Origin of the sequence: Scandinavium lactucae, from assembly GCF_033843265.1 — a bacterium.
Classification (GTDB): domain Bacteria; phylum Pseudomonadota; class Gammaproteobacteria; order Enterobacterales; family Enterobacteriaceae; genus Scandinavium; species Scandinavium lactucae.
On the sequence record NZ_JAWXRD010000040.1, the window covers coordinates 629087 to 741260 of the forward strand.

General features: G+C 53.4%; 119 protein-coding genes and 1 pseudogene (1 of these 120 only partly in view). 40 read left to right on the plus strand and 80 right to left on the minus strand.

The window, feature by feature from the left end; all coding sequences use genetic code 11:
- The 14 genes from SIK69_RS20695 to SIK69_RS20760 all read right to left on the minus strand — a co-directional run.
- Positions 1–333 carry the 5' portion of a lysozyme gene (locus SIK69_RS20695; protein WP_319786971.1) on the minus strand. It extends 204 nt beyond the left edge of the window, so the window shows 333 of its 537 coding nt (coding positions 1–333); it begins with the start codon at positions 331–333; the stop codon falls past the left edge of the window.
- Positions 333–548 carry a class II holin family protein gene (locus SIK69_RS20700; RefSeq protein ID WP_319786972.1) on the minus strand — a complete coding sequence of 72 codons (216 nt, stop codon included), beginning with the start codon at positions 546–548 and terminating at the stop codon, positions 333–335. The genes SIK69_RS20695 and SIK69_RS20700 overlap by 1 nt, the downstream gene beginning before the upstream one ends.
- 69 nt (positions 549–617) lie before the next feature.
- The gene (locus SIK69_RS20705) at positions 618–1670 is read right to left on the minus strand and encodes a DNA-methyltransferase (protein ID WP_319786973.1); all 1053 of its coding nucleotides are present in this window, start codon (positions 1668–1670) and stop codon (positions 618–620) included.
- Positions 1671–1821: 151 nt separating this feature from the next.
- Complete coding sequence (locus SIK69_RS20710) at positions 1822–2022, minus strand: hypothetical protein (RefSeq protein WP_319786974.1); 201 nt, start codon at positions 2020–2022, stop codon at positions 1822–1824.
- Between the two features lie 176 nt (positions 2023–2198).
- Positions 2199–2390: a hypothetical protein gene (locus tag SIK69_RS20715; protein WP_319786975.1), complete on the minus strand. Its 192-nt coding sequence runs from the start codon at positions 2388–2390 to the stop codon at positions 2199–2201.
- 205 nt (positions 2391–2595) lie between these two features.
- Positions 2596–2838 carry a hypothetical protein gene (locus tag SIK69_RS20720; protein WP_319786976.1) on the minus strand — a complete coding sequence of 81 codons (243 nt, stop codon included), beginning with the start codon at positions 2836–2838 and terminating at the stop codon, positions 2596–2598.
- Between the two features lie 166 nt (positions 2839–3004).
- Complete coding sequence (locus tag SIK69_RS20725; RefSeq protein ID WP_319786977.1) at positions 3005–3631, minus strand: hypothetical protein; 627 nt, start codon at positions 3629–3631, stop codon at positions 3005–3007.
- Positions 3632–3640: 9 nt separating this feature from the next.
- Complete coding sequence (locus SIK69_RS20730) at positions 3641–4675, minus strand: DUF968 domain-containing protein (protein ID WP_319786978.1); 1035 nt, start codon at positions 4673–4675, stop codon at positions 3641–3643.
- The gene (locus tag SIK69_RS20735; protein WP_319786979.1) at positions 4660–5031 is read right to left on the minus strand and encodes a RusA family crossover junction endodeoxyribonuclease; all 372 of its coding nucleotides are present in this window, start codon (positions 5029–5031) and stop codon (positions 4660–4662) included. The genes SIK69_RS20730 and SIK69_RS20735 overlap by 16 nt, the downstream gene beginning before the upstream one ends.
- Before the next feature lie 199 nt (positions 5032–5230).
- Entirely contained in the window at positions 5231–5635 is a 405-nt protein-coding gene (locus SIK69_RS20740; RefSeq protein ID WP_319786980.1) for a LexA family protein, read from the minus strand.
- Between the two features lie 175 nt (positions 5636–5810).
- Positions 5811–6500, minus strand: a complete 690-nt coding sequence (locus SIK69_RS20745; RefSeq protein ID WP_319786982.1) for a hypothetical protein — start codon at positions 6498–6500, stop codon at positions 5811–5813.
- Positions 6501–6503: 3 nt separating this feature from the next.
- On the minus strand, positions 6504–7055 hold the full coding sequence (locus SIK69_RS20750) for a biosynthetic peptidoglycan transglycosylase (RefSeq protein WP_319786983.1): 552 nt from the start codon (positions 7053–7055) through the stop codon (positions 6504–6506).
- A gap of 153 nt (positions 7056–7208) precedes the next feature.
- Positions 7209–7454 (minus strand): hypothetical protein, encoded by a 246-nt coding sequence (locus SIK69_RS20755; protein WP_319786984.1) that lies wholly within the window; start codon positions 7452–7454, stop codon positions 7209–7211.
- A 39-nt stretch (positions 7455–7493) separates the two neighbouring features.
- A complete protein-coding gene (locus SIK69_RS20760; RefSeq protein WP_319786985.1) occupies positions 7494–7727 on the minus strand; it encodes a DinI-like family protein in 234 nt (77 codons plus the stop codon).
- Between the two features lie 280 nt (positions 7728–8007).
- Here SIK69_RS20760 and SIK69_RS20765 point away from each other — a divergent pair, with 280 nt between their 5' ends.
- On the plus strand, positions 8008–8991 hold the full coding sequence (locus tag SIK69_RS20765; protein ID WP_319786986.1) for a DUF6896 domain-containing protein: 984 nt from the start codon (positions 8008–8010) through the stop codon (positions 8989–8991).
- A 27-nt stretch (positions 8992–9018) separates the two neighbouring features.
- Here SIK69_RS20765 and SIK69_RS20770 read toward each other — a convergent pair whose 3' ends face one another.
- The 6 genes from SIK69_RS20770 to SIK69_RS20795 form a co-directional block, all read right to left on the minus strand.
- Positions 9019–9213, minus strand: coding sequence for a hypothetical protein (locus SIK69_RS20770; RefSeq protein WP_319786987.1), 195 nt, complete (start codon positions 9211–9213; stop codon positions 9019–9021).
- 758 nt (positions 9214–9971) lie between these two features.
- Positions 9972–10397 carry a PerC family transcriptional regulator gene (locus SIK69_RS20775; RefSeq protein ID WP_319786988.1) on the minus strand — a complete coding sequence of 142 codons (426 nt, stop codon included), beginning with the start codon at positions 10395–10397 and terminating at the stop codon, positions 9972–9974.
- 14 nt (positions 10398–10411) lie between these two features.
- The gene (locus SIK69_RS20780; protein WP_319787230.1) at positions 10412–10957 is read right to left on the minus strand and encodes a replication protein P; all 546 of its coding nucleotides are present in this window, start codon (positions 10955–10957) and stop codon (positions 10412–10414) included.
- A complete protein-coding gene (locus tag SIK69_RS20785) occupies positions 10869–11927 on the minus strand; it encodes a DnaT-like ssDNA-binding domain-containing protein (protein WP_319786989.1) in 1059 nt (352 codons plus the stop codon). The genes SIK69_RS20780 and SIK69_RS20785 overlap by 89 nt, the downstream gene beginning before the upstream one ends.
- A 36-nt stretch (positions 11928–11963) precedes the next feature.
- On the minus strand, positions 11964–12518 hold the full coding sequence (locus tag SIK69_RS20790; RefSeq protein WP_319786990.1) for a toxin YdaT family protein: 555 nt from the start codon (positions 12516–12518) through the stop codon (positions 11964–11966).
- Positions 12519–12520: 2 nt separating this feature from the next.
- Complete coding sequence (locus SIK69_RS20795) at positions 12521–12751, minus strand: transcriptional regulator (RefSeq protein ID WP_319786991.1); 231 nt, start codon at positions 12749–12751, stop codon at positions 12521–12523.
- A 122-nt stretch (positions 12752–12873) separates the two neighbouring features.
- Between SIK69_RS20795 and SIK69_RS20800 the strand changes: the two genes are divergently transcribed.
- A complete protein-coding gene (locus SIK69_RS20800; RefSeq protein WP_319786993.1) occupies positions 12874–13278 on the plus strand; it encodes a helix-turn-helix domain-containing protein in 405 nt (134 codons plus the stop codon).
- A 321-nt stretch (positions 13279–13599) separates the two neighbouring features.
- On the opposite strand, the gene SIK69_RS20805 is transcribed toward SIK69_RS20800, so the two are convergent.
- On the minus strand, positions 13600–14127 hold the full coding sequence (locus tag SIK69_RS20805) for a hypothetical protein (RefSeq protein WP_319786994.1): 528 nt from the start codon (positions 14125–14127) through the stop codon (positions 13600–13602).
- 121 nt (positions 14128–14248) lie between these two features.
- On the opposite strand from SIK69_RS20805, the gene SIK69_RS20810 reads away from it, so the two are divergent.
- From SIK69_RS20810 to SIK69_RS20830, 5 genes are all read left to right on the plus strand, one after another.
- On the plus strand, positions 14249–14371 hold the full coding sequence (locus SIK69_RS20810; protein WP_010433050.1) for a hypothetical protein: 123 nt from the start codon (positions 14249–14251) through the stop codon (positions 14369–14371).
- On the plus strand, positions 14368–14490 hold the full coding sequence (locus SIK69_RS20815) for a DUF1482 family protein (RefSeq protein WP_319786995.1): 123 nt from the start codon (positions 14368–14370) through the stop codon (positions 14488–14490). Before SIK69_RS20810 ends, SIK69_RS20815 begins: the two co-directional genes overlap by 4 nt.
- A gap of 234 nt (positions 14491–14724) precedes the next feature.
- On the plus strand, positions 14725–17220 hold the full coding sequence (locus tag SIK69_RS20820) for a 3'-5' exonuclease (RefSeq protein WP_319786996.1): 2496 nt from the start codon (positions 14725–14727) through the stop codon (positions 17218–17220).
- Positions 17221–17272: 52 nt separating this feature from the next.
- The gene (locus SIK69_RS20825; protein ID WP_319786997.1) at positions 17273–17518 is read left to right on the plus strand and encodes an excisionase; all 246 of its coding nucleotides are present in this window, start codon (positions 17273–17275) and stop codon (positions 17516–17518) included.
- Positions 17499–18629, plus strand: coding sequence for a site-specific integrase (locus tag SIK69_RS20830; protein ID WP_319786998.1), 1131 nt, complete (start codon positions 17499–17501; stop codon positions 18627–18629). Before SIK69_RS20825 ends, SIK69_RS20830 begins: the two co-directional genes overlap by 20 nt.
- On the opposite strand, the gene SIK69_RS20835 is transcribed toward SIK69_RS20830, so the two are convergent.
- The 3 genes from SIK69_RS20835 to icd all read right to left on the minus strand — a co-directional run bounded on the left by SIK69_RS20835 (position 18619) and on the right by icd (position 22682).
- Entirely contained in the window at positions 18619–19479 is an 861-nt protein-coding gene (locus SIK69_RS20835; RefSeq protein WP_319786999.1) for a DNA adenine methylase, read from the minus strand. The two genes, SIK69_RS20830 and SIK69_RS20835, sit on opposite strands and share 11 nt — an antisense overlap.
- Positions 19480–19554: 75 nt before the next feature.
- On the minus strand, positions 19555–21267 hold the full coding sequence (locus SIK69_RS20840) for an AAA family ATPase (protein ID WP_319787000.1): 1713 nt from the start codon (positions 21265–21267) through the stop codon (positions 19555–19557).
- Between the two features lie 164 nt (positions 21268–21431).
- Positions 21432–22682, minus strand: a complete 1251-nt coding sequence (gene icd / locus SIK69_RS20845) for an NADP-dependent isocitrate dehydrogenase (RefSeq protein ID WP_319630007.1) — start codon at positions 22680–22682, stop codon at positions 21432–21434.
- Between the two features lie 205 nt (positions 22683–22887).
- Between icd and rluE the strand changes: the two genes are divergently transcribed.
- The 8 genes from rluE (at position 22888) to SIK69_RS20885 (ending at position 30653) form a co-directional block, all read left to right on the plus strand.
- Positions 22888–23505, plus strand: a complete 618-nt coding sequence (gene rluE, locus SIK69_RS20850; protein WP_319787001.1) for a 23S rRNA pseudouridine(2457) synthase RluE — start codon at positions 22888–22890, stop codon at positions 23503–23505.
- Positions 23506–23518: 13 nt separating this feature from the next.
- Entirely contained in the window at positions 23519–23992 is a 474-nt protein-coding gene (locus tag SIK69_RS20855; protein ID WP_319787002.1) for an NUDIX hydrolase, read from the plus strand.
- Positions 23993–24033: 41 nt separating this feature from the next.
- The gene (gene mnmA, locus SIK69_RS20860) at positions 24034–25140 is read left to right on the plus strand and encodes a tRNA 2-thiouridine(34) synthase MnmA (protein ID WP_319787003.1); all 1107 of its coding nucleotides are present in this window, start codon (positions 24034–24036) and stop codon (positions 25138–25140) included.
- A 31-nt stretch (positions 25141–25171) separates the two neighbouring features.
- The gene (gene hflD / locus SIK69_RS20865) at positions 25172–25813 is read left to right on the plus strand and encodes a high frequency lysogenization protein HflD (protein WP_319787004.1); all 642 of its coding nucleotides are present in this window, start codon (positions 25172–25174) and stop codon (positions 25811–25813) included.
- A 3-nt stretch (positions 25814–25816) separates the two neighbouring features.
- Entirely contained in the window at positions 25817–27187 is a 1371-nt protein-coding gene (gene purB / locus SIK69_RS20870) for an adenylosuccinate lyase (protein ID WP_319630002.1), read from the plus strand.
- A gap of 124 nt (positions 27188–27311) precedes the next feature.
- A complete protein-coding gene (gene phoP, locus SIK69_RS20875) occupies positions 27312–27986 on the plus strand; it encodes a two-component system response regulator PhoP (RefSeq protein ID WP_319630001.1) in 675 nt (224 codons plus the stop codon).
- The gene (phoQ, locus tag SIK69_RS20880) at positions 27983–29446 is read left to right on the plus strand and encodes a two-component system sensor histidine kinase PhoQ (RefSeq protein ID WP_319787005.1); all 1464 of its coding nucleotides are present in this window, start codon (positions 27983–27985) and stop codon (positions 29444–29446) included. Before phoP ends, phoQ begins: the two co-directional genes overlap by 4 nt.
- Positions 29447–29531: 85 nt before the next feature.
- Positions 29532–30653 (plus strand): ribosomal protein uL16 3-hydroxylase, encoded by a 1122-nt coding sequence (locus tag SIK69_RS20885; protein WP_319787006.1) that lies wholly within the window; start codon positions 29532–29534, stop codon positions 30651–30653.
- Positions 30654–30696: 43 nt separating this feature from the next.
- Here SIK69_RS20885 and pepT read toward each other — a convergent pair whose 3' ends face one another.
- Positions 30697–31920, minus strand: a complete 1224-nt coding sequence (gene pepT, locus SIK69_RS20890; RefSeq protein WP_319629998.1) for a peptidase T — start codon at positions 31918–31920, stop codon at positions 30697–30699.
- 254 nt (positions 31921–32174) lie between these two features.
- On the opposite strand from pepT, the gene potA reads away from it, so the two are divergent.
- From potA to potD, 4 genes are read left to right on the plus strand one after another with little or no spacing between them, the layout of a single operon-like run.
- Positions 32175–33311 carry a spermidine/putrescine ABC transporter ATP-binding protein PotA gene (potA, locus tag SIK69_RS20895; protein ID WP_319787232.1) on the plus strand — a complete coding sequence of 379 codons (1137 nt, stop codon included), beginning with the start codon at positions 32175–32177 and terminating at the stop codon, positions 33309–33311.
- Positions 33295–34152: a spermidine/putrescine ABC transporter permease PotB gene (potB, locus tag SIK69_RS20900; RefSeq protein ID WP_319787007.1), complete on the plus strand. Its 858-nt coding sequence runs from the start codon at positions 33295–33297 to the stop codon at positions 34150–34152. The genes potA and potB overlap by 17 nt, the downstream gene beginning before the upstream one ends.
- Positions 34149–34940: a spermidine/putrescine ABC transporter permease PotC gene (potC, locus tag SIK69_RS20905; protein WP_319629995.1), complete on the plus strand. Its 792-nt coding sequence runs from the start codon at positions 34149–34151 to the stop codon at positions 34938–34940. Before potB ends, potC begins: the two co-directional genes overlap by 4 nt.
- On the plus strand, positions 34937–35971 hold the full coding sequence (potD, locus tag SIK69_RS20910) for a spermidine/putrescine ABC transporter substrate-binding protein PotD (protein ID WP_319629994.1): 1035 nt from the start codon (positions 34937–34939) through the stop codon (positions 35969–35971). The genes potC and potD overlap by 4 nt, the downstream gene beginning before the upstream one ends.
- A 41-nt stretch (positions 35972–36012) precedes the next feature.
- On the opposite strand, the gene cobB is transcribed toward potD, so the two are convergent.
- From cobB to lolC, 5 genes are read right to left on the minus strand one after another with little or no spacing between them, the layout of a single operon-like run.
- The gene (cobB, locus tag SIK69_RS20915; protein ID WP_319629993.1) at positions 36013–36834 is read right to left on the minus strand and encodes a Sir2 family NAD+-dependent deacetylase; all 822 of its coding nucleotides are present in this window, start codon (positions 36832–36834) and stop codon (positions 36013–36015) included.
- A gap of 13 nt (positions 36835–36847) precedes the next feature.
- On the minus strand, positions 36848–37759 hold the full coding sequence (gene nagK, locus SIK69_RS20920) for an N-acetylglucosamine kinase (RefSeq protein ID WP_319787008.1): 912 nt from the start codon (positions 37757–37759) through the stop codon (positions 36848–36850).
- A 54-nt stretch (positions 37760–37813) separates the two neighbouring features.
- A complete protein-coding gene (gene lolE / locus SIK69_RS20925) occupies positions 37814–39058 on the minus strand; it encodes a lipoprotein-releasing ABC transporter permease subunit LolE (RefSeq protein ID WP_319787010.1) in 1245 nt (414 codons plus the stop codon).
- Positions 39059–39760: a lipoprotein-releasing ABC transporter ATP-binding protein LolD gene (gene lolD / locus SIK69_RS20930; protein WP_319787011.1), complete on the minus strand. Its 702-nt coding sequence runs from the start codon at positions 39758–39760 to the stop codon at positions 39059–39061.
- Entirely contained in the window at positions 39753–40952 is a 1200-nt protein-coding gene (gene lolC, locus SIK69_RS20935) for a lipoprotein-releasing ABC transporter permease subunit LolC (RefSeq protein WP_319787012.1), read from the minus strand. Before lolC ends, lolD begins: the two co-directional genes overlap by 8 nt.
- Positions 40953–41146: 194 nt before the next feature.
- Between lolC and SIK69_RS20940 the strand changes: the two genes are divergently transcribed.
- The 3 genes from SIK69_RS20940 (at position 41147) to ldtC (ending at position 46894) form a co-directional block, all read left to right on the plus strand.
- Positions 41147–42211 (plus strand): acyltransferase family protein, encoded by a 1065-nt coding sequence (locus tag SIK69_RS20940; RefSeq protein ID WP_319787013.1) that lies wholly within the window; start codon positions 41147–41149, stop codon positions 42209–42211.
- 111 nt (positions 42212–42322) lie between these two features.
- Positions 42323–45772 carry a transcription-repair coupling factor gene (mfd, locus tag SIK69_RS20945; protein WP_319787014.1) on the plus strand — a complete coding sequence of 1150 codons (3450 nt, stop codon included), beginning with the start codon at positions 42323–42325 and terminating at the stop codon, positions 45770–45772.
- Positions 45773–45919: 147 nt separating this feature from the next.
- Positions 45920–46894: a L,D-transpeptidase LdtC gene (gene ldtC / locus SIK69_RS20950; RefSeq protein ID WP_319629986.1), complete on the plus strand. Its 975-nt coding sequence runs from the start codon at positions 45920–45922 to the stop codon at positions 46892–46894.
- A gap of 84 nt (positions 46895–46978) precedes the next feature.
- Here the strand turns inward: ldtC and bhsA are convergent, their stop codons facing one another.
- A complete protein-coding gene (gene bhsA / locus SIK69_RS20955) occupies positions 46979–47236 on the minus strand; it encodes a multiple stress resistance protein BhsA (RefSeq protein ID WP_319787015.1) in 258 nt (85 codons plus the stop codon).
- 245 nt (positions 47237–47481) lie between these two features.
- Between bhsA and SIK69_RS20960 the strand changes: the two genes are divergently transcribed.
- Positions 47482–48117 (plus strand): TetR/AcrR family transcriptional regulator, encoded by a 636-nt coding sequence (locus tag SIK69_RS20960; RefSeq protein WP_319629984.1) that lies wholly within the window; start codon positions 47482–47484, stop codon positions 48115–48117.
- A gap of 80 nt (positions 48118–48197) precedes the next feature.
- Here SIK69_RS20960 and SIK69_RS20965 read toward each other — a convergent pair whose 3' ends face one another.
- The 8 genes from SIK69_RS20965 to hinT form a co-directional block, all read right to left on the minus strand.
- Entirely contained in the window at positions 48198–48737 is a 540-nt protein-coding gene (locus SIK69_RS20965) for a glycine zipper 2TM domain-containing protein (RefSeq protein ID WP_319629983.1), read from the minus strand.
- Between the two features lie 163 nt (positions 48738–48900).
- Positions 48901–50205 (minus strand): NAD(P)/FAD-dependent oxidoreductase, encoded by a 1305-nt coding sequence (locus SIK69_RS20970; protein ID WP_319629982.1) that lies wholly within the window; start codon positions 50203–50205, stop codon positions 48901–48903.
- Positions 50206–50441: 236 nt separating this feature from the next.
- On the minus strand, positions 50442–50984 hold the full coding sequence (ycfP, locus tag SIK69_RS20975) for an alpha/beta hydrolase YcfP (RefSeq protein ID WP_319629981.1): 543 nt from the start codon (positions 50982–50984) through the stop codon (positions 50442–50444).
- Between the two features lie 37 nt (positions 50985–51021).
- Positions 51022–52047, minus strand: a complete 1026-nt coding sequence (gene nagZ / locus SIK69_RS20980; protein ID WP_319629980.1) for a beta-N-acetylhexosaminidase — start codon at positions 52045–52047, stop codon at positions 51022–51024.
- Positions 52035–52883 carry a thiamine kinase gene (gene thiK, locus SIK69_RS20985; RefSeq protein ID WP_319629979.1) on the minus strand — a complete coding sequence of 283 codons (849 nt, stop codon included), beginning with the start codon at positions 52881–52883 and terminating at the stop codon, positions 52035–52037. Before thiK ends, nagZ begins: the two co-directional genes overlap by 13 nt.
- Complete coding sequence (lpoB, locus tag SIK69_RS20990) at positions 52864–53487, minus strand: penicillin-binding protein activator LpoB (RefSeq protein WP_319630570.1); 624 nt, start codon at positions 53485–53487, stop codon at positions 52864–52866. The genes thiK and lpoB overlap by 20 nt, the downstream gene beginning before the upstream one ends.
- A gap of 22 nt (positions 53488–53509) precedes the next feature.
- Positions 53510–53884: a YcfL family putative periplasmic lipoprotein gene (locus SIK69_RS20995; protein WP_319629978.1), complete on the minus strand. Its 375-nt coding sequence runs from the start codon at positions 53882–53884 to the stop codon at positions 53510–53512.
- A gap of 4 nt (positions 53885–53888) precedes the next feature.
- Positions 53889–54245: a purine nucleoside phosphoramidase gene (gene hinT / locus SIK69_RS21000; RefSeq protein ID WP_319629977.1), complete on the minus strand. Its 357-nt coding sequence runs from the start codon at positions 54243–54245 to the stop codon at positions 53889–53891.
- Between the two features lie 300 nt (positions 54246–54545).
- Between hinT and fhuE the strand changes: the two genes are divergently transcribed.
- Entirely contained in the window at positions 54546–56735 is a 2190-nt protein-coding gene (fhuE, locus tag SIK69_RS21005; RefSeq protein ID WP_319787016.1) for a ferric-rhodotorulic acid/ferric-coprogen receptor FhuE, read from the plus strand.
- A gap of 108 nt (positions 56736–56843) precedes the next feature.
- Here fhuE and ptsG read toward each other — a convergent pair whose 3' ends face one another.
- The 14 genes from ptsG to yceD form a co-directional block, all read right to left on the minus strand.
- Positions 56844–58280 (minus strand): PTS glucose transporter subunit IIBC, encoded by a 1437-nt coding sequence (gene ptsG, locus SIK69_RS21010; protein ID WP_319629975.1) that lies wholly within the window; start codon positions 58278–58280, stop codon positions 56844–56846.
- Positions 58281–58579: 299 nt separating this feature from the next.
- Positions 58580–59374: a metal-dependent hydrolase gene (locus SIK69_RS21015; protein WP_319787017.1), complete on the minus strand. Its 795-nt coding sequence runs from the start codon at positions 59372–59374 to the stop codon at positions 58580–58582.
- 57 nt (positions 59375–59431) lie between these two features.
- Positions 59432–60436: a DNA polymerase III subunit delta' gene (holB, locus tag SIK69_RS21020; RefSeq protein ID WP_319787018.1), complete on the minus strand. Its 1005-nt coding sequence runs from the start codon at positions 60434–60436 to the stop codon at positions 59432–59434.
- On the minus strand, positions 60433–61074 hold the full coding sequence (gene tmk / locus SIK69_RS21025; RefSeq protein WP_319629972.1) for a dTMP kinase: 642 nt from the start codon (positions 61072–61074) through the stop codon (positions 60433–60435). The genes holB and tmk overlap by 4 nt, the downstream gene beginning before the upstream one ends.
- Positions 61064–62086, minus strand: a complete 1023-nt coding sequence (gene yceG, locus SIK69_RS21030) for a cell division protein YceG (RefSeq protein WP_319787019.1) — start codon at positions 62084–62086, stop codon at positions 61064–61066. Before yceG ends, tmk begins: the two co-directional genes overlap by 11 nt.
- Entirely contained in the window at positions 62083–62898 is an 816-nt protein-coding gene (gene pabC, locus SIK69_RS21035; RefSeq protein WP_319787020.1) for an aminodeoxychorismate lyase, read from the minus strand. Before pabC ends, yceG begins: the two co-directional genes overlap by 4 nt.
- Positions 62899–63011: 113 nt before the next feature.
- Positions 63012–64253: a beta-ketoacyl-ACP synthase II gene (fabF, locus tag SIK69_RS21040; RefSeq protein WP_319629969.1), complete on the minus strand. Its 1242-nt coding sequence runs from the start codon at positions 64251–64253 to the stop codon at positions 63012–63014.
- Between the two features lie 88 nt (positions 64254–64341).
- On the minus strand, positions 64342–64578 hold the full coding sequence (gene acpP, locus SIK69_RS21045; RefSeq protein ID WP_319629968.1) for an acyl carrier protein: 237 nt from the start codon (positions 64576–64578) through the stop codon (positions 64342–64344).
- A 210-nt stretch (positions 64579–64788) separates the two neighbouring features.
- Positions 64789–65523, minus strand: coding sequence for a 3-oxoacyl-ACP reductase FabG (gene fabG, locus SIK69_RS21050; RefSeq protein ID WP_319629967.1), 735 nt, complete (start codon positions 65521–65523; stop codon positions 64789–64791).
- A gap of 19 nt (positions 65524–65542) precedes the next feature.
- Positions 65543–66472 (minus strand): ACP S-malonyltransferase, encoded by a 930-nt coding sequence (fabD, locus tag SIK69_RS21055; protein WP_319629966.1) that lies wholly within the window; start codon positions 66470–66472, stop codon positions 65543–65545.
- Between the two features lie 14 nt (positions 66473–66486).
- A complete protein-coding gene (locus SIK69_RS21060; protein WP_319629965.1) occupies positions 66487–67440 on the minus strand; it encodes a beta-ketoacyl-ACP synthase III in 954 nt (317 codons plus the stop codon).
- 6 nt (positions 67441–67446) lie between these two features.
- Positions 67447–68481, minus strand: coding sequence for a phosphate acyltransferase PlsX (gene plsX / locus SIK69_RS21065; protein ID WP_319629964.1), 1035 nt, complete (start codon positions 68479–68481; stop codon positions 67447–67449).
- A gap of 127 nt (positions 68482–68608) precedes the next feature.
- Positions 68609–68782 carry a 50S ribosomal protein L32 gene (rpmF, locus tag SIK69_RS21070; protein ID WP_003036242.1) on the minus strand — a complete coding sequence of 58 codons (174 nt, stop codon included), beginning with the start codon at positions 68780–68782 and terminating at the stop codon, positions 68609–68611.
- A 16-nt stretch (positions 68783–68798) separates the two neighbouring features.
- A complete protein-coding gene (yceD, locus tag SIK69_RS21075; RefSeq protein WP_319629963.1) occupies positions 68799–69320 on the minus strand; it encodes a 23S rRNA accumulation protein YceD in 522 nt (173 codons plus the stop codon).
- A gap of 140 nt (positions 69321–69460) precedes the next feature.
- Between yceD and SIK69_RS21080 the strand changes: the two genes are divergently transcribed.
- Complete coding sequence (locus tag SIK69_RS21080) at positions 69461–70045, plus strand: Maf family protein (RefSeq protein ID WP_319629962.1); 585 nt, start codon at positions 69461–69463, stop codon at positions 70043–70045.
- Positions 70046–70090: 45 nt separating this feature from the next.
- Here the strand turns inward: SIK69_RS21080 and rluC are convergent, their stop codons facing one another.
- Positions 70091–71044, minus strand: coding sequence for a 23S rRNA pseudouridine(955/2504/2580) synthase RluC (gene rluC, locus SIK69_RS21085; protein WP_319629961.1), 954 nt, complete (start codon positions 71042–71044; stop codon positions 70091–70093).
- A 699-nt stretch (positions 71045–71743) separates the two neighbouring features.
- Between rluC and rne the strand changes: the two genes are divergently transcribed.
- The gene (gene rne / locus SIK69_RS21090; protein WP_319787021.1) at positions 71744–74998 is read left to right on the plus strand and encodes a ribonuclease E; all 3255 of its coding nucleotides are present in this window, start codon (positions 71744–71746) and stop codon (positions 74996–74998) included.
- A 39-nt stretch (positions 74999–75037) separates the two neighbouring features.
- Here rne and SIK69_RS21095 read toward each other — a convergent pair.
- A pseudogene (locus tag SIK69_RS21095) lies at positions 75038–76044 on the minus strand (LysR family transcriptional regulator).
- 36 nt (positions 76045–76080) lie between these two features.
- On the opposite strand from SIK69_RS21095, the gene SIK69_RS21100 reads away from it, so the two are divergent.
- Positions 76081–77292 (plus strand): MFS transporter, encoded by a 1212-nt coding sequence (locus SIK69_RS21100; protein WP_374941381.1) that lies wholly within the window; start codon positions 76081–76083, stop codon positions 77290–77292.
- 79 nt (positions 77293–77371) lie between these two features.
- Here the strand turns inward: SIK69_RS21100 and flgL are convergent, their stop codons facing one another.
- From flgL to flgB, 11 genes are all read right to left on the minus strand, one after another.
- Complete coding sequence (gene flgL, locus SIK69_RS21105) at positions 77372–78325, minus strand: flagellar hook-associated protein FlgL (protein ID WP_319787022.1); 954 nt, start codon at positions 78323–78325, stop codon at positions 77372–77374.
- Positions 78326–78338: 13 nt separating this feature from the next.
- A complete protein-coding gene (gene flgK, locus SIK69_RS21110) occupies positions 78339–79982 on the minus strand; it encodes a flagellar hook-associated protein FlgK (protein WP_319787023.1) in 1644 nt (547 codons plus the stop codon).
- A gap of 74 nt (positions 79983–80056) precedes the next feature.
- The gene (flgJ, locus tag SIK69_RS21115; RefSeq protein ID WP_319629957.1) at positions 80057–81010 is read right to left on the minus strand and encodes a flagellar assembly peptidoglycan hydrolase FlgJ; all 954 of its coding nucleotides are present in this window, start codon (positions 81008–81010) and stop codon (positions 80057–80059) included.
- Positions 81010–82107 (minus strand): flagellar basal body P-ring protein FlgI, encoded by a 1098-nt coding sequence (locus SIK69_RS21120; RefSeq protein WP_319629956.1) that lies wholly within the window; start codon positions 82105–82107, stop codon positions 81010–81012. Before SIK69_RS21120 ends, flgJ begins: the two co-directional genes overlap by 1 nt.
- A gap of 11 nt (positions 82108–82118) precedes the next feature.
- Entirely contained in the window at positions 82119–82817 is a 699-nt protein-coding gene (gene flgH / locus SIK69_RS21125) for a flagellar basal body L-ring protein FlgH (protein WP_319629955.1), read from the minus strand.
- 56 nt (positions 82818–82873) lie between these two features.
- Positions 82874–83656: a flagellar basal-body rod protein FlgG gene (gene flgG / locus SIK69_RS21130; protein WP_319629954.1), complete on the minus strand. Its 783-nt coding sequence runs from the start codon at positions 83654–83656 to the stop codon at positions 82874–82876.
- A 27-nt stretch (positions 83657–83683) separates the two neighbouring features.
- The gene (locus tag SIK69_RS21135) at positions 83684–84442 is read right to left on the minus strand and encodes a flagellar basal-body rod protein FlgF (RefSeq protein ID WP_319629953.1); all 759 of its coding nucleotides are present in this window, start codon (positions 84440–84442) and stop codon (positions 83684–83686) included.
- A 20-nt stretch (positions 84443–84462) separates the two neighbouring features.
- Positions 84463–85719: a flagellar hook protein FlgE gene (gene flgE, locus SIK69_RS21140; RefSeq protein ID WP_319787024.1), complete on the minus strand. Its 1257-nt coding sequence runs from the start codon at positions 85717–85719 to the stop codon at positions 84463–84465.
- Positions 85720–85746: 27 nt separating this feature from the next.
- Entirely contained in the window at positions 85747–86439 is a 693-nt protein-coding gene (gene flgD, locus SIK69_RS21145) for a flagellar hook assembly protein FlgD (protein ID WP_319629951.1), read from the minus strand.
- 11 nt (positions 86440–86450) lie between these two features.
- The gene (gene flgC, locus SIK69_RS21150) at positions 86451–86855 is read right to left on the minus strand and encodes a flagellar basal body rod protein FlgC (RefSeq protein ID WP_319629950.1); all 405 of its coding nucleotides are present in this window, start codon (positions 86853–86855) and stop codon (positions 86451–86453) included.
- 3 nt (positions 86856–86858) lie between these two features.
- Positions 86859–87272, minus strand: coding sequence for a flagellar basal body rod protein FlgB (gene flgB / locus SIK69_RS21155; RefSeq protein WP_319629949.1), 414 nt, complete (start codon positions 87270–87272; stop codon positions 86859–86861).
- A gap of 160 nt (positions 87273–87432) precedes the next feature.
- On the opposite strand from flgB, the gene flgA reads away from it, so the two are divergent.
- The 3 genes from flgA (at position 87433) to flgN (ending at position 88906) form a co-directional block, all read left to right on the plus strand.
- Positions 87433–88092: a flagellar basal body P-ring formation chaperone FlgA gene (gene flgA, locus SIK69_RS21160; RefSeq protein ID WP_319629948.1), complete on the plus strand. Its 660-nt coding sequence runs from the start codon at positions 87433–87435 to the stop codon at positions 88090–88092.
- 93 nt (positions 88093–88185) lie between these two features.
- Positions 88186–88479 (plus strand): flagellar biosynthesis anti-sigma factor FlgM, encoded by a 294-nt coding sequence (gene flgM / locus SIK69_RS21165; RefSeq protein WP_319629947.1) that lies wholly within the window; start codon positions 88186–88188, stop codon positions 88477–88479.
- Between the two features lie 4 nt (positions 88480–88483).
- Positions 88484–88906 (plus strand): flagella biosynthesis chaperone FlgN, encoded by a 423-nt coding sequence (gene flgN / locus SIK69_RS21170; RefSeq protein ID WP_319629946.1) that lies wholly within the window; start codon positions 88484–88486, stop codon positions 88904–88906.
- A 63-nt stretch (positions 88907–88969) separates the two neighbouring features.
- On the opposite strand, the gene murJ is transcribed toward flgN, so the two are convergent.
- The 4 genes from murJ to rimJ form a co-directional block, all read right to left on the minus strand.
- Entirely contained in the window at positions 88970–90505 is a 1536-nt protein-coding gene (gene murJ, locus SIK69_RS21175; protein WP_319629945.1) for a murein biosynthesis integral membrane protein MurJ, read from the minus strand.
- A 122-nt stretch (positions 90506–90627) separates the two neighbouring features.
- Positions 90628–91551 (minus strand): Gfo/Idh/MocA family protein, encoded by a 924-nt coding sequence (locus SIK69_RS21180; RefSeq protein WP_319787234.1) that lies wholly within the window; start codon positions 91549–91551, stop codon positions 90628–90630.
- A gap of 5 nt (positions 91552–91556) precedes the next feature.
- On the minus strand, positions 91557–92207 hold the full coding sequence (locus tag SIK69_RS21185) for a YceH family protein (protein WP_319787025.1): 651 nt from the start codon (positions 92205–92207) through the stop codon (positions 91557–91559).
- Positions 92208–92216: 9 nt separating this feature from the next.
- Entirely contained in the window at positions 92217–92801 is a 585-nt protein-coding gene (gene rimJ / locus SIK69_RS21190; RefSeq protein ID WP_319629942.1) for a ribosomal protein S5-alanine N-acetyltransferase, read from the minus strand.
- A gap of 222 nt (positions 92802–93023) precedes the next feature.
- Here rimJ and mdtH point away from each other — a divergent pair, with 222 nt between their 5' ends.
- The 6 genes from mdtH to solA all read left to right on the plus strand — a co-directional run bounded on the left by mdtH (position 93024) and on the right by solA (position 98188).
- Positions 93024–94235 carry a multidrug efflux MFS transporter MdtH gene (mdtH, locus tag SIK69_RS21195; RefSeq protein WP_319629941.1) on the plus strand — a complete coding sequence of 404 codons (1212 nt, stop codon included), beginning with the start codon at positions 93024–93026 and terminating at the stop codon, positions 94233–94235.
- A gap of 106 nt (positions 94236–94341) precedes the next feature.
- Entirely contained in the window at positions 94342–94902 is a 561-nt protein-coding gene (locus tag SIK69_RS21200; protein ID WP_319629940.1) for a lipoprotein, read from the plus strand.
- 127 nt (positions 94903–95029) lie between these two features.
- The gene (gene pyrC / locus SIK69_RS21205; RefSeq protein ID WP_319629939.1) at positions 95030–96076 is read left to right on the plus strand and encodes a dihydroorotase; all 1047 of its coding nucleotides are present in this window, start codon (positions 95030–95032) and stop codon (positions 96074–96076) included.
- Positions 96077–96152: 76 nt separating this feature from the next.
- Positions 96153–96398: a DNA damage-inducible protein I gene (dinI, locus tag SIK69_RS21210; protein ID WP_319629938.1), complete on the plus strand. Its 246-nt coding sequence runs from the start codon at positions 96153–96155 to the stop codon at positions 96396–96398.
- Between the two features lie 300 nt (positions 96399–96698).
- Entirely contained in the window at positions 96699–96953 is a 255-nt protein-coding gene (gene bssS / locus SIK69_RS21215; protein ID WP_319629937.1) for a biofilm formation regulator BssS, read from the plus strand.
- 116 nt (positions 96954–97069) lie between these two features.
- Positions 97070–98188 carry an N-methyl-L-tryptophan oxidase gene (solA, locus tag SIK69_RS21220; RefSeq protein WP_319787026.1) on the plus strand — a complete coding sequence of 373 codons (1119 nt, stop codon included), beginning with the start codon at positions 97070–97072 and terminating at the stop codon, positions 98186–98188.
- 52 nt (positions 98189–98240) lie between these two features.
- On the opposite strand, the gene trhO is transcribed toward solA, so the two are convergent.
- Positions 98241–99290, minus strand: coding sequence for an oxygen-dependent tRNA uridine(34) hydroxylase TrhO (gene trhO, locus SIK69_RS21225; RefSeq protein WP_319629935.1), 1050 nt, complete (start codon positions 99288–99290; stop codon positions 98241–98243).
- Between the two features lie 217 nt (positions 99291–99507).
- Between trhO and SIK69_RS21230 the strand changes: the two genes are divergently transcribed.
- The 3 genes from SIK69_RS21230 (at position 99508) to SIK69_RS21240 (ending at position 102294) form a co-directional block, all read left to right on the plus strand.
- Complete coding sequence (locus SIK69_RS21230; RefSeq protein WP_319629934.1) at positions 99508–100431, plus strand: Kdo(2)-lipid IV(A) acyltransferase; 924 nt, start codon at positions 99508–99510, stop codon at positions 100429–100431.
- A gap of 137 nt (positions 100432–100568) precedes the next feature.
- Positions 100569–101825: a multidrug efflux MFS transporter MdtG gene (gene mdtG / locus SIK69_RS21235; protein WP_319787027.1), complete on the plus strand. Its 1257-nt coding sequence runs from the start codon at positions 100569–100571 to the stop codon at positions 101823–101825.
- A gap of 94 nt (positions 101826–101919) precedes the next feature.
- The gene (locus SIK69_RS21240) at positions 101920–102294 is read left to right on the plus strand and encodes a MysB family protein (protein ID WP_319629932.1); all 375 of its coding nucleotides are present in this window, start codon (positions 101920–101922) and stop codon (positions 102292–102294) included.
- Here the strand turns inward: SIK69_RS21240 and SIK69_RS21245 are convergent, their stop codons facing one another.
- From SIK69_RS21245 to mdoG, 3 genes are all read right to left on the minus strand, one after another.
- On the minus strand, positions 102295–102513 hold the full coding sequence (locus tag SIK69_RS21245) for a YceK/YidQ family lipoprotein (RefSeq protein ID WP_374941343.1): 219 nt from the start codon (positions 102511–102513) through the stop codon (positions 102295–102297).
- A gap of 93 nt (positions 102514–102606) precedes the next feature.
- Positions 102607–105135, minus strand: a complete 2529-nt coding sequence (mdoH, locus tag SIK69_RS21250) for a glucans biosynthesis glucosyltransferase MdoH (RefSeq protein ID WP_319787029.1) — start codon at positions 105133–105135, stop codon at positions 102607–102609.
- Positions 105128–106681 (minus strand): glucans biosynthesis protein MdoG, encoded by a 1554-nt coding sequence (mdoG, locus tag SIK69_RS21255; RefSeq protein ID WP_319629930.1) that lies wholly within the window; start codon positions 106679–106681, stop codon positions 105128–105130. Before mdoG ends, mdoH begins: the two co-directional genes overlap by 8 nt.
- 251 nt (positions 106682–106932) lie before the next feature.
- Here mdoG and mdoC point away from each other — a divergent pair, with 251 nt between their 5' ends.
- The gene (mdoC, locus tag SIK69_RS21260; RefSeq protein WP_319629929.1) at positions 106933–108093 is read left to right on the plus strand and encodes a glucans biosynthesis protein MdoC; all 1161 of its coding nucleotides are present in this window, start codon (positions 106933–106935) and stop codon (positions 108091–108093) included.
- Between the two features lie 50 nt (positions 108094–108143).
- On the opposite strand, the gene SIK69_RS21265 is transcribed toward mdoC, so the two are convergent.
- From SIK69_RS21265 to csgB, 6 genes are all read right to left on the minus strand, one after another.
- Positions 108144–109595: a phospholipase D family protein gene (locus SIK69_RS21265; protein WP_319787030.1), complete on the minus strand. Its 1452-nt coding sequence runs from the start codon at positions 109593–109595 to the stop codon at positions 108144–108146.
- The gene (gene ymdB, locus SIK69_RS21270) at positions 109564–110094 is read right to left on the minus strand and encodes an O-acetyl-ADP-ribose deacetylase (RefSeq protein WP_319787031.1); all 531 of its coding nucleotides are present in this window, start codon (positions 110092–110094) and stop codon (positions 109564–109566) included. Before ymdB ends, SIK69_RS21265 begins: the two co-directional genes overlap by 32 nt.
- A gap of 73 nt (positions 110095–110167) precedes the next feature.
- The gene (locus SIK69_RS21275; protein WP_319629926.1) at positions 110168–110491 is read right to left on the minus strand and encodes a YmdA family protein; all 324 of its coding nucleotides are present in this window, start codon (positions 110489–110491) and stop codon (positions 110168–110170) included.
- Between the two features lie 165 nt (positions 110492–110656).
- Complete coding sequence (csgC, locus tag SIK69_RS21280; protein WP_319629925.1) at positions 110657–110986, minus strand: curli assembly chaperone CsgC; 330 nt, start codon at positions 110984–110986, stop codon at positions 110657–110659.
- 61 nt (positions 110987–111047) lie between these two features.
- On the minus strand, positions 111048–111524 hold the full coding sequence (locus SIK69_RS21285) for a curlin (protein WP_319629924.1): 477 nt from the start codon (positions 111522–111524) through the stop codon (positions 111048–111050).
- Between the two features lie 39 nt (positions 111525–111563).
- On the minus strand, positions 111564–112022 hold the full coding sequence (csgB, locus tag SIK69_RS21290) for a curli minor subunit CsgB (protein ID WP_319629923.1): 459 nt from the start codon (positions 112020–112022) through the stop codon (positions 111564–111566).
- Positions 112023–112174 lie beyond the last annotated feature (152 nt).

Genomic DNA, 112174 nt, shown 5'->3' on the forward strand with positions numbered 1-112174 from the left:
AATGTTGTACGGACAGAAAGATGCGATACCTACCTTCTGCGGCTCTGTCAGAGGCACTTTGATATTGCGATCAACCCAGGCTAACGCCTTATCACGTTCAGTAGCGTTAAGCTTGCGGCATTGTTCTTCAGTAGCCGTCATGCCTTTAACTACACGCCTGCCATCAATGACTGTCACGCCGTGACATAAAGACCAGACCCCGCCCGGATCAACAACGGCCACCAGCGCATTGCCTTCTTTCTCACTGATGAACTGGTCGAAAATAAATGGCGCAGTTGCTCCGGACGCGATTAGCGCGAGCACTGCTGCGCTAAGCTTTGATTTATTCGACATCATTCACCTCGCGCAGTTTTGCGGCGATCCGCTTTGATTTGGAAGTACAGACTCGTCAACCACGTCAGCAAACCAAACATGAGGCTACCTAACACACCAATGGCCGCCCACTGTGATGGGGAGACTTTATCGAGGAGCTGAAGCAGCCAGTATCCGGTCCCCCCTCCAGATGCTCCGTATGCAATACCCGTCGTGATTTTTTCCATTCGATACATGCTCTCACCTCGCTACGTTGCGGGTGTCCTGTTGAGGTAATAAAAGGGCCGCATCAGCGACCCTAACTTTTATTCCTCTGCCAGCCGCCTTACCTCGCTTACCGTCTGGTTGAATCGTTCCTCTTCCAGTTCTACACCGATAGCCTGGCGACCCAGTTCAATCGCTGCCTTAACAGTTGATCCCGAGCCCATAAAGAAGTCGGCCACCACATCGCCTGTCCTGCTGCTGGCGTTGATGATTTGCCGCAACATATCAGCGGGCTTTTCGCACGGGTGTTTGCCTGGATAGAACTGGACGGGTTTATGGGTCCAGATGTCGGTATAGGGCACGGCTACTGTCACAGAGAAATGCCGCCGAAGAGATTTGTACTCTTCCAGCAGCTCAAGGTATTTCCGGTTCAACGAATGCCACTTGACCACCAGCTGGTGATGCGGTGCTTTGAGTTCAGAAGCCCGGTGTTTCTCAATAGCTATCTGAGTAAACAATTCCTGCAGCTTTCCGTAATCCTGCTCGTTTGGTAACTGCCACTGGCTGGCCCCGAACCAGTGGGACACCATGTTTTTCTTTCCGGTGGCGTCGGCTATTTGCCTGGACGTGACCCCTAGCTCAGCTCTGGCATCGCGGAAGTAAGAAATTAACGGGGCCATGACATGTTGTTTGACCTCGTTGCCTTTCTCACTAAACCCATCACTTTTTGGCTTATATGGTCCCTGATAATGCTCAGCGAAAAGGATGCGTTCCGTCGCCGGGAAGTAAGAGCGCAGGCTCTCTTTGTTACAGCCATTCCAACGGCCAGACGGTTTAGCCCAGATTATGTGGTTTAGGACGTTGAATCGCTCACGCATCATGATCTCAATGTCTGCCGCCAGGCGGTGACCAGAGAACAAATACAGGCTGCCGGCAGGTTTGAGCACTCGCCAGAACTGAGCCAGGCACATATCCAGCCAGCGAAGATAATCGGCGTCGCCATTCCATTGGTTATCCCAGCTATTTGGCTTCACTTTAAAGTAAGGCGGATCGGTAACGATGAGATCGACAGAATCGGCAGGGAGTAGCTCAAGAACCTGGAGGCAATCAGCGTTGAACAATTCAGCACTGTTTATTTTTACAGTATTTTTCATAGATCAGTAAGCGGGTCTCTGGTAGGCTCACTGTGCTTTAGCGCTAAAGCGGTGGGCCTAGGTTCGCTTGTGACCTTCTACATGAGCAAATGGCTGGCCGGGTGCTACAACACCCACCAGCCGCCCATTCTTCACAACTAAAATCCACCAGTTACTGGCGGCGTTTAAAATTCTCTCCACTCTCATCTTCTGCCGCAAGCCCCGCCATCACCAACTGCGTCAGTATCAGCTGACAGCGACCTATGCTGATCTGCATAAGCCCAGCCAGATACTCAAGTGACTTCCAGTTTTTATCACTAAGGCAGCAGTAAAGAATATTTGCGGTGTACGTCATATCTTGCTGTTTTAACATGGTCATTTTCCACTCAGTTACCGATGGCATACAGATAACTCTGGTTCGAAACGGCAGCAAGATAAAACTGGGTATTGGCGACTGATAGCGCGACTACTGCGCTGGTATGAATTTTAGGAAATAAAAAACCCTGCTTACGCAAGGTTCTGATATCGGTTCGTGCAATCGGATAATGGTTATGGCTTCGGTTCTTCAATGAGTCCACTGAGAACCTCAACCTCACTGTTATTACAAAGGTCATGGCCTCTGGTGACATACCAGACCCCCATGATTTCTTCCCCTGAAATGAAGTCGTAGCCCTCTTCAGGGGAGTAGTAGGCTATCTGCCTCCCGCCGTTGTATTGAATCCAGTAATAACCTTCTTTCATAGCCGCCTCTCATGATGTTACGAGAAGTATAAGCTTGATTTGGATCCTTAGTAGTTTTAATTCGACGCGCTGTGCAATTGAAGGGTTCAGGCGCCGGGTCTGGGGGCACTAAGTGGAAACGTAGAGGATGATCCCCTGAGTCTGTATCGAAAAAGGCCGCTATGCGGCGGCCTTAAGCTTTCAGTTACGATTGTTGTGGAAAGGACTATTGATCCTTAATTGCCTTAAATACGGCATCGTTTTGAGTGGCAAGCACTTGCTGAACATCTTTGACGTAATCCAAAAGCAAGTTGGATAAATCAAGTTTTAGCAGGGTTTCATCCCCACCAGCTTTAACTCGGGCAATTATGGTTTCTACAATTTCGTCAGGGGGAAAAACCTTTTTTGAATGTTCGGTCATAGCCTCAACGATTTTTAAAATGCTCTCTTGTCCCGCATCTTTCTTCATAACAATCTCCTTTGCTTGGGAGGTTGTTATAGCGTAATGCCGTAATAAAAAACAAAAAACCCCGCCAGGGCGAGGTTTAAATGATAAGTAAGTCGGCTTTTCGTCGCTGCCGTAGCGGCGCAGCTTTGCCAAGCTTAGCTGTATTATTGACTTTTTTTACTCGTTTTCAAGATATTTTTTCGTCTCCGCTCTTCATTGCTGCTCTCATCGCCAGAAATACAGCGCTATTGAAATGCGTTACGCACCAGCGCACACGGTCCTCTGCCTGCTTGCGTGTCAGCCATGGAGCCACGGCCAGCAACTGATGGGCGATATCGCTAATCCTCTTCCGACGGGCATAAAAACTAATGCCCACGACATAAACCGGATCATGAGATTTCAAGGCGGTCAGAATGCATTTTTCTACAAAATCGCAGTCGTCCTGCGCGATACTGCCGTCAATCACCTGGCTTAAGGTTTTTTGTGGCCAGATAATCTCCATCGCCATTTTCTGCAATGCCTCTCCCCTGTAGCCGATTTTATGCAAACCTTTCAGTGTCTCAGTGATGTGCTTCGCCTGAGTGTCTGACCACTCTTCTGCTTTCAGGCAACTCCAGAATCCGCATCCGCCAAGCATGGCCTCCTCTGACGTTCTGCCGCCGTAACACTCCCCCCAGATAGATAACAACGATTTGACCCAGGCACTTTGCACCGAACTCAACGGGCGAAACTTGCCCAGCCAGCTTTTACGTGGGGCTGATGCCGCGCTTTCTAGGGCAGCCTGATGTATGCGGCGTTGGCGAGGTGTCATCATTTTTTCTCCTTAAGCCAGAACGCCGAGCGCAAAGGCACGGTCCAGCACGTTTTTAATCATTTCCGGCTGTGAGCCGTAGTTCTGCTCAAACTTGACGGGGTCGTTGTGCAACTCAGTGTGGTGCTTGCGGCAAAGAGGGATGACGAAAATATCGTGTGCTTTGGTACCAACACCGCCCTGCCCCCATCCGATAAGGTGATGAGCATCATCTGCAGGTTGATTGCAGCAGGCACACGTCTGGCTTTTCACCCAGCGCAGATAGTTGGCACTTTCCCATCGAATTCTTTTTGGACGCGTAAAAAAGGTTGCTGGCGACTCAGGGTCAACCTGAACAGCGACGATGGGCTTTATCGGCTTTATTTCGTCAGCACTGATTACAGGCACCTTCTCGGTGCGCTTCAGAAGAATGCTGGTGGCCGTGACCGTCGGCATGATTTCGCTTTCCCGGTAGACCGACTCGATCTTTTCCTTCGGTAGGCTTAAAGCCTGGCGAGCCAGCTCTTCAGGAATAGCTTCAGCGATACCACGACAGGAAGCCCACCAGCAGAGTTCTGCGACAGACAACATTCGCTCCCGATTGAATCCAAGCTGGTGCAGCACCGCATCAATGATCCAGTCGATTAGGTTTTCTCTCGCCAATTGGGACAGAAACTCCGTGGTTTGTTCACGCAGCTCGTTCTCGCAATGCCAGCACAGCAAAATGGAACCCGGATGATGGCGCATGATCACCAGCTCGTTATGGTGGTAATTGGAGTGCGGATATTGACAATTTTTACCGCGTCGCCGCAGCCATTCGTCCAGCGAAGACAAACCACCAGCAGCTGCTATCACTCGTTCATCCATGAAAAATGACTGAACGACTCGGTCCTCTCTCAGCGGCTGTGCAGCGTCGGGTACTTTCCCGGATGGCAGGTGCGCCATGTTATCGGGCTGGCACTCAACCAACACCCGGCCTTGTGCAAATATACTCATCAACTCTTTTCCGGGCTTAAGCAGGACTACGCCCATGTGCCTGGCGATTTCTGGTTTCAGCAGAGCACGCATGGTTCTGCCTCCCGGATGATAATTTGGCCCCTCTCACCCCAAATTTTGGACACGCGGCCATCCCAGATATGGCTGTCTTCGCCAAACAGCGCATCCAGTAGCGCTTTCTCTAGGTTGTCTTTATCTGGCCTTTGTTGGTGCGGCTTGCCACAATAATCCGCCTTTTTTTTCTTACTCCAGCTGGGTGGCATTGGAAGAACGAAGATCACGTGATAGCCGCACTCGGGCAGGCTTACGTTTTTCAATCTGACTTCATCGCAGAACGCGCGATAACGCATTACTTCTGGTCGCTTCTTCCATTTATCCGCGCGCGTCATTCGCGGCTTTCCGAGGGGGGTTATGTCGAAAGTACGCATGATCACCCCCAGAACCGCTGCTGGTAACGTCCATCCGGGCGCGGGCAATGGCGTGATTCCGGAAGAAAGGCGCTCACCGTCCAGTGAATGAAGTCCGTCTCCAGTCTTTTTTCCGTCTTAACGTTATTCTTCCGGTACCGCGCTACCAGTTGGTCGGCCTCATTAGTAGTTAGGTTTTGGTGAATGAACCAGCTTTTCTTCATAGCGAACCACCTTCGCCCTCAATAAATGCCAGAGCACGTTCACGGGCGCCTGGCTCCTCGCTCACCAACTCGCGCAGCAGCTGCGTAGCAATACAGTCCCTGGCGCGAATATTGATAGTGATACCGCGAGTTTTCCCCTTGATCAGGGTGAGGTAGCCTTTTCTGTCGAGGGCTTTCAGATGATCTTCAGCAGCATTTGGCGAGCTGAGGTGAAGAAGCCCGGCCAGCTCCTGTCGGTTGGGTGGATAGCGATGCTCATCGACGTATTTAACGAGCACATCGAAAACTTGTTGCTGTCGGCTCGTGAGTTTGAGGGTTTGATCTGGACGTGACGAAAGACGGGCATGCTCATGCGGGCAGACCAGATATCCGTTAAATTGTGGTGGTGTTTTTTGCGCCATGGTCTCTCTCCAGTGGCGCAGCAGGTATAGGGTGTTCAGGCCTACTTTATTAATTTACCATGACTTCAATAGAAAGCGCAAATAACGTCCTAAAAAAGTTTTAAAGGGTTGTCTATTAGGAAAATCATTTGGGATCCTCACCAAGAGTCTCTAAATTAAATGTAAAGTGAATAAATCACTTAACACCCTTTGAAACTTTACTTTTCATATCCATAAAGTTAATCATGAATTGTTTTTCAAAAGAATCCCAATCTTTATAAATTCTTGCGGATGCTTTAGCATTGCAATGTAAAGAGCACTCCTTTATAAGATATCTTGCAATATCTTTCAGAACCCAATCAGTTTTTTTCCTAATTGGATAACGATTTGGTATTTTATAGTTATCGATAAACCCGCGATTTAAATTCTTTGGTACCGTTTCTTTATTCGACAACCAATATTTTTCCTTCTCCGTTTTATCTGGACTAATTTTACCTTCATTATAATCCGCCATCCATTGATTAAATACATTTTTCATTTCATGAAATAGCTGTTCTGATACAATGGAAAAATCCATATCAGAATCATCTCTTGCAGCATTACCAAACTTCGGAGGAGGAGACATACTAAAACCAATAGCTCTTGACCCAATAATTGTTATATCTCGGGGATTTAAGCTAAGCCGGTCGGCTATAAACTGTTTGCATTTCTCGTAAACGAATGGATTGTCTTTTAGAAAAAATGGAATTCCCCCATGAACATGGTATCGAAGGTAGAATGGAAGAAATGCTTTCTCAACATGTTCCAATGACTCAATGAACACATCAGACGTGGGGTATTTGTTAATAAACTCCGACTTCAAATCTAACTCCAAAATCCTACTCATCACTCACCTCTTATACAGATTAGTTCTTGAATAAACTTTAACACCATACGCTGCGCGACAATGTATTTTTTTAAAATATTTAACATCTGGATTGTAGGGTTGTGGATATCTTAACCTAGAAACAAGTTCAGCATAAAAATAAATATTTTCAAGTTGATGACTTTGCTTTAGTTTCTTCACGGCTTGGTGGTAACCATTCATCCCAGAACCAAAATATGCTATCGATAAATATAACTTAGCAATCTCGACTTTGCTTTTTCTTTTTGAAATGTATCGAGCAAAATAAATCTCAATAATTTTTCGCTTAATCGTTCTCTCATAACGAGAAGTTAACACTCGCACTAATTGTTGTTCAATTGTGCTTGCGCCTTGTATTTTTTCACCTTTCAAAAAAACATAAAGGGCACGAGTCATTCCACGAAGATCATACCCATTGTGTTTATGGAAGCGCTTATCTTCAAGAGCAACAAGCATATCCAAGGCATCTGAAGGTATACCGTCAAGATTGGTAGTTTTAAGAGCTTCATTATATTTCGTTAAGATAAATTTCTTCATAACTCTACCAAACACCCAAGGACCCTATATCGACACAGTAAAAAATGTAACTAATGATAATCCTCATTAGTAATCAACAGCAAGAAAATATATAGGTAAGAAAGTAGCGCCACGGGCCCTAACCCATGGCGAAAAAGTATAGGAATTTCAGAACTATGATGAAGAACTAGCAATATCTTTCGAAACGCGATACCCCGCCCGCTCAAGTATCTGCGTAAAGAGTGTCGGTGTTCCAACCATCTCATCATCCTGTAACGGCATGAAGGAAACTTCATCACCACGTCTGTACATGAGCGCGCGCTCACTGTCAGGAAATGAGTGCAGTCTTGCAACGATAACCCCATCGTGACATCTAATGACCGCGTAGCCCTTGCTCGGTAATTCTTCTTTTTCTTTCACCAATCCCCCCTCCACTCTGGAAAGTTATTGCAAGCTGTATCAATAAAACCAGTCGTCTGCACTTTCCCAGGTCTGCTGGAGGATTTCCTCAACCTTCTTCTTAACTTCCTTCTCACCACCGTAAACACTTAAGCCATCTGAACCTGCACGACGTATAACCAGAATGCATTCATCGAACTGATTCTGGAGTCGTTTTAATAATTCTTTTTCCAGCGCCGGGACTGCGCCCTTAGGAAGTTCTTTAGTACGATCAATGGTTAATTCAACTTTCATAAATGCCTCCGTCGCTTTAACTGTATATTCATACAGTACACCGCAAGATAGTTTTGATCAACGCTTTAACCGCACTTAATGGTAAATCAAAAAACAATTGATGGAAAAATAGCCACGTTAAGCTCTCTGCTAAAAATCTTATATGTCAATAATTTGATTTTTTAGCGACGATATTGGTAAACATGTATACTTGTTGCGATCCAAAGGCAGGGTGGATAACTACTTGTTCGTCCGGGACACATAGTATTCTTTTTGTAGAAACCAGAAGTGAGTCTACGCTGTGAATGAAAACCTCTATCATTTGATTATCGACTTTCAATGCCGTGTTGAGGATGCTCTAAAACTAATGTATCGCTCCGGTATTCAAATGCCGTCCTCTTGCAATGAATGGATTGATTATGACATTCCATTTTCAGGTGAGTTAGAAGGTGGTGTGAAATATTTTAAACATGGCGCTGGATGTCGAGTTGATTTAAATTCGGGACCTGTTGATTTTGATTTCGGTGAACATGGTGAGATAGGTGGGTTTAATTCTTGGTGGTTAACTGCATTTGCAGGCAGTAGATTACCAATATATGGATTTATTAATTATAGTGATGTAGATGATCATTTAAAGCAAGAATTAGAAAATGGACATTTATTGCCCTTGAATCAAGGTCTTTACTACATTGCTAAAGTTCCATTTAAATACGCTTTAGATATAGATAGTCGCGCCCCTGAGGATGAACTTCCAAGTCGTAATCAAGATCGAGTTTTAACACTGCAGATTCATTATTTCGAAACTGCTGAACTTATGTTACGAAATCACAATAAACTCAAACAAAAAATGCAAAAAAATGGATCGTTGATTCATCGTGATGAATTTGACATGCGAGTTTATCTTTTTACATGGTTAGGTTTCTTAGGTGTTGTATGCGAGGGTTTTCGTAACCTAAACATGCGAATCTTATTGGCTAAAGAACGCCCCAATGAATTTAAAGAACTAATATTAATTTCTGACAACATTGGAAAGCTGATGAAAGAAAATTCGAATTCGCTCAGGATTTTTAGAAATAATGTTTTTCACCTTAGAGAAAACACAGAATCTGTGCGTCAATTTTTTGATGCAGACGTTAATCGCCTTCAATGGGCAAGAGACTTACACGCGGCACTTTCAGATTTCTTTTCGAATTACCGAGTCTTCTGTGAAGTACATTATTTAATTAACGGACGGAATGGCGAGAGTGATTTCACAAGAGAGAAATTAACGCGCCAGAAGAAATAAAATTCTCAATCACATTGAGAAGTTAACTTATTGTGGCAGATAAACAAAATATTCTTCGCCAATTTTCTCTATAGGGTATGAGACTTTATTTTCGAACATACCAACATTATTTTTAGAAAGATAACCAAAATACCCTTGGGAATCGGCTATATCAGGGAGATCAAAGCAATCGCAGCTGATTTCTTCCTTACCTTTTTTGAATATTACTTTTCTAATTGTCATAAATTGCGTCCTCCGGAAGCTAAATTAATAGCATTTAATACAATTAATTTTCAAGATATGGCCTCGCATAACGAGGCCATTAATTTGGTGTGGGTTAGGAGGCTACTCCCGGCGACTGTTAAAGACTTATGGCTGAAAGTGTTCCTTGAGTTTATCGGTTACTGATGATGTTCCCACAGCGCCGCACCGCACACAGCTAGGATGAACACAAGTGTTCCACAGTTTTTTTTCATATTCACATCCTCAATGTTGAAAAAGCTAATGATCAGACGGCTAAGCCAATCACCGATCGTTACCAAGGATGAGAACACACCTAAAACCAGTGCCCAAGTACCACTAACAGGAGCTCCGTAAGTCTCGAACTCTTGATTAAGGATATTGATACCAAAAAAATATAACTTTCTCAATAGAGTTTTGCGACTGTTCAATGCCGGACGCCACCTGCATTTAGTGATTAGCTTATGCGCGGGTGCTCCCAATAATTTTGTGGATCTGATAGCCCTGCCAGTTCTGGCGGCAAGCTTCGACAACGCTTTTTTTCTGGCGCTCAACGGGCACTGGCTTGATGCGTTGCACCCCGCTAGGCTCCAAAACAAATACTGGATGACGAGGCTGCCCGATGTTCTTCAGCGCGCCCACTGCAACGAGATGCTCTAGCAGTCGGCATGCTTTTTTACTGTTACACCCAGCAGAGCGCGTACTTGACGCGGGGTTATCTCCCCGCTGCGCTGGATAGCGCGGATAATAGTCCAGAGGTTTTAGCTGGCCATCCTCATCGCCTGGCGCAGGCAGTCTTTACGTCGCTTAGCGATACGGGCAACCTCAACAGCACTACCAGCTATGCCAAACATTTCTGAATACATCGCAGCAGCTCTTCGCCACAGGCCCTTTTTCTCAAGTGCCTTCGCTTTTTGCTCAGCAGCCTGCATCCGGACTGGATCGCTTTTTTCCACCATGCACGGGAGGATAACGTCTGGGATATCTGCGTGCGGTACCGTCCTGTAGGTGTACTGAACACTTTCACGTGAGCGGATGAGCATGCCTTCGTCACTTAACTTTCTCAGTAACTTGCCAGCTGTGGCACCATGCATATCAAGCGCCTCGGAGACATCGCCAACTGCACAGTTCGGTTGGTAGCGTACAAAAACCGCCACCTGCTCTTTTTGGGTTAATGGTTTGGTCATTGGTCAATACTCGATTAGTTGGTTAAACCTGCCGCTTTACGGCGTTGGTACTCTTCCATCAGCAGCTGTGCCGGAGTTGGCCCTGCCGGATGCTGCGGAGCAGCTAGCTGGCGACGGATTGGTGGGACCGAAAGCCCGTTGCTTACGTGCTTCGTCCATTTGGTTAATAATTTCTCGGCCAGTTTTTTAAGTTCCCCTTCGGTCATCTGACGCTCAACACCAGTTCTGCGCATTTCGATGCAGATGTGATACAGCACCGGCTGGGGCCACGGATATTTGTCACTACCCGAAAAACGATACGACTCGTTACGCCAGCGACGGTATTCACTCATCACCCGGTCAGATGTCAGCCCGAACGGATTGGCACCACTCTCTGAAACCAGCGAAACGAATTCAGCAAGATCCGGCGGCCATGTATTACCTACTGCGCAACGGTTCATGCATTGCTGACAGACCAGTTTGATCTGCGCCTCAGTCATCGAACCTATCTGAGCTATCCAGAGGGCCGTAGGCTCTGCCCCATTCTTCTGCGTCCAGCGATTTGAGAAGATTTCCCCCATCACCTGCCATAACCGCCACGCCGTCTCCGTCGCCATCAAGTCCGTTCCGGCGTCGCCACTCTGCGTGTGCTGACTGTATTTGCTGAACAGCCCGGGATGCTGCTGGCTGTGGTCGAACTGTTGCATTCTCGATACCTCCCTTCAGTGGTTTTGTCAGAACCTTTGCGCGATCCAGGTGGCGAGCTAACTTCTGCTCCCACTGAATTTGATGAAACACTTTCCCTTCGGCCTGCCAGTAAGCGATGAAGCTGCTCAGCTCGGCTTCGATATTTATGCCCGCCTTGACCGGCATACCCCACAGGTTTGCCTGTCGTGCAAAGTCGGCAGTTGGCTTCCAGTCTTCAAACATCCGGAATTTCCCGAATGGCTGCTGTTGCCCAATTCCGATACCAGGCTGATCCGGATAATCAGGAACAACAGGTTCGACCAGTTCTCTATGTGTGGGGTTTAGATCTTTATGGTTCCTTGGTAGATTCCGTGTCCCGTTTTTGGGACTGTTTAAAGGGAAAAACGGTACTCTTTGGTTAAATTCCGAACTGTTAATAGTCCCGTTTCTGGTACCCTTATCACCTGAAACTGTCCCGTAATTGGCACTGTTAGTATTAACAGTTCCGTTTTCGGGACGGTTCCGATTAACCGTCCCGTTATTGGTATTATTTAAAGAGTTCCGTTTTTGGGCCTGTTCTGCGTCCGGGATGCTTTCTTCAACACCGACCAGCTTGTACACAGGAATTTGCTTTGTCCTGCCACGCCGTTCGCCTGTATCGACTACCAGACCGATTTCTTGCAGGTGCTGTAAGCCTGCAAGCACCGTCTTTCTGTCCATCTCCGTAGCCTCTGCAAGCGCAGCGACAGATGGATAAGCGCACAAGTCAGCGCCGCACATATCAGCCAGCCAGGTCAGGATCGCCTTACTGGAGGATTTTCCGGTCTTAACTTTCTTGGCCCAGCGCATTGCATCAATGCTCATGAAGCCTCCGGTTTGAATTCATTGGTCAAAACTCGATTAAAAAAATTGCGGCGCAACGGCGCTGATGCTCGCCAGTAGTGGTCCCGCCGCGTCAGCTGGTAACATGTTGAATAAAGCGATTGCCGCTTCGCGGATCTCCTTCTCAAGCTTTTGCAGCGGTGCGCCCAGCAACTTCGCCTGATGCGCCTCACTGCATTCTTTGATTGCACTAGCCACCATCTCGGCTTCCGTTCTGGCATTACTGAGGCCATGCTTTCTGGCGATCTCAATGGGCATAGCGGCGACAATTGCCCCCGACAGCTGCATGACGTAAGCGATGTATTTTTCCGAGCCACCTTCGTTTCTCAGATACCGGAATAAATTCTGCTTATTGACCGAGATGCCGCGGCCCCCTTCCTTCGCCCACTGCTCAGCCACCAGCTGAGCGATTTTTTCCTGCGCCTGGCCGGGCAAATTGGATTCCCACTCCCGAACTGCAACCTGTATTGAACGGTGCTTAAAGTTATCTCGCCGATGCGCCATAAACTGATTTTGAGTTTTCAACGGTCCGGCCAGACGTTGGTTATGATGTTGATATGTGGCTGATTGCATGATTAAGCCTCCTTCTGAGGTAAACCATCTGTGGGATTTGGGTATAGGTCGGGACGTAATTCGTGCGGGGTTATTTCCCAATTCAAGGCACGACAAGCATTTAGAACTTCAGCACTAGCCACTTGTGCGCGGAACCAAGCTGAGACAGTTTGCGAGTTTTTACCAAGTCGACGCGCTAACTCGGACTGGCTACCACATAGCAAAAGTATTCTTTTCTGGGTTTGTTCGTTCATACCATCTCCTTAATTTGTTTTCATATGATTGAAAATATAATTTTCATTGTCAAGAAAATAGAACGATCCCAACTACAAAGAAACTTTGTATCCTTGCTTAATGGTTTGATTTGGATATGAATATGAACTTTGAAGAACGACTTATAAGAGCCCTTGAAGAGGCAGGCATATCTCAATCTGAGTTAGGCCGACGTGTTGGTGTAAATTCTCAATCGGTTAGTGGATGGTGCAATTCAGGTATCATTCCGCGAAAGGAAAAACTTGCTTTGCTCCCTGAGGCTCTTGATAAGCCATTGTATTGGTTCTTCATGTCAGATGAAGAAGAAAGATGGCTTAAAGAAACCACAGAGAGCAAAACCGTCCTCAATGACAAGCAACGACGATTACTTGAAGTTTTCGATCAGTTGCCAGAAGTAGAGCAAGATCGCTTTATAGCTCTAGCAAACGATAGGCTTGACGAGCTGGATAAATTTATGGCCGAGTTCCTTAAGAAGAGGAAAATCGAGCCGCCATCCTCTGATAGTTGAATGACACCTTGTAAAACAGCCGCGAAAGCGGCTTTTTTTTCGCCAAAAATTCACAGTTTGTAAATACCATCACCTTCATTGAAGATTTTATCTTCAATAAACCCTTGACCTATGAAAACTAAATTTGTAGTCTGGTTTTAGAAAATCAGTCATCAAGGCAGGACGCCCACGAAGTAGCTGCCGGCGGCATACGAAACACCGGATGAGATGGCAAGACAATCGCGCAGCAGGTTTACCGTTCCGCCAGCCAGCGTCACAGGCACAAAAAAGCGCCCATAAGGACGCTTTGCTCTTTAAAAATCTGGATATCCACTGACAAAACTAGCGTTCTAACCAGCGCTCGCCATTAAGTTCGCGTCCAATCTCCCCAAAGGACTTAGGGCGTTCATAGTCTGGGTTCTTATTCATCAAGAATTTATTTTCGCAAAGGAGGCAGCGACTTTTATGAAAATGAGAGGACTTAGCTACAGGGATAGAATGAAGTATAGATTTTACATTTTTGGAATAGCAAAGTGGGCAAAGTTTCACAGATATCTCGCGGCCGCTCACAAGCTCATTTTTCGAATAAACAAAAGAACCAGATTCAAGCTGTTCAAGAACATAACCTTCAGTTTGGGAACGAAAATCTTCAAACTCTGCAATTTTTGCTTTGAGATGCGTTATCTGTTCTTCGCGAAGGCGGACAACATCGCCAAGAGAAAAACAATCCATCTGGAGCGCTATTAGTTTGCTTTGAATCTCTGAAGTCGCAGCTTTTATCTCTGCATCTGTTTTGGCCTCACTAATAACCCTGGCAAGGCTGGCAGTCTCTTTGATAGCGGCCAAAGCCGCAGATAATTCAGCTATCACAAAGAATACTCATTTTGTTGTTGGGGATATCCAGATTATCCGAATCCTTGTTGTTGGGGAATAGCAGGATCCACCGAGCCTGAAGTGGATAAAAGACAGGCATAACAAAATGGAGATAAACATGATCGATTTCGCACGCAAAAAAGCTGGCTGCCAAGCCGTTCGCTTAAATCTGTTTGAAGTTCTGGTTCGTAAGCTTTGCTACTTACTGGCACAAAAAGGCAATCCAGAGCTAAAAGCATGAGCTTGTTATTTGCCCTGATCGTTACCGTCTGCGCCCTCACAGGGGAATACTCAGACATCATACTCGGTGTATACCAAACCGAATCTGGCTGTGATAGCAGCCAAAGAACAGCACATTAAAGGAGAGTATCACCCATATAAACCGGCTGAAGACCAACTGCCTGCTTTTAAATTTTAATCGAGTTATGACCAATGGCTGCTACCAGCCCTTAAAAGCACAAAACCCGCGCAAGGCGGGTTGAGTACCCGGTCAGCCGACCAAAGCTTTCCGGAATCGAGTTTTGACCAATGACCACTACCCAAGGCGGCAATCACTAGCTGCGGGTATCTTACAACCAAAATTAAGGACCCGATATGGAATTCTTTCATTTAATCAAGGCAACGCAGAAATCCGGCAAAGAAGATGCCGTTATCTGGTTCACGGCTAAATCAGAAGCACGAGCCAATTTGCAGCTGGATGTAGAGCTGGAAGATGCTGGCATTGAAACCGGCCGGGGCAAGGATTATAGCAAGCCTGTCCGTACCGATTTTCCGGTTTATGACGACCTGCCTGAAGAAAGCACAGTTGATTACTCATGGTGCAAACGCTACGAACTGCAGGACGATGGACGCACCTGGCTGCCAAAGGCTGCTGCTGAGTCAACTGGAGCCGTGGACAACATTGCCGCACCGGAACCGATCGTTAAAGTCGAAACTACCTTCGAGAGTGTTCCGCTTGAAAACCGCACTCCAGCGGTCCGTTTTGCCGTCCACCTGACCAGCGACAAATACCAGTCACATATCACTAAAGAGCAGCAACTGGCTGCCAGCGAAATGTCACTGGATGAAGGCAACACCTATCTCCAGAACCTGCTGCTGGCGAAGAACGACATCCCTGAAGTTGCCGAACTCTGCCTGAACGCAGAGTGGAAACTCGTTCAGGCGATTAAGCAGGTATTCGCGCCAGATGAAGCGCACAAAACTGAAAATATCGCTGCATTCATGGCTGACTGGGCTAAAGCAGATGCCAGCGATCGCAACCAATTAGTGGAAGACTGGTGCAGCGGCAAATTTACCCCTCTGAAATCTGAAAGCACCAGCGACATCGGCGTTATAGCAGTTGAGGATCTTGAACCTGATAACGGTATCCAGATTGACGAGAATGATGACGAAACCACACGTTATCCAGTCGTTCGTATGCCCTTCCGCAAGCAGCTACTCGCCCAGTTCACCGCCGACGAACTACGCTACCACATAACCCGCGAAGAATACGAAGGGATCAGCGCGCTGGAGATGGACACTGACAACAGCTATGTCCAGAACCTGTTGCTTGCGGCAGAAAACTGCGAAGAAGTAAAGGGTTACGATACCAAAGACCTTTGGCGCTATACCGACGCCATTCGCAAGGTGTTCGAACAGGAAAAACGTCACGAACTCGCTTTGGTTCTCCAATTCACCATAATCTGGGCAGAGACTGATTACATTGACCGCGGGCTGCTGGTAAAAGAATGGTCCAATGGAAACCGTGTTTCGTGCATACAGCGTACAGAAAGCGGCGCTAATGCAGGCGGTGGCAACCAGACCGACAGGAATCCCGATCTCAAACACGATCTCGATACGCTTGATTTAGAGATAGCCCTCGCAACGCTACCAATGGATTTCAACATTTACGATATCCCTGGTGGTGTTTTCCGTCGGGCAAAAGAGGTCGTTAGTAAAAAAGAAAGTCCGTTCAAAGAATGGTCTAAAGCTCTTCGTGCAACACCGGGAGTTTTGGATTACTCGCGTGCGGCTATCTTTGCACTTATCCGCAGCGCTCACCCAGAGTATTACCTGTATCCGGCACGTCTCAGCGGCTACATCAACGCTAACCTGACTGAAAGCAATCATTCTGCACCATCAGAAGAAACACTTGTGGCTGCGCGTCATAACCCTGGGGTTAGCTGGACAAACGAGGTAGTAACTGATTCAGCGGTTGAAACTGATGGTCCTGAAGCTAGCGGCAAGAATGAGAAAGCCCAAATCGACGGAGATACGCAGCCGGTTCTCGAAAAAGTTGGCAATGGCCTTTTTTCTATTGAAGGACTGACCACCAGTAACACTACAGCTGACCATGCTAATACCGCGGCGGAGTACGTTGATAATGTGCAGCTGGAAATAATTGGCAATGATGAAATCCCGAACAGTTCTGCGTTATCAGAAGGCCCGGAAGAATCTCTCTCATGCACAAGCGCGACTGAAACTTATAGCAGCACAGCTGCCATAAATAATGATTCCGGTCATCATAACCATGCCGATACTGAACTGCGCTATACACACCTTATGGTCGACATTGAGTCTTTGGGCAAAAAGGCTGATTCACCAATCGTATCTATCGGGGCCGTGTTCTTTGATCCATCTACGGGTAATACCGGTTCGGAATTTTACAAAGTGATTAGCCTAGAATCTTCCATGGCCAGCGGCGGGGTTCCGGATGCATCTACCATAATATTCTGGCTTAAAGCTTCGCCTGAGGCTCGTTCTGAGTTAGTGATGGATGATGCTATTCCGCTCGATGATGCCTTACTGCAGCTAAATGAGTTTATAGCCGAGAATGCGGCTAACGGCCCTGATTCTGTACAGGTCTGGGGGAATGGTGCCACTTATGACAATGTCCTGCTCGAGGCATCTTATGACCGGACGGGAATCCCCTGCCCATGGAAATTCTGGAATAACCGGGATGTAAGAACCATTGTCGAATTGGGTAAAGCGGTTGGCTGCAAGCCTCGCTATGAAATCCCATTTGAGGGAGAACCTCACAAGGCTATTTCGGATGCACTTCATCAGGTCAAATACGTGTCAGTAATCTGGCAGCGTCTGACTGAACACTGATTTTTTAATTTCAGAATATGGCCCTGAAATGGGCCATTATGAGGTAAATCACATGCTTCAAATGCTGACTTTAGAAGAGTGGGCTGCAGAAAAATACCGTAGCAATCCTCCAAGTCTAAGTACTTTACGCAGATACGCTAAAGAGAGCATGTTCACTCCCCCGGCCACAAAAGAAGGAAGATACTGGCGGGTAAGAGAGGACGCCGAGATTACAGGTAATTTGACCCAACCCGTAATAAAAAAATCTGATTCGCCAATGCTTCAAAGGATACTGTCTGATGGCTGCACGACCACGTAAAAACAACGTCAAGATACCTAATCTCTATCCGCTCTACAGTCGGAAGGTAAATAAAATTTACTGGCGCTATAAGCATCCCATTACAGGTAAGTTTCATAGCCTTGGAACTAACGAGACCGAAGCAACAGCAATAGCAATCGAAGCCAATGAGCGACTAGCTGAACAGCGGACCAGGCAGGTTTTGGCTATCAGTGACATGATCGCCACCAGCAAAGGAAAGGCGATAACAACAAATACGTGGTTAGATCGTTATTGGAAAATTCAGGATGAAAGACTGAAGAACGGTGATATCAAGTCGAACACTCATAAGCAAAAGGCTAAACCAGTAGCCCTGCTTCGTGAGAGCGTAGGAATGAAATTGATTTCATCCGTCGATGTTCGGGATGTTGCCCAGATACTGGAGTCCTATGTTGCAGAGGGCCAGCCGAGAATGGCTCAGGTCATACGCTCAGTGTTAATTGATGTGTTCAAAGAAGCACAACATTATGGCGAGGTACCGCCGGGCTATAACCCGGCTCTTGCTACAAAACAACCACGCCGGCGGATTACCCGACAGCGTCTAAACCTCGACGAATGGCAAAAGATTTTCGAGATAGCTGATGCCCGCCATCAATACATGGGCAATGCAATGCTATTGGCACTCGTTACTGGTCAACGTCTTGGGGATATTTCCAACATGAAGTTTAGCGATATTTGGGATGACCATCTTCATGTCGTTCAGCAAAAGACGGGGAGCAAGCTAGCGATCCCCCTATCCCTTAGACTTAACGCGATTGACTGGAGTTTGAGGGATGTAGTTGCGCGTTGCCGTGACTATGCAGTGAGTCCATACCTAATCCACTTCTTCCGGGCAACCTCAATGGCAGAACGTGGAGCGCAGGTGAAGTCTAATACCATAACAATGAATTTCAGTAAGGCTCGTGATAAAGCAGAAATAAATTGGGGAGATGGGACACCAGCAACTTTCCATGAACAACGTTCTTTAGCAGAGCGTCTGTATGAAGCTCAGGGAATCGATACCCAAAAACTTCTGGGACATAAATCGCCTAATCAGACAGCTCGCTATCATGATGACCGTGGAAAAGACTGGTTAAAAGTAACTATAATTTAACTTTTGATGGGTTTGAATCATCTGGAATAGTAATGCTATCACAGAAGAAGATAACTTCAGGCCCTTGATATCTTGACTGAGCACTATAATTTATTCCATATTCCACCTTGCGCAAGCCGGAATACATATCATTTATTTCCTCAGTATTGTCATACGAAACAATCCAAGGATGCATATTATTTTGCTTAATAGTTTTAGCTATACTTAAATGATCTTCATGGCCGTAGTGGTTTTGGTACAACCCTTTACCTTTAACGTAATAAGGAGGGTCAAGATAAATCAACGTATCTTTCTTGAATTTGGAAACTACAGTATCAAGAAATAACTTTGCATCTTGATTGTAAATATGAATATTGGCTTTTTTAGAAGCGATAATGTTAATTCTATTAATCAGATCAGGTTTGTTAAATCTTGCATCAAGCTTCCATTTCCCAGATTGTTCTTTTCCACCAATCACGCCACCAAGTAAAATACCTGAGCGGTTAGTTCGATTTAGGAAAAACGTAGCAAATCCAATCTCAAGTGCTGAGTAGTTAGCCTGATTAGCAATAATATCTTTGTTTTTATACCACTCAACCATAGTTACAGGCGTTGAGTCAATTAAAGAGCAAAATCCTTCTGTTTCCTCTAAAATTGAATGCCAAAAACAATAGATTGCAGTGTTTAAATCATTCAAATGAACGTTCGTTGCTTTACCCGCTAAAAGCAAATTGATAGCCACCCCCGCACCACCAGCGTACGGTTCTACGTAATCACAACCATTTAACCCATTGATATCAATGAGTTTCAATATGTAATTAGTCAATTTTCCTTTGCCACCAGGGTAGCGTAAAGGGGTAGTAAATCTCATTTCAAAGCATCCTGACTTCCAAACTACTGTACATAATACCACGTTATGGGACGATAAGGTATAGACGCTATCATTTCACTTAACGACGATGTTTTTTACTTTAGAAGTTTCAACACCTAGCTCCTCTCCTATTACAAAGCGAAGGGATTCGATCAAGCTCACATTAAATTTATCTACTAATTTTTCATTCTCTGGATCTACTGCCCAACGTCTATATGGATTGTATTTAACCCCACCTGATTTTACAAGATCTTGAAAAGTCTGTTCAAGAACGAAAGATTTAAATAGATCTCTCAGTTTAACACCATTAGAAACTTGTTTGTTTTTTGAAGAGATTTTATCTTTTAAAATGATATTCTCCTCTGTTAAATTTAACGCCCGAATAATTTTATCAGCAACCTCATGAAAATAATTTTTCGTATATCTTAAATCATTTTTCCAGAAATAATCAGAGGCATCTAAATTATACAGGTATTCAAAAATAAGTTGATCTGGTGGTAAATCTGTAGGCAATGTAACAACATTTTCATAACCTTTATTCTTCACATCACCATCAAGAACTATCACAGCTGACTTATAAAAACCCGGTACTTTTTTCTTCAACAATTGTAAGTAGTTCTCGCAACCCAATGTCACATCTTTATGAAGATTGAGCAACTTATTTATATCCCGTCGCGTGACTATTGCTGTAAAGAAATCGTAGTTTTCTTTATCTTCAAAAAACACATTTGTCCTTTGCTGTATTTCTTTATTATTTAACTTAAGTGTCTCATTATATAAATCAAGTTTAATATCGACCCAAGAGTAATCCTCTTTGACTTCAAGCTTTCCGTAGGTATTAGTCAAGTAAGCTATTTTGTAGTTTTTACTATCATTTTTACTATATTCTGCAACTCTATTTATTACTTCAGGAGAATGGGTGGTAAATACTACTTGTAGATCAAGCTCTTTTGTTAAAGAAGCTAACCTTTCAATCAACCTCCTTTGTGCCGCAGGGAATAAACCAGCATCAATCTCGTCAATCAATAAAATACCGCCATGGTAATCAGGGTATTCAATTTTGAGCTTTTTGAAAGAAAAAATTGCTTGTAAGATTTGACCTAGATTGTCTTCACCAACTGAAACTGACTGATGATCATATTTATTCCCACTTACTACCATTGAATTAATGGTCCCGTTAGTTTTAGTGAGATTATTGACATTTCTTAGCCCTAAAATATAAGAACTTTGACTTATAAACTCGCTCTTATTTTTTTCCATATAAGAATCAATATTTGATACATTATATTTCTGCCTATCAGGCACTGGAGTAAGTCTCTTCATACTCAAGTAAATTAAGGGGTGTGTAACTTTACGACTATCACTGGCACCATTCGTTGTTGTGTTATTACGAACCGTTGCTCTTGCTGAAGAGTGGTTACTTCGTAAATACAAGCCCAACTTAAGTTTGTCCAACTCTTTATCTTCAGCGCCATCGTATATTACGACATCCACATCCATCGAACTTGGCGTGTCATGACGACTAGATAAACGAAAATGTTCACTAAATTGAGAGGAAAATGCCTTTCCTGCCAGAGTGTTATAACCTTTTAAATCAACTGCTGGTTGCTTAGTGTAATCCGTCTCAAAATTGAACATTTGGGCAGCTATACCAAGGATAGTGGATTTGGAAGTTCCATTTTTTCCACAAATAGCTGTAATCCTCTCGCCGAAATTCACAGTACAGTCATTTAAACCTCGAAAGCTGATTATATTAATCTTTTTTATTTTCGTGATGTTATTGGACATGTATCCCTCGTCCCAATTAATCAAGTCAAAATGGTTAATAAAAATGCTATCACGAGGACAGGATTTTGATAACTTTTTTTGATAAACTTTTGATAACCGTTCGAAAACTAATAATAAAAACGGGAACCAATCGGCTCCCGTTCTTTACTAACCCAGCGAGTAGATTACATGTTCGCGATGATCGCGTCACCAAACTCTGAACATTTCAGCAGCTTAGCGCCTTCCATCAGACGTTCGAAGTCATAGGTCACGGTCTTGGCAGCGATTGCGCCTTCCATGCCTTTAACAATCAGGTCTGCGGCTTCGAACCATTCCATATGACGGAGCATCATTTCTGCTGACAGAATGACGGAACCTGGGTTCACTTTGTCCTGACCGGCGTATTTAGGTGCAGTGCCGTGGGTAGCTTCGAACAGGGCGCATTCGTCGCCAATGTTCGCACCTGGTGCGATACCGATACCGCCAACCTGTGCCGCCAGGGCATCAGAAATGTAGTCCCCGTTCAGGTTCATACAGGCGATAACGTCGTATTCAGCCGGACGCAGCAGGATCTGCTGCAGGAAGGCATCGGCGATCACATCTTTAATGATGATCTCTTTGCCGGTGTTCGGGTTCTTGATTTTCTGCCACGGGCCGCCGTCGATCAGCTCACCGCCGAACTCTTCTTTCGCCAGCTGGTAACCCCAGTCTTTGAAAGCGCCTTCGGTGAACTTCATGATGTTGCCTTTGTGAACAATGGTCACAGAATCACGGTCGTTGGTGATTGCGTACTCAATCGCGGCACGAACCAGACGCTTGGTGCCTTCTTCAGAGCACGGCTTGATGCCGATCCCGCAGTGTTCAGGGAAGCGAATTTTCTTCACACCCATCTCTTCCCGCAGGAATTTGATGACTTTCTCAGCGTCGGCAGAGTCAGCTTTCCACTCGATGCCCGCGTAGATGTCTTCAGAGTTTTCACGGAAGATAACCATGTCGGTCAGTTCCGGATGTTTAACCGGGCTTGGGGTGCCCTGGTAGTAACGTACCGGGCGCAGGCAGACGTACAGGTCCAGCTCCTGGCGCAGGGCTACGTTCAGAGAACGGATACCGCCACCAACGGGTGTGGTCAGCGGGCCTTTGATGGCAACGCGGTAATCACGAATCAGATCCAGCGTCTCAGCTGGCAGCCAGACGTCCTGGCCGTACAATTTGGTGGATTTTTCCCCGGTGTAAATTTCCATCCACGAAATTTTACGCTCGCCTTTATAGGCTTTCTCAACGGCGGCATTCACCACTTTGATCATCGGCGGAGTCACGTCGACACCGATGCCATCACCTTCAATGAAAGGGATAATCGGGTTGTGAGGGACGTTCAGTTTGCCGTTTTGCAGGGTGATCTTTTGGCCTTCCGCCGGAACAACTACTTTGCTTTCCATTAACCTCTCCTTCGAGCGCTTCTGGTGACTGCTCGTGCCTTTCGTGTCCTGGGTAACGTTGCTGCCCGGCAACGCGAATCAGTGTGAGCAATATTTTTTGTTAATGATTTGTAATGAGCTAGTTGATACTACCTGAATGTTGGGTTCCATGAAAGGTCTTCGTAATTAGGCTATAATGCGGTAATTGACCCAGCCTGAAAATACCATGACGAAAACTTCTTTTAGAAATCACCGCCTTAAGCGATTCAGCTCACAACAAGCTTCCAGACAACGCAAAGAAAGCCAACCAAAACGGGTGATTTTGTTCAATAAACCCTACGATGTTTTGCCGCAGTTCACCGACGAAGCCGGGCGCAGCACGCTGAAAGATTTTATCGACGTTCAGGGCGTGTATGCCGCTGGCCGTCTTGACCGCGATAGCGAAGGCCTGCTGGTGTTAACCAATGATGGCGCGCTCCAGGCGCAGCTCACGCAGCCGGGTAAGCGGACCGGCAAAATATACTTTGTGCAGGTGGAAGGCGAGCCGGACGAGACAGCGCTGGATTCACTGCGCAAAGGTGTTACCCTCAACGATGGCCCGACATTGCCTGCGGGTATTGAACGGGTGGAAGAACCTGACTGGCTCTGGCCGCGCAATCCCCCCATTCGTGAACGCAAAGCGATTCCCACCACTTGGCTGAAAGTCACGCTTTACGAAGGGCGTAATCGTCAGGTGCGTCGCATGACTGCGCATGTGGGCTACCCTACCCTGCGCCTGATCCGCTACGCGATGGGCAATTACACCCTCGATAATCTCGCTAACGGCCAGTGGCGAGATGCCTGAAAAAGGAAGCCACATGTTTAAACCCCACGTCACCGTCGCCTGCGTCGTTCACGCCAAAGGTAAGTTTCTGATTGTCGAAGAAACCGTTAACGGCAAAGCCACGTGGAACCAGCCTGCCGGGCATCTGGAAGCGGATGAAACCCTGGTTCAGGCCGCTGAGCGCGAGCTATGGGAAGAGACCGGCATTCGCGCCACGCCGCAGCATTTGATTCGCATGCATCAATGGATCGCCCCGGACAATACGCCGTTCCTGCGCTTTCTGTTTGCCATTGAACTCGACGCCGTTTGCGCTACCGAACCGCACGATGACGACATCGACCGCTGCCTGTGGCTGAGCGCGGAAGAGATCCTCACCGCCTGTCATTTGCGTTCGCCGTTGGTGGCAGAAAGCATCCGCTGCTGGCAGAGCGGACAACGTCTGCCGCTGGAAATCATTGGCGAATTTAACTGGCCATTCACAAAGGGTGTCAACACCGGGGCTGCGTGATAGAATATGCCGCCTTGAAGTTCAATGTCGTGAGTATTCCAATGTCAGAAAGCCCAAAAAAAGTGATCGTCGGCATGTCCGGCGGTGTCGATTCCTCCGTTTCTGCTTACCTGCTGCAACAGCAAGGTTATAAAGTAGAAGGCCTGTTCATGAAGAACTGGGAAGAGGACGACGGCGAGGAATATTGTACTGCCGCTGCCGATCTGGCTGATGCGCAGGCCGTGTGTGACAAACTCGGCATTGAGCTGCACACCGTCAACTTTGCCGCAGAATACTGGGATAACGTCTTTGAGCTGTTCCTCGAAGAGTATAAAGCTGGCCGCACGCCAAACCCGGATATTCTGTGCAACAAAGAGATCAAATTCAAAGCCTTCCTCGAGTTCGCGGCTGAAGATTTAGGTGCCGATTTCATCGCCACCGGCCACTACGTGCGCCGCGCCGACGTGAACGGCAAAAGCCAGCTTCTGCGCGGCCTCGACAGCAATAAAGACCAGAGCTATTTCCTCTATACCCTGAGCCATGAACAAATCGCGCAAAGCCTGTTCCCGGTGGGTGAGTTAGAAAAGCCTGAAGTTCGCCGCATTGCGGAAGAGCTCGATCTCATTACTGCCAAGAAAAAAGACTCCACCGGTATTTGCTTTATCGGCGAGCGCAAATTCCGTGATTTCCTGGGTCGCTACCTGCCTGCCCAGCCAGGCAAAATCGTTACCGTTGACGGCGACGTGATCGGTGAGCACCAGGGTCTGATGTATCACACCCTCGGGCAGCGTAAAGGTTTAGGGATTGGTGGCACCAAAGACGGCAGCGAAGAGCCGTGGTACACCGTCGATAAAGATGTCGAAAATAATATTCTGGTGGTGGCGCAGGGACATGATCACCCGCGCCTGATGTCCGTCGGCCTGATTGCCCAACAGCTCCATTGGGTGGATCGTGAAGCACTGACCGGCACCCTGCGCTGCACGGTGAAAACCCGCTATCGCCAGACCGACATTCCGTGCACCGTTACCGCACTGGATGAAGACCGTATTGAGGTTCGCTTTGACGAGCCTGTTTCAGCCGTAACGCCTGGCCAGTCCGCCGTGTTCTACAGCGGTGAAGTGTGCCTCGGCGGCGGCATTATCGAACAGCGCCTGCCGCTGCCGGTTTAAGACGCAGACTGCACACAGAAAGGAGCTTTGAGTGGCGAAGAATTATTACGATATCACGCTGGCACTGGCAGGCATTTGCCAGTCTGCCCGCCTGGTTCAGCAGCTGGCGCATCAGGGTCATTGCGATAACGATGCGCTGCACGTGGCGCTGAACAGCGTTATCGATCTTAACCCGGACTCCACTCTGGGCGTGTTCGGTGGCAGTGAAGCCAATCTTCGCCTCGGTCTGGAAACGCTGCTCGGCGTGCTGAATGCCAGCAGTCGTCAGGGCCTCAACGCAGAACTGACGCGCTACACCTTAAGTCTGATGGTGCTCGAACGTAAGCTCTCTTCCGCCAAAGGCGCAATGGACACCCTGGGCGATCGCATCGCCGGGCTTCAGCGCCAGCTCGATCATTTTGATTTGCAGTCTGAGACGCTGCTGAGCGCGATGGCGGCGATTTATGTCGATGTTATCAGCCCACTGGGCCCACGTATCCAGGTCACAGGCTCCCCTGCCGTGCTGCAAAGTCCGCAGGTGCAGGCCAAAGTTCGCGCCGGTTTACTGGCCGGGATCCGTGCCGCCGTGCTGTGGCACCAGGTTGGCGGTGGCCGTCTGCAGCTTATGTTTTCCCGTAATCGCCTGACCACTCAGGCTAAACAAATTCTTGCTCATATAACTCCGGAGTTGTGATCTATGGAATTATCCTCACTGACCGCCGTTTCCCCTGTCGATGGACGCTACGGCGATAAAGTCAGCGCGCTGCGCGGCATTTTCAGCGAATTTGGTTTGCTGAAATTCCGTGTGCAGGTTGAAGTTCGTTGGCTGCAAAAGTTGGCCGCGCACACAGCTGTCAAGGAAGTTCCAGCTTTTGCTGCCGACGCAAACGGTTTCCTCGATAAAATCATCGCCGATTTTAACGAAGAAGACGCCGCGCGAATCAAAACCATCGAGCGCACCACCAATCACGACGTGAAAGCAGTTGAATACTTCCTGAAAGAAAAAGTGGCTGAGGTCCCGGCCCTGCACGCGGTGTCCGAGTTTATTCACTTCGCCTGCACCTCTGAAGATATCAACAATCTCTCCCACGCGCTGATGCTGAAAACCGCCCGTGACGAAGTGGTGCTGCCTTACTGGCGCAAGCTTATCGACGCGGTGAAAGACCTGGCGGTGCAGTATCGCGATATTCCGCTGCTCTCCCGTACCCACGGTCAGCCTGCGACGCCATCCACCATGGGTAAAGAGATGGCTAACGTCGCTTACCGTCTGGAGCGTCAATATCGTCAGCTGAACCAGGTTGAGATCCTCGGCAAAATTAACGGCGCGGTCGGCAACTATAACGCCCACATCGCCGCGTACCCGGAAGTGGACTGGCACCAGTTCAGTGAAGAATTCGTGACGTCGCTGGGCATTCAGTGGAACCCGTACACCACTCAGATCGAACCACACGACTACATTGCCGAACTGTTCGACTGTGTCGCGCGCTTCAACACCATTCTGATCGACTTCGACCGCGACGTTTGGGGCTATGTGGCGCTGAACCACTTCAAGCAAAAAACCATCGCCGGTGAAATCGGGTCGTCCACTATGCCGCACAAAGTGAACCCGATTGACTTCGAAAACTCCGAAGGCAACCTCGGCCTGTCCAACGCCGTGCTGCAACATCTGGCCAGCAAACTGCCGGTCTCCCGCTGGCAGCGTGACCTCACCGACTCCACCGTGCTGCGTAACCTCGGCGTCGGCCTGGGCTATGCGCTGATCGCCTATCAGTCGACCCTGAAAGGGGTGAGCAAGCTGGAAGTCAACCGCGACCGTCTGCTGGAAGAGCTGGACCACAACTGGGAAGTGCTGGCGGAGCCGATTCAGACCGTAATGCGTCGCTACGGCATCGAGAAGCCTTACGAGAAGCTGAAAGAACTGACTCGCGGTAAGCGCGTTGATGCCGAAGGCATGAAGCAGTTCATCGACGGTCTGGCCCTGCCGGAACACGAGAAAGCCCGTCTGAAAGAGATGACTCCGGCGAACTACATTGGTCGTGCGACCACCATGGTTGACGAACTCAAGTAAGTTACCCTTCCTCTCTTCCCGCCCGGGAAGAGAGGTCTCCTCCCCCGGTTTACGCAATGTTTATCCCCAGCGCCCCATAATCACGTTAAACTATTCAAATCGTAAATGAAAAGGGAGCAGAGCCATGCGCGTACTCGTCGTGGAAGACAACGCCCTGTTGCGTCACCATTTAAAAGTCCAGCTCCAGGAACTGGGCCATCAGGTTGATGCCGCAGAAGACGCAAAGGAAGCGGATTACTATCTGGGTGAACATGTGCCGGACATCGCGATTGTCGATTTGGGCCTGCCGGATGAAGATGGCCTGTCGATGATCCGTCGCTGGCGTAGCAATGATGTCTCTCTCCCGGTGCTGGTGTTGACCGCGCGTGAAGGCTGGCAGGACAAAGTCGAAGTGCTGAGCGCCGGAGCCGACGACTATGTCACCAAGCCATTCCATATCGAAGAAGTGGTGGCCCGGATGCAGGCGCTCCTGCGTCGCAACAGTGGCCTGGCCTCACAGCTGATCTCCCTTCCCCCGTTCCAGGTCGATCTCTCGCGCCGCGAGCTGTCGGTGAATGGCGAAGTCATCAAACTGACCGCCTTTGAATACACCATTATGGAAACGCTGATTCGCAACAACGGCAAAGTCGTCAGTAAGGATTCGCTGATGCTGCAACTCTACCCTGATGCGGAGCTGCGCGAGAGCCACACCATCGATGTGCTGATGGGACGCCTGCGCAAGAAAATTCAGGCGCAGCATCCGCAGGATGTGATCACCACCGTGCGCGGCCAGGGCTATCTTTTCGAACTACGTGGATGAAACGGATGCTGAGGCATTTTTTCCCGCTTTCGCTGCGGGTCCGCTTTCTGCTGGCGACCGCCGCGGTGGTGCTGGTGTTATCGTTGGCCTACGGGATGGTGGCGCTGGTCGGCTATAGCGTCAGCTTCGACAAAACCACCTTCCGTCTGCTGCGGGGTGAAAGCAACCTGTTTTATACCCTGGCCAGCTGGGAAAATAACAAAATCAGCGTTGATATCCCTGACAACCTCAATCTGCAAAGCCCGACGATGGCGCTGATCTATGACAAAAATGGCAAACTGATGTGGATGCAGCGTGACCTGCCGTGGCTGGTGAAGCGTATTCAACCGGAATGGCTGAAAGCTAACGGTTTCCACGAAATCGAAGCGGATGTCAGCGCATCGAGTATGCTGCTGCATAACGATCATGAGACTCTGCAAAAGCTCAATGAACTTCGCCAGCAGGATGACGACTCCGAGATGACCCATTCGGTGGCGGTGAATATTTACCCGGCGAGGGAAAACTTACCGCAGATGACCATCGTTGTCGTCGATACCATCCCGATCGAGCTGAAACGCTCGTACATGGTGTGGAGCTGGTTTATCTACGTCCTGGCGGCGAACCTGCTGCTGGTCATTCCGCTGCTGTGGGTGGCGGCATGGTGGAGCCTGCGCCCTATCGAGTCGCTGTCGAAAGAGGTGCGCGAACTGGAAGAGCATCACCGCGACACGCTCAACCCGGAAACCACCCGCGAACTGACCAACCTGGTGCAGAATCTCAACCGGCTGCTGAAAAGCGAGCGCGATCGTTACGATAAATACCGCACCACCCTGACTGACCTCACCCACAGCCTTAAGACCCCGCTGGCGGTGCTGCAAAGTACCCTGCGTTCACTGCGCGGCAACAAGCTCAGCGTGGAGGACGCCGAACCGGTGATGCTGGAGCAAATCAGCCGTATTTCGCAGCAAATTGGCTACTATCTGCATCGTGCCAGTATGCGCAGCGACAGCATGTTACTCAGCCGCGAGCTGCATCCGGTGGCCCCCCTGCTCGACAGCCTGACCTCGGCGCTAAACAAAGTCTATCAGCGTAAAGGGGTCAACATTACGCTCGATATTTCCCCTGAAATCAGCTTTGTCGGCGAACAAAACGACTTTATGGAAGTGTTGGGCAACGTGCTGGATAACGCCTGTAAATATTGCCTCGAATTCGTGGAAGTGTCGGCCCGCCAAATGGACGATGATCTGCACATTATCGTCGAGGATGACGGCCCCGGCATTCCACAGAGCAAACGGGATCTGGTGTTTGACCGTGGCCAGCGGGCGGATACGCTGCGTCCGGGCCAGGGCGTGGGGCTTTCCGTTGCCCGTGAAATCGTCGATCAGTACCACGGTAAAATACTCCCGGGCGACAGTCCACTTGGCGGCGCGAAGATGGAAGTGATTTTTGGCAGGCAGCATCCGGAAAGCAAAGAGTCTTAAGTCACTTATTTTGTTGTTCGCTGCATCACGCGACGGCAGCTTCCGTTATACTGCCAACAGAAACCTGCCTGTGGAATAAAACATTATGGATTATCACTTATCGCTCAACTGGCCCGACTTTATCGAACGCTACTGGCAAAAACGCCCGGTGGTGCTCAAGCGCGGCTTTACTGACTTTGTCGACCCTATCTCGCCGGATGAACTGGCGGGACTGGCCATGGAAGATGAAGTGGACAGTCGTCTGGTCAGTCATCACGAGGGCAAATGGCAGGTCAGTCACGGGCCGTTCCAGAGCTACGATCATCTGAGTGAAAACAACTGGTCGCTGCTGGTCCAGGCGGTAAACCACTGGCATGAGCCGACCGCGGCGCTGATGCGTCCGTTCCGCGCTCTGCCCGACTGGCGCATTGACGATCTGATGATCTCGTTCTCGGTGCCCGGGGGTGGCGTCGGTCCGCATCTCGATCAGTACGACGTGTTTATCATTCAGGGTACCGGCCGCCGTCGCTGGCGGGTGGGCGATAAGGTGCCAATGAAGCAGCACTGTCCGCACCCGGATCTGCTTCAGGTCGACCCTTTCGAGGCCATCATTGATGAAGAGATGGAGCCAGGGGATATCCTCTATATTCCGCCTGGCTTCCCGCATGAAGGCTACTCGCTGGAAAACTCGCTGAACTATTCAGTCGGTTTCCGCGCCCCGAGCGGCAAGGAGCTGATCAGCGGTTTTGCCGATTACGTGTTACAGCGCGAACTGGGCACTCATCGCTATACGGACCCTGACGTGCCTGCCCGCGAACACCCGGCAGACATCGTGCCGCAGGAGCTCGATAAACTGCGCGAGATGATGCTGGAGATGATCGGCCAGCCAGAACACTTCAACCAGTGGTTCGGCGAGTTTATCAGCCAGACGCGTCATGAGCTGGATGTCTCCCCACCGGAGCCGCCATATCAGGCCGATGAAATCTATGATGCGCTACAACAGGGTGACAAACTGGTGCGCCTCGGCGGCCTGCGCGTGCTGCGTATAAACGGGGACGTGTTTGTGAATGGGGAGAAGATTGACTCGCCGCACCGCCCGGCCCTGGAAGCGCTGGCGAGCCATATTGAGCTGAACGCTGAACATTTTGGCGATGCGCTGGAAGATCCGTCTTTTCTCGCGATGATTTCTGCTCTGGTTAACAGCGGCTACTGGTTCTTCGAAGACTAGTTGCGATTAGCCCGGCGGCACTGCGCCACCGGGCAATATACGACTACTTTCTCGCGGTTAACTCCGCTATCCGCACAATCACTTTCACCGCTTTCTCCATCCCTTCCAGCGTCACAAACTCGTGTTTACCGTGGTAGTTATAACCGCCGGTAAAAATGTTCGGACACGGCAATCCCATGAAGGAAAGCTGCGAGCCGTCGGTGCCGCCGCGGATCGGTTTCATCAGCGGTTCGATATCACAATCACGCATCGCCTGCTGCGCTATCTCAATGATATGCGGATGCTCCATCACCTTTTCATGCATGTTGTAGTAGCTGTCCTCAATGATCAGCTCAATGTAGCAATCCGGGTGCAGGCCTTTGCCGACCTTTTTGGCGATTTCCATCATCTTGCGCTTGCGGGCTTCAAACTGTTTACGGTCGAAATCACGGACGATGTAGTGCATCTGTGCGCTGTCGACGGTGCCTTTGATGCTGGTCAGATGGAAGAAACCGTCGTAGCCTTCGGTTTGTTCCGGACTCTCTTCAGCGGGCACTTCGGCATGAATTCGGGCCGCCAGCGACAGGGCATTCACCATCACCCCTTTGGCACTGCCCGGATGCACGTTATTGCCAACGATTTTGATGGTCACCGACGCGGCATTGAAGTTTTCATACTCCAGTTCGCCCACGCCGCCGCCGTCGACGGTATACGCCCATTGGGCATCAAAGGCCGCGACGTCAAAATGCTTCGCGCCCTTGCCCACTTCTTCATCCGGGGTGAATGCCACGCGAATGTCGCCGTGCGGGGTGTTGTTGGCCTTCATCACCGCCAGCGCGGTCATGATTTCTGCCACACCGGCTTTATCATCAGCTCCAAGCAAGGTTTTGCCGTCGGTGGTAATCAGCGTCTGCCCAAGTAGCTGATGCAGCACCGGGAACATCACCGGGGACAGCACTTCATCGCCAATGCCCAGCGCGATATCGCCGCCGCGGTACTTTTCGACAATCTGCGGATTGACGTTCTTTCCGCTAAAATCCGGTGAAGTATCGACGTGAGAAATGAATCCAATGGCGGGGATCTCACCGTCAACATTGGCCGGTAACGTACCCATCACCGTACCTTTTTCGCTCAGGGTGACGTTGACCAGCCCCAATTCTTCGAGCTGCTCTTTGAGCAAGCGTAACAATTTCCACTGTCCCTCGGTGCTCGGCACCTGACGCACGCCAGGCTTCGACTGCGTATCCAGAGAAACGTACTGCAAAAAACGCTCAAGTAATTTATCCATGTCGTCGCCCTCATTATTTGTGCCAACATTATCAGGAAGCACCGATCCCTAAATATTGCGTCAGGTCACTTTTGGCCCGGCAAATGCGCTTTTTTTTCAATCCTACCGCAGAGTGGTTTAAAGGTAGCCTACAAGGGCGCAGAATGATTGGCGATTTCAGAGGATTGCCGTAGAATGCCAGCCCTTAATTATGTGCCAGACCTCAAAGGTGGTTAACCACAAACCCCGTAATGCCTCTTTTGCGTTACGTTGACATGGGACAGAGTAAAAAATTGAATACACAATCGCGTTCGCTTTCACCGCTGGTCCGTCTGGCGGGGATTGGCAAAGGCTTTGATGGTAAAACAGTCATTTCAGATCTCAATCTCACCATTAACAATGGTGAATTCCTTACGCTGCTTGGCCCCTCAGGCTGCGGTAAAACCACCGTACTACGCCTGATCGCCGGACTCGAAAATGTCGATACGGGCCGCATTCACCTCGAAGACATCGATATCACCGATGTCCCTGCGGAAAATCGCCACGTTAACACCGTGTTTCAAAGCTACGCTCTGTTTCCACACATGACGGTGTTTGAAAACGTCGCCTTCGGCCTGCGGATGCAGAAAACCCCGGCAGAGCAGATTACCCCGCGCGTCACCGATGCCCTGCGTATGGTGCAACTTGAAGAGTTTGCCCAGCGTAAACCCAGCCAGCTTTCCGGGGGCCAGCAGCAGCGCGTCGCCATTGCGCGGGCGGTGGTCAATAAACCCCGCTTGCTGCTGCTCGATGAATCGCTCTCCGCGCTGGATTACAAGCTGCGCAAGCAGATGCAGAACGAACTGAAAGCCTTACAGCGCAAGCTCGGCATTACCTTCGTGTTTGTTACCCACGATCAGGAAGAGGCCCTGACCATGTCCGATCGCATCGTGGTGATGCGGGACGGTAAAATTGAGCAGGACGGCACCCCACGTGAAATTTACGAAGAGCCGAAAAATCTGTTCGTCGCCGGATTTATTGGCGAGATCAATAGGTTCAACGCCACCGTTATCGAACGCCTGGACCAACAGCGCGTACGCGCCAGCGTTGAAGGCCGTGAATGTAATATCTACGTCAACTTTGCCGTTGAAAAAGGTCAGCAGCTTAACGTGCTGCTGCGGCCGGAAGACTTGCGCGTGGATGAGATCAACGACGACAACCCTGTTGAAGGCCTGATTGGCTACGTGCGCGAGCGCAACTATAAGGGCATGACCCTCGAATCGGTGGTCGAGCTCGAAAACGGCAAAATGGTGATGGTCAGCGAATTCTTCAATGAAGATGACCCGGACTTCGACCATTCGCTGGATCAAAAAATGGCCATTAATTGGGTCGAAAGCTGGGAGGTGGTACTGGCTGATGAACAACACCAGTAAATTCCAGAAGGTGGTGATCGCCACCATCGTCGGGTGGCTGGTGGTCTTTGTTTTTCTGCCTAACCTGATGATCATCGGTACCAGCTTCCTGACCCGCGACGATGCGAACTTCGTCAAAATGGTCTTTACGCTGGATAACTACACGCGTCTGTTCGACCCGCTCTATTTTGACGTTCTCCTGCATTCGCTTAACATGGCCCTCCTCGCCACGCTGGCGTGTCTGGCGCTTGGCTATCCGTTTGCCTGGTTCCTCGCCCGGCTGCCGGAGAGAGTGCGTCCGCTGTTGCTGTTTCTGCTGATTGTGCCGTTCTGGACCAACTCACTGATTCGCATCTACGGCCTGAAAATATTCCTCAGCACCAAAGGCTATCTCAACGAGTTTTTGCTGTGGCTCGGGGTGATTGATACCCCGATGCGCATCATGTATACCCCGAGCGCGGTGATTATCGGCCTGGTGTATATTTTGCTGCCGTTCATGGTGATGCCGCTTTATTCGAGTATTGAGAAGCTCGATAAACCGCTGCTGGAGGCTGCCCGTGACCTCGGTGCCAACAAGTTCCAGACCTTTATGCGCATCATCGTGCCGCTGACCATGCCGGGCATTATTGCTGGCTGTCTGCTGGTGATGCTCCCGGCGATGGGGCTGTTCTATGTCTCTGACCTGATGGGTGGCGCGAAGAATTTACTGATCGGCAACGTGATCAAGAGCCAATTCCTGAATATTCGTGACTGGCCGTTTGGCGCAGCCACCAGCATTACCTTGACGCTGGTGATGGGCCTGATGCTGCTGGTTTACTGGCGTGCGGCGCGATTGCTCAATAAACAGGTGGAACTCGAATGATCGGTCGACTGCTTCGCGGCGGCTTTATGACTGCCATTTACGCCTACCTTTATATCCCGATCATTATTCTGATCGTGAATTCGTTTAACAGCTCGCGGTTTGGCATTAACTGGCAAGGCTTCACCACCAAGTGGTACAGCCTGCTGATGAATAACGACAGCCTGCTGCAAGCGGCTCAGCACTCCCTGACGATGGCGGTGTTCTCTGCCACCTTTGCCACACTGATTGGCTCCCTGACCGCGGTGGCGCTGTATCGCTACCGTTTTCGCGGGAAGCCGTTTGTCAGCGGGATGCTGTTCGTGGTGATGATGTCCCCGGACATCGTGATGGCGATTTCACTGCTGGTGCTGTTCATGCTGATTGGCATCCAGCTCGGTTTCTGGTCGCTGCTGTTCTCGCACATCACCTTCTGCCTGCCGTTTGTGGTGGTTACCGTTTATTCCCGACTGAAGGGCTTTGACGTCCGGATGCTGGAGGCTGCCAAAGATCTGGGTGCCAGCGAGATGACCATTTTGCGGAAAATTATTCTGCCGCTGGCGATGCCTGCGGTCGCTGCCGGATGGCTGTTAAGCTTTACCCTGTCGATGGACGATGTGGTGGTCTCTTCCTTCGTCACCGGCCCGGGTTATGAAATTTTGCCACTCAAGATTTACTCTATGGTTAAGGTTGGCGTTTCACCGGAGGTGAACGCGCTGGCGACCATTCTGTTAGTGCTTTCTCTGGTTATGGTGGTTGCCAGCCAGATTGTTGCTCGTGATAAAACGAAATCTCAGAGGACATCGAAATGAAAAAAATGCTTGCCGCAGCGGCGCTGGTGCTCGGAATGGGCGCGGCGCATGCCGATGACAGCAAAACGCTCTACTTCTATAACTGGACTGAATATGTGCCGCCGGGCCTGCTGGAACAGTTCACCAAAGAGACCGGGATCAAGGTTATCTATTCGACTTATGAATCGAATGAAACCATGTACGCCAAGCTGAAAACCTATAAAGACGGCGCGTACGATCTGGTGGTGCCGTCGACCTACTTTGTCGACAAAATGCGCAAAGAAGGCATGATCCAGAAAATCGACAAGAGCAAGCTGACTAACTTCAGCAATCTCGATCCGGACATGCTGAATAAACCTTTTGATCCAAACAATGACTACTCGATTCCCTACATCTGGGGTGCAACGGCGATCGGCGTTAACAGCGATGCGATTGACCCGAAAACCGTCACCAGCTGGGCCGACTTGTGGAAACCGGAATATAAAAGCAGCCTGTTGCTGACCGATGACGCGCGTGAAGTATTCCAGATTGCGCTGCGTAAACTGGGACTTTCCGGTAACACCACCGATCCGAAAGAGATTGAAGCGGCATATAAAGAGCTGCAAAAGCTGATGCCAAACGTCGCTGCATTTAACTCTGATAATCCGGCGAATCCGTACATGGAAGGCGAAGTCAATCTGGGCATGGTATGGAACGGTTCCGCGTTCGTCGCCCGTCAGGCCGGGACGCCACTGGAAGTAGTGTGGCCGAAAGAAGGCGGTATCTTCTGGATGGACAGCCTGTCTATCCCGGCGAACGCCAAAAACGTCGACGGAGCGCTGAAGTTGATCAACTTCCTGCTGCGCCCGGATGTCGCCAAACAGGTGGCAGAAACCATCGGTTATCCGACGCCGAACCTCGCGGCACGCAAGCTGCTGGACCCGAAAGTGGCGAACGATAAAACGTTGTACCCTGATGCCGAAACCATTAAAAACGGGGAATGGCAAAACGACGTTGGCGATGCCAGCCGCCTGTATGAAGATTATTACCAGAAGCTGAAAGCAGGCCGGTAATCGATAATAAGGCGGAGCAATGCTCCGCCTTTTCGTACGACTTAAAGCCCTTTCAGCAGTTTCTCGACAAACTCAGGTACCACAACGCTTGCCATGCCGTAGTGCTTCTCTTCAAACTCGCTGCCAACCTGGCTGGGTTCGAGGTTGAGTTCGACGGTGTGCGCGCCCTGCAGCTTCGCTTCATGCACAAAGCCGGCTGCCGGATAGACGTGCCCAGAAGTGCCAATCGCGATAAATACATCGGCCATCGCCAGCGCTTCATAGATTTCATCCATGCCGAGCGGCATCTCGCCAAACCACACCACGTGCGGACGCAGCGGCTGTGGGAACTGACAGCAGTGGCACTTGTCGTCAAGGGTGACATCCCCGGTCCACTCCAGCACCTGCCCGCTCCAGGCACAGCGTACTTTTAGCAATTCACCGTGCATATGCAGCACGCGTTGATTGCCTGCGCGCTCATGCAGATTATCGATGTTCTGCGTCACCAGCAGGAAACGATCGCCCAGGGCTTCTTCCAGCCGGGCGAGTGCCAGATGCGCCGCGTTGGGCTGGATATCAGGCTGCTGAAGCTGCTGGCGACGGGCGTTGTAAAACGCCTGCACCAGCGCGGGATCGCGGGCGAAACCTTCCGGCGTCGCCACGTCTTCGACCCGGTGTTCTTCCCATAAACCGTCCGCGGCGCGGAACGTGCGGATGCCGGATTCGGCTGAGATCCCGGCCCCCGTCAGCACCACCACCCGGGGTTTATCCATCTCTTCGGGTACGACTCTGTCTCTGAAGAAAACCCGCTGGCGCAGGCGATCGTGCAGCCGACGTTTGGTTAGGCGAAAACGACTGAGTCGATGGAAGCGACGCGACTGCATAAGAACCCCTGTATCAATCCGTTAGATGCAGGAACGCGGCACCGCGCATTCCTCCGGCATCGCCGTGGCGCGCGCGTTCGATGCGAGGCACGCGAGCCACTGGCAACAGATGGCGCGGCAGGCGTGCCGCCAGTCCGTCTGTTATCGCAGTAAAGTTAGACAATCCACCGCCAATCACCAGTAAATCGGGGTCGACGATGGTCATAATATTGCCCAGACACACCGCAAGCAAATCCAGATAGCGCTCGACATGTGCCCGGGCGTTGGCATCGCCCTGCTCCCAAAGCGCAACAATCTCCGGCGAGCTGAGTGCCTGCTGGTTGTAATGTTCGTACAGCCAGGCAAAACCACGACCGGAGAGATAGTTCTCGATACAGCCCAGCTGACCGCAGCCACAGCGAGTAAGCGGGAAATCACGCCCAACTACCTCAAGAGCATCTACCGGCAGGCGGATGTGCCCGAACTCGCCGGTAATATAACTGTGACCGGTTATCGATTTGCCGTTCAGCACCAGGCCGCCGCCCACGCCGGTGCCGAGGATAAGCCCCATCACCAGCGGATATTGGGTGAATTCGTCGTCCCAGGCTTCGGAAAGCGCAAAGCAGTTGGCATCGTTGTCCAGACGCACATCGCGGTCAAGACGGGCAGAGAGATCCTGACGCAAACGTTGACCGCTGGCGGCTGGCACGTTGGCGGCATACAGCGTGCCGTCGGCGGTTTCGGGCATCCCCGGAATACCAATCCCGACGCTACCTTTGACGCCAAAATGCGCATCGGCTTCCGCCACCAGCCCGCAGACCGCTTGCAGGAATGATTCGTAGCTGTCGCGCGGCGTCGCAGTCCGTTTTTCCCACTGCAAACGCCGCTCACCGTCAAACACCCCGAGGGCAATTTTGCTGCCGCCAATGTCAAATCCGTAGAACATAGCAATTCCTCTTTACTGACCCGGGCGACAACGCCGCCGGGTCATGACGCGAAATTACTGGCCACTTAACACTCTTGCAGGATCAATTCGGCTGGCGCGACGGGCAGGATACCAGCTCGCCAGCAGGCTCAGCAGCAGTGCCGTGACCAGCACATAAAAGACATCCAGCCAGTGAAGTTCAGACGGCAGGAAGTCGATAAAATAGATGTCGCCGGACAGGAACTGATGGCCGATCAGCTTTTCGATGCCGTTGATGATCGAGGTCAGATTCAGTGCGCACAGTACGCCAATTGCGACGCCGCACAAGCTGCCCAGCAGCCCGGCCAGTAAACCGTACCAGACGAAAACCGCACGGATCAGGCCATCTTTGGCCCCCAGCGTACGCAGCACCGCAATGTCGCTGCTCTTGTCTTTCACCGCCATCACCAGAGTGGAAACGATGTTGAAGCAGGCCACGCCAATCACCAGGATCATCGCCAGATACATGATCGCGCGGATCATCTGGATATCGCGATACATATAGCCGTAGGTGCCAATCCAGCTTTTGATATACACATAGCTATTGGTCACTTCGCCCGCGTCGCGTACCAGTTTATTGGCGTTGAACACGTCGTTAACCTTGATGGCAAGCCCGGTTACGCTGCTGCCCATATCCAGATACTGCTGGGCATCGGGCATTGGAACCATCGCAAAACTGTGATCGAGCTGGCCGCTCAACTGTAGAATGCCGGTCACGTGCAGGCGCACGCGCTTGGGCTGCAACAGCTGGTGCTCTTTGTCAGAGTTCGGGATCATGATAGAGACCCAATCTCCCTGCTTGACCTTCAGCGCATCGGCCACACCTTTGCCGAGGATAATCTGCTGATCGCCCGCTTTAAAATTCGCCCATGCGTTGTTCTGCACATATTTCGGCAGTGCGCTAAGCTCGCTTTCCTGTTTCGGGTCGACGCCTTTGATCTGAATAGCGCGCAGGTTGCTGCCGCTTTCGATCAGGCCGGTGAAATTGATGTAAGGTGCCGCCGCCGCGATACCTTTCACTTTTTCGACCTTTTTTAGCGCCTCATTCCAGTTATTCCAGGGTTGGTTAACCGGTTCGATTTCGCCGTGCGGCACCACCGCCAGAATGCGGTTGTTGAGCTCGCGCTCAAAGCCGTTCATAGCGCTTAGTCCGACGATCAATACCGCCACACCGAGTGCAATACCCACGGTAGAAATCACCGAAATCAGCGATACCATGCCGCCGCGACGACGGCCCCGGCTAAAGCGCAGGCCAATAAGCAGGGATAACGGAGACGCCATTTACTGCGCCCCCATCAGGGTCAGTTCTGAATTCAGGTGACCGTCACGCATTTCCAGCTGGCGGCTCATGCGCTTCGCCAGCTGCAGATCGTGGGTCACGACCAGGAACGCGGTGCCCTGCTGTTTATTCAGTTCACCAAGCAGCTGGAAAATGCTGTCGGCGTTGCGGGCATCGAGGTTACCCGTCGGTTCGTCCGCCATGACCAGACGCGGATTGTTGACCAGCGCCCGGGCAATCGCCACGCGCTGACGCTCACCGCCGGAAAGTTCGGACGGACGGTGCGTGCGGCGATGATCGAGACCGACCGCCGCCAGCATCGCGCGGGCGCGTTCCTGTATTTCAGCCGGTTTCTTTTTGCCGATCAGCAGCGGCATCGCCACGTTCTCTTCAGCCGTGAAATCCGGTAACAGATGGTGGAACTGGTAGATAAAGCCCAGTTCGCGGTTACGCAGCTCCGCTTTCGCCGCCAGCGACATTTTTGACAGCGGCTGACCGCTGAAGATTACGTCGCCGGAAGTCGGGGTATCCAGGCCACCGAGCAGGTGCAACAGGGTACTTTTACCGGAACCAGAGCTGCCGACAATCGCCATCATCTCCCCTTCCCCGATGCTGAAACTGACGTTGTGCAGCACGTCGGTCTGCACAGTGCCTTCCTGATAGCGTTTGCACAGGTTGTCGCATTGCAACAGGATCTTATTCATAACGTAAAGCCTCAGCGGGTTGGGTGGCGGCAGCGCGCCAGGAAGGATAAAGCGTAGAAAGCAGCGCCAGCAGCATCGCCACCAGCGCAATGACGATCACCTGCAACGGTTCTATGGCCACCGGCAGTGCGCCACCATCGACGAACGCGCCGATAATCGGCATCAGGTTATTTAACTGGCTGGCGAGCAGCAGGCCAAGCAGCGCGCCGAGCAGCGCACCTATCACCCCGGCACTGGCCCCCTGAACCATAAACACCGCCATGATCTGGCGCGGTGTCAGGCCCTGAGTTTGCAGGATAGCCACCTCGCCCTGTTTCTCCATCACCATCAGGCCCAGAGAGGTAATAATGTTAAATGCCGCCACCGCGACAATCAGACTCAACAACAGCCCCATCATATTTTTTTCCATGCGCACGGCCTGGAACAGCTCGCCTTTACGCTCGCGCCAGTCCTGCCATTTGGTGCCTTCCGGTAGCGTCTGCGCGCTCAGGGTATCGACTTCCAGCGGTTTATCCAGCCACAAGCGCCAGCCGGTGATGTTCCCGAGCGGATAGCGCATCAGACGCGAAGCATCCTGTATGTTGACCAGCATCTGATAGCCGTCGACTTCACTGTTGGCGGCAAAGGTGCCGATAACGTTGAATAAGCGCTGGCTCGGCACGCGGCCCATTGGCGTAAACTGGCTGGCAGACGGCACCATAATACGAATCTGATCGCCACGTTTAACGCCCAGCTGCCCGGCCAACTGTTCACCGAGAATGACGTTGTATTGCCCGGTCGCCAGTGCGGTCTGTTTGACGTTCACCAGATACGGCGTCAGCGGGTCGTTTTGATTTGGATCGATTCCCAGCATCACCCCGACCGCCACGCTGCGTGGGCTCTGAATAACGACGTCGCCGGTGGTCAGCGGCGCAACGCGCGTCACCCCCTGCAGTTTGGCTTCACTCTCCGGCAGTTTCTGTGGATCAACAGAGCCCTGCGCCGCGCTGAGGACCGCCTGCGGCATCAGCCCAAGAATATTGTTTTGCAGCTCACGCTCGAAACCGTTCATGACCGATAACACGGTCACCAGCGCCATTACGCCAAGCGTAATGCCGATAGTCGACAGCCAGGAGACAAAGCGACCGAAGCGGTCCGCTGCGCGCCCACGCATGTAACGCAGGCCAATGAATAGTGCGACAGGTTGGTACATGTAATCCGTCTGGTTGCTGTTAGCTAGAGCCCGAGTATATAAGCGAAAGACCTGAGCGTAAATGCGCGAAACCAGATACCGGCACCCTGATCTTTATCTGAAAATGAATCAAATACAGAATGTTACCCATTACTCTGCGAATAAACCCCTTGAGGATGGTCCCCTGTTACTGGCAATGAAAAACGTGGATCGTCATGAAAGAAAAAGCACTATGGATCAATCAAATCAAGGGGCTATGCATCTGCCTGGTGGTGTTTTACCACTCGGTTATCACCTTTTATCCGCATCTGAGCACCTTCCAGCACCCGTGGTCACCGACCCTTGCGAAGTGCTGGGTCTACTTCAATCTCTATCTGGCCCCTTTCCGTATGCCGGTGTTCTTTTTTATCTCCGGGTTTCTAATCCAACGCTATATCAACGGCGTTTCATGGCGTGACAGCCTGGGGAAACGCGTCGGAACGATCCTGTGGGTGCTGGCGCTGTGGGGCGTTTTACAGTGGCAGGCATTGAGTCATATCACGCACTGGCTGGCCCCCGACCGCGATGTGAGTACCAGCGCTAACGCAGCGTATGCCGATAGCCTGGGCGAATTCGTGCAGGCGATGCTCACTGCCAGCACCAGCCTGTGGTATTTGTACGCACTGATCGTCTACTTTGTGCTGTGCAAACTGACCTCACGCGGCAAAACGGTGATGATCGCCGCGCTGGCGCTGCTCAGCATCGCCATTAATTTCCTGCCGACGCCGTGGTGGGGCATGAACAGCGTGCTGCGTAACGTGATTTATTACGCGCTGGGTGCCTGGTTTGGTACGCCGCTGATGGCGTGGATGAAGACCTTCGATATCCGTCGTCACTGGCTGATGCTGGGCGTGGTAGCGTTCTTCGCCGTCGGGCTATGGTTTGTCCGCACCCCGCTGCTGCTGTCGCTGCTATCGATTTTTATTATCATGAAAGTGTTTTACGCCGTTGGCCGTCGCTATCCGCCGTCTGAGCGATCGCTGCTGAACGTGGTCGGTTCGAATACCATCGCCATTTACACCACCCATCGCATCCTGGTAGAAATTTTCAGCCTGGTGCTGATCGGCTGGTTCAGCGCCCAGGCACGCTCCCCATCGGTCGAACTGGCGATTTTGTTGTGCTATCCCTTCTTCAGTTTGCTGCTGTGCGTGGCGACCGGGATGCTGGCGCGGAGCCTGTCTCAGCGTCTGGCGGGGGATATTCTTTTTTCACCGCCTGCGGTGGCGCTCAACCGTCAATAACCGCGCGGTCATTTGCTAATGTCGGTCGATCGAGGATAATAACGTTCATTGAAGAGCGGCGGTTTGCCCCCATAATTAGGGGTAAACCTTTACGGAACCCCGACATTATCTATGCCTGAAGAACAACAACGATACGCCCTACCGGCCAAAGCGGGCGAGCAGCGTCTGCTGGGAGAGTTAACCGGTGCCGCCTGCGCAACCGAAGTTGCGCAGATTGTCGAACGTCATCACGGTCCGGTGGTACTTATCGCCCCGGACATGCAGAACGCCCTGCGTCTGCATGATGAAATCGCGCAGTTCACCGACCAGCTGGTGATGAATCTCGCCGACTGGGAAACGCTGCCGTACGACAGTTTTTCCCCGCATCAGGAGATTATCTCCTCGCGCTTGTCTACCCTGTATCAGCTCCCCACCATGCAGCGCGGGGTGCTGATCGTTCCGGTCAATACGCTGATGCAGCGCGTATGTCCGCATAATTATCTGCACGGTCATGCGCTGGTGATGAAAAAAGGTCAGCGGCTGTCTCGCGATACCCTCCGTGAACAGCTTGACAGCGCCGGGTATCGTCACGTCGATCAGGTTATGGAGCACGGGGAGTATGCCACCCGTGGCGCGCTGCTGGACTTGTTCCCGATGGGCAGCGATCGCCCGTATCGTCTTGATTTCTTCGATGATGAAATTGACAGCCTGCGTCTGTTTGATGCCGACACCCAGCGCACGCTGGAGGAAGTTGAGGCCATCAACCTGCTCCCGGCGCACGAATTCCCGACCGATAAAACCGCCATCGAGCTGTTCCGCAGCCAGTGGCGTGACCAGTTTGAGGTCAAGCGCGACGCCGAGCACATCTATCAACAGGTCAGCAAAGGCACTTTACCTGCGGGTATTGAATACTGGCAGCCGCTGTTCTTCAGCGAGCCGCTCCCGCCATTGTTCAGTTATTTCCCGGCCAATACTCTGCTGGTCAACACCGGCGATCTGGAGGCCAGCGCCCAGCGTTTTGAAGCCGATGCCCGGGCCCGTTTCGAAAACCGCGGTGTGGACCCAATGCGGCCACTGTTGCCACCCGAAAGCCTGTGGCTGCGCAACGATGAACTGTTCAGCGAGCTAAAAAAATGGCCGCGCGTCCAGCTGAAAATCGAACAGCTCGCCAGCAAAGCGGCAAACGTCAATCTCGGCTATCAGAAACTGCCGGACGTCGCCGTCCAGGCCCAGCAGAAAGCGCCGCTGGATAACCTGCGCCGCTTCCTGGAAGCCTTCGACGGCCCGGTGATTTTCTCGGTGGAAAGTGAAGGCCGCCGCGAGGCGCTGGGCGAGCTGCTGTCGCGTATCAAGCTATCGCCGAAACGCATTCAGCGTCTGGATGAGTGTGAAGGCAACGGTCGCTATCTGATGATTGGCTCCGCCGAACACGGCTACATCGACAGCCTGCGCAACCGGGCGCTGATTTGCGAAAGCGATTTGCTGGGCGAGCGCGTGGCACGTCGTCGTCAGGATTCGCGGCGTACCATCAACCCGGATACGCTGATCCGCAACCTCGCGGAACTGCATCCCGGTCAGCCGGTGGTTCATCTCGAACACGGGGTTGGTCGTTATGCGGGGATGACCACGCTCGAGGCTGGCGGCATCACCGGTGAATATCTGATGCTCACCTACGCCAACGATGCCAAACTGTACGTGCCGGTCTCCTCTCTGCATCTGATCAGCCGCTACGCGGGCGGCGCAGAAGATAACGCCCCACTGCATAAACTCGGCGGCGACGTCTGGGCGCGGGCGCGGCAAAAAGCAGCGGAAAAAGTGCGTGACGTGGCCGCCGAACTGCTGGATATCTACGCCCAGCGTGCGGCGAAATCCGGCTATGCGTTCAAACACGACAGGGAACAGTATCAGATGTTCTGCGATACCTTCCCGTTTGAAACCACGCCAGATCAGGCTCAGGCTATCAACGCCGTATTAAGCGATATGTGCCAGCCGCTGGCGATGGATCGTCTGGTCTGTGGTGACGTCGGTTTCGGTAAAACCGAGGTGGCGATGCGGGCCGCCTTCCTGGCGGTGGAAAACAATAAGCAGGTGGCGGTACTGGTGCCAACTACCCTGCTCGCCCAGCAGCATTTCGACAACTTCCGCGACCGCTTCGCCAATTGGCCGGTGCGAATAGAAATGCTCTCGCGTTTCCGCAGTGGCAAAGAGCAGACGCAAATTCTGGAACAGGCCGCTGACGGTAAAATTGATATTCTGATAGGCACCCATAAACTGCTGCAAAGTGACGTGAAATGGAAAGATTTGGGCCTGCTGATCGTCGATGAAGAACACCGCTTCGGCGTGCGGCACAAAGAGCGAATCAAAGCGATGCGCGCCGATGTCGATATTCTGACCCTGACCGCCACACCAATCCCACGTACGCTGAACATGGCGATGAGCGGGATGCGCGACCTGTCGATTATCGCCACCCCGCCTGCCCGCCGTCTGGCGGTGAAAACCTTCGTTCGTCAGTATGATGAACTGGTGGTGCGGGAGGCTATTCTGCGTGAAGTGTTGCGCGGGGGGCAGGTTTACTACCTGTACAACGATGTCGAAAACATTCAGAAAGCGGCCGACAGGCTGGCGGCGCTGGTGCCGGAAGCGCGGGTCGCCATCGGTCACGGTCAGATGCGCGAGCGCGAGCTGGAACGGGTAATGAACGATTTCCACCACCAGCGCTTCAATGTGCTGGTGTGTACCACCATCATCGAAACCGGGATCGACATTCCGACCGCCAACACCATTATCATCGAACGGGCCGATCACTTTGGCCTCGCTCAGCTGCACCAGCTGCGCGGTCGCGTGGGGCGTTCACATCATCAGGCCTACGCCTGGCTGCTGACACCGCATCCGAAAGCGATGACCACCGACGCGCAAAAACGTCTGGAGGCAATTGCTTCGTTGGAAGATTTAGGGGCCGGTTTCGCGCTGGCGACCCACGATCTCGAAATCCGCGGGGCAGGTGAACTGCTCGGCGAAGATCAGAGTGGCTCGATGGAAACCATCGGGTTCTCGCTGTATATGGAACTGCTTGAAAACGCCGTCGATGCGTTGAAAGCCGGGCGTGAGCCGTCGCTGGAAGATTTAACCAGTCAGCAAACCGAAGTCGAACTGCGAATGCCCTCCCTGCTGCCGGACGATTTCATTCCGGATGTGAACACCCGCCTGTCGTTCTATAAACGCATCGCCAGCGCCAAAGGTGAACAGGCGTTGGACGAGCTGAAAGTCGAACTGATTGACCGTTTCGGTCTGCTACCGGATGCCGCGCGTAACCTGCTGGATATTGCGCGTTTACGTCAGCAGGCGCAGAAGCTGGGCATTCGTAAGCTGGAAGGTAACGACAAAGGCGGCGTGATTGAGTTCAATGAGAAAAACCACGTTAATCCGGCGTGGCTGATTGGGTTGCTGCAAAAACAGCCGCAGCACTATCGTCTTGATGGGCCGACGCGGCTGAAATTTTTCCAGGACCTGACCGAGCGTAAAGAACGCATGGAATGGGTGCGCAACTTTATGCAGCAACTGGAAGAGAACGCCGTCGCCTGATCCACCCTTGCCCGGCGGCGATCGTCGCCGGGCATCTTCTCCCGGCAATAATTTACACACTCTTTGCAAACCCCTGAAACATCCAGACACGACCTGACGCCATAATGAGGGTTTTCCCTGCTCAATCACCGTTATGGATGTGCTGTGATGATGATTCAATCGCGTTTTATGCGTCTGCTCGGCCTGCTGGCCGTCGTCGCGACCGTCGCCATGGCGCTTCCCGCTCGCGCCAATACCTGGCCCCTTCCTCCCGCCGGCAGTCGTCTGGTGGGTGAAAACCGCTTTCACGTCGTGGAAAACAACGGCGGATCGCTGGAGGCTATCGCTAAAAAATATAACGTGGGATTCCTGGCGTTATTGCAGGCCAATCCCGGCGTGGACCCGTACGTGCCTCGCGCGGGCAGCGTGCTGACCATTCCGCTGCAAACCCTGCTCCCGGATGCCCCGCGTGAAGGCATGGTGATTAACCTGGCAGAACTGCGTCTCTACTACTATCCGCCGGGTAAAAACAGCGTAACCATTTACCCGATTGGTATCGGTCAACTGGGTGGTACCACCCTCACCCCAACGATGGTCACCACCGTGTCCGACAAACGTGCGAACCCGACCTGGACGCCGACCGCCAATATTCGTGCGCGTTATAAAGCCATGGGCGTGGAGTTGCCAGCGGTCGTTCCAGCCGGGCCGGATAACCCGATGGGCCATCATGCGATTCGTCTCTCGGCCTACGGTGGCGTGTACTTGCTGCACGGCACTAATGCCGATTTTGGCATCGGGATGCGCGTCAGCTCTGGCTGTATTCGCCTGCGCGATGGCGATATCGAAACCTTGTTTAAACAGGTCACGCCGGGCACCAAAGTGAATATCATCAATACGCCGATTAAAGCATCAGTCGAGCCAGGCGGCGTGCATCTGGTGGAGGTTCACCAGCCGCTGTCGAAGCATATTGATGATGACCCGAAAGTGCTGCCGATTGCCCTGAATGCCAGCATGGAAGCCTTCAAAAAATCGCCACAGACGGATGCACAAGTTATGGAACATGTGATGGAGGTGCGTTCCGGTATGCCGGTGGATGTCACCCATCACGACGCGCCGCAGACGCTCAATCAACAATCGTTTTAACCCCCAAACGTAAAAAAACACCGCGACAAATGTCGCGGTGTTTTTTTTGGCAGTGGCATTGCCGAGGGTTAAATAAGGCAGGCCTTATTTATAGATGACTGCGGTCCCGTGGAGGGTGTTCGGACCGGTAACCGAGGTAATGCGGAATGATTTTGCGCCCATGGCGTCGGCCTGCTGTGCCAGCTGGTCTTCAAGAGAACCGAGGTTAGTCCCGGCGCTGGCGGAAATCACACCCACTTTCTGCTGATCAACTGGGGTGGACTGGACTTCAACCGCAGCAAAGCTTGCGAATGACAGAGAACTCAGTACGGCGGCAACGGCCAGGATTTTGATACTTTTCATGATTATTATACCTATGCAGATGAATTTTTTAGGTCGTTATGATTAACTTAACGATCGATAGGTAAATAATAATGTGATCCACGTCACACGTCAAATTATTTTTATAACGACTATTATTTAATTTGTTAATGCCTTATTTTTCATAACCATAGGATTGTTTTATTTTACGAGATTCGTCGCTGGTTATGCCGGGCGTTTGTTTTTATAATGAAGACTTAACACAACCACAGAGGTACAACGGCACCATGACAACTGAAGTAGCAAGTTGCGCAAAAAAAAGCCGTGGCCGACCAAAAGTGTTCGACAGGGACGTGGCGCTTGATAAGGCCATGACACTCTTCTGGCAGCACGGCTATGAAGCGACATCGCTCGCGGATTTAGTCGAAGCAACCGGCGCGAAAGCCCCGACGCTGTACGCAGAATTTGTGAATAAAGAGGGGCTATTCCGGGCCGTTCTGGATCGCTATATTTCACGTTTTGCCGATAAGCACGAAGCTCAGCTTTTTTGCGAAGAGAAATCGGTAGAAGACGCACTGCGCGACTATTTCAGCGCGGTCGCGACCTGCTTCACCAGCAAAGATACCCCCGCGGGCTGCTTTATGATTAATACATCCGCGACACTTGCAGCATCGTCAAAAGAGATTGCCCACACCATCAAGTCACGCCATGCCATGCAGGAAAAAACGCTGTGCGAGTTTCTGACTCAGCGTCAGGCGCGAGGTGAAATACCGGCGGACAAATGCATTGGTGAACTGGCGCAATTTTTGAGCTGTATTCTGCAAGGGATGTCGATCAGCGCTCGCGAAGGTGCCAGCCTCGAGACGTTGCTGCAAATTACCGACACCACCCTGCGGCTGTGGCCACAGATGCTGAAAATCTGAGACCCTTTTTCGTAGCCATAAAAAAAGCCCCTCAGCCTGAGCGTTTGAGGGGCCAATTCTAGCGTAGAGTACTGCTTTTTTTAGGCTTTGTTATTCAGAACCAGCTGACCGTTGTTGTCGAGTGGGATCTGAGAGCCAGGATCTTTATCCATGCGGATTTTCCCCTGCTGATCGCCAATTTTGTAGGTCACGTCGTAACCCAGCATTTTGTCAGATTTGTCATACACCGTTTTGCAGCGCTGCTGCGTCGTGGTGTAGGTATCGTTATTCTGCATTGAACCCTGGATCTGGTTCCCGGCATAACCGCCACCCAGCGCACCGGCGACAGTGGCAACATCTTTCCCACGCCCCCCACCAAACTGGTGACCAATTACCCCACCCGCTACGGCACCCAGTACCGAACCGGCAATGCGGTTTTCGTCCTGAACTGGACGACGATGCGTTACGGCAACGTTACGGCATTCCTGACGCGGCGTTTTCACACTTTCTTTAATCGGGGTGGCAGAAATGACCTGCGCGTATTGCGGGCCACGGTCAAACACATTCAGACTGGCAACCGCCGCCACGCCCAGCGCAGCAGCTACGCCAATCCCTATACCCGCCAACATAGATTTATTCACGGGAGTTCCTCCTTTGTTGCTGTTGGTAACAATTTTGCTACCTAAGAGAAAACATGGATATAGGAATTAGGATCAAAAAAAGAGGTTACGGAGGGGATAAGCGCGGGTTTCGGAGAAGTCTGAACAAGCCCGGCAAGCATAGCGCCGCCGGGCGTTTTAGAACTTAGTGCAGTTTCAGACGCGGGCGAATCACCCGGTTGATACTGCCCACCAGCATCATCAGGCCGGTTTTGAAGTAGCCGTGCAGCGCAATCTGGTGCATACGGTACAGGGAGATGTAGACAAAGCGTGCGATGCGCCCTTCTACCATCATCGAGCCACGCATCAGGTTACCCATCAGGCTGCCGACCGTCGAATAGTTCGACAGGGATACCAGCGAACCGTGATCTTTATAGGTATACGCTTTCAGCGGTTTGCCTTTGATCTGCGCCAGAATGTTGCTTAACGCCAGACTTGCCATCTGGTGAGCAGCCTGCGCACGCGGTGGCACGAACCCACCTTCCGGACGCGCGCACGATGCACAGTCACCGATGGCGTAGATATCCGCATCACGGGTGGTTTGCAGCGTCGGCTCAACCACCAGTTGGTTAATGCGGTTGGTTTCCAGGCCGCCGATGTCTTTCATAAAGTCTGGGGCCTTGATGCCCGCCGCCCATACCATCAGATCGGCATTGATATACTCGCCGTCCTTGGTGTGCAGGCCGCCGGCATCGGCGCTGGTGACCATGGTCTGCGTCAGAACGCGGACGCCCATTTTGGTCAGTTCGCTGTGCGCGGCGCTGGAAATACGCGGCGGCAGCGCAGGCAGAATACGTTCGCCCGCTTCCACCAGCGTGACGTTCAGCGCGTCATTAGTCAGGCCTTTGTAGCCGTAGCTGTGCAACTGTTTCACCGCGTTATGCAGTTCAGCCGACAGTTCTACACCGGTCGCCCCACCGCCGACGATAGCGATGTTCACCTTGCCATTGGCACCCAGATTACTGGAGTGCTTCAGGAACAGGTTAAGCATTTCCTGATGGAAACGGCGCGCCTGATGCGGGTTGTCGAGGAAAATACAGTTTTCCTTCACGCCCGGGGTGTTGAAATCGTTAGACGTGCTGCCCAGCGCCATCACCAGCGTGTCATACGCCAGCTTGCGCTCAGGCACCAACAGCTCGCCCTTCTCGTCGCGCAGTTCTGCGAGCGTCAGCGTTTTAGTTTCACGATTGATATCAACCACCGACCCCAGCTGGAACTGGAAGTGATGGTTACGGGCGTGTGCCAGATAGCTCAGCGCGTCCACACCTTCGTCCAGCGAACCGGTTGCCACTTCGTGCAGGAGCGGTTTCCACAGGTGGCTATGGTTTCTGTCCACCAGCGTAATTTTTGCTTTTTTGCCACGGCCAAGCTTTCTACCCAGTTGAGTAGCCAACTCCAACCCGCCGGCACCACCACCCACAATCACAATCTTTTTCAATGGCGTAGTCAACGTGACCCCCTAAATTATTAACCAATTGTTAATTAAAAGTTATAAAAATAGCCTTTAATTAACAACAAGTTAGAGACCTAAAACCTGACAATAGTGTGAAGAATATCACGCGAGGTGCATTGGTCATACCAAAATTGATATGAATCAAGTTTTACAGCTTAATAGTTGAGCAAGTGTAGCCAATATGGGGGGAGTGCGCGCCTGATGAGCAGGTGTTCACCAGGCGCAGAGCGGGATTAACCGAGGGTTTTGAAGGCTTTGATACGCTGCAAATGAGGGGAGATGTTCTTGAACTTATGCGTCTGCACCTCATCCCAGATAATTTCGTAGTAATGATGCAGCAGCTCAGCCGATCGCTGGCTGTTGAGCGCCTCGTCCTCGCGGGAGAGGATCACCAGACAGCGATCGCGGTTCTTCTCGCGGAAATTGCTCACGCATTTCGTGCCGATGTCGGCATACTCTTCCGGGCGGTCAATTTTGCCTTCCATGTTCTCATTTGGGAACAAATTCGGGTTGAAAATGACCTGGCGGATATCGCACAGGAAACCGATCCGCTCGGCCCAGTAGCCACCGAGACCTACGCCGCAAATCAGCGGGCGATCGTCAGCACTGAGCTGCAGCATTTTGTCCACTTCTTTGAGTAAATGCTGCATATCATGCTTCGGGTGAAGCGTGCTGTAGCTAATCAGGCGGACATCCGGATCGATGAACTGCAGTTGCAGCACCTTCTCGTGATTTCCCGGACTGTTTGAGTCGAAACCGTGCAAATAAATAATCATTCCATCCTCACAACACTGCCAATCCCGTTTCGGGAGGTTAATGAGCGGCTTTATGGGCCTGCCAGCGTTCGTGCAGGTCATTCAGCTGCGTGCTGACCGTCTTCCAACGAGCGGAATCCATCAGCTCCTGACGGGTAAATGAACCTTTATGATACAATTTCGTAACACGCTCTGCATTGATCGGCGACAGGTTATCCAATACGCTGACCGCGCCCTTACGATTATTGCAGACCAGGATCATATCGCAACCTGCGTCCAGCGATGCTTGACCACGTTCCGCGTAGCTACCCATGACAGCCGCGCCTTCCATGGACAAATCATCAGAGAAAATCACCCCGTCAAAGCCCAACTCACCGCGCAGTACGGTTTTCAGCCAGTGCGAAGAACCGCTGGCCGGACGCGGATCCACATCGCTGTAAATCACATGTGCAGGCATGATGGCATCGAGTCGGTTCTCGGTAATCAGCGTCTGGAATACCGCCATGTCCTTGGCGCGGATCTCGGCCTCTGCCCGTGGGTCCTGTGGCGTTTCTTTATGCGAATCTGCGGTCACGGCCCCGTGGCCCGGGAAGTGTTTGCCGGTGGTTTTCATCCCGGCGTCGTGCATGCCGTCAATGAATTGACGTGCCATGGCCAGCGCTTTATGCGGGTCAGCATGGTAGGAGCGCTCGCCAATTGCAGCGCTGATGTGCCCGACGTCCAGTACCGGCGCGAAGCTGATATCAATGTCCATCGCAATCATTTCTGATGCCATCAGCCAGCCCGCGGCTTTCGCCAGTTCACCGCCCTGCTCCAGCCCTAACAATTCAGCAAAAGACTGCGCGGCAGGCAAACGCGTGAACCCTTCGCGGAAACGCTGAACGCGGCCGCCTTCCTGATCCACCGCGACAACCAGATGATTTTTCGAGGCTGCGCGGATCTGGCGTACCAGTTCACGCAACTGCGCCGGATCGTGGTAGTTACGGGTGAACAGGATAAGCCCGCCCACCAGTGGATGCGCCAGAATTTCCCGTTCTTCTGCATCCAGTTCATACCCTTCAACGTCTAACATTACTGGGCCCACAATGACCTCTCCTTTCCTTTATCCGTTAACGTGCGCCAGCCTTCATTCGCCAGCGCAATAAATTGTTGGTCGCCGGTCTGCTGCCAGCGATATTCATACCAGGTGGTCATCAGCAGCTGGATCCACGGTTGCCAGCGTTGAACCTGCTGCGTGAGGATGGCGTTATCCAGATGCGCCGCCTGTGCGTAGGCGGCGATCAGCGCGGTTCGCTGCGCGGGGTTTTCTGTCCACACCGCCGCCAGTTCGAGGGCGATATCGCCGTCTGCGGCATATTCCCAGTCAATCAGCTTCAGTCCGTCTGGGGTGTGGATAATGTTGCCCGCGTGGACATCCATATGCAACGGTGCCAGACGCAGCGGCTGAGGTTCACCCTGACTGCGCAAACGCTTGAGCGATCGTAGCCAGAGCGGCGTGCGGCGCTGCGGGCTACTGAACTGCCAGTAGCGTTCGAGCAAGGGTAATACAGCCACCCGCCAGCCAAAGCGTTTTTGCTGATGCAGATGATACAACAAGGTCGCGGTCGCGTGGGTATCCGGTAATGTCGGGAACGTCTCACCATCGAGATAAGACACCGCCATCCAGCCGGGAAAGTAACCCAACGGTGCAGGAGCCAGCGAGGAAGGAAGTGCGTGCAGGGCGCGATACTGGCGTAAGAAATGAAAATCAGGGGCTGACGGATCGTGATGCTTGCGCAGGACAATCCGCTGCCCATGATGTTCGATAATGCAGCTTCCCCCGCTCAGCCCCGCCATAGCGGAGCGAACCAGAGGGTGGTAGCCGGGAAAATAGCGTGACAGGCATTCGTCACGCGATAGCTTACTGTTGCGCAACCGCACCTTTACCTGACCAGAGGATCTCGCCCGACTGGACCATCATCAGCTGCATGGACAACGTCGGGGTGTTGACGTTACCCGTCGCGTTGGAATACAGCACGTACTGAGCCCCGACGGTGCGCGCCAGGCCCATTGCTTTATTACGCGAGCCCAGGCTGTCCTGCGGAGAAAGGCCCAACTGCTGTTTGGCCACCGCCAGCTGCTGTGCCGATACCAGAGTGAACTTGTTGTTGCCCTGTAGCGCATTGACCAGCGCGGTGGTCGCCTCAGCGGTGTTCAGCGAACCGTTGGTCCGGTTATTAACGCTGTCGACCATCAGTACGCTGCCTGCCGTCACACCATCGGCCTGCAGCATTTTCCCGACCAGCGGTTGGGCGGCACCGTTCCAGTCATAGTGACGAACACGTGGCGCGGGCTGTTCTGGCTGCGGAGTAATCGGGCCAGGCTGCGTTGGAATGGTCGGCACCACCGGCACCGTGGTCGGTGGCGGCGTCTGCGGTTGCTCTGGCGTGGGTTTGGCTTCTTCTACCGGTGCCGGTTTCTCACGTTGGGCCACACAACCAGACAGGAACAGTGCCACCGCCGCGATAAACGCATAGCGACTCAGTTTACTCATTACTTTTTACCCCTCAAAGATAAAGATAAAGCCGGACTTTATGCGCACCCAGGCTGTTTGCGCCGCCGTAAAGCGTGACCGAGGACTGTGCCGGAATGGTCACCGTACGCGGTGCCTCCAGCGGATGCATTTCCAGTCCTCTGGCGTCATACCAGTAAAAACGATAGTGAACGGTGACCGGCGTTGTACGCTCGTTATAGAGCTGGGACGAGGCCGTCGCCTGGATTTCTGAGGTCGTGAGCTGTGGATTTTCAGCGCTGATCCCGGCCGCCAACACATTGGCCTCCATGACCAACGTCTGCTGCTCACCCACCGGAATTTCCGGATGCGAGCCACAACCCACCAGCAGCATGCCCGTAAGCAGTGCGGCAATTCGGCCACCTTTCATGTGATTATCCTTTATGCGCGAGCATTGGACCCAACGGACGACCACCCAGCAGGTGCATATGAATATGATAAACCTCCTGGCCTCCGTGGCGATTACAGTTAACAATCAGGCGATAACCCTCTTCCGCAATGCCTTCAGCTTCAGCAATTTTTGCCGCCACGGTCATCATGCGGCCTAATGCCTGCTCATGTGCTGCCGTCACATCGTTCACCGTCGGGATCAGGATATTCGGGATAATCAGAATGTGGCTTGGGGCCTGTGGCGATATATCACGAAAAGCAGTCACCAGCTCATCCTGATAGACAATATCCGCTGGGATTTCACGACGAATAATTTTGCTGAAAATCGTTTCTTCGGCCATGGCTTGTTCCTTTTTATAGATTACCGTGCGGTATCGAGTCTTCATCTAATAGCGTAAGAGTATGAGCGAGTTAGTCTCTTTCTTTCAACCTGATCCCCTACTTTTGTTTTCCAATATTAATTTTGCGCTGAATGCTTAACCACTCCTTGGTTTTATCGACCCGCCCCGGGGATTAAAACAAAGTTTCAAATACCTGCTTACATCCGTTTACAGAGATAACGTGAATGCGTATATTTCGCATTTGCATTTTCATGCAATAACACCGCGCTTATAACAACAACCAACATAAGGGTTTCACCGATGTCTTTCACTTTTGACTCCAGGGACAAGCAGCACAGACTGCCCGCCTCGCCGTCACGTCTCGCAGCCTGTATTGCGGTCGCCTTACTGCCGGGGGCCGTACATGCAGCGCCCCTCTCTCTTAACGAAGAAACCGTGGTCGTCGAGGGCACCGTCGATAACGCGACAGATAACGCACAGGACAAGGATTACAGCGTTAAAACCACCACAACCGGCACAAAATTACTGTTGGTTCCCCGTGATATTCCGCAGTCGGTGAGCGTCATTAGCCAGCAGCGTATGCAGGATCAGAACCTGCAAACCATCGGCCAGGTGTTAACCAATACCACCGGCGTAACGGCCCAGGTGCAGGACAGTGACCGCACCGTGTTTTATTCTCGGGGTTTCTTCGTCAGCAACTATGCCTATGACGACCTGCCGACGTCCATCAGTGAAGTATGGAACTTCGGTGATACTGCCACGGATACCGCCATCTATGACCGCATCGAAGTGGTTCGTGGGGCAACCGGCCTGATGAGCGGCACCGGCAACCCGGCCGCCTACGTCAACATGGTGCGTAAACACGCTGACAGCCGTGAGTTTCAGGGCAACGCCTCTGTGAGCTACGGCAGCTGGGACAAACAGCGTTATGTTCTCGATTTACAGGCTCCGTTGGTGGAATCCGGTAAGGTACGTGGGCGCGTCATAGCGGGCTATCAGGACAACGATTCGTGGGTGGATAACTATCACTACCGTAAAAAATTCCTCTACGGCGTGGTCGATGCCGATCTCACCGACAGCACCACCCTGTCACTCGGCTATGAATATCAGGAAAGTAACACCGAAGACCCAACCTGGGGCGGCCTGCCGACGTGGTACGCCGACGGCAGTAAAACCCATTACAACCGCAGCGATACTGTAGCCCCTGACTGGGCCTACTCCGATAAAGACAGCACTAAAGTATTCGCCAACTTTACCCAGCGCTTTAATAACGGTTGGGAAGCGCATGTTAATGGGATGCACGCGGAAACTAACTTCGATACCAAACTGATGTACATGTCGGGCTATCCGGATAAAGAAACCGGCAACGGAATGGTTGGCTACGGTGGCTGGAACCGCGGCGAGCGTAAACAGGACGCGGTCGACGCGTTCCTGCGCGGCGGCTTTGAGCTGTTTGGTCGTCAGCATGAGATGATGGTCGGCGGTAGCCTCAGCCATCAGCGTAACCATTACGATAACTCGATGCCGGATGCCCTGTATGGCATGGTCGATATTGGCAGTTTCAAAAACTGGAAAAGCAATATTCCCGACCCGCAGTGGACCGCGTGGAAACTCTACAGCAAAGACGATATTAATCAGTCGTCAGCCTATACCTCCGCGCGTTTCTCACTGGCCGATCCGCTGCATCTGATCCTCGGTGCGCGTTACACCAACTACAACATCAAGTACAACCCGGCGGGCGCACCGGATACGCGTCTGGAAAGCACCAAAGACGATGTTACCCCGTACGCAGGTTTGGTGTATGACATCAACGAAGACTGGTCGGCATACGCCAGCTATACCAACATCTTCCAGCCGCAGGACAAGCGCGATGTCAACGGACGGTATCTTGATCCGACCACCGGCAAGAGCTACGAAGCCGGGGTGAAAGCCGACTGGTTTAACACCCGTCTGACGACCTCGCTGGCGGTGTTTCGCATCGAACAGGATAACGTAGCGAACAACACCTATACCTACCTGCCCAGCGGTGAGTCAGTCTATGAATCGCTGGATGGCGTGGTCAGTAAAGGCGTGGAGTTTGAGCTGAATGGCGCGTTGACCGACAACTGGCAGCTGACCTTCGGCGCGACACGTTACGTGGCAGAAGATAAAGACGGTAAGGCGGTAAGTTCCGATCAGCCGCGTACCACCCTGAAACTGTTTACCCGTTATCAGTTGCCCATGCTACCGGAACTGGCCGTGGGTGGGGGTGTGAACTGGCAGAATAAAACCTGGACTGATGTCAGCGGCGGACCAAACGGTCGCGATTACGTCGACCAGGGGAGCTATGGGTTGGTCAATCTGTTCAGTCGCTACCAGGTTACGAAAAACTTTGCTTTACAGGCGAACGTGAACAACCTGTTCGACAAAGAGTATTACGACTACGTCGGGTCTTATCTGGTGTACGGCGCACCGTTGAATTTCTCCGTATCAGCGAGCTACGATTTCTAACCCCACACCCGGCGGCGTTTCGCTTGTACGAGCCGACGGTTTATCGCCGTAAAATGACATTAAAAAAGGCAGCCAATCGGCTGCCTTAGTTTTCTCCCCACTCACTGCTTAGTTGTTGCGGATGTATTCATCCATCTCGGTTTTCAGGTTATCGGACTTGGTGCCGAAAATTGCCTGAACGCCGGAGCCTGCAACAACCACACCTGCCGCACCCAATTTCTTGAGGCCAGCCTGGTCAACTTTTGCCACATCGGCAACGCTGACACGCAGACGGGTAATACATGCGTCGAGGTTAGTGATGTTTTCTTTACCACCGAAAGCTGCGACCAGAGCCGGAGCCATTTCGCCACTAGCTGCGCCAGCTTTGCTATCTTCGGTTGCATCTTCACGACCTGGAGTCTTCAGATCCAGTGCTTTAATCAGCACACGGAACACGGTGTAGTACACCGCGGCATAGCACAGACCCACAATCGGGAACAGCCACAGGTTGCTGCTGTTACCAGACAGTACCACGAAGTCGATCAGACCGTGCGAGAAGGACGTCCCGTCACGCATACCCAGCAGGATACAGATTGGGAATGCCAGACCTGCCAGAACCGCGTGGATGATGTACAGGATCGGCGCAACGAACATGAAGGAGAACTCGATAGGCTCGGTGATACCGGTCAGGAACGAGGTCAGCGCTGCGGAGATCATGATACCGCCCACTTTTGCACGGTTCTCAGGTTTTGCTGAGTGCCAGATGGCAATCGCAGCCGCCGGCAGACCGTACATTTTGAACAGGAAGCCACCAGACAGTTTGCCTGCAGTTGGGTCGCCTGCCATGTAACGTGGGATATCACCGTGGAACACCTGGCCTGCGGCGTTGGTGTATTCACCAATCTGCATCTGGAAAGGTACGTTCCAGATGTGGTGCAGGCCGAATGGTACCAGGCAACGTTCAATGAAGCCGTAGATACCGAACGCGACTACCGGGTTCTGGTACGCAGCCCACTGAGAGAAGGTCTGGATAGCCGTACCAATCGGTGGCCAGATGAAGGACAGCACGATGCCGGTAAAGATGGCAGCCAGACCAGAGATGATCGGAACAAAGCGCTTACCAGCGAAGAAGCCCAGGTACTCAGGCAGCTTGATACGGTAGAAGCGGTTGAACATGTACGCCGCGATGGCACCTGAGATGATACCACCGAGAACACCGGTATCGGCCAGGTGTTTCGCTGCAATCTCTTCCGCAGGTAAATGCAGAACCAAAGGCGCAACCACAGCCATGGTTTTCACCATGATGCCGTAGGCGACAACGGAAGCCAGCGCCGAAACGCCATCGTTGTTGGTGAAGCCGAGGGCCACACCGATTGCGAAGATAAGCGGCATGTTTGCAAAAACAGAACCGCCTGCTTCAGCCATTACATGAGAGACGACGGCTGGCAGCCAGCTGAAGTTTGCAGAACCGACGCCCAGCAGGATACCTGCGATGGGCAGTACGGATACCGGCAGCATCAGCGATTTACCGACCTTCTGCAGGTTAGCAAATGCATTCTTGAACATATTGAGAGTGCTCCTGAGTATTTGTGCTTTTTTTACGCTTTCACGCATTGGCGAGAGGGGGAGAATCTCGCCGTGTACAGGACATCTAAGCGTCCTTTTATTTATTACGCAGAGTAAAATAAATCGGTTTATTTTTGTTTGACAGCCATCACGTTTCAGCCAGCAATTCACTAAAAACTTGCATTATTTTACAAAAGTTGTTTCTACTCATTACAAAGAGAGGGTTCACCGCCCTTTTTGAGGCGGTGAACTTTACTCGCTTTGGGTATTAATTACGAGCTTTAAAATAAGCTGACGAATCAGGCAGATCGCAGGCGAGCGTGGTCGATATGGAACAGCGTGGCGAAGTTTTCAGTGGTCTGTTGCGCCAGCTGTTCAAGGGATACCCCTTTCAGTACGGCCATGTATTCTGCGACATCGCGGGTCATCGCCGGCTGGTTCTCTTTCCCCCGATGCGGGACCGGTGCCAGGTACGGTGAATCGGTCTCCACCAGCATCCGATCAACCGGGACATACCGCGCCGCATCGCGTAGCTGTTCGGCGTTGCGGAAGGTGACGATGCCGGAAAACGAGATATAGAACCCCAGATCGAGCAATTTACCCGCCGTCTCCCTGTCTTCTGTGAAACAGTGTAGTACGCCCCCGCAATCCGTCACCTTTTCATCGCGAAGAATAGCCAGCGTATCTTCCCGTGCATCACGGGTATGGACGATGACCGGCTTGTTAAGCTCGCGACCAATACGGATATGCTCGGCAAATGAAGCCTGCTGACGGGCTTTGGTTTCCGGGGTGTAATAATAGTCGAGACCGGTTTCGCCCATTGCGACTACGCCCTCTTCTGCCGCCATCCGCCGCAGTTCAGCAAAGTCATATTCCTCATCCTGATTAAGCGGGTGAACGCCGCAGGAGAAGACCACGTTATCGCGCTCGCCGACCAGCTCACGCATACTGCGATAACCCGGCAGCGTAGTCGCCACCGCCAGGCAAAACTTCACGTCACGGGCAGCGGCTTTCGCCAGCACGTCGTCCACGTCCTTATGCAGTGACTGATAATCGAGGCCATCAAGATGGCAGTGCGAGTCGACTAAAAACATAATGTCTCTCTCTTTAATATTTCTTTTTGACAGGTGAATGGCTTACAGATGAGTTTTCTACACGTGAGCAAGGGGCAACACGCTGGCGGGTTGCTGCCAGTGTTCCCAGCGTAACAAGCGGTCGTTGAGCATCAGCTCGCGGTTCAGTCCGGTGACGTTGAGCAGCTGTTCACGGCATTCACAGGCGTCATGAGTCATCGCCTGTAGTCGTGCCGGTGAAAGGTGTTCCGCCACACGCTGCACCAGAGTCCATACATCGACGTTGGTCAGCAGGGAGATGCCCTGCTGCATTTTCTGCGCGTCCAGCAGCAGGGAGGTGAGCCAGTACAGGCGCTCCGCTACGCTGTCGTGATTGAGTACCGGCAACAGCGATAGCCAGTCACCGCTTTGCAACGCGCCGTCCAGCGCCGTACAAAGTTGTTGCCGAGGGGCAAAACGCGACTCGTCAAGCAGTTCCAGCGCCGCGGCGGGCGCGCCCGCCGTCAGACGTAAGGCGGTGAGTAAACTTTCTTGTGACGTTGTCACTTCCCTGCCCAGCCAAGCCAGACCGTAGTTTTCAGCCGGAGGTGCGAGGTGGAAATGACGGCAGCGACTGCGCAGTGTCGCCAGCAGCCGGGCAGGTTCTTCACATTGCAGGAAGAACCAGGTATTTTCCGGCGGCTCTTCCAGGGTTTTTAACAACGCATTCGCCGCAGCTTCCGTCAATTGTGCCGCATCGCTGACCCACACCACTTTCGCCCCGCCGAGCCGCGCGCGTTCGTAGAGTTTTTCGGTGATGGCGCGTACCGCGTCGATCCCCAGGGTGCTTTTGCCCTTTTCCGGCGCCAGGTGATAATAATCCGGATGGGTGCCCGCCTGCATCAGCTGGCAGCTATGGCATTTTCCGCAGCTTTTCTGTCCGTCCGGCGTATGGCACATCTGGAATCGTACCAGGGCGTACACCAGCGCATCCGCGCCCATGCCAGGCAGCGCCTGGACTAACAGGGCGTGATGGCCGCGTCCGGACTGATAGCTGGCAACCAGCAGCTCGAACGACGGGCGCAGCCACGGGTACCATTTCATGCGCCCTGCTCCTCAACCCAGGCGGCCAGGGTTGTGCGGATGTTCTGCATCACGGTCTCCAGCGGCTGAGTGGCGTCGATAGTGCGAATGGACGGATCGCTCGCCGCCAGTTCAAGATAACGGGCGCGCGTGCGATGGAAGAAATTGAAGGATTCTTGCTCGATACGGTCGAGGTCACCACGCGCGCGGGCGCGTTTGAGGCCCACTTCCGGAGTGACATCCAGATACAGCGTAAGGTCCGGACGGAAATCACCCAGCACCGCGTCGCGCAGCGTAGCCAACAGATGCTGATCGATACCCCGTCCGCCGCCCTGATACGCCTGAGTCGACAGGTCATGGCGATCGCCAATCACCCACTTCCCTTCTGCCAGCGCAGGCTTAATAACCGTTTCGACCAACTGTACGCGGGCAGCATAGAACATCAGCACTTCCGCTTTGTCGGTGATCACTTCGTCGCCGACGGATTTGATATCCAGCACCAGACTGCGCAGCTTTTCCGCGAGAATTGTGCCACCCGGCTCGCGGGTAAACACCAAATCACGGATGCCCATCTGCTCGAGGGTTTCGACCACCAGATTGCGTGCGGTGGTTTTACCTGCGCCTTCCAGGCCTTCGATGACGATATACTTACTGCGCATTTTTTTCCTTAAGTGCTTTCAGATAATCCTGCACTGAGCGGTTGTGGCTCGCAAGATTGGTATTGAACGTGTGGCCACCTTTACCGTCGGCGACAAAATAGAGATACGGCGTTTTCGCCGGATGTGCCGCAGCGTTGAGCGAGGCTTCCCCCGGCGTGGCAATCGGGCCAGGGGGCATCCCGGCAATCACGTAGGTATTATACGCCGTTGGGGTCTCGAGATCTTTACGGCTTAGCTTGCCATTATAGCGCTCGCCCATGCCATAAATAACCGTTGGATCGGTTTGCAGACGCATACCGACCCGCAGCCGGTTGATAAACACCGATGCCACTTTGTCGCGCTCCGCAGCTACGGCGGTCTCTTTTTCGATAATCGAGGCCATGGTCACCAGCTGGTTTTGATCCTGATACGGAAGATTATCCGCCCGACCTTTCCAGGCGCTCTCAACAGCATTGACCATTTTCAGGTGCGCACGTTTGAGGATCTGCAAATCGGTGGTGTGGGCGGTATACATCCAGGTATCCGGCCAGAACCAGCCTTCCACCCAGTCAGGATGTTCAAGCTTCAGCGCTTCAGCTAGGGTGGCATAGCTGTCATCCTTCAGCGTGTGCTTCACGTAGGGTGCTTCTCGCAGCTGTTTGAGGTAATCGCTGACGCGCATCCCTTCTACAAAGCGCAACGGGAACTGTGCCTCTTTGCCGCTGGCCAGCAGTTGCAGCATGTCACGCACACTCATACCCGGCGTAAAACGGTAGGTCCCGGCTTTAAAATGCGACAGCTGAGGCTCAACGCGCAGCAACCATTGGAATACACGAGGTCGATTAATCACTTTTTCCACATACAGCGAGTCACCCAGCGCCATGCGCCCGGTCCCGGCTTTAAGGGTAAAAATGGTCTCATCTTTAATCAGAATTTTACTGTTCGCCAACTGGCGAACTTTCCACATCCCAACGCCTGCGGCAATCGCAAACATCACCAACAGCAGGAGGACAAACCGAAACATTTTCTTCATGACTTAATCGACTGCTCACAAAGTGGGGCCAAAAATTCGAACAGCTCGCGCGAAAGATAGCGAGCGTCAGCAAACTGATTCACGGGAACAACGGGCATCAGCGTATTACAAATCAGCACTTCATCTGCCTGACGCACGGCGTCTTCCCGGGCATTAATTTCGACAACGCGGTAACGGCTTTGTGCCAGCAACGCCATAATGTGCTGGCGCATAATGCCCCTGACACCCGCATGGTCGAGACGTGGGGTGAAAACGGTATCACCCGCACGCCAGAATAAATTAGCCGCACAGCATTCCGTAACCCACCCTTCGCTGTCAAGAACCAGGGCCTCGTCAGCGTCTGTCTGTTCAAGATGCGCGCGGATCAGCACTTGCTCGAGGCGGTTCAGGTGTTTCAGGCCAGCCAATGCGGGATTGCGCCCGAGATGAACGGGGCTTAACGCGAGGGTAATGCCCTGCTGCTGCCAGTGCGGGTAATGAGCAGGAACAGGCGAAACGGAGAGAATGCGCACAGGCGTCTGACAAGTTGAAGGACTGTAACCTCGCCCTCCGCTACCGCGGGTAATAATGACTTTGAGCACGCCGTCGCGGTGTGCTTGCGCCAGGGACTGCATCTCCTGTGCGAGCATTTCGGTGTCTACAAACGGGATCATCAGCGCGCGACAGGTCTCCTGCAAGCGACGAAGATGCTGCTCAAAAAAAGGGAGGTTGCCATTACAGAGACGAGCGGTGGTAAAGCAGCCGTCGCCAAACTGGATACTACGATCGTTGGCGGCGAGAGAATCCTGTTCCATACCGTTTATCAAGAACATAGCGGCTCCTTAGCAGTGATCCGTTAGTCTGGCAGGGGGAACACGCTTTCTCAAGCGGAGAAAGCTTAAAGAAAAGGCCTGCATCGCAGGCCTTTTTCATCGCTAACGGAACATCAGACCTTTTTGAAGATCAGAGATCCGTTGGTACCGCCAAAGCCGAAGGAGTTACACAGCGTGTATTCCATACCGCTGACCTGACGCGCTTCGTGTGGCACGAAGTCGAGGTCACAACCTTCTTCTGGGTTATCCAGGTTGATGGTTGGCGGAACTGCCTGATCGCGCAGGGCCAGAATCGAGTAGATTGATTCGACCGCGCCCGCAGCGCCCAGCAGGTGACCGGTCATTGACTTGGTGGAGCTGACCATAATACGGCTTGCTACCTCACCAAATACCGACTTCACCGCCTGTGCTTCGGCAAGATCGCCCGCAGGCGTTGATGTACCGTGCGCATTGACATAGCCAATCTGGCCAGGTTCGATACCCGCATCGCGGATTGCGTTCACCATTGCCAGCGCCGCACCGGCACCGTTTTCTGGTGGAGACGTCATGTGGTAAGCATCGCTGCTCATGCCGAAACCGACGATTTCAGCATAGATTTTCGCGCCACGTTTCTTCGCGTGTTCGTACTCTTCGAGCATGATGATGCCCGCACCGTCACCCAGCACGAAGCCATCACGGTCTTTGTCCCACGGACGGCTTGCCGCCTGCGGGTTGTCATTGCGGGTCGACAGCGCACGCGCTGCACCGAAACCGCCAACACCCAAAGGCGTACTCGCTTTTTCAGCACCACCGGCCAGCATGGCATCAGCATCGTTATAGGCAATCATTCGTGCCGCATGACCGATGTTGTGTACACCTGAGGTGCACGCCGTGGCAATGGAAATACTTGGGCCGCGCAGCCCGAACATGATGGTCAGGTGACCTGCCACCATGTTAACAATCGTGGACGGTACGAAGAATGGACTGATCTTACGTGGACCACCCTTAACCAGTGAACTGTGGTTCTCTTCGATCAAGCCGAGTCCGCCGATGCCGGAGCCGATAGCAGCACCGATACGCGTGGCGTTCTCTTCCGTCACTTCAAGGCCAGAATCCTGCATGGCCTGTACGCCAGCGACAATTCCATATTGAATAAAGGCATCCATCTTGCGCTGTTCTTTACGCGAGATAATGTCTTCACAGTTAAAATCCTTTACTAAGCCAGCAAATTTCGTTGCATAGGCGGTAGTATCGAAATGGTCGATTAGGCTGATGCCGCTCTGACCGGCAAGAAGAGATTTCCAGGTGGACTCTACGGTATTGCCGACAGGAGACAACATGCCAAGTCCGGTCACAACTACACGACGCTTAGACACGCTTGTCCTCCAGGGAGGGATAAAAAAGAGAAATGTGGGACAAAAAGATAAAACTCAGGCGGTCGAATGACCGCCTGGAGATGTTCACTTACGCCTGGTGACCGTTGATGTAATCAATGGCAGCCTGAACGGTGGTGATTTTCTCAGCTTCTTCGTCCGGAATCTCAGTATCAAACTCTTCTTCCAGAGCCATTACCAGCTCAACGGTGTCAAGAGAATCAGCGCCCAAGTCTTCAACGAAGGAAGCTGCGTTGGTAACTTCTTCCTGCTTAACGCCCAGCTGTTCGCCGATAATTTTCTTAACGCGTTCTTCGATAGTGCTCATACTCTTAAATTTCCTATCAAAACTCGCTTTCGCGATGGTTTTCGTAGTGTATAAAATGTTGAAAAATTTGCAACTAAATCCCGGCAGGTCGTACCACGATTTTACGCTATTTTGCGGGTGTTTGCCCCAATAACGCAAATCATTTTGCACGTAATCTTACTCAGAAGCGCACAGAGTGCGCGGATCCTGAGCATTTTGTGCAAACTACGGTCAGACCATGTACATCCCGCCGTTGACGTGCAGAGTTTCACCAGAGATGTAACCTGCTTCGTCAGAGGCTAAGAATGCAACCGCACTGGCGATTTCTTTTGCATCGCCAAGGCGACCCGCTGGAACTTGCGCCAGAATACCCGCACGCTGATCGTCTGACAGCGCACGCGTCATGTCCGTTTCAATAAAGCCCGGAGCAACAACGTTTACAGTAATACCACGAGACGCGACTTCACGTGCCAGCGATTTACTGAAACCAATCAAACCCGCTTTCGCCGCAGCGTAGTTGGCCTGACCAGCATTTCCCATGGTACCAACCACAGAACCGATAGTGATAATACGACCATGACGCTTTTTCATCATAGCTCGCATTACCGCTTTTGACAGACGGAAAACTGATGACAGATTGGTTTCGAGGATATCGTTCCACTCATCATCTTTCATTCGCATTAACAGGTTATCACGAGTGATCCCGGCATTATTGACCAGAATGTCCACTTCGCCAAATTCTGCGCGAATATTTCCCAGAACAGATTCAATAGATGCCGGGTCGGTCACATTCAACATCAGACCTTTACCGTTTGCACCTAAATAGTCGCTGATGGCCTGAGCACCGCTTTCGCTGGTGGCAGTACCGACAACTTTCGCGCCACGGGCAACGAGCGTCTCAGCGATAGCACGGCCAATGCCGCGGCTTGCACCGGTAACCAGTGCAATTTTTCCTTCAAAACTCATGGTTTTGCTTTTCCTCTTCTTATTGCTCAAGCGCCGCAGACATCGCCGCCGGCTCGTTAATGGCCGACGCAGTCAGGGTGTCAACAATACGTTTAGTCAGGCCAGTGAGGACTTTACCCGGGCCCACTTCATACAGGTGCTCAACGCCCTGTGAAGCCATAAACTCAACGGTTTTGGTCCACTGTACCGGGCTGTAGAGCTGACGAACCAGCGCGTCGCGAATCGCATCAGCATTGGTTTCGCACTTCACATCCACATTATTAACAACCTGAATCTGCGGCGCATTAAAGGTGATATTGGCCAGTTCTGCAGCCAGTTTCTCTGCGGCAGGCTTCATCAGCGCACAGTGAGACGGGACGCTCACTGGCAGCGGCAGCGCACGTTTAGCACCAGCAGCTTTACATGCCGCACCCGCACGTTCTACGGCATCTTTATGCCCGGCGATAACCACCTGACCCGGTGAGTTAAAGTTCACCGGAGACACCACCTGCCCTTCGGCAGATTCTTCACAGGCTTTCGCGATAGACGCGTCGTCCAGGCCAATGATAGCAGACATGCCACCGGTACCTTCCGGAACCGCTTCCTGCATGAACTTACCACGCAGTTCGACCAGACGTACCGCATCGGCAAAGTCAATCACACCGGCACACACCAGCGCAGAGTACTCACCCAGGCTGTGACCGGCCATCAGCGCAGGCGCTTTACCGCCCTGCTGCTGCCAGACGCGATACAGCGCGACAGACGCGGTCAGCAGCGCTGGCTGAGTCTGCCAGGTTTTGTTCAGTTCTTCCGCCGGACCCTGTTGCGTCAACGCCCACAGATCGTAGCCCAGCGCCGCAGAAGCTTCTGCGAAGGTTTCTTCAATAATCGGATAAGTCGCAGCCAGCTCAGCCAACATGCCTACTGCCTGAGAACCCTGTCCCGGAAACACAAATGCAAATTGCGTCATCTTATAATCCTTAATTAGAAACGAACCAGTGCGGAGCCCCAGGTGAACCCGCCGCCGAAGGCTTCAAGCAGCACCAGCTGACCGGCTTTAATACGCCCGTCGCGTACGGCTTCATCCAGTGCGCAAGGCACGGACGCCGCGGAGGTGTTGCCGTGGCGGTCGAGGGTGACTACAACGTTATCCATCGACATGCCAAGCTTTTTCGCCGTCGCGCTGATAATGCGCAGGTTCGCCTGATGCGGCACCAGCCAGTCCAGTTCTGAACGGTCAAGATTGTTCGCCGCCAGCGTCTCTTCAACGATGTTGGCCAGTTCCTTCACCGCGACTTTGAACACTTCATTCCCTGCCATGGTCAGGTGAATAGAGTTTTCCGGGTGAACACGATCGGCATTCGGCAGGGTGAGCAGTTCACCGTAGTTGCCATCAGCATGCAGATGGGTAGAAATGATGCCCGGCTGCTCAGAAGCGCCCAGCACGACGGCACCTGCGCCATCGCCAAAGATAATAATCGTGCCGCGATCGGTCGGATCGCAAGTACGCGCCAGCACGTCCGCGCCGATCACCAGAGCGTGTTTAACCGCACCGGATTTAACGTACATATCGGCCACGCTCAGCGCGTAGGTGAAGCCCGCACAGGCCGCAGCGACGTCGAACGCCGGGCAACCTTTAATGCCGAGCATCGACTGGATCTGGCACGCCGCGCTTGGAAAAGCGTGAGTTGCGGAGGTCGTCGCGACGACGATCAAACCAATTTGTTCAGCGTCAATGTTAGCCATTTCCAGCGCGCGTTTCGCGGCTTCAAGGCCCATCGTTGACACGGATTCATCTGGCGCGGCAATACGGCGCTCACGGATACCTGTGCGTGTGACAATCCACTCGTCAGACGTATCTACCATTTTTTCGAGGTCGGCGTTGGTACGCACTTGTTCAGGCAGATAGCTGCCGGTACCTATAATCTTCGTATACATGTACGCTCAGTCTTTTGGTGGTAATACAGATTCGAGGCGAGCGGCGATCCGCTGTGGGACCTCACGCTGCACCGCCTGCACTGCCTGTTCAATCGCCACGCAAAACGCGCGCTGATTGGCTGCACCATGACTCTTAATCACCGTGCCGCGCAATCCTAACAGACAGGCGCCATTATACTGGTCGGGGTTGAGGTGACTGAATCGCCGCGAGAGGCTTTTTTGTAACCAATGTTTCAAAATTTTCAGCCACCACGGACGCTTTTTACCCTCTCCCTGCGATTTCAGCAAAGAAAGAAACATTCTGACAACGCCTTCCATGGTTTTTAATGTGACGTTCCCCGTAAAACCGTCACACACCAGCACATCCGTCTTACCGGTCAATAATTCGTTAGCTTCGAGATAACCAATATAGTTGATGGAAGAGACTGTTTTCAGCATCGCCGACGCATCCTGGATGCTCTCGTGACCTTTGCTCTCTTCTTCCCCGATATTAAGCAGCGCGACCCGTGGGTTGGTAATGCCCACTACTTCTTCGGCCATCACCGCGCCCATCACCGCAAATTGCACCAGCATTGTACTGTCACAATCCACGTTAGCGCCCAAATCGAGCACCACCGTTTTGCCCTTTTGCTGATGTGGCAGAACCGTCATCAACGCCGGACGCTCAATCCCTTCGAGAGGTTTGAGCAATAATTTTGCGAGCCCCATCAACGCACCGGTATTTCCGGCACTGACGCAGGCTTCTGCGCGCCCTTCTTTGACCAACTCCAGCGCGATGCGCATAGACGTTCCCCGGCTATTACGTATCGCCTGAGCCGGGCGTGCATCACTGGCAATAACTGACTGGGCAGGGATTATCTGCAGACGTGAACGTTGTTCGAAGTCAGCTTTGGCGAGTAATGGCGTTATGGTGTCGGCGTCACCGACGAGAAGAAGCGAGAGTTGTGGGTTAGCGTGCAGTGCCTGCAATGCTGCAGGCACCGTCACGGAAGGGCCAAAATCGCCCCCCATGACATCCAACGCTAAGGTCAGACGTGTCAAGGTTTCGTCGCCGCCCGGTTTGGTGTATCCCCGTTAACACGGGGATATCCTCACTAAGCTTCACCACGCTTATACTCTTCGTTTTTCACGCTGCAGGGCAACACGAAAAACGGCGAGTATCGCGTGATTACTTAGCGATTACCTTGCGGCCGCGGTAGAAACCGTCGGCAGTGATGTGGTGACGCAGGTGTTGTTCACCAGAAGTCTTGTCTACAGACAGGCTGGTAACTGCGGTCAGCGCGTCATGGGAACGACGCATGCCACGTTTGGAACGGGTTGGTTTATTCTGTTGTACGGCCATGGACCTTACTCCTCAATTACTTACGCTTTAAGCTGGCTAATACGGCAAATGGATTTGGCTTTTGCGCATCTTCAGGCAATTCACCAAAAACCATGTCCGCGTCGGACACTTCACAGTGTTCAGAATCATGCACCGGAACTACTGGCAAGGAGAGAATGATTTCATCCTCAACCAATGCCCGCAGATCGATTTCACCGAATTCGTTAACTTCAATCGGCTCATACGCTTCCGGGAGTGCTTCCGCCTGTTCAATATTTTTGATCGGGCTGAAACAATACGTTGTGTGAACGGCATGTGGGAACGGTTTCCCGCAGCGCTGGCACTCGAGAGTCACCGCAACCTTCGCATCACCTTTAATAACGGCGAGGCGCTGATTGTCGATGGCGAATGTCATATCGCATTCCACATCACTGTCCACACTGACCACAGACTCGGCAAGACGCTCCACCTGTTCCGGGGTGTAGACACCCTGGTAATCGAGGCGTTTTTGAGCCGTACGAACCGGATCAAGAGTCAGGGGTAATTTTACCTTTTGCATAGGGCGCGCATATTAACTTTGTAACGTCATAGAGTCAAAGAAAAAGGCACCCTCAGGCGCCTTTTGCCAATTATTCGCACACATTGCGGCCTGTAGTTTAAAATGTCGCAATCCGAATCACCAGAGTCTGATAAAAAAATATGTCGCAACTTGTCCTTGCCTCCACTTCACCCTATCGCCGCGAGCTGTTAAAAAAGCTCGAAGTCCCCTTTGAATGTGCCGCACCTGAGGTTGATGAACTTGCCCTGCCGGGTGAATCTCCGCGCCAGCTGGTGCTGCGATTAGCGCAGGCTAAAGCGAAAGCGCTGGCTGAACGCTTTCCTCAGCATCTGATTATTGGTTCCGATCAGGTGTGCGTCCTGGGCGGGAACATCACGGGTAAACCGCTTACCGAAGAAAATGCACGCCTGCAGCTGCGTGAAGCGAGCGGACACGTCGTCACCTTCTATACTGGCCTTGCCCTGTATAACAGCGCTAACGGCCATTTGCAGACCGAATGCGAACCGTTCGACGTTCACTTCCGTCATCTTACCGACGCGGAGATCAACCATTACATTAAAAAAGAGCAACCGCTGAACTGCGCGGGCAGTTTTAAAAGCGAGGGGCTGGGGATTTCACTGTTTGAACGACTGGAAGGACGTGACCCGAACACCCTGGTCGGCCTGCCGTTGATTGCGCTGTGTAAGATGCTCCGACACGAGCAGTACAATCCGCTGCTGCGCTAAAACGCAAAACGCCCCAAACGGGGCGTTTTTTATACGTTAGGCGTTTTACTTCTGGCTACGCAGCACCTGCAAACAGCGCTTTAGCTGGTTATCCATTGGGGCTTCGATACGCAACGTTTCCCCCGTACCCGGATGGGTAAATTTCAGCGCCGCCGCGTGCAAGAACAGACGATTAAGCCCGGTACCCGCCAGCTGTTTATCGAACTCACGATCGCCATAACGGTCATCAAACGCAATCGGATGGCCCGCATGCAGGGTATGCACACGGATCTGATGGGTACGGCCAGTCACCGGGCTACAGCGCACCAGCGTGGCGTGAGTGAAACGCTCTTCAACTTTGAAGCGAGTTTCAGACGGTTTACCCTCACTACTCACCCGCACAATGCGCTCGCCGCTTTGCAGAATATTTTTCAGCAACGGGGCCTGCACCACTTTGGTATGGGATTGCCATTGCCCGCGCACCAGCGCCAGATAGTCTTTTTGCATCCCTTTTTCACGCAGTTGCTCATGCAGAGAACGCAGGGCCGAACGCTTCTTGGCAACCAGCAGCACGCCCGACGTATCTCGGTCGAGACGATGCACTAATTCCAGAAAACGCGCTTCCGGACGCAGCGCGCGCAGGCCTTCAATCACCCCGAAGCTCAATCCACTCCCGCCATGAACCGCAGTGCCTGATGGCTTATTCAGCACCAGAATGTGGTCATCTTCATAGAGGATAACGTCGCTCAGCGCGGCCACTTTCTGCAGATGTGGCGACACAGCATCTTCTTCTCGTTCGGCCACGCGCACCGGTGGGATACGAATTTCATCGCCCGCTTCCAGCTTATATTCCGGCTTAACGCGTTTTTTATTCACCCGCACTTCGCCTTTACGCAGGATGCGGTAAATCATGCTTTTCGGCACACCCTTCAGTTGGGTGCGCAAAAAGTTATCAATTCGTTGCCCTGCTTCATCATCGGCAATGGCAACCATTTTTACGGTCGGTGTCTCAGTTTTCATGGGGGGCGATTCTAAAGAGGCACAGGCATTCGCGCCACTCCTTTTTCTGTGCTTATATTAACTTCGCCACGGCACTCATTTTTATTCTCACTGACTGAATTGATGCTTATTAGAGCAATCGGTTCCGGAAAGTGAAAAAACTGTGAGTAAGCGGGTGATAAATGGTAAAAGTCATCTTGCTATAACAAGGTTAGCAGGGAATAATGATGCTGTTTTCCGTGTCGAGTCTTGTTTATACAAGCATGTAAGTAAACGGAATGACCCATTTTGTCTGAACGATTTTTTATGCAGCAATGGCGTAAGACGTATTTATCTTTCAGACAGTTAGCGGGCTGCGGGTTGCAGTCCTTACCGGTTGATACTCAACATTTCAAGCCGCAGAAAAGGCGGCAAACCTGGGGATCCAGGCGCTACTCCAGTAGATGGCTGGAGTAAGCAGGTGAAGCCAACGCATCTGCGACTTGAAAGACAATGAGTATAGAAGGAACCCTCCCTGGAGAATGATTCCCAGGCTGTTCCCCTGAATAATTGCGCTGCGGTTCCGTTAGAAACGCAGACTACCGACACTCTGCGCCTCTTAAGCGAGCGACAACCGTGAGGTTGGCGACGTGAACAGACACGAGGCCATCGGTTTACCCCCGGCAAGGAAAACTCTGCCCGTAGCTTAGTCGTCAATGTAAGAATAATGAGTAAGTTACGATGAAAAGAATGTTAATCAACGCAACTCAGCAAGAAGAGTTGCGTGTCGCCCTCGTTGATGGGCAGCGTCTGTACGATCTGGATATCGAAAGCCCAGGACACGAACAGAAAAAAGCGAACATCTACAAAGGCAAAATTACCCGTATTGAACCTAGCCTTGAAGCCGCATTCGTCGATTACGGTGCCGAGCGTCATGGTTTCCTCCCTCTTAAAGAAATCGCCCGCGAATATTTCCCTGCTAATTACAATGCGCATGGCCGCCCAAACATCAAAGATGTTCTGCGCGAAGGCCAGGAAGTCATTGTTCAGATCGATAAAGAAGAGCGCGGCAACAAAGGCGCGGCTCTGACCACCTTTATCAGCCTGGCAGGCAGCTACCTGGTACTGATGCCGAACAACCCGCGTGCCGGTGGTATTTCTCGCCGCATCGAAGGTGACGATCGTACCGAGCTGAAAGAAGCGCTATCCAGCCTGCAACTGCCAGACGGCATGGGCCTGATTGTACGTACCGCTGGCGTCGGCAAATCTGCCGAAGCACTGCAGTGGGACCTGAGCTTCCGCCTGAAACACTGGGAAGCCATTCAGAAAGCCTCCGAAAGCCGCCCTGCGCCGTTCCTGATCCATCAGGAAAGCAACGTCATCGTGCGTGCCTTCCGCGATTACCTGCGCCAGGACATCGGTGAAATCCTCATTGATAACCCAAAAGTGCTTGAGCTGGCTCGCCAGCACATCTCTGCGCTGGGTCGTCCGGATTTCAGCAGCAAAATTAAGCTCTACACCGGTGAAATCCCGCTGTTCAGCCATTATCAAATTGAATCGCAGATCGAATCTGCATTCCAGCGCGAAGTGCGCCTGCCGTCTGGCGGCTCTATCGTTATCGATAGCACCGAAGCCCTGACCGCCATCGATATCAACTCCGCGCGTGCAACCCGCGGCGGCGACATCGAAGAAACCGCCTTCAACACCAACCTTGAAGCGGCAGACGAAATTGCCCGTCAGCTGCGTCTGCGTGACCTCGGCGGCCTGATCGTTATCGACTTCATCGATATGACCCCAGTCCGCCACCAGCGTGCAGTTGAAAACCGTCTGCGTGAAGCGGTTCGTCAGGATCGGGCGCGTATTCAAATCAGTCACATCTCTCGCTTCGGTCTGCTGGAAATGTCGCGTCAGCGTCTCAGCCCGTCTCTGGGGGAATCCAGCCATCACGTCTGCCCACGCTGTAGCGGCACCGGCACCATCCGTGATAACGAATCGCTGGCACTCTCCATTCTGCGTCTGATTGAAGAAGAAGCGCTGAAAGAGAATACCCAGGAAGTACACGCGATTGTTCCGGTTCAGGTGGCCTCTTACCTGCTGAACGAAAAACGTGCCGCGATCAGCGCCATCGAAACCCGTCAGGGTGGCGTCCGCTGCATCGTTGTCCCGAACGATCAGATGGAAACCCCGCACTACTCGGTGCTGCGTGTGCGTAAAGGCGAGGAGACTCAGGTTCTGAGCTACCTGCTGCCGAAACTGCACGAAGAAGAGATGGCTCTGCCGTCTGAAGACGAACCCGCTGAACGTAAGCGTCCTGAGCAGCCTGCTCTGGCGACCTTCGTGATGCCGGATGCGCCACCTGCTCCGCTGGAAGATACCGCGAAAGCGGCTGCGCCAGAAGCGAAGAAAGCCGCACCAGCTGCCACCGCTGCGGCTCCTGGCCTGCTGTCCCGTTTCGTCTCAGCGCTGAAATCCCTGTTCAGCAGTGAAGCGCCAGTCGTTGCCGCCGAGCCTGAGCCGGTGAAGAAAGAAGAGAAATCAGAGCGTCCACAGGATCGCCGTCGTTCTCGTCAGTCTAACCGTCGTGACCGCAATGACCGTGGCGATCGTAATGACCGCGGTGACCGTAACGATCGCCGTGGCGAACGTAATGACCGCGATAATCGTGACCGGAGTGATAACACCGAAGGCCGCGAAGATAACCGCCGTAACCGTCGCGAGAAGCCGCAGCAGAACGCTGAAACCCGTGAAGCGCGTCCGCTGAACGTGGTTGAAGATGCTGATAAAGCGAAATCCCGTGACGAACAGCAGCCACGCCGCGAGCGTAACCGTCGTCGTAACGATGACAAACGCCAGCCGCAGCAGGACGTTAAGGTTCAGCCACGCGAAGAAGCACCTGTTCAGGTTCAGGACGTTGAGCAGGAAGAACGCGTTCAGTCTATGCCGCGTCGTAAGCCGCGCAATCTGTCGCAGAAAATACGTATCGAAACGGCCGCTGAAACCGCAGTACGTACTGCCGTTATCGCGCCAGCGGAACCTGCACCGGTGAAACATACTGAACTGGCAAAAGTTGACCTGCCAGCGGTGGTTGAAGCCCCTGCGGAAGAAGAAAACACTGAAAGCCGTGAGTCTGCAGGGATGCCGCGTCGCTCCCGTCGTTCGCCGCGCCACCTGCGCGTGAGCGGTCAGCGTCGTCGCCGTTATCGTGACGAACGTTACCCGGCCCAGTCGCCAATGCCACTGGCGATTGCCTGTGCCTCTCCGGAAATGGCTTCAGGTAAAGTGTGGATCTCCTACCCGGTTTCTCGCCCGCACGATGCGCAGGTGGAAGAAGTCCGCGAGCAGGAAGCCGCTCCGTCGGTAATTGAAATCGCACCGGTTCAAGCCGTGGCTCAAGCCCCTGTTGCAGAACAGGTTGTTGAGAAGGCGGTTGAACAGGCACCAGTTGTGCCGGCAGTAGAAGAAGTCACAGTGACTGAACCGGTGGTGGTTGATGCCCCACAAAACGTTCAGGTTGAACCTCAGGCACCCGTGGTTGAAACCTCACATCCGGAAGTCATTGCCGCTCCGGTGAGCGAACAACCGCAGGTGATTACCGAGGCAGACACCGCAGTAGCAGAAGCCACCGCAGAAGAAGCGACTCCGGCAATTGCCGAAGAAGTGGAACCTGCTATTGAGGCTGAGAATGTCGTTGCTGAGGAAGTTGCTGAGGAAGTGGTTACTGAAAGCGTGGTTGCCGAACAGCCAGCTGTCGTCGAACCCGCTCCGGTCCAAGCCGTCACCAAGCCGGTGGTTACTCAGAAGCCAACGGTCGTGGCCACCAAGCACGCTACCGCGCCAATGACGCGTGCGCCAGCGCCGGAATATGTTCCTGAAGCGCCGCGCCAGAGCGACTGGGTTCGCCCGGAATTCGGTTTCGAAGGTAAAGGTTCTGCCGGTGGCCATAGCGCTACGCACACAGCAACCGCCGGTCCGACCCGTCCTCAGTCTGTGGACTAAGCTGCAAAGTATGATTAAACCGCCTTCGGGCGGTTTTTTTTATTCTGACATCGGTAAACGCATCCCTGATAGCTTGGGCATCACCTCGCGCATTAAATCGAGAAACTTCCGCAGTCGCGCCGGGTAATAACGCGCCCACGGATACACCAGATGCACCGGGAGCGCCGCCGCTTGCCACTCAGGCAGCAGTTCAATCAGCCTACCCTGGGCAATATCTTCCTCAACCGTCCAGCTTGAAATCAGCGCTACCCCCAGCCCTGCCAGGGCCGTATTGCGCGCCACGTACACGCTGTCGGTACTCAGACGCGGCACGATGGGGAACGTTACGCTCTCACGGCTCTGCGCGTGCCTTAACGTCACGTCATGCTGATAAAAGGTGTTGATCGCCACCCACGGCAGTTCGGATAAAGCTGATGGATGAACGACCTGGGTGGTGGTTGCCAGCAACTCAGGAGAGATAACCAGGCTGCGCGGCACCTCTGCCAGCAGAACCGACACCGTGGCCGGATCTACCTCGGCCCCGACGCGAATCGCACAATCGATATTGTCACTCATGAAATCAACGTTCTTATCATTGAGCATCCACTCCACCGAGAGCTGCGGGTAGCGTTGCAAAAAATCCACCAGCGGCGTTAACAGCTGCTGTTGTCCAAACGCATGCGGGGCTCTGACCCGCAATATGCCCACCGGATTATCGTCCGCAAGCTGCAAGTCGTCTTCGAGTGCCAGCCAGCTATCCACCAGCTGGCGTGCATGCTGGTAGCACCGTTCACCATCATCGGTGAGTTTCATCGCATGGGTTGAACGCAGGATCAGCTTCGCCCCGAGCAATGATTCAAGCGACTGCAAGCGTCGGCTCACCGTGGCCTGAGTGGTGCCAAGCTGCACCGCCGCCGCCGATAGCGATCCCGCTTCGATAATGCGGATAAAGGTTCGCATCAGTTCCAGCCGGTCTATACGCTCTGTTCTTATCATGATTAGTTGCTCATACGCCTGACGTATAGCTGTTTTACCACTGCGCCCGCTACCGCGCCAGTGTGATTCACATCACAATACGTCCCATACCTTAATGAGGAATAAAGATGAACATCACACCGGCAGCATCTCCCGCCCCCGCAGCGTGGATTATTTTGATTCTGGCTATCGGGGCCGGTTTTAGCGTGGCCTCCATTTATTATGCTCAACCGCTGTTGCCGTTGATTGGCAGCGATTTGCATCTGAGCATTGAGCAGATGGGCTTAGTCCCTACCCTGACCCAAACAGGTTACGCGTTGGGCATTCTGTTTCTGCTGCCGCTCGGCGATCGTCACGACCGACGTCGGCTGATCCTCGGTAAAAGTGCATTGCTGGCGGCGCTATTATTGTTATGCAGTTTCACCAGCCAATTGCACGCCCTGCTGGTCGTCAGCCTGCTAATTGGGATGACGGCAACCATGGCGCAGGATATCGTTCCGGCCGCCGCCATTCTTGCCCCCGCCGGGAAACAGGGGAAAACGGTCGGGACGGTGATGACCGGCCTGCTGCTGGGGATTTTGCTGTCGCGTACCGTGAGTGGCATCGTAGGCGAGACCTGGGGTTGGCGAATGATGTACCAGGCCGCGGCGGTAAGCATTGCCCTGATTGGGCTGGTGATGTGGCGCGTATTGCCAAAATTCAGCACCCACTCCAGCCTGCGCTATCCGGCGCTGATGGGATCGCTAGTGCAGCTATGGCAGCGCTTCCCGGAACTGCGTCGGGCCGCACTGGCACAGGGTTTTCTCTCGGTAGCGTTCAGCGCCTTCTGGTCCACGCTGGCGGTGATGCTGGCTGAACATTATCAGCTAGGAAGCGCCGTCGCCGGGGGCTACGGTATCGCCGGTGCGGCCGGGGCACTGGCCGCCCCGCTGGCGGGTGGACTGGCCGATAAACTCGGAGCCGCCAAAGTGACGCAACTGGGTGCAGGCCTGGTGACCCTTTCCTTCGCGCTGATGTTTTTCCTGCCGTACCTGCCGGTGCATGGGCAGTTGGCGCTGATTGCGCTTTCTGCCATCGGCTTTGATTTAGGTTTACAGTCAAGCCTGGTCGCACACCAGAATCTGGTCTACAGCCTTGAGCCGCAGGCACGCGGTCGTCTGAATGCCCTGTTGTTCACGGTAGTGTTTATCGGCATGGCGTTAGGTTCAGCGCTGGGGACCAAACTGTACGCGATGGCGGGTTGGCCTGCGGTCGTCAGCCTGGCGGTAATCTCCGGGGCTATCGCGCTGCTGATTCGGGTGATGGGCAAGACAAAAGCGGCTACCTGCCCGCAAAACTAAAAAAAAGCCCGCGCCGGGGTGAGTGGCGCGGGCACAGAGAACATGGCCAGTTTCAAGACACGTTCTAAACCGTTAAAACTTACTTATTCAACTGGAACAGCGACATGCCCTGCATATCGCTGAACGCTTTGTAGGAGGCCTGAAGCGCTGCCTGCTGCATGGTGTAGTTGGAGATGGTCTCGTTCCAGTCCACGTTCACCAGGTCGCTCATCTGCTGAGTCTGGCTCAGTTTACGGTCATCGCCCAACGCATCCAGCTTATCCAGTTCATTCAGTTGGGTGCCCACTTCCGCCCGCACGCTCAGCACGTTGTTCAGCGAGTTACGTAAACCCCGGTTGGTTTTATCAATCGCCGCCTGTGCCGTTTCTTGGGCCGCGTCGTCGCCCGCAACCGGGGTTTTCAGGGCCGCAATCGCGGTATCCAGCATAGTAAAGAGATTAGTTTCCGACGGTTTTCCGTCCGGCTCTTCCACCGCGTTATTGGTGATGGTGTCAAAAATCTTGTTGCCGGTGTGGCCGATAACCATGGTCCGCGAGGAATCCACCTGCTGCTCGACGTTGAGAGTCCCACCAGTATAGGTTCCACTGGCGCTGTCGAACGGGGCGGTAGCCGTGTTGTACCCGGCAAACATGTAACGCCCGTTGCCATCCTGGCTATTGGCCAGGTTCATCAACTGGTCGCGGATCCCTTGTAAATCGGTGGCTAACGACGAACGGTCATCATCACTCAGGGTGCCGTTTCCGGCGTAGACGATTTTCTCCTGCGCAGCCTGAATCGCACTGGTCACCGAGGAGAGTGTATTTTCTTCCTGCGAAATACGCTGCGTCGCAAAGCTGCGCGCCGAGGCAAACTGGGCAGTCTGCGACTGCGCCTGCGACAACACGACTGCCTGAGACGCCGAAATCGGATCATCCGAAGGACGGTTTACCCGCAGGCCGGTGGACATCTGCTCCCCGTATTTCAACCAGGAAGACTGGGAGTTGCTAATGCCGCCCATGGTCTGTTGGTACATCATTAAGGTGCTAATACGCATCCGTCACGTCTCCTTAGCGAATATTGATCAGCGCGTCGAATAGCGTGCTGGCGGTTTGCATCACCTGGGCATTCGCCAGGTAGTACTGTTGATACAGTTGCAGGTTGCCGTACTCTTCGTCGAGGTTTACGCCGGAAATGGATTGCTGCTGTTTGGTCAGCTGCGTCACCACGTTGCCCTGAGTGGTGCTGCTGGTTTCCAGGGTTGAGGTTTTGTTCCCCACATCGCTAACCAGTGCCGCATAGGCATCGTTGACCGTTTTATTCCCACCGACCAGCTTGCTATTTTGCAGGTCGAGCAGCGCCTGTCCGTTACGGTTATCGCTCTCACCGGTTTCGGCGTCGTCAATCCCCATCGCAATTTTACTGGCGTCGCTCAGCGCCACGCTCATGTTGACGATGGCGTTGGCGACCGGCTTCACGGTGAAGCTGTCGTTTTTGTTCGCGGTTCCGCTGACTTTGACGTTCAGGCCGTCAAAACTCAGACTGCCGTCGGTTTCAACGGTCGGGCTCACGCTGGTGTTGTCCGACAGACGGGTCACCTGCCAGTGGGTGCCGTCAAAGCTCATCTTATAATCAGTGGCCTGCACCTGCTTGCTGTCAGTCATGGCCACGCCGAGCGTCGCCGAGCCGGTATTTTGGGTGTTACTCAGCGCCGATGGCCCACCGATGTTAAAGAAGTCTTTCCCCACGTTGCCGTCAGCGTCAATCCCGGCCTTGTTCTGAGTATTGAACGCATCAGCAAACGCCAGTGCCATCTGGTTCAGGCTGTTACGGGTCTGGTCGAGATCCTGCGTGCGGAACGTCAGCAGGCCACCCAGGGAACCGGAGTTCAGCAGTTTTTCCGGGATTTCGATGTTGCCCGCGACGTTATCAACGTACGCCACCGTGGTGCGTGACGGGTCCGCGCTGCTCGGGACCGCAGCCAGCTGGCGGGCGTTACTGCCCTGCACCAGGTTATAGCCGTTCGCCATGGTGACATTGTAGGTACTGCCGTCCTGCACGTTGACTTCCACACCGACCAGCTGATTCAGCTGGCTGACTAACTGGTCACGCTGATCGAGCAGATCGTTGGGCGATGCACCTGCGCCGACACCGGTCAGTTTGGAGATTTTATCGTTGAGGGTCGCAATCTGCTGGGCATAATTGTTGATCTGCGACACGGTGGAAACAATCGCCCCGTTGACCTGTTTGTCCTGGTCACGCAGATACTGATCGGTGGTCTTAAACTGGTTTACCAGCCCCTGAGATTTGCCCAACACCGCCTGACGCGCAGCCGGATCTTCGGCGTTGCTGACCAGGGTTTGCAGGCTGGCGTAAAAGTCCTGCAGGGTGGCTGAAAGCGAATGAGTGGTGTCAGACAGCAAATCATCAATTTTTGACATCTGCTGGTAGCGCGTGGTCAGGCCACTGCTCTGGTTCTGCGCCGCATTCAGCTGATTGGTGATAAAAGCGTTGTACTCGCGCTGCACGCTGGAGACCGTTACGCCATTGCCCACCCAACCGCCTGCGCCCAGCGTACTGTTTGCCGCAGACAGGACCGTTGTCTGACGGGTATAGCCGGACACGTTATAACTGGCAATGTTATTACTGACGGTGTTCAGTGCCGCCTGAGCCGCACCGAGCCCACTCATTGCACTATTCATTAAACTGGACATGGAGGTTCCTTTATTCTTTTAGACACGAGTCCTGACCTGAATTATCGGCACCGAATGGTTGAACTTGAGGCATTTCAGAACAGATTTTCGATATCGTTGCTGTAGGCCTTGCTCACCTTCTCACCCATCGATTTCAGCTGCTGAATCATCCCGGTCAGCTTGCGGGCATAGTTCGGGTCGGTGGCGTACCCGGCCTTTTGCAACGCCTGTGCGCCCTGCTCCGGCGTGGCGGCTGTGGTTACAGCGGCGTAGCGCGGGTTACGGGTTAACAAGCCGACGTAATCAGACAGCGCTTCGAGATACGAACCGTACACGCGGAAACGGGCCTTCACCTTTTTCATTTCCCCGTTTTCGTATTCGCTGGTCGTAATTTCGGTGACTTTGCCTTTCCAGTCGGACGAGGCCTTCACGCCAAACAGATTGAAACTTGGCTCGCCGTTTTCACGGCGGATCTGCCGCTGGCCCCAACCCGATTCCAGCGCCGCCTGGGCGAGGATCAGGTGGTGCGGGATGCCACTCTGTTCACTGGCAAGTTTTGCAGGCAGCGAAAGCTGCGCCAGGAAGTCGTGGCTATCACCGGGCACATCCCCGACGTCAGCCACAGTCGGCGTTTTCGGCAAAGCCTTACGCACCATCTGCGTCAGGGCGGAGTTCTGGTAAGTGGTCACGGTTTCGAGATCAAACTTAAGCGGCACCTGGGCAGGCGTGTCTGCTGGCTCACCCTGCGCGGCCGCCATCTGTTTTACCATCGCATCCGCCAGCCCCAGTCCTTTGCCCGCAGTCATCTGCTGGGCAATTTGCTGATCGTACATACTGGTGTAAAGCCGCGTCTGGTCGCTGCTGAACATGCCGTCTTTCGGCAGCGCGTCGCGCATACTTTTCAGCATCATCTGCACGAACATCCCTTCGACCTGCCGGGCCACAGGCTTTAAGTTCGCCTGTGGATCTTTCCCGGCTTTGACCTTCAGTTCGCTTAGCGACTGCGCGTCCCAGGCCGCGCTACTCAACAGCTTACTGTCACCCAGCATTAGATTATTTCCACTTTGGCACGCAGGCAGCCTGCGGTTTGCATCGATTGCAGAATCGACATCAGCTCCATTGGCGACGCACCCAGCGCATTCAGCGCCCGGACCACGTTGTTGAGGTTGGCGCTGGAGCGAATGCTCTGCATCGCGCCCCCGCTCTGACGCAGGTCGATTTGCGTCTGCGGCGTGACCACCGTCGAACCGCCGCCAAACGGCGTATCCGGTTGGCTGACCTGGGCCGAACGGTTGACCGTTACCGACAGGTTGCCCTGCGCCACCGCACAGTTGTCGAGCGTCACTTCACGGTTCATGACAACCGAACCGGTACGGGAGTTAATGATCACCTTCGCATCCTGCGGCGTGACGTTGACCTCCAGGTTTTGAATATCCGCCAGCATCCGTACCTGATTGCTGCCGCCGCTGGAAGCCTGGATCTGCACGGTGCGCGCATCCAGCGCCGTGGCATTGCCGTAGCCGCCGCGACGGTTGATGGTGTCGGCAATCTGCTGCGCCATGCCAAAGTCGTCTTCGTTCAGCTGCAGGTTGATAGTGTTCCCGGCCCCGAACTGGCTTGGCAGTTCACGTTCAATGGTAGCCCCGTTGGTGATGCGTCCGCCGTTAAGCTGGTTGACCTGCACGCTGCTGCCGCCCGCTGATGCGCCTGCCCCGCCGACCAGAATGTTACCTTGCGCCAGGGCATAAACCTGGCTGTCGACGCCTTTCATTGGCGTCATTAACAGCGTTCCACCGCGCAGACTTTTGGCGTTACCCATCGACGACACCACCACGTCGATCATCTGACCCTGACGGCCAAACGCCGGAAGTTTGGCCGTGACCATCACCGCCGCCACATTTTTCAGCTGCATATTGGTGCCCGCCGGGACGGTGATCCCGAGCTGCGACAGCATGTTGTTCAGGCTTTGGGTGGTGAATGGCGTTTGGGTGGTCTGGTCCCCGGTCCCGTCGAGACCGACCACCAGGCCGTAGCCAATCAGTGAGTTTTCCCGCACGCCCTGTACGCTGGTGAGGTCGCGAATGCGATCGGCCTGGGCGAATCCCGCCAGCAGCACCAGTGCAATGCCAACCAAAGTTTTAAACATAATCCACCTCGTTACATCGGCGATAAATTAAGGAAGAAGCGCTGCAGCCAGCCCATGTTCTGCGCTTCATTGATGTAGCCGTTACCGACGTACTCAATGCGGGCGTCAGCCACTTGCGTAGACGGCACGGTGTTGCTGCCGCTGATGGTGCGCGGGTTGACTACGCCCGAGAAGCGAATGAATTCGGTGCCCTGGTTGATGGCGATCTGTTTTTCGCCCACCACATGCAGGTTACCGTTGGCCAGCACCTGATCGACGGTGACCGTCAGCGTACCGCTGAAGGTATTGCTGGCGTTGGCCCCGCCTTTACCGTTAAAGGCGTTGCCGCCAGAGGCTTCCACATCGGCACGCTCATTGCCAAACAGGCCCTGGAGATAGCGCGGCACGGTGTCGAAGCCGAAATTAGTTTTGCCATCGCGGCTGGCGTTCGCCGAAGAACTCTTCGACGCGCTGACGTTTTCTTGCAGCTGGATGGTCAGCGTATCGCCAATGTTGCGCGGACGTCGGTCTTCAAACAGCGGCTGATAGCCGTAGTTAATCGGCTGCGCGCTCTGGAAAATCGAGCCATTGACCACCGGCACCGGGCCAGGAACGGGCTGTGCAGTGGTCGCCCCTTCTACCAGCGGTTTTGAGGGGATCCATGCGCATCCGGCCTGAGTTAAAGCCAGGACCACGAAAAGCGGATAACGAAACGCTGAGGATTTTTGCATTGCTCTTATCTTCTGAATCAAAAATCCGGTGCAGGAAATCCCGCACCGGTAACGTCTTACAGCTGGGTGAGTTTCTGCAGCATCTGGTCGGTGGTCGACACCGCCTTGCTGTTAATCTCATACGCACGCTGCACCTGAATCATGTTGACCAACTCTTCCGCCACGTTAACGTTGGAGGTTTCAACATAACCCTGATACAGCAGGCCCGCGCCGTTCAGGCCCGGCGTGCTGTCATTCGGCGCACCAGAGGCCTGGGTTTCGGTGTACAGGTTCTCACCGATGCTCTCCAGACCCGCATCGTTCATGAAGGTGGTCAGGTTGAGCTGGCCGACCTGCACCGGGTTGGTTTGCCCCTGCTGGGTCACGCTCACCACGCCGTCACGCCCGATGGTAATACTCAGGGTGTTGGCAGGAATGGTAATTGCAGGCTGAACCTGGAAGCCGCCCGCCGTCACCAACTGACCGTTCTGGTCAACCTGGAATGAACCGTCGCGGGTGTAGGCCGAGGTACCGTCCGGGAGCAAGACCTGAAAGAAACCTTCGCCTTTGATGGCGACGTCTTTGCTGTTGTCGGTCTGCGACAGGTTACCCTGAGTGTGGATGCGCTCGGTCGCCACCGGACGCACACCGGTACCGATTTGCAGGCCGGATGGCAGGGTAGTCTGTTCGGACGACTGCGCCCCCGGCTGACGTACGGTTTGATACAGCAGGTCTTCAAACACCGCACGCTGGCGCTTGAACCCGTTGGTGCTCACGTTCGCCAGGTTGTTGGCGATAACGTCCATGTTGGTTTGCTGGGCGTCGAGGCCGGTTTTGGCAATCCATAATGAACTGATCATTGGTTTTCCTTCTTTCCCGAGGGAAAATTAGCTCAGGGATAACAGCTGATTGGCTTTAGAGGCGTTGTCGTCCACGCTGCTAATGACCTTCATCTGCATTTCAAAACGTCGGGAGCTGGCAATCATCTCAGCCATCGCCGCCACCGGTTTCACGTTACTGCCTTCCAGCACGCCGGACTGCAAGCGAATGCTCGGGTCAGATTGCAGCGTCGGGCCACGCGTAGCCTGCGCGGCTGCCGTCAGACGGAACATGCCGTCATCCCCGCGCGTCACTTCGGTGTTCTCCGCTTTAACCAGCTTTAACTTCGCCACCGGCGAGATGGTATTCGCCGGGTCGCCGGGGTTAAGCGCTGATATCGTGCCGTCAGAGGCGATGGTGACTTCGGAGCCTTCCGGCACCATCACCGGCCCGCCACCGTCGGCCATCACCGGGTTACCCTGAATGGTCAATTGCCCGGTCGGGGTCACCTGAATGTTGCCGTTACGGGTATACCCTTCCGAACCATCGGCCGCCTGCACCGCCAGCCAGCCATCCTGCTGCAACGCCACGTCCAATGGACGGGCGGTGTAGTCGAGCTGACCTGGCGTCATATCGGCCCCCGGCGTGGAACCGGTCACCAGAGTGCGGGTCTGAAAGGTTTCCCCGTTGACCGGCACGGCACGCAGCGCGGTCAGCTGGGCGCGAAAGCCCGGCGTAGAGGTATTGGCGAGATTGCTCGCGGTAACCCCCTGCATTTCCATCGTCTGGCTGGCCGCGCCCATCGCGGTATATATTGCGTGATCCATGAAGCCGTCCCGTCAGGCGCTTAGCGCAGGTTAACCAGGGTGTTAAGGATCTGATCCTGGGTTTTGATGGTTTGCGCATTCGACTGATAGTTGCGCTGCGCGACAATCATGTTCACCAGTTCTTTACTCAGATCGACGTTGGAGGCTTCCAGCGCGCCGTTGGTCAGGGTGCCGAAGTTGCCGGTGCCAGCGGCGCCGAGCAGCGCCACGCCGGAGGACTGCGTCGCGGACCAAACGTTATCGCCTTCCGATTGCAGACCTTCGTTGTTGGCGAAGTTAGCCAGGGTAATTTGGCCCAGCAGCTGCGTCTGTTCGTTGGAGTAGTTGCCGACCACGGTGCCATCTTCGTTAATCTGATAACTCACCAGGTTACCCGGCTTGTAGCCGTTCTGATTGGTGGCAACGATGTCGTTCGAGCCGGTGTTCTGCTGCATCGAGTTCTGGAAGCTCAACTGGAAATTGCTGGCAGCAGAGCCGTTCAGGGAACCCATCGCAATCGAAATTGCCGGGGTCGCATTTGCCGTGGTCGCCAGCGCACCGGAGACAGGGTCGTAGTTATAAACCCCGGTCAGGGTGCCATTATCGGCAAACTGCATCTGCGCTTGTTTTACCGCAGGGGCACCGGCCACGCTGGAATCCTGAGTGTAAACGTCCCAGTTATTGGCGCTGTTCTTCACGTAATACACGTTCATGTCATGGGAGTTACCCAGACTGTCGAAGACGGTGACGGTGCCTTTTTTGTTATAGGTATCCGCGTTGGACGCATTGAACGGCGTCGTCGCTGGCGTCGCATCGGTGGAGTTGAGGTTGATTTGCATTGACGAGGTGGTGGTCGCTTTCGCCGCCATCAGGGTGTTCGGAATGCTTAAACCGACCGGATTAGCGCCCTGCTGAATGGTAGGCGGGGTGCCAGTGGCCGGATAGCCGGTCAGCTGCAGACCCTGCATGTTCACCAGGTTGCGGTTTTCGTCCAGCTTGAACTGGCCGTTACGGCTGTAGTACACGGACCCGTTGGCATCGGTCATACGGAAGAAACCGCTCTGGCTGATTGCCACGTCCAGCGCACGACCGGTGCCGGTGGTGGTGCCGTCGTTAAAGTCCTGGGTGATGCCCGCCACTTTCACGCCAAGGCCCACTTTGGAACCGGCAAACATGTCGGCGAAAGACGCCGTACCGGCTTTAAAACCGTAGGTCGCGGAGTTGGCAATGTTGTTGCCAATCACATCGAGGTTGGTGGCAGCGGCGTTCAGGCCGCTGACCGCTTGAGAAAAGGCCATGTCTTAACTCCTGCTAAGGTTGAAGGCTTAAATAATCTGACGAACTTCGTCGAGCGTGGTGGTGCCATACGTTCCGAGATCCAGCAGATTACCGCTGCTTCCCTTCGTAACCCCTTGCACCAGCGCGAACTTGAGTGGCTGAGCCACCAGCTGCGTGCCGTTGGTGCTGGCGGCAATCGAGACGTTATATGCGCCATCCGGCACGGTAGAGCCATCGGCGGCAGTACCATCCCAGGTAAAGGTGTGAACGCCTGCGGCCAGGCTGCCAAGATCCATAGTGCGGATAACTTTGCCGCTGGCATCGGTCACGGTGGCGGTTGCTTTGTCCGCGGCCTGGGTCAGCTCAACGCCAAACGGCGTAGTGCTGGCGGTGCCGTCGGAACCTTTTCCTGCCAGCACCACGGAACCCGGGATCATCACCCCGTGACCAATCAGCGAAGTGGCCTGCAACGACTGGCTGTTATCAATCTGACCGGAGATAGAGCCCAGCGTGGTGTTCAGCTTCTCGATCCCGCTGACGGTGCTTATCTGCGCCAGCTGAGAGGTCAGCTGACTGTTATCCATCGGATTGGTCGGATCCTGGTTTTTCAACTGCGCCACCAGCAGGGTCAGGAAGCTGCTTTGCAGATCTGAGGCGTTGCTGGTGGTTAAACTGCCACTGGTCGCGGTCGTGCTCGCGCCTGTACTGGTCGGGTCATTGACATTTACGGCAATAGACATCGTGTTCTCCGTTACTGACCGAGCGTCAGCGTTTTGAGCATCATGCTCTTGACGGTATTGAGGACTTCAACGTTGGCCTGATAGCTGCGGGAAGCGGACATGGTGTTGACCATCTCTTCCACCACATCAACGTTTGGCATCTTCACGTAGCCTTTGGCATCCGCCAGCGGATTACCCGGCTGGTAAACCAGCTTGAACGGCTCCTGGCTTTCCTGCACATCGGCCACCTTCACGCCGCCGGTTGCCGCCCCAATGGGCGCATCCACCTGGAACACAACCTGTTTGGCGCGATACGGCTGACCGTCCGGGCCGGTCACGCTGTCGGCGTTGGCGAGGTTACTGGCAGCCACGTTCAGGCGCTTGGACTGCGCGGTCAGCGCCGATCCGGCAACGTCAAAAATATTCAGTAAAGCCATGAATTAGTTCCCCTGTAGCACGGTCATCATGCTGCGGATTTGCCCGCCCAGCACGGTTAACCCGGTCTGGTATTGCAGGCTGTTGTCGGCGAATTGCGTGCGCTCCCGGTCCATATCGACGGTGTTACCGTCCATGGATGGCTGATCGGGGACCCGATACATCAGGTCTACAGAAGGGGCAGACATCGCCTGAGCTGGAATATGGCGTTCGGAGGTCAGCGTGAGTGACACGCTGCTGGTTTCCGCGCGCCCCCTTTCCATCACTTTTTTCAGTTCCGTGGCAAAATCAACATCGCGCGCCTGATACCCCGGGGTATCGGCGTTAGCAATATTCGAGGCCAGGATTTCCTGACGCTGGGCGCGCAGGTTCAACGCTTCCTGTTGAAAACGTAGCGCGGCGTCGAGTTTATCGAGCATGTCTCCTCCGCTGATGGCAATAGTTCATTCAGCGTTCAGATTAATCCCAATTTTTTGACCCCATCGTCGGAATAAAAGCAAAATGCATCGCTATTTGTTGCGTTGAAGTGCGTTGCTTACAGGTAAGATTCTGCTATTCCCTGACAGACTGGAGTTAACGATGCGAAACCTGAAACCCACGCTCACGCTGGCACTCGTGCTACTGAGCCCGGTGGCGATGGCGGAGGAATTAACCCAACAGCTGAACGCGTTTTTCGTGCAGCGTCTGGCAGGTTTCAGCGACGCGGTGAAGGTCAGCCTGCGTAATCCTGGCAGCCAACTGCCGGGGTGCGAGCAACCTGCCCTCAGCGTGATGGGGAATAACAAGCTGTGGGGCAATCAAACCGTGCAGGCGCAGTGCGGCACGGAAAAACGCTACATTCAGGTGTTCGTTGAAGCGACGGGCAACTACGTGGTGGCCGCGCAGCCGGTTGCGCGCGGGACGGTGTTACAGCCTGGCAGCGTCTCGCTAAAACGTGGCCGTTTAGATCAGTTGCCGCCGCGCACGATGCTGGATATCAACCAGGCGCAGGATGCCGTGTCGATGCGTGACCTGGTGCCGGGCCAGGCGATTCAGCTATCAATGCTGCGTCAGTCATGGCGCGTTAAAGCCGGACAAAAAGTGCAGGTGATCGCCAGCGGAGATGGCTTTAGCGTGAATGGTGAAGGCCAGGCGCTAAACAATGCGGCGGTGGCGCAAAATGCGCGGGTGAGAATGCCCTCAGGCCAGGTGGTGAGCGGTCAGGTCGATCCTGATGGGAATATTCTGATTAACCTATAATCTTTTTAAAGAATCTGCGAACACTGCCGATAAATAATCAACAACTGATGATGGCAGGCAGTAGCGCCACGAAACCTCGATGAGGACAGGACAATGAGCATTGATCGTACATCGCCCCTGAAGCCCGTTAACGCCGTCCAGCCGCGTGAGCCGAATGAAGCCCAGGCGCAGAAAGCCCGTCTGGACAAATCTTCGACCGCGAACAGCACTAACGTCACGCTGAGCGAAGCACAATCGAGCCTGATGCAGCCGCGCAACAGCGACATGAATCTGGAACGCGTTGAAGCGTTGAAAACGGCGATTCGTAACGGCGAACTGAAAATGGATACCGGCAAAATTGCCGATTCGCTGATTTCGGATACCCAGAGCTGGCTGCAGAGTAAATAACAGAATGAGTCGTCTGTCAGAAATACTGGATCATATGACAGTCATCCTGAACTCGCTGAAAGAGGTGATGGATGCCGAGCAGCAACAGCTTTCCGCAGGCAGCGTGAACAGCAGCGCCCTGCAACGGGTAACCGAAGAGAAAAGCTCGTTGCTGGCGACCCTCGATTATCTGGAGAAACAGCGTCGCCTGGAGCAGGAAGCGCAGCGCTGCGCTAATGATGACGTGGCGGAACGCTGGCTGAGCATTACCGAAAAAACGCAACATCTGCGCGATCTCAACCAGCACAACGGCTGGCTGCTGGAAGGCCAAATTGAGCGTAATCAGCAGGCGTTAGAGGTGTTGAAACCGCATCAGGAACCGAGCCTTTACGGTAAAGACGGGCAGACGTCGACCACGCCACGCGGCAACAAGAAGTTCTCCGTTTAACTCCCCGGTATCAACCAGACACGCACGCGGCGGGAAGCATTGCGCTTCACCGCCGCGCGGCATTTATACGCTACGACGGGTGAATTCCTTGACTCTGAAACCCAGCACCAACAGCGTCGCAAAGTAAGCGGCAATACCCGCGACCACCACGCCCATCAGGCGCAAAATACGCCATGGCATGGTGCCCTGCGACCACTCAGGCATGATGTGCATCACGCCCAGCAGCACCGCTGCCATCACCACCACCGCCGCAATCAGACGGGTCAGGAACTTGCCCCAGCCCGGCTCAGGGGTGAAAATTTTCTGCTTACGCAGTTGCCAGTACAGCAGGCTGGCGTTCAGACAGGCCGCCAGACCAATCGACAGCGACAGCCCGGCATGTTTCAGCGGGCCGATAAACGCCAGGTTCATCACCTGGGTCATGATAAGCGTCACGATGGCAATTTTGACCGGAGTTTTGATGTTCTGACGCGAATAGAACCCCGGAGCCAATACCTTCAACACAATTAGCCCCACCAACCCGACCGAATAGGCTACCAGTGCGCGCTGGGTCATCGCCGCATCGAAGGCCGTAAATTTTCCGTACTGGAACAGCGACACGGTCAGCGGTTTCGCCAGAATGCCCAGCGCCACCGCACTCGGCACCGCCAGCAGGAAGCACAGACGCAGCCCCCAGTCCATCAGGCGGTTGTATTCCTGGTGATTACCGCTGGCAAAGCTTTTTGACAGCGACGGCAGCAAAATCGTCCCGAGCGCCACGCCCAGCACGCCGGACGGGAACTCCATCAGACGGTCAGCGTAATACATCCAGGAGACCGAACCAGAGGCGAGGAACGAGGCGAAAATGGTGTTGATGATCAGTGAGATCTGGCTGACAGATACGCCGAGAATGGCCGGCCCCATTTGCTTCACCACCCGCATCGAACCGGTATCTTTCAGGTTGATGCGCGGCAGCACCAGCATGCCGATTTTTTTCAGGTGCGGCAGCTGATAGAACAGTTGCAGGACCCCGCCGACGGTGACCGCCCACGCCAGCGCCAGCACCGGAGGATTGAAATAGGGTGCGGCAAACAGCGCAAAGCCAATCATGCTGACGTTCAGGAACGTCGGGGCAAAGGCCGGAACCGAGAAGCGATTCCAGGTATTCAGAATCGCCCCCACCAGCGACGCGAGGGAGATCAGGAGAATATACGGGAAGGTGATGCGCAGTAGCTGGCTGGTTAAGGCGAACTTATCCGCGGTATCCGCAAAACCCGGTGCGGTAAGAGTGATAACCCACGGGGCGGCCAGCATCCCAACAACGGTCACAATCGCCAGCGCGAGGGTGAGTAAACCCGAAACATAAGAGACGAACACGCGGGTGGCATCTTCGCCCTGCTTGCTTTTGTATTCCGCCAGAATCGGCACAAACGCCTGTGAAAATGCCCCTTCCGCAAAGATGCGGCGCAGCAGGTTCGGCAGTTTGAATGCGACAAAAAAGGCATCCGTCGCCATTCCCGCGCCAAAAACCCTTGCCACAATGGCATCGCGCGCAAATCCCAGCACGCGAGAGAACATGGTCATTGAACTGACGGCCGCCAGTGATTTTAATAGGTTCATTAACGTGTTATTCCACAACCCTGGATCAAAAACGCCTGCAGCAAAACAGGCGTTGGAAAGTGGCGATAGTCTACCTGGATTAACCGTAATTACTACCGGCAGATGTTACAACCTCGTACTCGTCACTCTCGATTCGCCTCCTGCCACAGCTTTTCGACAATACGTTGGGCGGCAATTGCCTGTTCGCCCGATGTTTCCGGAACCGTCTGATTTTGCACGCATTCGATAAAGTGACGCGCACAGCCCGCGAAACCGCGCTGCTCCAGCGTGCTTTGCCAGCCGGGAATCGGACGTTCTAACACGCCGTGGCCCCGCTCTTCCCGCCAGCCGCGCATATCGGTAATGTCGATCAAGCCACCGTCGGTGACCGCCTGGACCCATTCACGTTGGCTCCCCGCCCGGCGATGCATACTGGTAGTGATCTGCATCTGCGGCAGGCTGAAATGGTGCTCGGCATAGAACATTTCACCCTGATCGGTGGTTTGCAACAGCCCGCCGCTCAACTGAGGCGTGCCGCCAGCCAGCCACAGCGCGGTATCCACCACATGCAGATAATCGTCGAGCAGCGTAAAACGCAGATCGTTCGGCCCGACGCTGTCAGCCCGATGTTTATCCATCCGCAACGACGCGCCTTCGCTCAGGTTGGCTTTCAGTTCGCGGTACAGCGGCGCAAAGCGGCGGTTAAACCCGACCATCAGGGTCAGTTTTTTCTTCTCAGCCAGTTCAATCAAACGCACAGCATCGCAGAGTTTGTCCGCCAGGGGTTTATCCACACAGACGTGAACGCCTAAATTCAGCAGCTCGCTCACCACCGCGTAATGGGTGGCGGTGGCACTGTGGACAAATACCGCATCGCACTGCGAGGCCAGATGCGCCAGCGAATCCGCCAGCGGGATCCGGTAGGCTTCACAAATACGCAGGGCTTTTTCACGCCCCGGTGACCACGCAGCCTGAAAGGTCCAGTCGCTGGCGGCGCTTATTACCGGCAGCCACGCTTTTTGCGCGATGCCCCCGAGCCCGACGACGCCAATCCGAAGTTTCGCCATCACGCTTAATCTCCCAGGTGAGCCAGTAAGGAATCGAGACGCTGCTTAAGCTCTTCCACTTCGCCTTCCAGCGCCTCCACGCGCGCAACGAGATCGTCAGAGACCGGTGTGGCTGCAGGCGTAGCGGCGACAGCTGAGGTATCGACTTCTCCGCAGAACAGATGCATATAGCGATGTTCACGCTTGCCCGGCTCGCGCGCCAGACGCACCACAAACGGGCCGTCTTCGCGCTCGGCCAGTTTTTCCAGCGCGGTTTCGACTTCCGCCGTGTCAGCAAATTCATGCATACGTTGACCGCGGCTACGCAGTTCGCCGGGGGTTTGTGCCCCACGCAGCAGCAGGGTCGTCACCAGCGCCACCTCACCTGCGGTCAGCTTCAGGTCGCCAAATTCAGAGTTACAGAAGCGCTGTTCATATTTGGTCACCCGATTACCGAAGCCGCTCACGGTGCGCAGATAATGACGTTTAACCAGTTGGTCGAGGAGATCCTGGACTTCACTTTCGCCGAGCGACATCACCGGCTCGCGGTTGCTCTTCTGATTACAGGCCAGGGTCACCGCGTTCACCGACAGCGGATATTGCTCCGGGGTGGTCACCTGTTTTTCCAGCAGACAGCCAATCACTCGCGCTTCGAGCGCCGTTAACTGATACTTCATGGTTTCTCCTTAGCGACCCGCCGTCCACTCACGGGTGGTGAGCGCGGTCAGAACATGGTCCCGCCACTGCCCGTCAATCAGCAGATAGTCTTTGGCGTACCCTTCTTTTTCAAATCCGAGTTTTGCGAGCAGCGCGCCGCTGCGCTGGTTATGCGGCATATAGTTGGCCATGATCCGGTGAATATGCTGCGTGCGCTGCATATAACGAATGGCGGAGGTCAGCGCTTCATACATCAGTCCCTGCCCCTGCCATTTCTCACCGATGGAATAGCCGAGATAGCAGGCGTGGAACGAGCCGCGCACTACGTTGGAGAAGTTGGCAATGCCGATGATTTCTTTCTCTTCGGGGTCAAGCAGTGCGAAGTAAAACGCCGAACCCTGCTTGTGAAATTCGTTAATCATCGACAAACGCGCCTGCCAGCCTGAGGGATAGCAATGGCTGTCGTCGCGCACCGGCTCCCAGGGTTTCAAATACAGTTTATTTTCCGCGTAATAATCGGCAAGCCGCCAGGCGTCCCGGTCATGAACCAGACGCACCACCAGTCGGTCTGTTGTTAAGCGCACTTTCGGCACGTTACTGCGATAGCCAAACATCTTCCCCCACTCCTTATAAGCGCCATTATCTTCACTATACCTGCCCTCTGGCACCTTGTGAAAACAGCGACATACGTTTTTCTGCGTCACTTCTGTTTTTCGATAAATAAACTCTATCAAAATAGTCTTTTGATAAAAAAATATTGTTGCACAGATGCCCGGAAAATCGCCGTTCAGACGGTAGAATGTCGGTTCTCACCGTTTCATTCCCCTGGAGGGGAAATGCCATCGCGCATCTCACAGGCTCGCAGCCTGGGCAAATATTTCCTGCTCGTCGACAACATGCTGGTTGTGCTCGGCTTCTTTGTCGTCTTTCCGTTGATTTCGATTCGCTTTGTCGACCAGATGGGATGGGCGGCACTGATGGTCGGGATCGCCCTCGGGCTACGCCAACTCGTCCAGCAAGGCTTGGGTATTTTTGGCGGCGCAATTGCTGACCGTTTTGGCGCAAAACCGATGATCGTCACTGGAATGCTGATGCGGGCGGCGGGTTTCGCCACTATGGCTATCGCCCATGAACCCTGGATGCTTTGGCTCTCCTGTGTGTTGTCGGGGCTCGGTGGCACCCTGTTTGACCCGCCGCGTGCCGCGTTGGTGGTCAAATTAGTCAGGCCGAATCAGCGCGGGCGATTTTTTTCGCTGCTGATGATGCAGGACAGCGCAGGGGCGGTGATCGGTGCCCTACTCGGCAGCTGGCTGTTGCAATATGATTTCCGCCTGGTGTGTAGCGTGGGCGCGGTACTGTTTATTCTCTGTGCCGCGTTCAACGCCTGGTATCTCCCGGCGTGGAAGCTCTCGACAGTCAAAACGCCGGTGCGCGAAGGCCTGTCGCGGGTGCTAAGTGACAAACGTTTTGTCACCTACGTGCTGACCCTCACCGGGTACTACATGCTGGCGGTGCAGGTAATGCTGATGCTGCCGATCATGGTCAACGATATCGCGGGCACGCCTGCGGCGGTGAAATGGATGTACGCCATCGAAGCCACGTTGTCGTTATCGCTGCTCTACCCTCTCGCTCGCTGGAGCGAGAAACGCTTTCGTCTCGAGCATCGGTTAATGGCCGGGCTGCTGATCATGACCGTGGCGATGCTACCGATTGGGCTTTCAGCCAATCTTCAACAGCTGTTCACCCTGATTAGCGTGTTCTATATCGGCTCTATTATTGCCGAACCGGCGCGTGAAACCCTGAGCGCCCAGTTGGCAGATCCACGGGCGCGTGGCAGCTATATGGGCTTCAGCCGTTTGGGATTAGCCTTTGGTGGTGCCCTCGGTTATGCCGGGGGTGGCTGGCTGTTTGACGCAGGAAAAGTCATTAACCAGCCCGAGCTGCCGTGGGCGATGCTCGGCGTCATTGGTTTCATCACCTTCCTGGCGCTGTGGTGGCAATTCAGTACCAAACGCGCCACCACCGGGATGGTTGAACCCGGGGCCTGATGTTAATAGTAGTAACAATTCAGCGGATTCTGCTGGTGCGCATTAGGCTGACAGGGCATGCTTCTTTGTGTCAGGATGAGACAAAGACGTCATGTTGAGGAACCCCATGAAAAAGTTGTTGATGGTCGCCGCGCTGATTGTGAGCGGCCTGGTGGTAGGCTGTAATCAGTTAACGCAGTACACCGTGAGTGAGAAAGAGATTAACCAGGCCCTGCAAAAGCGGAACAATTTCTCCAAAGATATTGGCCTGCCGGGCGTGGCGGATGCACATATTGTGCTGACTAACCTCTCCAGCGCCATTGGTCGTGAAGAACCGAACAAAATCACGCTGAACGGCGTAGCGAATCTGGATATGACTTCGTTATTCGGCAATCAGAAAGCGACCATTAACCTGAAACTGAAAGCGCTGCCGGTATTCAACAAAGATAAAGGGGCGATTTTCCTACAGGAAATGGAAGTGGTGGATGCCAAAGTCCAGCCAGAGAAAATGCAGTCGGTGGTGCAAACCATGATGCCCTATCTGAACCAGTCGCTGCGCAGCTACTTCAACACACAACCTGCCTACGTTCTGCGTGAAGACGCCAGCGAAGGGGAGGCTCTGGCGAAGAAATATGCTAAAGGGATTGAGGTTAAGCCTGGCGAAATCATCATCCCGCTGACCAATTAATCACACTGCTGTAGACACGGGCACTTCGGTGCCCGTTTTTTTTCACGGAAAGGAGTGCAAAGGAAAACGATTCCGTTTAACCTTAGCTCCCGGCAAAAATAGCCTTCTCAACCAGCCGGAGCCTTCCATGACAGCACAATCCCAGCGCCTGAAAATCCGCCGTCCCGACGACTGGCATATCCATCTGCGTGATGGCGATATGCTCAAAACCGTCGTGCCCTATACCAGTGAAGTGTATGGCCGGGCGATTGTGATGCCAAACCTGGTGCCGCCTATTACGACCGTTGACGCGGCTCTCAGCTACCGTCAGCGCATTCTTGACGCCGTTCCAGCGGGTCACGACTTTACCCCGCTGATGACCTGCTATTTAACCGACACGCTCGACCCGAACGAGCTTGAGCGCGGGTATAACGAAGGTGTGTTCACCGCCGCCAAACTGTATCCGGCTAATGCCACCACTAACTCCAGCCACGGCGTGACCAGCGTTGATGCCATTATGCCAGTGCTGGAACGGATGCAGAAACTGGGGATGCCGCTGCTGGTTCACGGCGAAGTGACCCACGCGGATATTGACATTTTCGACCGGGAAGCGCGATTCATTGAAACGGTGATGGAGCCGATGCGCCAGCGTCTGCCAGCATTGAAAGTGGTGTTCGAACATATCACCACCAAAGATGCCGCCGATTACGTCCGCGACGGAAACGAACTGCTGGCCGCGACCATCACGCCACAACACCTGATGTTTAACCGTAACCATATGCTGGTCGGCGGCGTGCGCCCTCACCTGTACTGCCTGCCGATTTTGAAACGCAACGTTCACCAGCAGGCGCTGCGTGAACTGGTCGCCAGCGGCTTTGAGCGCGCGTTCCTCGGCACAGACTCCGCACCGCATGCCCGCCATCGCAAAGAAGCCAGCTGCGGCTGTGCAGGCTGCTTTAACGCCCCGACGGCGCTGGGCAGCTATGCGACCGTGTTCGAAGAGATGAACGCTCTTCAGCACTTTGAGGCATTCTGCTCGCTGAACGGCCCGCGTTTCTATGGCCTGCCGGTGAATGAAAGCTTTATAGAACTGGAGCGAACTGAAAGCCAGGTGGTCGAAAGTATCGCCCTGACCGATGACTCACTGATCCCGTTCCTGGCGGGTGAAACCGTGCGCTGGCGCGTCAAAGGCTAAATAAGTGTTCGTCCCCTGTTGTAAATTGCGCAAAGTAACTGTATAAATATCCAGTATATTCAACAGGGGGCACATTATGCGTATTGAAGTGACCATTGCCAAAACGACTGTCCTACCCGCTGGCGCTATTGATGCGCTAACTACCGAGCTTTCTCGCCGTATTCACGACCAGTTTCCTGACCAGAACGGCCAGGTCAGCGTGCGCTATGCCGCAGGCAATAATCTTTCCGTTCTTGGCGGTGCCAAAGAAGACAAAGACCGCATCAGTGAAATCCTTCAGGAAACCTGGGAAAGCGCGGACGACTGGTTTAACCCTGCATAAAGCAGGTCATCAGATTAAAAAACGCTCCATCATTATGTAATCTTTTGCCGGGTCGCCCCGGCTTTTTTATTCCTTTTCTGCGCCTTTTTTACTCCTTTTCTTATTGCATCGTTATTCGGTTAAAAAATAACGAACTAAATGCCGTTTTATTGTTCAAAAAAACGGATAAGGAGAAAAAAGAGGTTGCGGTTGACCTAAAAATTCGAATATTTTCTTAGTTGTTGATATAATTAGTTTGCTTCAGAAAACACGCATTGAACCTCGAACCAGTGTCTTTTAACACGTTAATAAGGGGTTATGATGGAAAAGAATAATGAAGTCATCCAGACCCATCCCCTCATCGGATGGGACATCAGTACCGTAGACAGCTACGACGCTCTGATGCTGCGCCTGCACTACCAGAACCCCACACAATCGAGTCAGCACGAAGCAGAAATCGGTCAAACGCTATGGCTAACGACCGATGTCGCCCGCCAATTTATTTCTATTTTAGAAGCGGGCATCGCCAAAATTGAATCTGGCGATTACCAGGAAAACGAGTATCGAAGGCATTAGCGCTTAATGCTGAAAATTCACGCAACAGGCACCCATCGGGTGCCTTATTATTTTGGCTTGTCAGACAGAATCAGATTAATTACCCTGCTAATAAAGAAGATGCCCAGGACATACGCATGAACTATGACTTAATTATTATCGGCAGCGGGTCTGTCGGCGCTGCCGCCGGTTATTATGCCTCCCGCGCCGGGCTTTCAGTCCTGATGACCGATGCGCACTTGCCCCCGCACGCCGAAGGCAGCCATCACGGTGATACCCGCCTGATTCGCCATGCCTATGGTGAAGGCGAAAAATATGTCCCAATGGTACTACGCGCACAAACGCTGTGGGATGAACTGGCCCAGCTCAGTGGGGAAGAGATCTTCGAGCAAACCGGAGTAATTAATCTTGGCCCGGCCCATTCATCCTTCCTGGCGAACGTCGCCCAAAGCGCGGAACAGTTCGGCCTCAACGTTGAAAAACTCGATGCCCAGGCGTTGATGGCCCGCTGGCCTGAAATTCGCGTCCCGGACGACTACATCGGCCTCTTCGAACCGGCTTCGGGCGTGTTGCGCAGCGAACGCGCGGTCAAAGCGTGGGTTGAACTGGCCCGCGAAGCCGGTTGCGCGCAGTTGTTTAATTGCCCGGTAAACGCCGTGCATCACCATGCCGAAGGCGTGACCATCGACACCGCCGATGGCAGCTATTCAGGCAAACGTCTGCTGGTCAGCGCCGGAACCTGGGTAACGAAACTGCTGCCGGAACTGCCGGTGCAGCCGGTACGTAAAGTCTTCGCCTGGTTCCAGGCTGACGGACGCTACAGCCGCAAAAATAACTTCCCGGCGTTTACCAGCGAAATGCCCAACGGCGACCAATATTATGGTTTCCCGGCAGAAGAGAATGAGCTGAAGCTTGGCAAGCATAACGGGGGGCAGATTATTGATTCGCCTGAACAGCGCAAACCGTTTGGGGCAGTCGCCACCGACGGCTCCGAAGCGTTCAACTTCCTGCGCAATGTGTTGCCCGGGGTCGGGGGCTGCTTGTACGGCGCGGCCTGTACCTATGACAACTCACCTGACGAAGACTTTATCATCGATACCCTGCCCGGCCATGACACTACGCTGGTGATTTCCGGTCTGAGCGGACACGGCTTCAAGTTCACCTCGGTGCTGGGAGAGATTGCCGCTGACTTTGCCCAGGGCAAAACGCCTGCTTTCGATCTGTCGCCGTTCAGACTGGCGCGTTTCGGGAACTAAGCGCTTAAAAAAGCCCGGTGGCGCTACGCTTACCGGGCTTGAACAGGTCATCTTATTCCGGGTCAGGAATACCCAGACGGGTGTTCAGCTGTCCGCGCGATTTATTGAAAATCTTGTTGCCGTTTTCACGACCTGCGCGGCGACGACGCTGCTCTTCTTCCGGCAAAACGCTCTCTTCTTTGCACAGATCGCTACAGCAGCCGCTGTATTTCTCGGCACAGGCCGGACACTGGATAAACAGCAGATGGCAGCCGTCGTTCAGACAGTTGGTATGGGTATCACACGGAGTGCCGCACTGGTGACAGTGGGCAATCACGTCGTCGGAGATACGCTCGCCCATGCGCTCGTCAAACACAAAGTTCTTGCCGATAAAACGCACCGGCAGACCTTGTTCGCGCGCGCGGCGGGCATATTCAATAATCCCGCCCTCAATGTGCCAAACCTTGTTGAAGCCTTTATGCTTCATGAACGCGCTGGCTTTTTCGCAGCGGATCCCACCGGTACAGTACATCACGATTTTTTTGTCGCGATGCGCTTCCATCATCTCCACCGCTTTCGGCAGCTGATCGCGGAAGGTGTCTGCCGGGATCTCCAGCGCGTTTTCGAAATGCCCCACTTCATATTCGTAGTGGTTGCGCATATCAATGAAAACGGCGTCCGGATCGTCAAGCATGGCATTCACTTCCGCTGCTTTCAGATACTCACCCACGTCGCTGGCATCAAAGGTCGGGTCGTCAATGCCGTCCGCCACGATGCGGTCGCGCACCTTCATGCGCAGGACCCAGAAAGACTTCCCGTCATCGTCCAGGGCAATATTGAGACGCAGATTATTCAACGCCGGATCAAAGCCGTACAGCAGCTCGCGGAAGGCGTCCATTTTGCTTTCAGGGACGCTGATTTGCGCGTTAATGCCTTCGTGAGCGAGATAGACACGACCAAAAACGCTGAGCCCTAAAAACGCCTGATACAACGCATCGCGGGTCGCCTTTGGGTCGGTAATATGGAAGTATTTGTAGAATGAGACAGTCGTGCGCGGCTCGGTTTCTGCCATCAGCTGCGCTTTCAGTTGCTCATTCGATATGCGGTTGTGCAACACTGGCATGGTGTGGTTCCTGCATTTATCGGTGAGAAAATTCGCGGCCCGCATCATATAGCATGTGCTGCGAATTTACATCCCCACATTTTGCGCTACATTTTGCTCACCTCAAACGGGTACACTCAACATTTGTTGCAATAACAGCCATTCTGCCGGGGTCTATTTGGGCGAAGGGCAAAAAAATGCAATAATAGGACTAATTGCTCGAAAGAACAGGAATGAGATGACCCATTTACCCAAATTTTCTGCTGCGCTTCTCCATCCACGTTACTGGTTAACCTGGCTGGGCGTGGGCATGCTGTGGCTGATTGTGCAACTTCCCTATCCAGTCCTTTACCGTCTGGGCACCACATTGGGCCGCTATTCGCTGCGTCTGTTAAAGCGCCGCTCACGCATTGCCTACCGTAATCTGGAACTGTGCTTTCCCGAAATGGACGAAAAAGAGCGCCACCAGTGGGTGGTGAAAAACTTTGAATCCGTGGGCATGGGTCTGATGGAAACCGGCATGGCCTGGTTCTGGTCCGACAAACGTATGGCGCGCTGGAGTGAAGCGCAGGGTGTGGAGCATATCCACGCCCTGGAGGCCGAGAAAAAAGGAATTTTGCTGATTGGCATCCACTTCCTGACCCTCGAGATGGGTGCCCGCATGTTTGGCCTGCACGCTTCACCGGGAATTGGCGTTTATCGCCCGAATGATAACCCGGTTATCGATCTGGTGCAGACCTGGGGGCGAATGCGTTCCAATAAAGACATGCTGGATCGCAAAGATTTGAAAGGCATGATCCGCTCGCTGAAAAAAGGCGATGTGATTTGGTATGCGCCGGATCACGACTACGGCCCGCAGGGCAGCGTGTTTGTGCCCCTGTTCGGCGTCGAGAAAGCTGCCACGACCTCGGGCACCTATACCCTGACGCGTATGTCGAAGGCCTGTATTGTGCCGTTCGTTCCGCGCCGTAAGCCAGATGGCAAAGGGTATGAGCTGATTATCCTTCAACCTGAGTGCGCCCCGCCGCTGGACGATCAGGAAACCACCGCCGCGTGGATGAACAAAGTCATTGAGCAGTGCATTTTGATGGCCCCCGAGCAGTACATGTGGCTGCATCGGCGTTTCAAAACCCGTCCGGAAGGGATGCCTTCCCGCTACTGACAAAAAGCCCCGATTTTATTCGGGGCTTTTTCTTTTGAGTCTCGCCGTCGCGCATTGCAGTCATGAGGTAGCAGGCGCATAATTAGCCTGCTTACGACTTCCTTTTTGAACATCCTTACGCCATTACGCGGAACCCTATGTACGCCTCAGATGCCCCCATAAACTGGAAACGGAATCTCACCATTGCCTGGATTGGCTGCTTTCTCACCGGCGCGGCATTCAGCCTGGTGATGCCCTTCCTGCCGCTGTACGTCGAACAGCTGGGTGTCACCGGCCACAGCGCGCTGAATATGTGGTCCGGGCTGGTGTTCAGCATTACCTTTCTTTTTTCCGCCGTTGCCTCGCCATTCTGGGGCGGTCTGGCCGATCGCAAAGGGCGAAAAATTATGCTGCTGCGTTCTGCGCTGGGCATGTCGATTGTGATGGTGCTGATGGGGCTGGCACAGGATATCTGGCAATTTTTGGTGCTTCGCGCGGTGCTGGGGTTACTCGGCGGCTTTGTGCCTAACGCTAACGCGCTGATCGCCACCCAAATTCCACGCCATAAAAGCGGCTGGGCGCTCGGGACGCTTTCGACCGGTGCGGTCAGCGGGGCGCTGTTAGGCCCGCTGGCAGGCGGCCTGCTGGCTGACAGCTACGGCCTGCGCCCGGTATTCTTTATCACCGCCAGCGTGCTGTTTCTGTGCTTCCTGCTGACGCTGCTGCTGATCCGCGAACAGTTCGTACCGGTAGCGAAAAAAGAGATGTTGCACGCCAAAGACGTGTTCTCATCGCTGAAAAGCCCGAAGCTGGTGCTGTGCCTTTTCGTGACCTCAATGATTATCCAGGTCGCAACCGGTTCGATTGCACCGATCCTGACGCTGTACGTGCGTGAGCTGGCGGGTAACGTCAGTAATATTGCCTTTATCAGCGGGATGATTGCGTCGGTACCCGGCGTGGCTGCCCTGCTCAGCGCCCCACGGCTCGGTAAATTAGGCGACAGAATTGGCCCGGAAAAAATCCTGATCGTCGCGCTGATTGTCTCGGTATTACTGCTGGTGCCGATGGCGTTTGTTCAAACCCCGTGGCAGCTTGGCGTCCTGCGTTTCCTGTTGGGTGCCGCCGACGGCGCGTTGCTGCCGGTGGTGCAAACCCTGCTGGTCTACAACTCCACCAATCAAATTGCTGGGCGAATTTTCAGCTATAACCAATCATTCCGCGATATTGGCAACGTCACCGGGCCGCTGATTGGTGCCTCGGTGTCGGCCAGTTACGGCTTTCGTGCCGTGTTCTTCGTGACCGCAGGCGTGGTGTTGTTTAACGCCGTTTATACAGCATTCAGCCTGCGCCGCACGCGCCGGGCCCCCCTTCCCTCTGCCGACGGTGAAAATGACGATAACCCTGTCGTTAATTAATTCATCCGGATGATTTTTGGCCCGTAGTCCTTGCATATCCGAAACTTCGTCTATTATTTTCCTGAAAACCACGTCAAACCGCAGGGAGAATGAGATGACCATGTACGCCACGCTGGACGAAGCTATTGATGCGGCACGCGAAGAGTTTATCGCCAACAGCCCCAACGCCGGGGAAGATGAACTGAGCGTTCAACAATTCAATCTGCAAAAATACATCCTGCAAGATGGGGATATTATGTGGCAGGCCGAATTCTTTGCCGATGAAGGTGATGAGGGTGAATGCCTGCCGATGCTCAGTGGAGAAGGCGCACAGAGCGTCTTTGACGGGGATTTCGACGAGATAGAGCTGACCACCGAGTGGATCGAAGAAAATACGCTCCACGAATGGGATGAAGGCGAATTTCAGCTCGAACCGCCGCTGGATACTGAAGAGGGCCAGACGGCAGCCGACGAGTGGGATGAACGCTGATTACTCGTATGGCCCGTGATGGGCATCAATCGGCAGTAATAGCGTGTCGAACACCAGCGAAAACGGCAGGTCGAGGAGGGTGATATAGCGCCAGGCTGAATCACGCACATCCCACTGCACGCCGGGGTAATACTGGTTCCCGTGTCCCTGCCCCGGAATGGTCCGGCTGATAATACTGCCGCAGCCGCTGAGCATCAGCACCATCAGGCCGAGGGCCATCGCTTTTACCAGATGCGTGTTCATCAAAACCTCATATAAAAAAATACCGGTCAACTGACCGGTATTTTATTTTCAAGCAGCGTTTGGCCGCAATTACTTCGCTTTCAACGCCATTGGGTTCAGCGTGATATTCGAATAATGGCTAACCCACGAAGAGTAGCGCTCCGGGGAAGTCCAGACACGATAGTGCATCCGCGACATCGTCACCGGATCGCTCAACAGCACCAGACGGCGGTCGCGCGTCAGTTTGTCCGGCGTTTCGTTAAGCGCCTGCTCAACGTGACGGTCACGGGCAATCTCCAGCACATCACTTGCGCGGTGACGCGCAGTGGCCATTGCGGTCGCCAGGGCGTTAAACGACGGGTTAAACACCGCGTGCATAAAGCCATCATCCAGCGAACGGGTACGGTTCAGTGCCACATATCTGTCGGTATCTTTCAGAACCTGCGGCGGAGAATACTCTTCCGGGATCAGGAACAGTTTCCAGCGTTTGGTGCGCAGACCGACGGTCGAACGGCTGGAAATCACCGACACGAACGGCGACAGGATCAGCGAGAACACAATCGGTGCCAGCCAGAACAGGAAGCGCAGATCCAACCACGCCATACCGGCCGCCCACACCAGACCCAGCAGCAGCTGAGAGCCGTGACGCATGAAGGCTTCACCCCACGGGGTAGAGTCATCATCACGCTGCGGGGAGTTCCACACCACTTCCCAACCGAGGAACGCACTGACCACGAACACGGTATGGAACAGCATACGGACCGGGGCCAGCAGCACTGAGAACAGCACTTCCAGCAGCAGAGAGAGCGTGACGCGGAAGAAGCCGCCAAACTCTTTCGAGCCTTTGCACCAGATAAGAATGATGCTCAGTAGCTTCGGCAGGAACAGCAGCACCATGGTCGAGGCGAACAGCGCAATCGCCAGTTCAGGACGCCACTGCGGCCAGACCGGGAACAGCTGACGCGGTTGCAGGAAGTACTGCGGCTCGGTGAGCGCATGAACTACCTGCAGCGCGGTCGACAGTGCCAGGAACATAAACCACAGCGGAGCCGACAGATAGGACATCACGCCGGTCAGGAACACCGCCCGGTGTACCGGGTGCATCCCTTTCACCAGGAACAGACGGAAGTTCATCAGGTTACCGTGGCACCAGCGACGGTCACGTTTCAGCTCATCCAGCAGGTTCGGCGGCAGCTCTTCATACGACCCTGGCAGGTCATAGGCAATCCACACGCCCCATCCAGCACGACGCATCAGCGCCGCTTCCACGAAGTCGTGGGAGAGGATAGATCCGGCGAAGGAACCTTCACCCGGCAGCGGGGCCAGCGCACAGTGCTCAATGAACGGCTTCACGCGGATAATGGCGTTGTGACCCCAGTAGTGGGATTCACCCAACTGCCAGAAGTGTAGACCGGCGGTAAACAGTGGGCCGTAAACGCGGGTCGCAAACTGCTGGCAACGCGCATACAGCGTGTCCATCCCGGACGCTTTCGGCGAAGACTGGATGATCCCGGCGTTCGGGTTGGCTTCCATTAGACGTACCAGATCACACAGGCAGTCCCCGGTCATTACGGAGTCCGCATCCAGCACCACCATGTAGCTGTACTGGTTGCCCCAACGGCGGCAGAAGTCATCAATGTTTCCGCTTTTACGCTTCACACGACGGCGACGACGACGGTAGAAAATCTGCCCTTCGCCCTGCACTTCTGCAATCAACTCCATCCACGCTTTCTGCTCACGCATACAGATATCAGGATCATAGCTGTCGCTGAGAATGTAGACGTCAAAGTGCTTGTGGTTACCGGTGGCTTTCACCGATTCCCAGGTCGCACGCAGACCCGCAAATACGCGGTCAACGTCTTCATTACAGATAGGCATGATAAGCGCGGTGCGATGCTCAGGATTCAGCGCCTCGTCACCGACGGTAGACGCAGAAATACTGTATTTATCGCGGCCAATCAGCAATTGCAGGAAGCCCATCAACGCGGTCCAGAATCCTGCGGAGACCCAACAGAACAGGATCGCAAACAGGATGAGGATCCCGGTTTGCAGAACGTACGGCAGGAGCTGCATAAAGGAAACCAGCAGATCCTGTCCGCGCATGTCCATCGGGTTAACCAGCGCCCAGCCTTGGTAGGGCAGAATGGTTTTCATGTACCAGGTGGCGACCACGGTCTGTGCCAGCGTCAGCAGCAGCAGGATGTAACGACGGATGGTCCCGACGGTACGCCATTTGGCTTCATGCTCACGCTCTTCCTGGGTCAAACGCGACAGATAACGCGGCTGAACCTCACGACCCAGCATTCTGTCCCAGAAGCGCCCAATCGGGTTAGTCCGCCACGGATCGGGGAACATAGATGAACGCGTCGCCTTCGGCATGGCTTCCAGCTGGGTGCGTCCTTCCGCGTCTTTGATCAACTGCCCTTCCGCCAGCGAATCCGGCCACGCCTGCTCCAGGCGCGCTTTTACCGAGCCGAGCGGGGAATCATCTTCACGCGCGATCGGGGTATGTTCAGTATCCAGCGCCTGATGCAGAGCACGAAAATCAGTGGTCGGCAATGCCGCTTTCTCAGCATCTGAGATCGGCATCGCATCGATATACTCGTTTATCTTATTCATTGGCAGGTAGCTGATAGCTCCAGGTTTCACTCAGCGTCTGATCGCCATTGACCAGTGCCGCACGCATGTCGGTCGTCTTCTTCACATCTTTGACTTTCAAACGCATCGTCAGACGCCAGCCTTTGGTTACCGGGTTGTAGCGAACGTTGCTGTCCACGATTTCCCCGTTGTCACCGATGCTGGTCTGTGCGGCCACTGGCGTATCCTGCGGCAGCTTTTTCATGTCTGCGCCGGTGAAGTCAACGACAAACGCAATCGTGCCATCAGGCTGACGAATCAGGTTCGACTGCTTCACATCACCCGTTGAACGACGCGTTTGCATCACATACGCGCTATCCGGGGCGTGTAATTTGTCTTCGTCACGGCTGAAGGTGATGGTGTAGTTGAACTTCATCTCTTTCCCGGCGTCCGGCAGCTGATCCGGCGTCCAGTAAGCGACGATGTTATCGTTGGTTTCGTCGTTGGTTGGAATCTCCACCAGCTCGACTTTACCTTTACCCCAATCGCCCTTCGGCGTGACCCACGCGCTTGGACGCTGGTCATAACGATCGTCGAGATCTTCAAAACGAGAGAACTGACGGCCACGCTGCAGCAGACCAAAGCCCTGTGGATTTTCAGTTGCGTAGCTGCTGACCGCCAGGTGTTTCGGGTTGTTCAACGGACGCCAGATCCACTCCCCATTCCCCGCCAGAATCGACAGACCGTTCGAGTCGTGCAGTTCAGGACGGAAGTTGGTGGTTGGAGACGGCTGATTTGGCCCGAACAGGAACATGCTGGTCAGCGGGGCAACGCCCAGCTTGCCGACTTTATCACGCAGGTAAACTTTGGACTGTACGTCGACCACGGTATCGCGGCCAGGCATGACCACAAAGCGATAGGCACCTGCCGCACGTGGGGAATCCAGCAGTGCATAAATAGTCAGACGTTTATCGGTCGGTTTTGGACGCTCAATCCAGAACTCACGAAAACGCGGGAACTCTTCGCCGGATGGTAAAGCGGTATCGATAGCAAGACCACGCGCAGACAGGCCATAGGTCTGACCCTGACCGAGAACACGGAAGTAGCTGGCTCCGAGCATGCTGACAATTTCGTCGTTTTTATCTTTGCTGTTGATCGGATACAGCACTTTGAAGCCGGCAAAACCCAGATCCTTGACGGTGTCCTTATCATGCTGGACGTTACCGAAATTGAAGTAATCCGGGCTGTACTTAATCTTTTTCACCGAGGTGGCGGTCACTTCATTGATGGCGACCGGTGTATCGAAATACATCCCCTGATGGTAGAACTCGAGCTTAAACGGTGTCTTGACCTTGCTCCAGTAAGCTTTTTCGTGGTTGAACTGAATCTGTTGATAGTCCGCATATTTCATGTCGCGGAATACAGAGGGCAGGTTACTTTTTGGCGCTTCGTAGCCCTTGCCAGCGAGCGCTTTCGCTTCCTTCGCTACATCATCAATACTGAACGCCCATGCAGATGAAGTACACAGGGACAACATTACGGCTGCGCCTAACCAACGCAGTTTCATCATCTGTGGTTTATTTTTCATAATTAGTAAGCACTTCCCCCTTTGTGTGCTTAAATCGATCCGATCCATTTTAATGGAAACTCAGGCAATCCGACAACATAATCCCCATTTTGTTCGGCTCGGTGGCCTATGCTTTAAACAACACGCCGTACCTGTATGCACTTTGCGTGCTACTCCTAAAGACAGGTTCCCGGACTTCGTGTAGGGTTGCTCGAATTTACCCGTTATCAATCTGACCGATAAGACGATTAGTCTGAGAATTCATTGACTTTATGAATAATGTACCTGCTCAACGCGAATATTTCCTCGACTCCATCCGCGCGTGGCTGATGCTGTTAGGGATCCCTTTTCATATCTCGCTGATCTATTCCAGCCACACTTGGCACGTTAATAGCGTGGAACCCTCCTGGTGGCTGACGCTGTTCAACGACTTTATCCATTCCTTCCGGATGCAGGTATTCTTCGTCATTTCCGGCTACTTCTCTTATATGCTGTTTTTACGCTATCCGCTGAAGAAGTGGTGGACGGTGCGCGTCGAGCGCGTGGGCATCCCGATGTTGACTGCCATCCCGCTGTTGACGCTGCCGCAGTTTCTGATGCTCCAGCACGTGGAAGGCAAAGCCGACAACTGGCATACGCTGACCGGCTATCAAAAATACAACACCCTCGCATGGGAACTGGTGTCGCACCTGTGGTTCCTGTTGGTGCTGGTGGTGCTGACCACCCTGGGCCTGGCGCTGTTCCAGTGGATCAAAAAGCGTCAAAAAGCGTCGGTTGTCGCGTTCTTTAATAACGTGTCGATGCTACAGCTGTCGGGCTTGTTCCTCGCGCTGGGCGTGTTGTACGCCATTATTCGCCGCACCCTATTCATCCTTTACCCGCCCATCCTCAGTGACGGCCTGTTTAACTTTGTGGTGATGCAAACCCTGTTCTACCTGCCGTTCTTTATTCTTGGGGCGCAGGCGTTCGTCAATCCACATCTGAAAAATCTGTTCACCACGCCATCGCCGTGGTGCATGGCAGGCGCGGTGCTGGGCTTCATCGCCTATCGCCTGAATCAGCAGTATGGCTCAGGCGATGCCTGGATGTATGAAACGGAATACGTTATTACGATGGTGCTGGGCCTGTGGATGGTGAATGTGGTATTTGCCTTCGGCCACCGGATGCTGAATTTCAAATCCAGCCGCGTGACCTATTTCGTTAACGCATCGCTGTTTATTTATCTGGTCCACCATCCGTTGACCCTGCTGTACGGGGCGTGGATCGCACCGGTTATCCACTCCAACCTGCTCGGTTTTATCACCGGTCTGGTGTTCGTGGTCGGCATTGCCGTTATCCTGTATGAGCTGCACCTGCGCGTGCCGCTGCTGCGTTTCCTGTTCTCGGGTAAACCCCAGACCCCGCCTAAGGCTGTGCAGCCATCAGCACAGTAGCCCCCTTTGTCGGGCTGCGCGTGACATGCAGCCCGACACGCTTTGCCGACCTACAGCAGCCACTCCACCGGTAACACATACGCCACCAGCACCAGCACACGTTGCCAGAATTTCGCCATCGGCTCCCGTTTCAGCACGGTTTCCTTTCCGTCCTCCCGGTCAATCCAGTGAATTTTTCCCCAACGCGTTAAGCGTAATTGCCAGGCGGCATCCCGTTGGCTGCGAACAAAACGATGGTGGATCCGTTGGGCGAGACTTTCACTGTCAATAACCAGGCCCATTTCTGTATTCAGCAGCGCCGAGCGCTGATCGAAATTAAACGAGCCAATGAAGACTTTTTTGCCATCGACGCTAAACGTTTTAGCGTGCAGGCTGGAGCCAGAGTTACCGGTCAGGCCGCGATCGCGTAGACCTTGCCGTGGGTGATGGGTCGGTTTGAGCTCATACAGTTCCACCCCGTGACGCAGGAGCTTTTTACGCCAGCGCGCGTAACCCGCATGGACAACGGCCACATCGTTGGCCGCCAGCGAGTTGGTCAGGATCGCCACCTTGACGCCTTTCCGCACCAGTTGCAGGATCAGCGCCACGCCTGCACGCCCAGGCACGAAATAGGACGAAATAATATCGATATTGGTTTCCGGAGTACCCATCACGCTGCGTAAACGTTCTGGCAGCATCGTGCGCCGGGAGGCTTTGCCCTGCCCTTTACGCGGATCGTCGCTGAGTAGTTTGGTCTGTGCGCGGATAAAGGGTAAATTGCCCTGCGCCAGCCGCTGCGACACCTCGGTTGCGGCCATCTTTTTAAGGTAGCGTTCTGCGGCGGCCTGCTGCTGTTCATCGAAATTCAGAACCGATACCGTTGAGGTCGGCGACCCCTCCTCCGATAAAACATGTTCAAGTTTCGCGACACAGTCGCTCTGCCAGTAGCGTTCAAAATCCTCTTCGACGTCTTTGACCACCGGGCCAATGGCCAGCACATCGAGATCGGTAAACAGCGGCTCTTCGCCTATCCCAAAATAAGCATCGCCCACATTACGCCCGCCGATGATCGTCGCCTCGCCGTCTGCGCTAAAGCTTTTGTTGTGCATTCGTCGGTTAAGCCGCGCAAAGTCAGTCAGATATCCCAGCATTCTTAGCGTACGAAAAGAGAATGGGTTAAACAGCCGCACCTCTATGTTCGGATGCGCATCCAGTACCCGTAACGTGTCATCCAGCCCACTGGTATTGTTGTCATCAAGCAGTAAACGAACCTCGACGCCTCTGTTCGCTGCATCCAGAAGTGCCTGAAACAGCAGCCGGCCGGAAACATCGTCTTCCCAGATATAGTATTGAACATCGAGGGTTCGTTGTGCCCGAGCCGCTAGCTGATAGCGTGCGGCAAAGGCTTCGAGACTGTCTTCAAGCGTGTGCAGACCGCAAACGGTCGATGGGTCGTGGTCTGATGACACCAGCGTCGGGCGCAGGTGGGGTTCAGTTTCCTTGCTGACTTTGTAATCGAGCATATAAATGCGCGCTGTCCTCATCAAAACATACGAACGTGACCTGTTCAGGTAACGCGTGACTTTCCAGCCAGCGCTGAACGGTCGTTAAGGCAATTTCTGCGGCGGCGGCTTTCGGATAGCCATAAACGCCGGTACTGATAGCCGGAAAAGCTATTGTACGATAGCCGTTGGCTTCTGCCAGTTGCAGGCTATTGCGATACGCATCCTGCAACAGTGTCGCCTCATGCTGCTCGCCGCCATGCCACACCGGCCCAACGGTGTGGATAACCGCCTTAGCTTTCAGATTTCCCGCCTCGGTAATGACCGCATGGCCGGGCGGGCATTCCCCCTGCTGCTGGCGGACTTTTATACAGGCTTCCAGTAACGCCGGACCTGCGGCACGATGGATAGCGCCGTCGACACCGCCGCCGCCCATCAATGACGGATTGGCAGCGTTGACGATAACGTCAACATCAAGGGTGGTGATATCGGCCTGAAGAGTCTGGATTCGCGTGGTCATAAATTTCTCCTGCCGGACGTTCACTCTGTTCAAGTTTAGTCAAAGCAGGAGAAAGCGTTGATCCATTAAGATGTTAACGGTATGCCACCGTCACAACACCCAGTGTTTTCTGAGGATTGATATAGCGCATGCTGACCGTGGCCATCTCGTTATTCATGAGCTTCCCTACGGTAGCCTGCTGGTATGAAATTGTTGAGGTCTGCATCTTTCCCTTGCGGTAACAGCTCAGGGAGATCTGCTCCGAACGGGTAGCAATATTACAGGGATCTTCCACAATCGATCCGACGAAATGGATAACACCTCCATTCACCTGGGTAGATGCCGCTGTCGCCGCCCCCGTTAACAGGGCCGATGACAGACAAAGGGCAAAGCAAAACTTCGTGGTTAAGGTTTTCATCGCGTAGCTCCGAGGAAGAAAGACATCATCCTTGAGACTGTTAAATACGCACGCTGCCCATGCACCGTGCGAACAACGACATCACGACACCGTAAAACCCATCACTTAAAAGTAATCATGCCCGTGAATTAATGCCAACCGCACCACTCAAAAGACTTTCAACCGCTAGGTTCTTTCCGCATTGGGCCACTGGGCAGTAAGATTCAGCGCCTGACCATCCGTCAGCGTGACCACCACTTTTACCGTATCGTTCTGTGAAATATTTAACTGCATCCGTGAGATATCTATCGGCTGATTAGCGGGTAAACTTAAGTTTTTGCTCTGTTGGATATTACTGCTTCCTCCTGAACCTTCGCGCATCGTTTGAATCTTGACCTGACACTGGCACGGCTCGGTCACGGTAACCTGCGGGGTAATGGTGTACATCTCGCCTTGGTGAGTGACGTTAAACGCAATGCTATTGGTTAAGGCGACTGCAATTAGTAAGCTGTTCATGGCGTCCTCCAATAAAAAAAACAGGGCAACGGGCCCTGTTTTTTAGAGTTCGAAAACCAGATTAGTGCTGGTAAACGTTAGCCCAGTTAGCGGAACCGTTCTGAGTGACGTTAACGAGGGAGCTGTCAGCCGTCTGATTCACATTGGCAGAGTTGCCTGCGCCCCAACCATAAAGGTTGTTCTGGCTGACGTTAATGGTGGAGTTATCACCGGTTTGAGTCGTAGAAGACGAGTTGCTAAACCCAACCTGCGAGACGTTGATATCGCTGTTGTAGGCGGTGCTCTGAGAGGCACTCGCCAGGTTGTTCAGACCTTTCTGCGAGATGTTGATATCAGCATATTTTGACCCACTTTGGTCTACGCTGGCCCCGTTATTACCGCCTTCCTGATAAATATTCACCGTTTCGTTGCTGGAATTTTGTGGAAGGGTTGGACCACCGCCGCCACCGCCGCCGCCATGACCGCCACCAAAACTATCGGCAAATGCACTACCCGAAATCATTACTGCAGTGAATACAGCTAACGTAATCAGTTTCATAAAACCCCCATTGGCTTGATAGAATTCGTCAAATATTCGTTAACGTGTAATAACACGCACGGCCATTTGCGATGAGTTTTGCACAATAACTGTTTTACTACCTACGGACTGCTGCTGTGAAATATTGGCATAATTACCCGAACCTCGTTGGATAATAATCCCCGTATTCCCATAGCCTGATTGGCTAATATCTGCATCATTACTACTTCCGGCCTGATCAACATAGGCCAGATTGTACCCACCGGATTGCGAAACATCCGCCTGATTGCTATTACCTCGTTGAGAAATAACCGCAATTTGGTGATTGCCATCCTGTTGAGCATTCGTGCCATTCCCGCTACCTTGCTGACCTACAATAGCGGCTAAATTAGCAAGGTTAGCGTTGAGGCCATTGGCTACCAGATTATATTCTGGGCTGGCCAGATCATAACCCGATGCAGCTACTAATCCAGGTATCGCCAGCAGTGATAACGACAGAAAATACACTTTCTTGTTCATCTTCCACCCGCTTGAATCCTGGTTACTTGTTGCACTGTTAAATAACGCCCAGAAACTTGTTAATGCGACGTTACGATGAACAGTATGTTGCTTACCAAAATTAAAAGGTGTCACCCGCAAGGTTGATTTTAATTTTTTCGGATCATTCCTAA

What these genes read in the sequence shown, in the direction of transcription:
- csgB (WP_319629923.1), bottom strand. Translation starts at nt 112,022, where the DNA reads ATGAACAAGAAAGTGTATTTTCTGTCGTTATCACTGCTGGCGATACCT.
- SIK69_RS20710 (WP_319786974.1), bottom strand. Translation starts at nt 2,022, where the DNA reads ATGTTAAAACAGCAAGATATGACGTACACCGCAAATATTCTTTACTGC.
- ymdB (WP_319787031.1), bottom strand. Translation starts at nt 110,094, where the DNA reads ATGACCACGCGAATCCAGACTCTTCAGGCCGATATCACCACCCTTGAT.
- rpmF (WP_003036242.1), bottom strand. Translation starts at nt 68,782, where the DNA reads ATGGCCGTACAACAGAATAAACCAACCCGTTCCAAACGTGGCATGCGT.
- fabD (WP_319629966.1), bottom strand. Translation starts at nt 66,472, where the DNA reads ATGACGCAATTTGCATTTGTGTTTCCGGGACAGGGTTCTCAGGCAGTA.
- mnmA (WP_319787003.1), top strand. Translation starts at nt 24,034, where the DNA reads ATGTCAGAAAGCCCAAAAAAAGTGATCGTCGGCATGTCCGGCGGTGTC.
- SIK69_RS20705 (WP_319786973.1), bottom strand. Translation starts at nt 1,670, where the DNA reads ATGAAAAATACTGTAAAAATAAACAGTGCTGAATTGTTCAACGCTGAT.
- SIK69_RS20750 (WP_319786983.1), bottom strand. Translation starts at nt 7,055, where the DNA reads ATGAAGAAATTTATCTTAACGAAATATAATGAAGCTCTTAAAACTACC.
- SIK69_RS20825 (WP_319786997.1), top strand. Translation starts at nt 17,273, where the DNA reads ATGCTTCAAATGCTGACTTTAGAAGAGTGGGCTGCAGAAAAATACCGT.
- ldtC (WP_319629986.1), top strand. Translation starts at nt 45,920, where the DNA reads ATGATGATTCAATCGCGTTTTATGCGTCTGCTCGGCCTGCTGGCCGTC.
- potD (WP_319629994.1), top strand. Translation starts at nt 34,937, where the DNA reads ATGAAAAAAATGCTTGCCGCAGCGGCGCTGGTGCTCGGAATGGGCGCG.
- SIK69_RS21180 (WP_319787234.1), bottom strand. Translation starts at nt 91,551, where the DNA reads ATGGCGAAACTTCGGATTGGCGTCGTCGGGCTCGGGGGCATCGCGCAA.
- flgM (WP_319629947.1), top strand. Translation starts at nt 88,186, where the DNA reads ATGAGCATTGATCGTACATCGCCCCTGAAGCCCGTTAACGCCGTCCAG.
- flgD (WP_319629951.1), bottom strand. Translation starts at nt 86,439, where the DNA reads ATGTCTATTGCCGTAAATGTCAATGACCCGACCAGTACAGGCGCGAGC.
- SIK69_RS21135 (WP_319629953.1), bottom strand. Translation starts at nt 84,442, where the DNA reads ATGGATCACGCAATATATACCGCGATGGGCGCGGCCAGCCAGACGATG.
- SIK69_RS20855 (WP_319787002.1), top strand. Translation starts at nt 23,519, where the DNA reads ATGTTTAAACCCCACGTCACCGTCGCCTGCGTCGTTCACGCCAAAGGT.
- flgG (WP_319629954.1), bottom strand. Translation starts at nt 83,656, where the DNA reads ATGATCAGTTCATTATGGATTGCCAAAACCGGCCTCGACGCCCAGCAA.
- phoP (WP_319630001.1), top strand. Translation starts at nt 27,312, where the DNA reads ATGCGCGTACTCGTCGTGGAAGACAACGCCCTGTTGCGTCACCATTTA.
- ycfP (WP_319629981.1), bottom strand. Translation starts at nt 50,984, where the DNA reads ATGATTATTTATTTGCACGGTTTCGACTCAAACAGTCCGGGAAATCAC.
- SIK69_RS21200 (WP_319629940.1), top strand. Translation starts at nt 94,342, where the DNA reads ATGAAAAAGTTGTTGATGGTCGCCGCGCTGATTGTGAGCGGCCTGGTG.
- dinI (WP_319629938.1), top strand. Translation starts at nt 96,153, where the DNA reads ATGCGTATTGAAGTGACCATTGCCAAAACGACTGTCCTACCCGCTGGC.
- SIK69_RS20785 (WP_319786989.1), bottom strand. Translation starts at nt 11,927, where the DNA reads ATGAGCATTGATGCAATGCGCTGGGCCAAGAAAGTTAAGACCGGAAAA.
- rne (WP_319787021.1), top strand. Translation starts at nt 71,744, where the DNA reads ATGAAAAGAATGTTAATCAACGCAACTCAGCAAGAAGAGTTGCGTGTC.
- flgC (WP_319629950.1), bottom strand. Translation starts at nt 86,855, where the DNA reads ATGGCTTTACTGAATATTTTTGACGTTGCCGGATCGGCGCTGACCGCG.
- SIK69_RS20790 (WP_319786990.1), bottom strand. Translation starts at nt 12,518, where the DNA reads ATGCAATCAGCCACATATCAACATCATAACCAACGTCTGGCCGGACCG.
- SIK69_RS21285 (WP_319629924.1), bottom strand. Translation starts at nt 111,524, where the DNA reads ATGAAACTGATTACGTTAGCTGTATTCACTGCAGTAATGATTTCGGGT.
- potB (WP_319787007.1), top strand. Translation starts at nt 33,295, where the DNA reads ATGAACAACACCAGTAAATTCCAGAAGGTGGTGATCGCCACCATCGTC.
- holB (WP_319787018.1), bottom strand. Translation starts at nt 60,436, where the DNA reads ATGAAATGGTACCCGTGGCTGCGCCCGTCGTTCGAGCTGCTGGTTGCC.
- hinT (WP_319629977.1), bottom strand. Translation starts at nt 54,245, where the DNA reads ATGGCCGAAGAAACGATTTTCAGCAAAATTATTCGTCGTGAAATCCCA.
- mdoC (WP_319629929.1), top strand. Translation starts at nt 106,933, where the DNA reads ATGAATAATGTACCTGCTCAACGCGAATATTTCCTCGACTCCATCCGC.
- flgA (WP_319629948.1), top strand. Translation starts at nt 87,433, where the DNA reads ATGCGAAACCTGAAACCCACGCTCACGCTGGCACTCGTGCTACTGAGC.
- SIK69_RS20885 (WP_319787006.1), top strand. Translation starts at nt 29,532, where the DNA reads ATGGATTATCACTTATCGCTCAACTGGCCCGACTTTATCGAACGCTAC.
- SIK69_RS20720 (WP_319786976.1), bottom strand. Translation starts at nt 2,838, where the DNA reads ATGAAGAAAGATGCGGGACAAGAGAGCATTTTAAAAATCGTTGAGGCT.
- SIK69_RS21245 (WP_374941343.1), bottom strand. Translation starts at nt 102,513, where the DNA reads ATGGCCCTCGGCCTGATGGTGCTGATGCTCAGCGGCTGCGGCAGTATT.
- SIK69_RS20995 (WP_319629978.1), bottom strand. Translation starts at nt 53,884, where the DNA reads ATGAAAGGTGGCCGAATTGCCGCACTGCTTACGGGCATGCTGCTGGTG.
- flgJ (WP_319629957.1), bottom strand. Translation starts at nt 81,010, where the DNA reads ATGCTGGGTGACAGTAAGCTGTTGAGTAGCGCGGCCTGGGACGCGCAG.
- acpP (WP_319629968.1), bottom strand. Translation starts at nt 64,578, where the DNA reads ATGAGCACTATCGAAGAACGCGTTAAGAAAATTATCGGCGAACAGCTG.
- flgB (WP_319629949.1), bottom strand. Translation starts at nt 87,272, where the DNA reads ATGCTCGATAAACTCGACGCCGCGCTACGTTTTCAACAGGAAGCGTTG.
- cobB (WP_319629993.1), bottom strand. Translation starts at nt 36,834, where the DNA reads ATGCAGTCGCGTCGCTTCCATCGACTCAGTCGTTTTCGCCTAACCAAA.
- fhuE (WP_319787016.1), top strand. Translation starts at nt 54,546, where the DNA reads ATGTCTTTCACTTTTGACTCCAGGGACAAGCAGCACAGACTGCCCGCC.
- SIK69_RS20775 (WP_319786988.1), bottom strand. Translation starts at nt 10,397, where the DNA reads ATGACCAAACCATTAACCCAAAAAGAGCAGGTGGCGGTTTTTGTACGC.
- flgK (WP_319787023.1), bottom strand. Translation starts at nt 79,982, where the DNA reads ATGTCCAGTTTAATGAATAGTGCAATGAGTGGGCTCGGTGCGGCTCAG.
- SIK69_RS20740 (WP_319786980.1), bottom strand. Translation starts at nt 5,635, where the DNA reads ATGGCGCAAAAAACACCACCACAATTTAACGGATATCTGGTCTGCCCG.
- SIK69_RS21015 (WP_319787017.1), bottom strand. Translation starts at nt 59,374, where the DNA reads ATGTTTTTAGTCGACTCGCACTGCCATCTTGATGGCCTCGATTATCAG.
- flgL (WP_319787022.1), bottom strand. Translation starts at nt 78,325, where the DNA reads ATGCGTATTAGCACCTTAATGATGTACCAACAGACCATGGGCGGCATT.
- SIK69_RS21080 (WP_319629962.1), top strand. Translation starts at nt 69,461, where the DNA reads ATGTCGCAACTTGTCCTTGCCTCCACTTCACCCTATCGCCGCGAGCTG.
- mdtG (WP_319787027.1), top strand. Translation starts at nt 100,569, where the DNA reads ATGTACGCCTCAGATGCCCCCATAAACTGGAAACGGAATCTCACCATT.
- fabG (WP_319629967.1), bottom strand. Translation starts at nt 65,523, where the DNA reads ATGAGTTTTGAAGGAAAAATTGCACTGGTTACCGGTGCAAGCCGCGGC.
- lolD (WP_319787011.1), bottom strand. Translation starts at nt 39,760, where the DNA reads ATGAATAAGATCCTGTTGCAATGCGACAACCTGTGCAAACGCTATCAG.
- SIK69_RS20780 (WP_319787230.1), bottom strand. Translation starts at nt 10,957, where the DNA reads ATGGGGGAAATCTTCTCAAATCGCTGGACGCAGAAGAATGGGGCAGAG.
- SIK69_RS21120 (WP_319629956.1), bottom strand. Translation starts at nt 82,107, where the DNA reads ATGTTTAAAACTTTGGTTGGCATTGCACTGGTGCTGCTGGCGGGATTC.
- SIK69_RS21100 (WP_374941381.1), top strand. Translation starts at nt 76,081, where the DNA reads ATGAACATCACACCGGCAGCATCTCCCGCCCCCGCAGCGTGGATTATT.
- bhsA (WP_319787015.1), bottom strand. Translation starts at nt 47,236, where the DNA reads ATGAAAAGTATCAAAATCCTGGCCGTTGCCGCCGTACTGAGTTCTCTG.
- SIK69_RS20810 (WP_010433050.1), top strand. Translation starts at nt 14,249, where the DNA reads ATGATCGATTTCGCACGCAAAAAAGCTGGCTGCCAAGCCGTTCGCTTA.
- SIK69_RS20715 (WP_319786975.1), bottom strand. Translation starts at nt 2,390, where the DNA reads ATGAAAGAAGGTTATTACTGGATTCAATACAACGGCGGGAGGCAGATA.
- yceG (WP_319787019.1), bottom strand. Translation starts at nt 62,086, where the DNA reads ATGAAGAAAATGTTTCGGTTTGTCCTCCTGCTGTTGGTGATGTTTGCG.
- SIK69_RS20815 (WP_319786995.1), top strand. Translation starts at nt 14,368, where the DNA reads ATGAGCTTGTTATTTGCCCTGATCGTTACCGTCTGCGCCCTCACAGGG.
- mfd (WP_319787014.1), top strand. Translation starts at nt 42,323, where the DNA reads ATGCCTGAAGAACAACAACGATACGCCCTACCGGCCAAAGCGGGCGAG.
- SIK69_RS20730 (WP_319786978.1), bottom strand. Translation starts at nt 4,675, where the DNA reads ATGCGTGCTCTGCTGAAACCAGAAATCGCCAGGCACATGGGCGTAGTC.
- purB (WP_319630002.1), top strand. Translation starts at nt 25,817, where the DNA reads ATGGAATTATCCTCACTGACCGCCGTTTCCCCTGTCGATGGACGCTAC.
- solA (WP_319787026.1), top strand. Translation starts at nt 97,070, where the DNA reads ATGAACTATGACTTAATTATTATCGGCAGCGGGTCTGTCGGCGCTGCC.
- SIK69_RS20795 (WP_319786991.1), bottom strand. Translation starts at nt 12,751, where the DNA reads ATGAACGAACAAACCCAGAAAAGAATACTTTTGCTATGTGGTAGCCAG.
- icd (WP_319630007.1), bottom strand. Translation starts at nt 22,682, where the DNA reads ATGGAAAGCAAAGTAGTTGTTCCGGCGGAAGGCCAAAAGATCACCCTG.
- SIK69_RS20700 (WP_319786972.1), bottom strand. Translation starts at nt 548, where the DNA reads ATGTATCGAATGGAAAAAATCACGACGGGTATTGCATACGGAGCATCT.
- pabC (WP_319787020.1), bottom strand. Translation starts at nt 62,898, where the DNA reads ATGTTCTTGATAAACGGTATGGAACAGGATTCTCTCGCCGCCAACGAT.
- rimJ (WP_319629942.1), bottom strand. Translation starts at nt 92,801, where the DNA reads ATGTTTGGCTATCGCAGTAACGTGCCGAAAGTGCGCTTAACAACAGAC.
- SIK69_RS21265 (WP_319787030.1), bottom strand. Translation starts at nt 109,595, where the DNA reads ATGCTCGATTACAAAGTCAGCAAGGAAACTGAACCCCACCTGCGCCCG.
- rluC (WP_319629961.1), bottom strand. Translation starts at nt 71,044, where the DNA reads ATGAAAACTGAGACACCGACCGTAAAAATGGTTGCCATTGCCGATGAT.
- SIK69_RS20800 (WP_319786993.1), top strand. Translation starts at nt 12,874, where the DNA reads ATGAACTTTGAAGAACGACTTATAAGAGCCCTTGAAGAGGCAGGCATA.
- mdoG (WP_319629930.1), bottom strand. Translation starts at nt 106,681, where the DNA reads ATGAAAAATAAACCACAGATGATGAAACTGCGTTGGTTAGGCGCAGCC.
- SIK69_RS21230 (WP_319629934.1), top strand. Translation starts at nt 99,508, where the DNA reads ATGACCCATTTACCCAAATTTTCTGCTGCGCTTCTCCATCCACGTTAC.
- SIK69_RS20760 (WP_319786985.1), bottom strand. Translation starts at nt 7,727, where the DNA reads ATGAAAGTTGAATTAACCATTGATCGTACTAAAGAACTTCCTAAGGGC.
- flgE (WP_319787024.1), bottom strand. Translation starts at nt 85,719, where the DNA reads ATGGCCTTTTCTCAAGCGGTCAGCGGCCTGAACGCCGCTGCCACCAAC.
- SIK69_RS21060 (WP_319629965.1), bottom strand. Translation starts at nt 67,440, where the DNA reads ATGTATACGAAGATTATAGGTACCGGCAGCTATCTGCCTGAACAAGTG.
- mdtH (WP_319629941.1), top strand. Translation starts at nt 93,024, where the DNA reads ATGCCATCGCGCATCTCACAGGCTCGCAGCCTGGGCAAATATTTCCTG.
- SIK69_RS20840 (WP_319787000.1), bottom strand. Translation starts at nt 21,267, where the DNA reads ATGTCCAATAACATCACGAAAATAAAAAAGATTAATATAATCAGCTTT.
- csgC (WP_319629925.1), bottom strand. Translation starts at nt 110,986, where the DNA reads ATGAACAGCTTACTAATTGCAGTCGCCTTAACCAATAGCATTGCGTTT.
- mdoH (WP_319787029.1), bottom strand. Translation starts at nt 105,135, where the DNA reads ATGAATAAGATAAACGAGTATATCGATGCGATGCCGATCTCAGATGCT.
- potA (WP_319787232.1), top strand. Translation starts at nt 32,175, where the DNA reads ATGGGACAGAGTAAAAAATTGAATACACAATCGCGTTCGCTTTCACCG.
- potC (WP_319629995.1), top strand. Translation starts at nt 34,149, where the DNA reads ATGATCGGTCGACTGCTTCGCGGCGGCTTTATGACTGCCATTTACGCC.
- tmk (WP_319629972.1), bottom strand. Translation starts at nt 61,074, where the DNA reads ATGCGCAGTAAGTATATCGTCATCGAAGGCCTGGAAGGCGCAGGTAAA.
- SIK69_RS20835 (WP_319786999.1), bottom strand. Translation starts at nt 19,479, where the DNA reads ATGAGATTTACTACCCCTTTACGCTACCCTGGTGGCAAAGGAAAATTG.
- SIK69_RS20735 (WP_319786979.1), bottom strand. Translation starts at nt 5,031, where the DNA reads ATGCGTACTTTCGACATAACCCCCCTCGGAAAGCCGCGAATGACGCGC.
- SIK69_RS20830 (WP_319786998.1), top strand. Translation starts at nt 17,499, where the DNA reads ATGGCTGCACGACCACGTAAAAACAACGTCAAGATACCTAATCTCTAT.
- SIK69_RS20820 (WP_319786996.1), top strand. Translation starts at nt 14,725, where the DNA reads ATGGAATTCTTTCATTTAATCAAGGCAACGCAGAAATCCGGCAAAGAA.
- SIK69_RS20940 (WP_319787013.1), top strand. Translation starts at nt 41,147, where the DNA reads ATGAAAGAAAAAGCACTATGGATCAATCAAATCAAGGGGCTATGCATC.
- SIK69_RS20770 (WP_319786987.1), bottom strand. Translation starts at nt 9,213, where the DNA reads ATGACAATTAGAAAAGTAATATTCAAAAAAGGTAAGGAAGAAATCAGC.
- phoQ (WP_319787005.1), top strand. Translation starts at nt 27,983, where the DNA reads ATGAAACGGATGCTGAGGCATTTTTTCCCGCTTTCGCTGCGGGTCCGC.
- SIK69_RS21185 (WP_319787025.1), bottom strand. Translation starts at nt 92,207, where the DNA reads ATGAAGTATCAGTTAACGGCGCTCGAAGCGCGAGTGATTGGCTGTCTG.
- SIK69_RS20960 (WP_319629984.1), top strand. Translation starts at nt 47,482, where the DNA reads ATGACAACTGAAGTAGCAAGTTGCGCAAAAAAAAGCCGTGGCCGACCA.
- lolE (WP_319787010.1), bottom strand. Translation starts at nt 39,058, where the DNA reads ATGGCGTCTCCGTTATCCCTGCTTATTGGCCTGCGCTTTAGCCGGGGC.
- SIK69_RS20745 (WP_319786982.1), bottom strand. Translation starts at nt 6,500, where the DNA reads ATGAGTAGGATTTTGGAGTTAGATTTGAAGTCGGAGTTTATTAACAAA.
- SIK69_RS20725 (WP_319786977.1), bottom strand. Translation starts at nt 3,631, where the DNA reads ATGATGACACCTCGCCAACGCCGCATACATCAGGCTGCCCTAGAAAGC.
- lolC (WP_319787012.1), bottom strand. Translation starts at nt 40,952, where the DNA reads ATGTACCAACCTGTCGCACTATTCATTGGCCTGCGTTACATGCGTGGG.
- ptsG (WP_319629975.1), bottom strand. Translation starts at nt 58,280, where the DNA reads ATGTTCAAGAATGCATTTGCTAACCTGCAGAAGGTCGGTAAATCGCTG.
- nagK (WP_319787008.1), bottom strand. Translation starts at nt 37,759, where the DNA reads ATGTTCTACGGATTTGACATTGGCGGCAGCAAAATTGCCCTCGGGGTG.
- yceD (WP_319629963.1), bottom strand. Translation starts at nt 69,320, where the DNA reads ATGCAAAAGGTAAAATTACCCCTGACTCTTGATCCGGTTCGTACGGCT.
- SIK69_RS21240 (WP_319629932.1), top strand. Translation starts at nt 101,920, where the DNA reads ATGACCATGTACGCCACGCTGGACGAAGCTATTGATGCGGCACGCGAA.
- trhO (WP_319629935.1), bottom strand. Translation starts at nt 99,290, where the DNA reads ATGCCAGTGTTGCACAACCGCATATCGAATGAGCAACTGAAAGCGCAG.
- SIK69_RS21275 (WP_319629926.1), bottom strand. Translation starts at nt 110,491, where the DNA reads ATGAAAACCTTAACCACGAAGTTTTGCTTTGCCCTTTGTCTGTCATCG.
- bssS (WP_319629937.1), top strand. Translation starts at nt 96,699, where the DNA reads ATGGAAAAGAATAATGAAGTCATCCAGACCCATCCCCTCATCGGATGG.
- flgH (WP_319629955.1), bottom strand. Translation starts at nt 82,817, where the DNA reads ATGCAAAAATCCTCAGCGTTTCGTTATCCGCTTTTCGTGGTCCTGGCT.
- murJ (WP_319629945.1), bottom strand. Translation starts at nt 90,505, where the DNA reads ATGAACCTATTAAAATCACTGGCGGCCGTCAGTTCAATGACCATGTTC.
- pyrC (WP_319629939.1), top strand. Translation starts at nt 95,030, where the DNA reads ATGACAGCACAATCCCAGCGCCTGAAAATCCGCCGTCCCGACGACTGG.
- flgN (WP_319629946.1), top strand. Translation starts at nt 88,484, where the DNA reads ATGAGTCGTCTGTCAGAAATACTGGATCATATGACAGTCATCCTGAAC.
- rluE (WP_319787001.1), top strand. Translation starts at nt 22,888, where the DNA reads ATGACGAAAACTTCTTTTAGAAATCACCGCCTTAAGCGATTCAGCTCA.
- pepT (WP_319629998.1), bottom strand. Translation starts at nt 31,920, where the DNA reads ATGGATAAATTACTTGAGCGTTTTTTGCAGTACGTTTCTCTGGATACG.